Raw genomic sequence first — 112753 nt, forward strand, 5'->3', positions numbered from 1 at the left:
AGCCCGAAGGCCAGGACGAGGTTATTTGGCATTTGACAAGTGCACGCTGTTGAGTTCTCAAGGATCGGACGCACCCACAACCCGGCCAACCAAGACCATCGCGCAGGGCAACTTCACAATCATACCCGACCCGAGCGGCTTGTCTATCCGACACGCCGACCTCTTCGATCGGGAGTTCCCATCCTATCACCACCCCGACGGCTCTGACACCGCGGAATGAAGGCGATGGGGGTGGTTCGCTGCTTGAGGGGGCGGAGGCCTTCCGGCCGCTTCGCTCTTCCCTTTGGGGCGAACAAGTAATACTTTACGCACCGATCGGCCGATCGGGCCAATCGGTGCTGCACCCCGGGCGTGTCGCGCTGGTCACAGGGCAAAACGTCGTTTCAGCGCCGGCGTCGCAGCTGCACGCCTACCGCCAGCAGCACGGTCGCGACACCCCAGATCGCGCAGGCCGGGGGCAGCACGCGATAGGCGAGATGCGCCACCGTGAACGACGGAGTCAACGGCCCGTGGACCGCCAGTCCGATCACCCATGCCATCGCAAGTGTGATCGGCAGCGCGAGCAGCCATGCCCACGGCATCCACTCGGCCGTCACGCGGCAGAGCGTCGCCGGCGGAGTGCGCCGCCACCAGATCGCCGCCCACACGGCGAGTACGGCAAGGCCGACGAGGCTCGAGCCGTGCTGGATCCACTTGTAGCCCGGGAGCGGACCCCAGGCGGCGTCGAGCGCCGGCAGCACCTGAACCCCGAGTCGGCCCTCGTGGCTGAACGCATCCCAGGCGAGATGCGACGCGACGCCGATCGCGAGCGCGGCGACCAGCAGCAGGATGCCGACGACCGACGCCCTCGCCGCGCCTCGGCGCGCACACGTCTCCCACGCGGATGCGGCGGCACCGGCATCCCACTCCCCCGGAAGCCTGCGCGCGATGAAGGCCGGCACGAGCTCGCGGGCGGCAGGTCGGAGCACGCAGCGCCACAGCAGCAGGAGCGCCGCTGCGAGCAGCACGGTCGCCGGTAGCCAGGCCGGATCGTGAGTCCAGCCGTAGTCGACCGCCGTGCCGCGCAGGAACAGCGGCAGGTCAGGCGTCATCGCGCCCACCGCGACGGCCGCCGGCGCCAGCGGCGTGCGCGCGAACGGCAGCGCGACGATCGCATGGCTGGGCGTGAACGGCATGGCTCAGGCCGTGACGAACACCCCGGCCAGCGTCTTCTTGCCGCGGCGCAGGACCGACACGCGTCCCGGCAGCGCGCCGGTGATCAGGGCGCCCTCGTCGTCCACCCGGACGCCGTCGAGCGACACGCCCCCCTGGGCGATCGCACGTCGGCCCTCGCTCAGGCTGGTGACGAGCCCGGTGCCGACGAGCGCCTCGACGACGGTCGTCTCGATCGACGCCTCCGTGTGCGGAAGCTCTTCCAGTGCGCTGCGCAGCACCCTCGGGTCGAGGGACGTCAGATCACCCTTGCCGAACAGCGCCTCGGACGCAGCGGCGACGGCGGTCGCGGCATCCAGCCCGTGCACGATCGTGACGACCTCGGCGGCCAGCCGCTTCTGCGCCTCGCGGCGGAAGGGCTCCGCCTCGACGAGACGCGCGTACTCCTCGATCTCGGCACGGGTGAGGAAGGTGAAGACCTTGAGACGGTCGACGACGTCGGCGTCATCGGTGTTCAGCCAGAACTGGTACATCCGGTACGGGCTGCACATGTCGGCGTCGAGCCAGATCGCATTGCCTTCGCTCTTGCCGAACTTCGTGCCGTCGCTGTTCGTGATCAGCGGCGTGCCGATGGCATGCACGGACGCGCCCTCGACGCGGTGGATGAGATCGACGCCGCTGGTGAGGTTGCCCCACTGGTCGGACCCGCCGGTCTGCAGCACGCAGCCGTACTGCCGGAACAACTCGAGGTAGTCGAGTCCCTGCAGGATCTGGTAGCTGAACTCGGTGTAGCTGATGCCGGCATCGGAGTTGAGCCGGGCGCTCACCGCGTCCTTCTTCAGCATCGTCCCGACGCGGTAGTGCTTGCCGATCTCGCGGAGGAAGTCGATCGCCGACAGCGGCGCCGTCCAGTCGAGGTTGTTGACCAGGCGCGCGGCGTTCCCGCCCTCGAAACTCAGGTAGCGCTCCACCTGGGCGCGGAGCTTTCCCACCCACTCCTGAACCGTCTCGCGAGTGTTCAGTGTGCGCTCAGCGGTGGGCCGCGGGTCTCCGATGAGCCCGGTCGAACCGCCCACGAGCCCGAGCGGCTTGTGCCCCGCCAACTGCAGGCGGCGCAGCAGCAGGAGCTGCACGAGGTTGCCCAGGTGCAGACTCGGCGCCGTCGGGTCGAACCCGCAGTAATAGGTGATCGGATCCCCGCCCAGCACGGCGCGCAACGCCTCTTGGTCCGTGGAGACATGCACCAGGCCGCGCCAGACCAGTTCGTCCCAGACGTTGTCGAACGTCGGGTCGTTGGCCGGCGCGAGGGCGCTCAGAGCGGGTGTTGACACGCCGTTCAGAGTATCAGCGCCGATCGCCACGATTTCGCCGTGGGCGAACAGCGGTGGCGACGCCGAATTCTCCGCCCTGTGGTCTGACCACTGTGGTTGAATAGGTCTGTGGTCAGACCACATGGTCGGCCAGGGACGCTGTCCCTTACAGCAGGCGCGGAACACGGAGGACATCATGCGCACCACACGGAAGGCCCGATCTCTCAGGGGCCTTCTGGCCACGCTGCTCACAGCGGGGCTTCTCACGACCGGAACGGCCGCCGTCGCCGTACCCACGGGAGGCGGCGTGGACGCGCCCGCCAACGACGTGGACAGCGAGTTGATCATGACGGGCACAGCCGCCGGACAGGGCGTCCAGGGCTCGATCGCCCCCGCTGACACCACCTACGATCCGACACAGGGGTACCCGGATGAGATCCCTGCCGGGTTCACCACGATGAACCAGCCCTTCGCCGGCATCATCACCGCCGATGGCACGGCATCGGGCGCTCAGACGCTCCTGATGTACTGCATCGACATCCGCACCTCGACCGCACCCGGATACGGGTACGTGCAGGGCAGTTGGAATGACGCGAGTGTGCCCTACACCGGTTACGTCGCCCGCATCCTGGCGGAGTCCTACCCCAACACAGACCTTCCCGAAGCCGGCGGCGATGTGAACGCGCGCGCGGCCGCCGTGCAAGCGGCCATCTGGTTCTTCACCGACGGCTACGTGCTGTCGCCGAACGAGCCGATCCGCTCGCTGACCGCACAGATCGTCGACAAGGCACTCGTCGACGGCCCCCTCGCCGAGCCCACCGGACCCGATCTCACCATCTCGCCGACGACCGCCACCGGCGTGGTCGGCCAGCTCGTCGGACCCTACACGGTGACCGGCGAGAGCGCCGAGGCGATCACCGTCAGTGCGCAGGGCGTCTCGATGTTCGCCGACGCCGCCGGCGCGAACGCGATCGCCGAGGGCGGCACCGTCCGCAGCGGCCAGCAGATCTGGCTGCGCGCCGAGCAGGGCACCGCCAGTGCCCGGCTGCACGTCACCGGCACGGCCACCGTGCCGGGCGGCAGCGCCTATGTCTACAGCCAGAACGTGTCGGGCGTCGACAAGGGCCAGAAGCTCATTCTCAGCAGGAACAGCACGCTGACCACGGCGGCGGAGGCCACGGCCGAGTTCACCCAGCTCGGGTCGGTGACCGTCGACAAGGCGATCGCCGGGGACGGCGCGGGCCAGCAGAGCGACGTCCTGCTCGCAGTGAAGGGCGTGTTCGACGGGCAGACCGTCCTGAACGAGACCATCACCATCCCCGCCGGGACGACCGACACGACCAGCACCACCTACGAGGGCCTGCCGGTCGGCACCGTCGTCACCGTCACCGAGACGGCGACCGGAGCGAACAGCTCCGTCACCGTGGACACGACGGGCCTGCGGCCGGTCGAGGTGACCGAGGACGGCGCCACGATGGCGATCACCAACACCTACTCTCCGATCGGCTCCGTCGTCATCGACAAGACCATCGCGGGCTCGGCTGCCGGCTACCAGGACGTCGTCTCTCTGCACGTCGTCGGTGTGTACGACGACGAGACCGTCCTCGATGAGACCGTCACCATCCCCGCCGGGACGACCGGCACGAGCAGCACCGCCCTCGACGGACTGCCCGTGGGCACGGTCGTCACCGTCACCGAGACCGCCGACGGCGCCACCGATGCCGTCTCGGTCGAGGTCACCGAGGGCGAGCCCGTGGCCGTCTCGCAGTCCGAGACCGCCGTCATCCACGTCACCAACACCTACGCACACAACGGCGTCGTGGTCGTCGACAAGACGATCGCGGGCGACGGTGCGGGCCTGCAGGGCACCATCGAGCTGCAGGTGACGGGCGTGCACGAGGGCGAGACGGTCCTCGACGAGACGATCTCGATCGCGGCCGGCGCGAAGGATGCCGTGAACACGACGTTCGACGATCTGCCCGTCGGCACGGTCGTCACGGTCACCGAGCCCACCAGGGGCGACAGCGATGCGGTGAGCGTGCAGGTGACCGGAATGGGCACCCAGACGATCACGAGCAGCGAGCCCGTCGCCTTCGACGTGACCAACACCTACACCCGGATCGGATCCGTCGTCGTCAACAAGACGATCGCCGGCCCCGGGGCCGGCCAGCAGGACGACGTGCTGCTGCGGGTCACCTCCGACACGGGTCTGGATCGCACGATCCTCATCCCCGCCGGGACGACCAAGCCGGTCGCGACCGTCATCGACGGCCTGCCCGTGGGCACGGTGGTCACCGTGACCGAGCCGATCATGGGCGCCAACGCGGCCGTGAGCGTGGCGGTCACGGGGCTCGGCACCCAGGTGGTCACCGCCGACGGCACTGCGGCGTTCGACATCACGAACACCTACACGCCGGTGAGCACCGGCACGGATGATCCCGGCACACAGGATGTGGAGCTGCCCGTGACCGGGTTCGACGCCGCCGGGCTCCCCCTTCCGATCGGCATCGCCGTCGGTGCGCTGGTGGCAGGGGGTGTGCTGCTCGCGCTGCGTCGCCGTCTGAGCTGACCCCGAGCGTCATCCCACGGGACGCCGCCGACCGATCCCCCGGTCGGCGGCGTCACCCGTGTCTGCGGCGCCCCGCATGCCAGACTGGCGGGCATGGCGTTCTTCCCGGGTGCGGATGTGCTGCTGACCGCGGCGCTGTCGATCTTCCTGTTCCTCGCGCTGTGTGCGGCGCTCGTGCTGATCGTCGTCTCGCTGCGGCACCCTTCCACGGCGCCGCTGCTGGTGGCCGGCATCCTCGTCGTCCTGGGCCTGGTGATCGTCGCCATCGCGCCGGTGAACGTGCCGGCGATCATGGGGGTCATCCTCAGCGCTCTGGGCATCGCCGTCGCCGTCCTCGGCGGCAACCCGGTCGCACGGCGACTGCTCGAGATCGCCGCCGGTTCGCGTGTGCGCGAGACCGAGGACGGCGGAATCGTGGTCGTCGCAGATGAGCAGGATGCCGCGACCGAGGCTCCCCGCACCCTGATGCGCGGCGGCACGGTGATCGGCTATCTCGAGCGACTCGCGGCCGTCGTCGCGATCGTCGTCGGATACCCCGAGGCCATCGCCGTCGTCGTGGCCGTCAAGGGCATCGGGCGGTTCTCCGAACTGGGCGAGCCCGAGACCCGCGAGCGCTTCATCATCGGCACGCTCGCCAGCCTCGTCTGGGCATGCGCGGTCGGCGCCCTGCTGCGCCTGGCCGTGTGGTGAGCTCAGCCGCGGAGCGCGCGGAAGCCTTCGACGACGGCGTTCGCCCCCGACGATGTGAGCGCCTGTGACACGGCCGATTGCGTGATGCCCTCGGCCTCGGCGAGCGAGCGCTGGGTCGCCCCCATGCAGCGTCCGTATGTGAGCCGCCGCGTACGCTCGCTCATCTGTGTGACCAGATGATCGCGGGCGAGAAGATAGGCGTTGACCATCCGCAGATCATCGCCGCCCTCCGACGCGGCGTCGGATGAGCCCGCGACCGTCGACCAGCGCGCCACCCGTGTGCGCGCCGACGGAACGGTCCGGGCCGCCAGGGCCTCCACGTCCTCGACAGCGGCCCGCGCCGCCCACCAGGCGGTGCCCTCGGAGATCCCCCCGGACGCGGACGGGATCTCACCCGCCTCGCCCAGACCGATGCCGAACCGGCACTCGATGCCGTCGGGCAGTGCGAGCTGGACCAGCAGGGTCGCCAGCAATGCGGCATCCCGGCGTGGATAGACGCCCTGCATCTCATCGCCGACGATGGGGTGCAGCGGCACATCGACCGGCGGCCCGTCTTCGACGAGCCGCTGCAGGACACCGTCGATCGCCCGCTGCGCCGACGCGCGGTCGGCGATGCGTCGGGAGCCGACGATGTCCACGATCACTGCGACAGCCATGCGATGAGCATATCACTTATATTTGCAAATAATAAGTTGCTGACTTATCGAACGTGAATCATAAGTTGCCACACCCGCCGTGCGCGACTCCGCTCACGGCAGCAGGCGGGTCACAGCCCCAGCGTGTGCGCCGCCGACTGCGCCCGCGCCACCAGCTCGGCGCGCTGCTCCGCGACGCGCACCGGTGCGGTGCCGCCCACGCCATCACGGCTCGCGACCGACCCCTCGATCGTGAGCACATCGCGCACCGCAGGCGTCAGATGCGGCGATACCTCGGCAAGCAGCTCGTCCGAGGCATCCTGCAGTCCGATCCCCCGCTGCTCACAGGCGCGCACGAGCGCCCCCGAGACCTCGTGCGCGTCGCGGAACGGCACGCCCTGGCGCACGAGCCAATCAGCGACGTCGGTCGCGAGCGAGAAGCCCTCCGGCGCGAGCTGCGCCATGCGCGCGGTGTCGAACCGCATGGTGGCGACCATCCCGGCGAATGCCGGCAGCAGCAGTTCGAGGGTGTCCACGGAGTCGAACACCGGCTCCTTGTCCTCCTGCAGATCACGGTTGTAGGCGATCGGCAGGCCCTTGAGAGTGGTCAGGAGCCCTGCGAGGTTGCCGACCACGCGCCCCGCCTTGCCGCGCGCGAGCTCGGCGATGTCGGGGTTCTTCTTCTGCGGCATGATGCTCGAGCCGGTCGAGTAACCGTCGTCGAGCGTGACGAAGCCGAACTCGCGCGTGTTCCAGAGGATCACGTCCTCCGCGAACCGCGAGAGGTCGATGCCGATCTGTGCGGAGATGAACGCGAACTCGGCGACGACATCGCGCGCGGCCGTGCCGTCGAGCGAGTTCTCGGACGGACGGTCCAGGCCCAGCTCGCGGGCGACCAGCGCCGGGTCGAGCCCCAGACTGGAGCCGGCGAGCGCTCCCCCGCCATACGGGCTCACCTGTGCGCGCGCGGCCCAGTCGCGCAGCCGCTCGAGGTCGCGCACGAGCGGCCAGCCGTGCGCCTGCAGATGGTGCGCGAGCAGGATGGGCTGCGCGTGCTGCAGATGCGTACGACCCGGCATGATGGCTTCGGGGTTCGCCTCGGCCTGCGACACGATGGCGTCGATGAGGCGCAGGATGCCGTGGGCCACGGTCTTCGCGTGATCGAGCAGATACAGCCGCACGAGGGTGGCGATCTGGTCGTTCCGGCTGCGCCCGGCGCGCAGACGCCCGCCCAGGTCGGCGCCGGCGCGCTCGATGAGTCCCCGTTCCAGGGCCCCGTGCACGTCCTCGTCGCTGTCGGCGGCGACGAACGCGCCCGTCGCGACGTCGGCCTCCAGTCGATCGAGCGCCTCCCGCATACCCGCCAGCTGTGCGTCGTCGAGGTAGCCGGCCGCGTGCAGAGCCACCGCGTGCGCGCGGGAGCCGGCGATGTCGTACGGGGCCAGCGCCCAGTCGAAGTGCGTGGACTTGCTCAGCGCCGCGAGCTCCGGCGAAGGACCGGAGGCGAACCGCGCGCCCCAGAGCGCGCCCTCATTGGTGCCGTGCGCGTGTGCACCCTGCTGCTCGCTCACGCGGCGTCCTCCCGCGAGCTGCCGTTCTGTCGAAGCAGCCAGACCAGCAGCGCCTTCTGCGCGTGCAGCCGGTTCTCGGCCTCGTCCCAGACGACCGACTGCGGGCCGTCGATGACCTCGGCGTCGACCTCGTAGCCGCGGTCTGCCGGCAGGCAGTGGATGAAGATCGCGTCGCTCTTGGCCAGCGTCATCATCTCGGTGGTGACCTTGTAGCCGCCCAGGTCGCGGATGCGTTCGAGCTTCTCCTCCTCCTTGCCCATCGAGACCCACGTGTCGGTGACGATGATGTCGGCGCCGGCCGCGGCCTCATTGGGGTCGGTGTACAGCGTGATCGAACCGCCCGTCTCGGCCGCACGGCGGTCGGCGTCGGCGACGACGTCTTCGCGCGGCGCGTACGCGACCGGCGAGGCCACGCGCACGTGCATTCCGGCGGTGACGCCGGCGAGCACGTAGGAGTGGCCCATGTTCGAGGTGCCGTCGCCGAAGAAGGCGAGGGTCAGGCCCTTCAGCTCACCCTTGTGCTCGCGGATCGTGAGCAGATCGGCCAGCAGCTGGCAGGGGTGGAAGTCGTCGCTGAGGGCGTTCACGACCGGCACGCGGGTGTTGCGTGCCATCTCCTCCAGCCCGGCCTGCGCGTAGGTGCGCCACACGATGGCCGCCACCTGGCGCTCGAGCACACGTGCCGTATCGGACGGGGTCTCCTTGCCGCCGAGCTGGCTGTTGGCGGTGGAGATGATCAGCGGCGAGCCGCCGAGGTCGGCGATCCCGACCGCGAAGGAGACCCGAGTGCGGGTGGACGACTTGTCGAAGATCACCGCGACCGTCTGCGGACCCGACAGAGCCTTGTTGGCCCAGCGGTCCTTCTTCAGCTCGACCGCGAGGTCGAGGATCTCGGCCTGCTCGGCCGGGGTCAGATCGTCGTCACGGAGCAGGTGGCGGGTCATGCGTCGTCCTTCGCATCGGATGCCGCGACTTCGGCGAGCGCGGCGGAGAACAGGGTGGTGAATTCGTCGACCTCGGCATCGCCGATCGTGTAGGCGGGCGCGATGCGGATCACATCGGCCGTCGGCGCGTTGACGATGAGGCCGCGCCGCTGCGCGGCATCCCGCACCTCGGCTGCGACGGGCGCCGACAGCGTGATGCCGATCAGCAGGCCCGCACCGCGGGTGCCGGTGACCAGCGGCAGCGACGCGACGGCCGCGCGCAGCTGGGCGCCGCGCTCGGTGACGTTCTGCAGCAGCCCTGCGTCTTCGATCTCGGCGAGCACGGCGCTGCCCACGGCGGTGGCCAGCGGGTTGCCGCCGAAGGTCGAGTTGTGCGTGCCCGGGTAGAAGAGGTCGTTGTCGCCGAAGGTGACCAGCGCTCCCAGCGGGAAGCCGGCGGCGATGCCCTTGGCCAGGCTCATCGCGTCGGGCACGATGCCCTCGCGCTGGAAGGCGAACCACTCCCCGGTGCGGCCGACGCCGGTCTGCACCTCGTCGACGATCAGCAGCGCGCCGTGCGCGCGGGTCAGCTCGCGCGCGCGCTTCAGGAATCCTTCGGGCAGCGGGACCACACCGGCCTCGCCCTGGATGGGCTCGACGATGAGGGCCGCGACGGTGTCGTCGATCCCGGCTTCGAGCGCCTCGATCGTCGGGTCGATGTGCGCCACGTCGGGCAACAGGGGACGGAACGGGTCCTGATATGCCGGCTTGGGCGTGAGCGACAGCGAGCCCATCGTGCGCCCATGGAAGGCGCCGTTCAGGCTCACGATCGTGCGCGTGCCGGTCTTGTGCGCGTGCAGGCGTGCGAGCTTGATGGCGGTCTCGTTGGCCTCGGACCCGGAGTTCGCGAAGAACACGTGACCACCCTCGCCGGCGCCCGCCAGCCGCTTGAGCCGTGCGGCCAGCGCGAGCTGCTGGGGCGTGGCGAAGTAGTTCGACACGTGCGCGAGCGTCGCCGCCTGCGCGGCGATGGCGTCGACGAACACGGGATGCGCGTGTCCGAGTGCGTTCACGGCGATGCCGCCGAGGAAGTCGAGATAGCGGGTGCCGTCGGCATCCCATACGTGCGATCCCTCGCCGCGGACGAGCAGCGCCAGCCGCCCGCCGAGGTTGAGCAGATCGCGGGATGCCTCATCCTGCCACGTCGTCATTGTGCGACCACCTCCGTGCCGATGCCCTTCTGGGTGAAAAGTTCGACGAGCACCGAGTGCGGCACCCGTCCGTCGATGATGGCCGCGGTGTCGACGCCGGCCTCGACCGCGTCCAGGCACGCGCGCATCTTCGGGATCATGCCCGACTCGAGGCGCGGCAGCATCTCGCGCAGTTCGGGCGCGGTCAGATGCGACACGAGAGAGTCGCGGTTCGGCCAGTCGGCGTACAGGCCCGCAACGTCGGTGAGGACCACGAGCTTCGTGGCCTGCAGCGCGATCGCGAGGGCGGCGGCCGCGGCATCCGCGTTCACGTTCAACGAGTGCCCCGGGTTGTCGAGATCGGGAGCGATCGACGAGACGACGGGGATGCGCCCGGCGGCGAGATGGTCGAGGATCGGCTGCGGGTCGACCTGCACGACGTCGCCCACTCGCCCGAGGTCGTGCTCGACCCCGTCGATGACGACGCCGCGGCGACGGCCGCCGAACAGCCCCGCGTCCTCGCCGGAGAGCCCGGTCGCGATCGGCCCGTGCGCGTTGATCTTGGCGACCAGCTGCGGGTTGATCTGGCCGGTCAGCACCATGCGGACGACGGAGATCGCCTCGGTCGAGGTGACCCGATAGCCGCCCTTGAACTCGCTCGGGATCGCGAGACGGTCGAGCATGGACGAGATCTGCGGACCGCCGCCGTGCACGACGACCGGCTGCACCCCGACGTAGCGCAGATACGCGATGTCGGCGGCGAACGCGTCTTGCAGATCTTCGGAGACCATGGCGTTTCCGCCGTATTTGATGACGATGACCTGATCGCGGAAGCGCCGCAGCCAGGGCAGCGACTCGATGAGGGTCAGCGCCTTGGCCGACGCCTCGGCGGGGTCGGTCTGCTGCAGGTCGATCTCGCTCATGAGGAGTACGCGCTGTTCTCGTGGACGTAGTCGTGGGTGAGGTCGTTCGTGAGGATCGTGGCGGTGGCCTCGCCCGACTTCAGGTCGATGACCAGGTGCGTCGCGCGCGGGGTCAGATCGACCTCTTCGCGGGGCGCGTCGGGGCCGCCCTCGGTACACACCCGCACCCCGTTCATCCACACGTCGGTGTCATAGGGGTCGAAGGCGGCCTGCGTGGTGCCGATCGCCGCCAGCACGCGCCCCCAGTTCGGGTCGTTGCCGAAGATCGCCGCCTTGAACAGGTTGTTGCGCGCGACCGACCGGCCCACCTCGACGGCCTCAGACTCGGATGCCGCATGCCGCACCTCGATCGTGATGTCGTGGCTCGCACCCTCGGCGTCGCCCTGCAGCTTGCGGGCGAGTTCGTTGCACAGGTCGGTCAGCTCGGCGGTGAACGCCGCGAGGTCGGGCGTCACCCCGGACGCCCCCGATGCCAGCAGCGTCACCTGGTCGTTGGTCGACATGCAGCCGTCGGAGTCGAGCCGGTCGAAGCTCACTCCGGTGGCCGCCCGCAGCGCGGCGTCGGCCTGCGCGGCGTCGAGCACCGCGTCGGTCGTGATGACCACGAGCATCGTGGCAAGGCCGGGCGCCAGCATCCCGGCCCCCTTCGCCATGCCGCCCATCGTCCATCCGTCTCGGGTGCGGACGGCGGTCTTGCTGACGGTGTCGGTGGTCATGATGGCGGATGCCGCCTCCTCGCCGCCGTCGACCGAGAGCGCCGCGACGCCCTTCTCGACACCGTCCAGGACCTTGGCGCGGAACACCTCGTCGCCGGATCCGATGAGCCCGGTCGAGCAGACGATGATGTCGCCGGCGCTGACGCCCAAGAGATCGGCTGCCTTCTCGGCGGTCTGGTGCGTGGTCTGGAAGCCGAACGTGCCGGTGAAGCAGTTCGCCCCGCCCGAGTTGAGCACGACGGCCTCGACGACGCCGTCGCCGATCGCCTGCTGCGACCAGAGGATCGGGTTGGCCTTCGCGCGGTTGCTCGTGAACACCGCTGCCCCCACCTTGGCGGGACCGCGATTGACGACGATCGCGACATCGGGCTTGCCGGTGGACTTCAGGCCCGCGACGACGCCGGCCGCCTCGAACCCCTTCGCTGCGGTGACGGTCACGGGGCGACTCCGTTCACGGTGAGTGCGCGGCCCTCTTCGAGGCCCAGCGCGATGTTCATGGACTGCACGGCGGCACCCGCCGTGCCCTTGACGAGGTTGTCGACGGCGGTGACGACGGTGACGCGGTTCACATCGCGGTCGATGTGCAGGCCCATCAGCGCCGTGTTGGCGCCGATGACGTCGGCCGTCCGCGGGTAGTCGCCCTCCGGCAGCAGCTGCACGAACGTCTCGTCGGCGTACGCCCGCTCCCACGCGCCGCGGATCTCGGCATCGGTCGCACCGGGCGTGATCGGCGCAGAGCTGGTGGCCAGGATCCCACGGGCCATGGGCACGATCACCGGGGTGAACGACAGGTGCACCTCGGCGGCGCCGGCCGCCCGCAGCGACTGCGCGATCTCGGGGATGTGCCGGTGCACACCGCCGACCGCATAGGGATTTGCCGACCCGAGGATCTCGGCGCCCAGCAGATGCGGCTTCAGGCTCTTGCCGGCGCCGGACGGGCCGACGGCGAGGACCGCCACGAGATCGGTCGCATCGATGACGCCTGCGGCGACCCCGGGGGCGAGCGACAGCGCGACCGTCGAGGCGTTGCAGCCGGGGGCGGCGATGCGCGTCGCGCCCACGATGTTCGCGCGCTGCTTGCCTGCCGCCACGGGAAGCTCGGGAACGCCGTACGCCCACGGCTCATGGAAGACACCGCCGTAGAAGCCGTCCCAGTCGGCCTGCGAGACGAGGCGGTGGTCGGCTCCCGCATCGATCACCAGGCCCACGTCGGTGAGCGCGTCGGTGTATTGACCGGACTGCCCGTGCGGCAGCGCGAGGAAGACGATGTCGTGGCCGGAGAGGATCTCGGGCGTCGTGTCCTGCAGCACCAGGTGCGCGAGCGACCGCAGGTGCGGCTGGTGCTGGACGAGCGGTTGACCGGCGTTCGAGTGCGCCGTCACCGTGCGGATCTCGATGTCGGGGTGTGCGGAGAGGATGCGGAGGATCTCTCCCCCGGCATAGCCGGATGCGCCGGAGACGGCGACCGAATAGGTCATTCTTCTACCTTAGTTTCCAGGATCGCCGGAACTGAGCCGGCACGGACCGATGACGGCGACTCCCTCGTCCGCCCGCGAGGACGGATGACGGCGTCGCCTAGAGTCGGCGGTCGCCCAGACGTCGACGCGCGCAACCGAGGCTCACACGGAGCTGCTCGAGGTTCGCGGCCGAAGGCATGGCCCGACGATAGCCGCCGGGGCGCGGCATCCGCAAATCGAACGTCACAGATGAAGAGCGAGGAATGCCGTCGCACGCTCCCAGGCGTCGGCGGCCGCATCCTCGTCGTACCGCCGGCCGGTGTCGTTGAAGAACGCGTGCTCAGCCCGGTCGTACACCACCGGGGTGAAGTCCACGCCGGCGGCGGTCATCTCCTGACGGACGGCGGGCAGCGCGTCCATCAGCGCCGCGTCCTTGCCGCCGTAGAGGGCCAGCACTGCCCCCTGGATGCTCTGGATGCGGGACGCGTCGGGGGCCGTGCCGTAGAACGGCACGATCGCTCGGACACGGTCGTCGGCCGCTCCCAGAAGGAACGCGTAGGTGCCCCCGAAGCAGAAGCCCACGGTTCCGATGCGCCCGTCGACACCGGGCTGCTCGTCGAGCCAGTCGACCGCCGCGGTCAGGGCCCCGACGGCCCAGGCCGCGTACTCGGGAGCACGCGCTTCAGCGAGCGCCTCGCGCATGCGCGGCTGTGCCGCGGTGCGCATGGCCTCGTCGGCAGAGTTCATGAGCGCGAACAGCTCCTGTCCCATCGCCGGCGCCACGCCCACGTGACTGAGGATGTCGGGCGCGATCACGACGTAGCCCTCGCCGGCGAACCGGTCGGCGACGGCGCGGATGTGGTCGGTGAGCCCCCAGATCTCGTGGATGACGACGAGGCCTCCGCGAGGCTCGCCCGCGGGACGGGCGACATGGGCATCGAAGGTGGCCCCGTCGGGGGCGGTGAGCGTCAGCGTCTCGGGCATGCTCTCACGCTAGCGCGACGCGGTCGGTCAGTCGCGGATCTTCGCGCCGAACCGCTCGGCCGCCAGCTCCACACCCTGCAGTTTCGCGTCGGTCGCCTCGGCCGCCGTCAGCGTCCGGTCGGCCGCGCGGAACAGCAGCGCGAAGGTCAGGCTCTTCGTGCCCTCGGCCACGCCCTGCCCGCGGTAGTCGTCGACCAGCCGCAGCGATTCAAGCAACGACCCGCAGCCCTCTTCGAGGGCGACGCGCACGGCCGCGGCCGGCACCTCCACCGGGACCACCAGCGACACGTCCTGCGTCGCAGCCGTCTGGGTGGAGAGGGATGCCGCGGCCACCGAGGCCCCGGCCGAGGCCAGCAGCGCATCGAGATCGAGCTCGGCGACGTAAACGCGACCGTGCAGGTCGGCATCGGCGGCCACCTGCGGGAGGAGCTCTCCGGCGTAGCCGACCTCTGCCTCGCCCACGCGCAGGAGCGCCGTCCGCCCCGGGTGCAGCGCCGCGCGCCGCCCCTGCTCGACGTCGACGCGCACGCCAGCGGCGGCGGCGATGACCCGCACCGCGTCGAGCGCGTCGGCGAGATCGGCCGGCTCGGCGACCTGACCGGGCTGCTTGGCGGCGCGGTTGCCGGCCAGCAGCACGGCGACGCGGCGCGGCTGCGGTGGCAGGGCGGCGTCGAGAGCGGCGAGGGTCTCGTCGTCGGGTCGCTGTCCCAGCGGCGGAACGTCGGCGGTGCCGTAGCTCACACCCGGCTCGGGCAGGAACACGGCCCCGAGCTCGTAGAGCGCGAGGTCGGTGAAGCCGCGCGAGAGGTTGCGGTGGGCGACCTGCAGCAGCCCCGGCACGAGCGAACGGCGCAGGTGCGGCGCGTGCCCGTCGAGCGGGTTCGCGAGCCTGACGCTGGGCAGGTGCTCGCCCGAGGCCGACCCGTGCAGGTCGTTCTGCGCCTCGGTCGTGAACGGGAAAGACGGCGTCTCGACGAGGCCGGCCGCGGCGAGCGCGTTCGCGACGCGGCGACGGCCGCGCTGCTCGGCGGTCCAGCCGTTGCCCGCGGGAGGCGTGGGCAGCACCGACGGCACACGGTCGAGGCCCTGGATGCGGGCGACCTCTTCGGTCAGCGTCCACTTGTCGGTCAGGTCCGATCGCCACGACGGCGGTGTCACGAGCCACTGCTCGTCGTCGGCCGCGTAGACCTCGCAGCCGATCATCTCGAGCGAGGACACGATCTCGTCATCGGTGTAGTCGATGCCCACGAGCTTCGAGGCGAACGGCTTCGGCAGCGCGATCGCCTCGCGCTCGTAGGGGGCGAACAGCGCCCCGCCGATCTCGGTGTCGAGCGTGCCGCCGGCCAGCTCCACCATCAGGTCGGCCACACGACGGGCCGCGACGAACGGGATGAGCGGGTCGACGCCGCGCTCGAAGCGCCGCGACGCCTCGGAGGGCAGCTTGTGCCGGCGCGCGGTGCGCGCGATCGACACCTGGTCGAACACGGCCGCCTCGATGAGCACGTTCACCGTCTCACCGCTCATCTCGGTCGTGGCGCCTCCCATGACGCCGGCCAGGCCGATGGGGCCCGAGCCGTCGGTGATGAGCAGATCCTCGGGGTGCAGCGCGCGCACCTGATCGTCGAGGGTGGTGAGCTTCTCCCCCGGCTGCGCACGACGCACGGTGATGCCGTCGGTGAGCTTGTCGAGGTCGTAGCCGTGGATCGGGTTGCCGAGCTCGAGCATCACGTAGTTCGTGATGTCGACGAGCACCGAGATCGAGCGGATGCCGGCCAGCACGAGACGGGCGATCATCCACGGGGGCGTCGGAGCCGCGGCATCCACCCCGCGCACGATGCGCGCGACGAACTCGGTCGCGCCGACGTTGCCGCGGATCGGGGCGTCGTCGACGACCGCGACGGCGAAGCCGCCCTCGGGCTGCTCGAGCTCCGCCCACTCGCGCTCGCCCGGGTCGCGGAAGGCGCCACCGGTGGCGTGCGCGTACTCGCGGGCCACGCCCCGCAGGCTGAGCGCGTAGCCGCGGTCGGGGGTCACGTTGATCTCGACGGCGACGTCGTCCAGGCCGAGCAGGGCGATGGCGTCGGTGCCGACCGGCGCGTCGATGCCGAGATCGGCCAGGCGCAGGATGCCGCTGTGCTCATCGCCGAGCCCGAGCTCGCGCGCGGAGGCGATCATGCCGTCGGAGACATGGCCGTAGGTCTTGCGCGCGGCGATCGGGAACGGGCCGGGGAGGACGGCCCCCGGCAGCGTCACCACGACCTTGTCGCCGACGCCGAAGTTGTGGGCGCCGCACACGATGCCGCGCACCCCGCCGTTCGCCTCGCCCACGTCGACCTGGCACCAGTTGATCGTCTTGCCGTTCTTCTGGGGCTCACCGGTCAGCTCGAGCACCTGGCCGACCACGACGGGACCCGACACCTCGAAGCGGTGCACGTCCTCCTCTTCGAAGCCGACGGACACCAGAGACGCGAGGATGTCGTCGGGCGTCGCCTCCGGCGCCACATCGACGTATTCACGCAGCCACGAAAGCGGGACGCGCATCACACCACCATCCCGAACTGCTCGCTGAAACGGATATCGCCCTCGGCCATGTCGCGCATGTCCTGCACATCGCTGCGGAACATGAGCGCGCGCTCGACGCCGATGCCGAACGCGAAGCCGCTGTACACCTCGGGGTCGATCCCCGCCGCGCGCAGCACATTGGGGTTGACCATGCCGCAGCCGCCCCACTCGATCCAGCGGGCACCACCTTTGAAGGTGGGATGCCACAGGTCGAACTCGGCCGACGGCTCGGTGAACGGGAAGTAGTTGGTGCGCAGGCGCGTCTTCGCCTCGGCGCCGAAAAGCTGCCGCGCCAGGTGGTCGAGCGTGCCCTTCAGGTGCGCCATCGTGATGCCTTTGTCGACGACGAGGCCCTCGACCTGCGTGAACACCGGCAGGTGGGTCGCGTCGTACTCGTCGGTGCGGAACACACGACCGGGCGAGACGATGTAGATGGGCAGCTCGCGTGTGAGCATCGAGCGCATCTGCACGGGGCTCGTCTGCGTGCGCATCACCAGGTGGCGCTCGGGCGGATCGACGTAGAACGTGTCCTGCATCTGGCGCGCCGGGTGATCGGGGTCGAGGTTGAGCGCGTCGAAGTTGTACCACTCGTGCTCGAGCTCGGGACCCTCGGCGACCTCCCAGCCCATGCCGATGAAGATGTCGCCGATCTGCTCCTGCAGGAGGGTGAGGGGATGCCGCGCCCCCACGCGCGCGCGGGACGGCAGCGCCGTGACGTCCACCCGCTCCGCCTCCAGGCGCGCGGCGGTCTCGGCCGCCTCCAGCTCGCCCTCGCGGGTGATGAAGGCCTGGTTCACCCGACCGCGGGCCTGCCCGACGAGCTTGCCGAACTCGGCCTTGCGCTCGGGAGGCACGTCGCGCATGCGCGCGTTGAGCTTCGCCAGCGGCGAGCCCTCGGCGGAGTGCGCGGCGCGCGCGGCCTTCAGCGCGGCCGTGTCGGTCGCGCTCGCGACGGCGGCCAGTGCGGCCTGGACCGCGGCATCCACCGCCTCAGGGGTGATCTCAGAAACCTCGTTCGACACGAGAATCGAGTCTACCGGGGCCCCGAGGCGGCCCCGGACGGGTCACGCCTGACGGCCGTCGAACTTGCCGAGGCCGCGACGCACGGCGATGCGCTCGGTCGCGGTCGTCGGGTCAGCGCCGTCACCGGGGTCCAGGCGCGGCGCCTTCGGCGACCGCCGCGTCCGCCTCTCGACCCGGTACGCCACGTACGACAGCAGCAGACACAGCGCGACGTAGATCGACCCGCCGACGATGGCCGCGGGTACGAGCGGCGAACCGTACTGGATCTGCGTGCCCAGCAGCTTGATGACGTACAGGAGCTCGGGATAGGTGATGATGAAGCCGAGCGCCGTGTCCTTCAGCGCGACGACCAGCTGCGAGATGATGACCGGCATCATGGCCCGCACGGCCTGCGGCAGGAGGATCAGGCGCAGCACGCCGTTCTTGCGCAGGCCGATGGCATAGCCGGCCTCCTTCTGCCCACGCGGCAGCGATTCGACGCCGGCGCGGATCGCCTCGGCCAGCACCGAGCCGTTGTAGGCGATGAGCGCGACCACGACGGCCACGTAGGGGGTGACCTTGATGCCGACGGTCGGCAGACCGTAGTACATGAGCATCATGAAGATCAGGACGGGGATGGCCCGGAGGATCTCGACGATCCAGCCGACCGGCACACGGACCCACGCGTGGTCGGAGAGCCGCCCGACCGCCAGGATGAAGCCGAGGATGAGCGCGCCGACACCCGCGACGATGAACGCGGAGAGCGTGTGCCAGAGCCCCTCGAGGATGCGCACCCAGATGGTCGTGTAGCCGAAGATCGACCACTTCTGCGCGGTGAACTGGCCGGTGGCGTACAGCCGCCAGATGGTGAGGGCGATCAGCGCCACCACGACGAGGATCGTGACCACGCCGAGGATGCGGTTGCGCAGCCGGGCCCGGGGGCCGGGCACGTCGTACAGGACGGAGCTCATCGCTCGACCCTCCACTTCCGTTCGAGGACGCGTTGCAGCCACGCGAGCAGCAGGACGAGGACCACGAAGATCACCGCGATCAGCAGCAGCGTGAGCAGCTGGTTCTCACCGGTGACCATCGCCTGGAAGATGTTGTCCGCGGTCGCGGTGCGGTGCTCGCTCAGATATGCCGTGACCGAGCCGAGGTTGAGCACGGAGAAGCCCGCGGCGACCGTGGTGTTCTTGAGCAGCGCGATGAGCACGCTCATCATCGGCGGCACCACGGAGCGGAACGCCTGCGGCAGGACGACGAGCGTCATGACCTGGCCGAAGCCCAGGCCGAGTGCACGAGCGGCCTCGGCCTGCCCGACGGGCACGGTGTTCACGCCCGAGCGGATCGTCTCGGCGACGTACGTCGCCGTGTAGATGCCGAGCGCGACCGTCGCCAGGGCGATGGCGTTGATGCGCTGCCCCAGCAGGATCGGGATGCAGAACGCGAAGAAGAACATCACCAGCGTGAGCGGGGTGTTCCGGATCCAGTTCACGTACACGGTGCCGACCGCCCGCGCGATGGGCACCGGCGACACGCGCATGGCGCCGACGATGAACCCCAGCACGAGGGCTATCACGCCGCCGATGAAGAACAGGACCAGGGTCCCCTCGATGGCCTGCCACCACAGGTGCCCGACGTCGTCCATGTCGCCTCTCTTCCTGCCCGATCGTGAGTCGTGTGTGTCCCCGGAGGGGGCCGGGCGGCGGTGAGCCGCCGCCCGGCGTCACAGGATCAGCCGACCGGGTCGACCTTCGGCTGCTCGGCGGTCACGCCGGACTTGCCGAGGTTGTTGTCGAAGATCTTCTGCCAGATGTCGTGGCCGTCGGTCAGCGTGTCGTTGAGGAACGTCTGCAGCGCGGTGTCACCCTTCGTGATCCCGATGCCGTAGCGCTCCTCGCTGAACACGTCGCCGACGGTCTTGAGGTGGTCGGGGTCCTGGGCGGCGTAGCCGAGCAGGATCGCCTCGTCGGTGGTCACCGCATCGACCTGGCCCTGCAGGAGGTCCTGCACACAGGTCGAGTAGGTGTCGTATTCCTTGGTCTTGGCCGGGGTCTCGTCCTTGATCCGCTGGATCGAGGTCGAACCGGTCGCCGAGCAGACGACGTCGCTGCTGGTCAGCGAGTCCTTGCCGGTGATCGAGGTGTTGTCCTTGGCCACGAGCAGGCCTTGGCCGGTGACGAAGTAGGGCCCCGCGAAGGAGATGAGCTCCTTGCGCTTGTCGGTGATCGAGTACGTGCCGACGTAGAAATCGATGTCGCCGTTCACGATCGACTGCTCACGGTTGGCGGACGCGATCGGCTTGAAGTCGATCTTGTCCTCGCCGTAGCCGAGGGAGGCTGCCATCCACCGCGCGATGTCGATGTCGAAGCCGCTGCGGGTGTTGGTGGTGGTGTCGAGGTAGCCGAGACCAGGCTGGTCCTCCTTGACGCCGATCGTGACCTTGCCGGCCTTCTGGATGCGGTCGAAGGTCGGGCTGCCGGTGAGGCTCACGTCGGTCGCGACGGTCCAGGGTGTGCTGCTGTCGCCGTTGTCGCCGGCATTGCCGGTGTCGCCGGGCGTGCCGCTGTTGCACGCCGTGAGCGCGATGGCCGCGACGGCGGCGATGCTCAGGCTCGCGAGGATGCGTGTCTTGCGCATGTGTTTCTCCTTTGTGAGGGGTGCAGGTCAGTGGGTGAGGAGCTTCGAGAGGAAGTCCTTGGCGCGCGCCGACGTGGGGTTCGTGAAGAACTCCTCGGGCGTCGCCTCCTCGACGATCTGGCCGTCGGCCATGAACACGACGCGGTCGGCCGCCTTGCGGGCGAAGCCCATCTCGTGGGTGACGACGATCATCGTCATGCCCTCCTGGGCGAGCTCGACCATGACGTCGAGCACCTCGTTGATCATCTCCGGGTCGAGGGCGCTGGTCGGCTCGTCGAAGAGCATCACCTTCGGGTTCATGGCCAGCGCGCGGGCGATGGCCACGCGCTGCTGCTGCCCGCCGGAGAGCTGGCCGGGCAGTTTCTCGGCCTGCGCTCCGACGCCCACGCGCTCGAGCAGCGTACGCGCCTGCGCCTCGGCATCGGCCTTCTTCATCTTGCGGACCTTGATCGGGCCCAGCGTGACGTTGTCGAGGATCGTCAGGTGCGAGAAGAGGTTGAACGACTGGAACACCATGCCGACGTCGCTGCGCAGCTGGGCGAGGCCCTTGCCCTCCTTGGGCAGCTCGGCGCCGTCGATCGTGATCGTGCCGCTGGTGATGGTCTCGAGCCGGTTGATCGTGCGACACAGCGTCGACTTGCCGGAGCCGGACGGGCCGATCACGACGACGACCTCACCGCGGTTCACCGTGAGGTTGATGTCTTTGAGGGCCTGGAAATCGCCGTAGTGCTTCTGCACATCCGTGATGACAACGAGCGGATCACCGCGCCGAACAGAGATGTTCGACGTCTTCGGAGCCGCGTCTTCGGGGATCGTCATGCAGACAACCCTAAGCAACCGCTCAGGAAATCCGCGACTTCAGCGCGGGAGGTTTACCGATCCGTAACCGAGGCGCGCTGCGCGAAGGCCGTCTCGTACAGGCAGACGCTGGCCGCGGTGGCGAGGTTCAACGACTCGGCACGCCCGTAGATCGGCAGGCGCAGCGCCTGATCGGCGAGCTGGAAGGCATCGTCGTCGAGCCCCCGCGCCTCGTTGCCGAACAGCCAGGCGACCGGGCCGGCGAGCACACCCGATTCACGGGCCGCCAGCAGGTCGTCGCCCTTCACGTCGGCCGCCAGCACGCGCAGCCCGGCCGCACGCGCCGCCGTGACGGCATCCACCGCCTCGCCGCCCAGGGCGAGCGGCACGTGGAACAGCGAACCCGTCGTGGCGCGCACGACCTTCGGGTGGAACGGGTCGACGGTGCGTCCGGTCAGGATCACCGCATCGGCGCCGGCGGCGTCGGCGGCACGGATGATCGTGCCGAGGTTGCCGGGATCGCGCACCTGCTCGCAGATGGCGACGAGTCGGGGGGATGCCGCGAACACGTCGCGCATGCGCACGGGGAACTGCTGCGCCACCGCGATCACCCCCTGCGGGGTGACGGTGTCGGCCATGGCCCCGATGACCTGCTCGGTCGAAAAGACGACCTCGATGTCGGCGTCGGCGGCGCGTTCAGCGAGGTCGGTGTGCTTCTGCGCGGCCGTGGGCGTCACGAACAGCTCGACGATGCCGTCGGGCCGGCAGGTGAGCGCCTCGCGCACCGCCTGCGGCCCCTCGAGCAGGAAGAGCCCCGTCTCGTCGCGATGGCGACGCTTCACGAGCTTGGCGACGGTGCGCACACGGGCGGAACGGGGGTTCTCGAGCACCTGCCCAGTCTATGGGCGCAGGACGCACGAGAACGGGCGCCCCTGGAAACCAGGGACGCCCGTTCGAAAAGGATCAGCTCACGCCTTGGGGGCGTTCACGTTCTCCGGCAGCGCCTTCTTCGCGGTCTCGACGAGCGTCTTGAACGCGGCCTGGTCGTTGACGGCGAGGTCGGCCAGCATGCGGCGGTCGACCTGCACCTCGGCAAGGCGCAGACCCTGCATGAGGCGGTTGTAGGTCAGGCCGTTCTGGCGGCTCGCGGCGTTGATGCGCTGGATCCACAGGCGCCGGAAGTCGCCCTTGCGCTTGCGACGGTCGCGGTACGCGTAGACGAGCGAGTGGGTGACCTGCTCCTTCGCCTTGCGGTACAGACGCGAACGCTGACCCCGGTAACCGGAGGCGCGCTCGAGGATGACGCGACGCTTCTTGTGGGCGTTGACGGCCCGCTTGACTCTAGCCATTTCGTTTCGTTCCTAACGTGCAGACGGTGCGCTCAGCGCCCGAGGAGCTTCTTGACGTTCTTCGCGTTGGCCGGCGAGATCGTCTCGTCCTTGTTGAGCCGACGGGTGCGGCGGCTGGACTTGACCTCGAGGTTGTGGCGCATGCCCGACTGCTGCTTCATGATCTTTCCGCTGCCGGTGACCTTGAAGCGCTTCTTGGCGCCGGAGTTCGTCTTCTGCTTCGGCATGTCTCTTCCTTCGTTGTGCATCCCGCTGTCGCGGGAAGGGGTATCCCGCGCGGTGCGGGAGTGTGTGGGGCCTACTCGGCCGATTCCGCAGGAGTCTTCGTGGTCTCCGACGCGGCAGCCTTCGCCTGGCGGGCCGCCTGCTTGTTGGCGGCGCGCTGCGCGTTCTGCTCGGTCTTGACCTCGGACTTGTTCTTGTGCGGCGCGATCACCATGACCATGTTGCGACCGTCGATGCGCGGGTTCGACTCGACGGTGCCCAGCTCGGCGACGTCCTCGGCGAACTTCTTGAGCAGACGGACGCCCAGCTCGGGGCGCTGCTGCTCACGGCCGCGGAACAGGATCATGGCCTTGACCTTGTCGCCCGCCTGCAGGAAGCCCTCGGCGCGCTTGAGCTTGGTCGTGTAGTCGTGGGCCTCGATCTTCAGGCGGAAGCGGACCTCTTTGAGGACCGTGTTGGCCTGGTTGCGACGGGCTTCCTTCGCCTTCTGGGCGGCCTCGTACTTGTACTTGCCGTAATCCATGATCTTGACCACGGGCGGCTTCGAGTTGGGCGCGACCTCGACGAGATCGAGATCTGCCTCCTGAGCCAGACGCTGCGCAACCTGGATGGCGACGACGCCGACCTGCTCACCGTTGGGTCCGACGAGTCGGACCTCGGGGACGCGGATGCGCTCGTTGGTGCGGGGATCGCTGATGCGGAACTCCTCTTCGTGCGGTGGATGTCCGCGACGCAGGGTGCGTCACGGGCGGAGGCGCACTCCACCCGCACGATGCGTGACGCACCGGCTCCGCACCCTGGCTGCCGGTGAACCGGCGGAGTGCAACGACCCGGTAGCCTGGAACGGCAAGCGCGGGTGGGATGTGATCCTCTTTCGAACCGGGCGCAGAGCCCGGAACCCGCCTAGTTTATCAGAGAGAACGACGTGAACACGACAGCTGTGCCTTCGAACGAGGATGCCGCGCGCCAGGCGCGCTGGGAAGAGCAGGAGAAGCGCGCCGCAGCGGCGACCCGCGACATCGCGGATGTGCCCGCCGTGGAGGTCATCACGACCACCGCCGTGCACCTCATGAGCGCCGCGGCCGTCAAGCTGGGACTGGCCGACGACCCCGACGCGCAGCTCGACCTCGACGAGGCGCGCAAGCTCATCAACGCGCTGGCGGGTCTGATCACCGCCGGCGCGCCCGAGATCAGCAGCGCCCACGCCGCTCCCCTGCGCGACGGCCTGCGCTCGCTGCAGCTGGCGTTCCGCGAGGCGTCTCCGGTGCCCGATGCGATCGGCAAGGGACCCGGCGAGAAGTGGACCGGCCCGGTCTCGTGACGGTCAGCGACTGAGCTTCACGCTCAGCGAGTCGACGAGCGTGGCGATGCGGTCGTCGGCGGCCCACCGCCGGGCCAGACGGGCGAGCACGGCGTCGAGCTGCTCCTTGTCGAGGCCGTCCACCAGCTTCAGCCTGACGAGCAGCTCCGGCCCGCGCAGGCGGCCCGTGGGGTCGCCGTCGGCGACGGCGAGGTCGACGACGGCGAGCTCGCGCGCCACGCTCTCCTGGAGTCCTGTGAACACCTCAGCGCTGACGAAGCTCGGCTCCCACGGGATCTGCTGGGCGAGCGCCCACACGGCGGGCCGCCGCAGCACGTGCTCGGTCTCGGAGGCGGGGTCGATGACGATGAGGTCGGTCTCGTCGTCGACGGCGGCCAGAGCCGTGCGCACGCCCTCGACCGGGACGGGCCGGGCCGTGGCATCCCACCGCCCCATCGCCTGCACCGATGAGAACACCGGCAGAACGCGGCGGCCGTCGGGGGCGGCGACGGTGACGATCGAGAGCTCCTGCGTCTTGTCGACGGCAAGACCCGTCGGCCCGACCCCCTCGTCGCCCTTCTCGGCGACCAGAGGGATCAGCAGGCGCGCCTCACGGTAGGCCTCGACGACCGCGACACGGTCGCCCGTGCCGGCGACGAAGGCCGTCAGTGCCGCCAGCAGTGCGGGATCGGCCGACCCGTCGTCACCCGCGTGCGGATTGGTGCGGAACGACCGGCCGGCCCACGGCACCCCGGCCGAGTCGGTCACGTGCGGGTCGTGTCCGCAGGAGTCGTCAGTTGCGTGCGACATCCAGCGCCTCGGCGAGGGTGAACGCCCCCGCGTACAGGGCCTTGCCGATGATCGCGCCCTCGACGCCCAGAGGCACGAGCTCGCGCAGCGCCGTGATGTCATCGAGGCTCGACACGCCGCCGCTGGCGACGATCGGCTTGGGAGTGCGCTCGGTGAGCTGGCGGAGCAGGTCGAGGTTCGGGCCGCGAAGCGTGCCGTCCTTCGTGACGTCGGTGACGACGTACCGGCTGCAGCCGGCGTCTTCCAGACGCGCGAGGACGGTCCACAGGTCACCGCCCTCGCGGGTCCAGCCGCGCGCGGCGAGCGTGGTGCCGCGCACGTCGAGTCCGACCGCGATGGCGTCGCCGTAGCGGCGGATGACGTTGGCAGCCCACTCGGGGTTCTCCAACGCCGCGGTGCCGAGGTTGATGCGGGCGGCTCCCGAGTCGAGCGCGGCCTCGAGCGAGGCGTCATCGCGGATGCCGCCGGACAGCTCCACCTGGACGCCCTTGAGCTGGCGGATGACCTTGCGCAGCACGGCGGCGTTGCTGCCGCGCCCGAACGCCGCATCGAGGTCGACGAGGTGCACCCAGTCCGCGCCCTGACGGGCCCAGTCCACAGCGGCGTCGATCGGGTCGCCGTAGTCGGTCTCGCTCCCTGCCTCGCCCTGGGTGAGGCGGACGGCCTTGCCGTCGGCCACGTCGACGGCGGGCAGGAGGATCAATTCGGGCGTGGCGGCGAAATCACTGGGCACGAGGTCACAGAGTAGCCCGGGGCAGGCTGTCGATCCAATTCGAGAGCAGGCGGATGCCCGCCTCGCCCGACTTCTCGGGGTGGAACTGCGTGGCTGCCAGCGGTCCGTTCTCGACCGCGGCCAGGAACGGCGCGGCCCCGTAGTCGCACCAGGTCAGGATCGGCTCGGGGAACGGCGGCTGCACCTGCAGGTTCCACTGCGTCGCGCCGTAGCTGTGCACGAAGTAGAACCGCTCGTCCTCGATGCCGGCGAACAGGCGGCTGCCGGCATCCGGGCGGACCGTGTTCCAGCCCATGTGCGGCAGCAGCGGTGCGTCGAGCTCGGTGACGACGCCCGGCCACTCCCCCAGCCCCTCGGTGTCGACGCCGCGTTCGACACCGCGCCCGAAGAGCACCTGCATGCCCACGCAGATGCCGAGCACCGGCCGGCCACCGGCCAGACGCCGGTCGATGAGTTCGTCGCCGCGGATGTCGCGCAGCGCCTTCATGACGGCCGCGAACGCACCCACCCCGGGCACGACGAGTCCGTCGGCGTCGTGCACGAGCCGGCGGTCGGCCGTCAGCCGCGCGTCGGCGCCCGCCGCCTCCAGCGCCTTCACCGCCGAGTGGACGTTCCCCGACCCGTAGTCGAGGACGGCCACGAGCGGCTTGGCCGTCACAGGGCGCCCTTCGTGCTCGGGATGCCGTGCACGAGCGGGTCGAGGGCCTTGGCCTGACGGAACGCGCGTGCGAACGCCTTGAACTCGGCCTCGGCGATGTGGTGCGGGTCACGGCCGGACAGGACGCGCACGTGTGTGGTGAGCCCAGCGTGGAACGTGATCGCCTCGAACGAGTGCCGCACGAGCGAGCCCGTGAAGTGGCCGCCGATGAGGTGCAGCTCGAACCCTGCGGGCTCGCCCTCGTGGACGAGGAACGGACGCCCGCTGATGTCGACGACGGCCTGCGCGAGCGCCTCATCGAGCGGGACCAGGGCGTCGCCGAAGCGCGAGATACCGGCCTTGTCGCCGAGCGCCTCGCGGATCGCGTCGCCCAGCACGATCGACACGTCCTCGACGGTGTGGTGCGCGTCGATGTGGGTGTCGCCCGACGCCCGCACGGTCAGGTCGGTCAGCGAGTGCTTCGCGAAGGCCGTGAGCAGGTGGTCGAAGAACGGCACGCTCGTGTCGATGCGTGCGAGGCCCGTGCCGTCGAGGTCGAGCTCGAGCTCGACCGACGACTCGCTCGTCGAGCGGGAGCGGGAGGCGGTGCGGGACGCGGCGGTCGTCATGACGCCGAGTCTATCGACGCGAGCGCATCGAGGAACGCGCTGGTCTCCTCCTCGGTCCCCGCGCTGACGCGCAGGCTGCGCGGCAGCCCGACGTCGCGCACGAGCACGCCGCGGTCGAGCAGCGCCTGCCACGTCGCCGTCGGCTCATCGACTCCGCCGAACAGCACGAAGTTCGTCCACGACTCGTACGGCTTGTACCCCAGCGCCTCGAGCGTGGCCGAGATGCGGTCGCGCTGCGCGACGATGTCGTCGACCGTCGCGAGCATCGTCGGCGCGTGCCGCAGCGCCGCCAGCGCCGCCGCCTGCGTCAGCGCGCTGAGGTGGTAGGGCAGGCGCACGAGACGCAGCGCGTCGATGACGGCGGGGTCGGCGGCGAGATAGCCGACGCGCGCGCCCGCGAAGGCGAACGCCTTGCTCATCGTGCGCGAGACGACGAGACGCTCGCGGCCGGGCAACAGGGTCAGCGCCGAGCGCTCGTCACGCGGTGCGAACTCCCAGTACGCCTCGTCGACCACCACGATCCCGTCGGTCGCGTCGTACACCCGCTCGATGACGTCGATGGGCAGGGGCGTACCAGTGGGATTGTTCGGCGAGCACAGCAGGACGACATCGGGGTGCGCCTCGGCGACCTGCCCCGCCGCCGCCTCCGCGTCGAGCGTGTAGTCGACCCCGCGGACGCCGGCCACCCACGCGCTGCCCGTGCCACGCGCCAGAAGCGGGTACATCGAGTAGGTCGGGGCGAAGCCGAACACCGTGCGCCCCGGGCCGCCGAACGCCTGCAGCACCTGCTGCAGCACCTCGTTCGAGCCGTTCGCGGCCCAGAGCTGGTCGCGCGTCAGTCCGTGGCCGAGGTACTCGGCGAAGGCCTCACGCAGCTGGGTGAACTCGCGGTCGGGATAGCGGTTCACGTCGCGGAGAGCCAGGGCGACCCCGTCGAGGATGTCGTCGGCCACCTCTTTGGGGACCGGATGGGTGTTCTCGTTCACGTTCAGCGCCACGGGCACGCGGGCCTGCGGCGCACCGTAGGGGCTCATGCCGCGCAGATCGTCACGAATGGGCAAGTCGTCTAATCGAGGGCTCACCGCTCCATCGTAGGACCGCACTCGGTGTTCAGCCGGCCGGGGCGTAATCCGCGGGAATCGACAGAACCTCACCGGGCGTGACCGTGACGCCCTCGAGCGCGTTCAGCCGCACGATCGCGTCGACGACATCGCGCGGGTCCGCGTGCGGGGCGAGCCGCTCGGCGATGCCCCACAGGGAGTCGCCGGCCGACACCGTGACGGTGGCGAAGGACCCGGCCGGCGCACCGGCGTCGCGCGAGGCGACCGCGGCGCCTCCACTGATCGCCGCCGCGGCGATGGCCGCGGCGATCGGCAGCGCGACGAGCGCCGCGAGCACGCGCCGCCCGCGATGCGTGAGACGCAGGCGTGTGACGGGCTGTGCCGTCGGGGCGATCGTGACCATGGGGTCCTCCTGGATGCTGTGAAGAGATTCGGTTCGGGAGCCCGGCCGGGGGCATCCCGTACCGAACCTCTCTTCCGAACCTAGTTTCGATGTTGTAGTCTGTCAAGTGGAATCGGAATGCGAATCCGGATCGAAGACGACACGCCCTCGGGGTGCCGCCGATCCGTCCCGGAAGCGGATACCGTTTCGATGAGGACACCTCACCACGGACCTCCGACATTCGAAGAAGCTGCATCCGCGGCGGGAACGGGAGCTGACATGGGCGACGCATCGCAGGACGCCACGACACCGGCGCCGCAGGTGCCGAGAATGCGCCGACAGACACGACGCAGGAAGAGCCTGAGCGACAAGCAGATGGCCATCCTCGAGGTGATCCAGCAGTCGATCACCCGGCACGGCTATCCGCCGAGCATGCGCGAGATCGGCGACGCCGTCGGGCTCAAGTCGCTCTCGAGCGTGACGCATCAGCTCAACCAGCTCGAACTGAGCGGCTACCTGCGGCGCGACGCGGGCAAGACGCGCGCGATGGAGATCCTCATCGACCTGCCCGGCTCGTCGGCGGAGAACCCCGCCGACTCGGCCCCCGCCGTGGGCGATGCCGCGCTCGTTCCGCTGGTCGGCCAGATCGCCGCGGGTGTGCCGATCACCGCCGAGCAGCAGGTGGAGGAGATCTTCCCGCTCCCCCGCCAGCTCGTGGGCAAGGGCGAGCTGTTCATGCTCAAGGTGCAGGGCGAGTCGATGATCGACGCGGCCATCTGCGACGGCGACTGGGTCGTGGTGCGCGCGCAGAACACCGCCGACAACGGCGAGATCGTCGCCGCGATGCTCGACGGCGAGGCGACGGTGAAGATGTTCCGTCAGCGCGACGGCCACACGTGGCTGCTCCCCCGCAACTCCGCGTTCGAGCCGATCCTCGGCGACGAGGCCGTCGTCCTCGGCAAGGTCGTGGCGGTGCTGCGCGCCGTGTGAGTGCGTGTCGAGCATGACGAAGGGCCCCGGGGAGACACCCGGGGCCCTTCGTCATGTCGTCAGACGCTCTGCACGAGACGTCCCTCGCGCACGCGCTCGGTCGCGGCGACCAGGTTGCCCAGTGCCGCCACCGTCTCCGGGTAGGCCCGCGTCTTCAGACCGCAGTCGGGGTTGACCCACACGCGGCGCACCGGGATCGAATCGACCGCCTGCTCGAGCAGATCGACGATCTCGTCGACCTGGGGCACGCGCGGCGAGTGGATGTCGTACACGCCGGGACCGATGCCGCGCGAGAAGCCCGACTCGGCAATGTCGGCGATGACCTCGCCGCGGCTGCGCGCCGCCTCGATCGAGGTGACGTCGGCATCGAGCGCGGCGATCGCGTCGATGACCACGCCGAACTCCGAGTAGCACAGGTGCGTGTGCACCTGGGTCGCGGCATCCGCCCCCGCCGTCGCCAGGCGGAACGAGGCCACCGACCAGTCGAGGTAGGCGGGCTGGTCGGCCTTCTTCAGCGGCAGCAGCTCGCGCAGCGCGGGCTCGTCCACCTGGATGATCCGGATGCCCGCCTCCTCGAGGTCGGCGATCTCGTCGCGCAGCGCCAGCGCCACCTGGTTCGCCGTCGTGGCCAGCGGCTGGTCGTCACGCACGAACGACCACGCCAGGATCGTCACGGGTCCGGTGAGCATGCCCTTGACCGGCTTCTCGGTCAGCGCCTGCGCGAACTGCGCCCAGCGGACCGTGATGGGCTCGGGACGCGACACGTCGCCCCAGAGGATCGACGGGCGCGTGGCGCGCGAGCCGTACGACTGCACCCACCCGTTGCGGGTGACGGCGAAGCCGTCGAGGTGCTCGGCGAAGTACTGCACCATGTCGTTGCGCTCGGGCTCGCCGTGCACGAGCACGTCGAGACCCAGCTCCTCCTGCAGGCCGATCACCGAGGTGATCTCGAGCCGCAGCACGTCCTCGTAGTCGGACGTCGAGAGCTCGCCGCGGTCGTGCGCCGCACGCGCCTTGCGGATGTCGCCGGTCTGCGGGAACGATCCGATGGTGGTCGTGGGCAGCAGCGGGAGGCCGAGGGCCTCCTGCGCGGCATCCCGCTCGTCCTGCGGCCCGCGCGAGAACGCCTCCTCGTCGAGGGCGGCGGCACGCGGTCGCACCGCGCCGTCGTGCACGCCGTCGGCGGCGGCGCGATCGGTCAGCGCTTCGGTCGCGGCCGTCAGGTCGGCCTCCACGGCGGCGCGCCCCTCGACGAGTCCGCGGGCGAGCGCCACGACCTGCCCGACCTTCTGGTCGGCGAAGGCGAGCCAGCTGCGCAGGCGCGCGTCGAGGTCCGACTCGTCGTCGACGTCGTGCGGCACGTGCTGCAGCGACGTGGAGGTGCCGACGGCGACGGATGCCGCGCCCAGCCCCTGCAGCCGCTCGAGCTTCTCCCAGGCGGCGGCGAGGTCGCCGCGCCAGATGTTGCGGCCCTCGATGACACCGCCGACGAGCGTCTTCGACTCCAGGCCCGGCACGGCGGCGGGGACGCCACCGCGGGTGAGGTCGACGGCGACGGCCTCGATCGGGGCGGCGGCCAGCACCCGCCAGCTCTCGTCCGACAGCTGCGCATACCCGGCGGCGACCACGATGCTCGGGCGGCTCTGCGCGGCACCGAGCACCGCGTAGGCGCGCTCCGCGACCGCCGCAAGCTCGGCGGGGGCGACATCCAGCGACTCGCTCACCAGAGCGGGCTCGTCCAGCTGCACCCACTCGGCGCCGGCGGCACGCAGCGCCGCGAGCAGCTCGACGTAGACCGGCAGCAGGTCTTCAAGCCGGTCCAGCGGCACGAAGCCCTCGGGCGCACCGTCGGCGGGCTTCGACAGAGCCAGGAAGGTCACAGGACCCACGACGATCGGACGGGTCGTGACGTTGTCGGCACGGGCCTCGGCGACCTGCTGCGCGAAGCGGTCGCTCGTCAGCGCGAAGGCGGTGTCGGGCGCGATCTCGGGCACGAGGTAGTGGTAGTTCGTGTCGAACCACTTGGTCATCTCGAGCGGCGTGCGCTCGGCGTCACCGCGGGCGGCGGCGAAGTAGGCGCGCAGGCCGATCGATCCGTCGGCCTCGCGCAGGTCGGCGAAGCGTGCCGGCAGCGCGCCGAACGCGGCGGCCGCGTCGAGCACCTGGTCGTAGTACGAGAACGACTCGGGGATCGACGAGTCGTCACGCCCGAGTCCCAGCGACGCGAGGCGTTCGCGGGTGGCACGGCGCAGGTCGGCGGCGGTCTGCTCGAGCGCGGCCTCGTCGAGCGCGCCCGCCCAGTGCGCCTCGACGGCGCGCTTGAGCTCACGGCGGCGGCCGATGCGGGGGTAGCCGAGGATCGTCCCGGCGGGGAATGCGGTCATCGTGCGGTCTCCTTCTGGATGGGGGTGAGTATCCCGGCCTCGTCGAGCACGGCCAGGACGGTCTGATGGTTGTTGAACGCGTACAGGTGCACGCCGGGGGCGCCGCCGGCGACGACGTCGGCGGCCAGCCGGGCGGCGTAGGCGATGCCGATGGCACGCTGCCGCTCGGGGTCGGGCTCGATCTGCAGGGCGATCGACAGCTCGGCCGGGACCTCCTGCCCCGACAGCTCGAGCACGCGGGCCAGTCGCCGGGGCGAGGTGACCGGCATGATGCCCGGCAGGATCGGGATCGTCACGCCGGCCGCGCGGCACCGGTCGACGAAGCACAGGAAATCGTCGGCGTGGAAGAACAGCTGGGTGATGGCGAACGTCGCCCCCGCCGCCTGCTTGGCCAGCAGCGCATCGATGTGCTCACGGGGATGCCGCGACCGCGGGTGCCCGTGGGGGAACGCCGCGACGGCGATCTCGACGTGCTCGCCGGGAACGACCCGTGCGGCTCGCGGCAGACCGCGTATGCCCGCCTCGGCATACGGCGCGCGCTCGGCCTGCACCCGGTCGATGAGCTGCACGAGCTGGGCGGCAGACTCGAGGTCACCGAGGAAGGGATCGCCCTCGACGGAGCCCTCCGGCGGGTCTCCCCGCAGGGCGAGGAAGCTGCGGATACCGGCATCCAGGAACTCCCGGATGAGACGGGCGGCGCCGGCGTAGGTATTGCCGACGCAGGTCAGATGCGCGAGCGGCTCGACGTCGGTGTGGGCGCGCAGGTACTTCAGGACCTCCAGCGACGGACCGCCGGTCGACCCGCCCGCACCGTAGGTCACGGAGATGAACCGGGGCCCGGCGGCGGCGAGCCGCTGGAGCGTGTCGTGCAGGGCGACGGTGGACGCCGGGGTGCGCGGCGGATAGACCTCGAAGGAGAACGGCACGACACCCGAAGGGCGCTGCAGGTCGTCGGCGAGGGTCATGGTGCTTCCTGTTCGATGGGCAAGTGCGAAAGGGCCGGTCGGCCGCCACCGCGCGCGATGGCGCGGTGTGTGCGGGCGGGTGCCGGGCTCGGCTGTCGCTCCTGCCCGGGAAGCCCGGGCGACGATGGATCCACCGTAAGCGGTCGGCCGCCCCGCGTCACGCGGTGTGACGGACTGTTTCGAGGTCCATATCCACAGAGGTATATGCCCGTAGCCACGCGCATCCGCGCCCCACAACGCATGTCTCCGGCTAGCGTGGGGGCATGTCCGCCACCCTCCCCTACGGCAGCTGGCCGTCGCCGGTCACCGCCGAGATCGCCGCCTCATCCGCTCCGCGCATCGACGGGGCGCGCTTCGTCGGCGAGGACGTCTGGTGGGGCGAATCCGTGCCCGCCGAGGGTGGACGGATGACCGTGCGCTCGCGACGCCTCGGAGTGTTCCTGCCCGCTCCCTGGAACGTCGGCTCGCGCGTGCACGAGTACGGCGGCGGCGCGTGGACGGCATCCGACGACGGACGCCTCTTCTTCGTCGAGAAGAGCGACCAGACGGTGTGGGAGCACACGCCGGGCGGCGCTCCGCGGCGGCTGACCCCTCCCGACGCCGGCGAGCGCTTCGGCGGACTGAGCTGGCAGCACGGACGGCTGCTGGCCGTGCGCGAGACGCACCGTGACGCGCACGTCACCCATGACATCGCCGAGATCGTCCCCGGCGGCGCCGTGCGCTCCCTGACCGCGGGCAGCGACTTCGTCGCGCATCCCGCGCTCTCCCCCGACGGCGAGCGGCTCGCCTGGATCGCCTGGGACCACCCCGACATGCCGTGGGACCGCGCGCGGCTGCGCGTCGGCCGGATCGGAGCGCACGGTGTGACCGACCCGGTGACGATCGCGGGCGGGGGCAGCTCACCGGTGCAGCCGGTGTGGGTCGATCCCGACGCGCTGGTGTACGCGGACGACCCCGCCGGACGCTGGAACCTCTGGCGCGTGCAGGTCTCGGCCGACCTCGATCCGCGCCCGGTCGCACCCGCCGATGCCGACACCGGCGGCCCGGTCTGGGTGCTCGGCACGCGCTGGTTCCAGCCCGTCGACGGCGGGAGGATCGTCGCCGTGCGCACGAACGGCGGCGATGAGCTCGTGGTCGTCGACGAGGCCACGGGCGCGGCATCCCCCCTCTCCGTCGACATCACCGCGAACGCGTCGGTCGAAGACGCCCGGGGGCATCGCGTGCTGGTCACCGGCACGGGGCTCGCCGGCACGCCGGCGGCGTGGCAGGTCGACGTCGACGAGCCGTCGCGCACCGAACGGATCGCCGGCGGACAGCCCGCCTGGGGCCCCGAGTGGACGCCGCGTCCTCGCGCGGCGACGTTCCCGGGCCCGCACGGCGACGTGCACGCCTATGACTATCCGCCGACGAGCCCGCAGACGGCCGGACCGGAGGGCGAGCTGCCCCCGTACCTCGTGTTCGTGCACGGCGGTCCCACCTCGCACACGGCGCCCGCGGCATCCGCCAAGATCACCTACTTCACGAGCCGCGGCATCGGGGTGCTCGATGTGAACTACGGCGGGTCGACGGGCTATGGTCGCGCGTACCGCGAGCGGTTGCGCGGGCAGTGGGGAGTGGTCGACGTCGAGGACGTGGCCGCGGCCGCGGCGGGTCTCGCCGCCGAAGGGCGGGTGGATGCCGCACGCCTGGCGATCGAGGGAGGGTCGGCCGGCGGCTGGACGGTTCTCGCCGCGCTCACGAACACCGACGCGTTCGCAGCGGGGATCTCCCGCTACGGCGTGGGCGACGCGCGGGCGCTGGCCGCCGACACGCACGATTTCGAGTCGCGCTACCTGGACGGTCTGATCGGCCCGCTGCCCGAGGCCGAGGACGTCTATCTCGAGCGGTCACCGCTCTCGCACCCCGAGCGCTTCCGCGTTCCGGTGCTGCTGCTGCAGGGCGCCGACGACCCGGTCGTGCCGCCGAGCCAGGCGGAGGCGATCCGCGCGGCGTTGGCCGAGCGCGGCGTCCCGCATGCATACATGCTCTACGAGGGTGAGGCGCACGGCTTCCGCAGGCCCGAGACCACGATCGACGTCCTGCGCCGTGAGCTGGCCTTCCTCGGGGCGGTGTTCGGATTCACCCCGGCGGATGTGGAGCCGCTGGCCCTGAGCTGACGGCGCCGGTCAGCGCGCGACCAGGAACGGTGCGAGCTGCGCGGCGAGGTGCGCGCCCACGCGGGCGTGCAGGAACGTGCCGCCCTCCTCGTGCGCCTGCTCGAGGATGATGCCCGTCTCGTGCACGGCCGAGACGAGGTCGCCCCGGTCATAGGGCACGAGGACGGTCACGTCGGCAGCGGGCAGGGGCAGCGTCTGCTCGACGACCTCACGCAATTCGTCGATGCCCGCGCCCGTGCGGCTCGACACGAACAGCGCCGTGGGCTCCAGGCCGCGCAGCAGCAGCCGCGCGTCGTCGTCGATGAGGTCAGCCTTGTTGAAGACGACGATCTCGGGGATGTCGCGCCCGCCCACGTCGCCGATGACGTCGCGTACCGTCGCCAGCTGGGCGGCGGGGTCGGGATGCGACGCGTCGACGACGTGCAGGATCACATCGGCGTCGGCGACCTCTTCGAGCGTCGAGCGGAAGGCCTCGACGAGCTGGTGCGGCAGGTTGCGCACGAACCCGACCGTGTCGGTGAGCGTGTAGATGCGGCCGTCGACGGTCTCGGACCGGCGCACCGTGGCATCCAGCGTCGCGAACAGCGCGTTCTCGACGAGCACCCCCGCGCTGGTCAGTCGGTTCAGCAGCGATGACTTGCCCGCGTTCGTGTACCCGGCGATCGCGACCGACGGCACGGTGTGGCGCTTGCGCTCCGCGCGCTTGGCCTCGCGGGCCGGGCCGAACTCCTTGATCTGCCGGCGCAGCAGCGCCATGCGCGTGCGGATGCGCCGGCGATCGAGTTCGATCTTGGTCTCGCCGGGGCCGCGCGAGCCCATGCCCGCTCCCCCGGCGCCGACCTGGCCACCGGCCTGCCGGCTCATCGAGTCGCCCCAGCCGCGCAGGCGCGGCAGCAGGTACTCGAGCTGGGCGAGCTCGACCTGCGCCTTGCCCTCGCGGCTCTTGGCGTGCTGGCTGAAGATATCGAGGATCACCGTCGTGCGGTCGATCACCTTGACCTTGACGACGTCTTCGAGCGCACGGCGCTGGCTGGGCGCGAGCTCGGTGTCGGCGATCACGGTGTCGGCGCCCAGCGCCGCCACGACATCGCGAAGCTCCTGCGCCTTGCCCCGGCCGACGTAGGTCGCCGGGTCGGGATGCGGACGCCGCTGCAGCATGCCGTCGAGCACGACCGCGCCCGCGGTCTCGGCGAGGGCTGCGAGCTCGCGCAGCGAGTTCTCGGCGTCTTCGGTCTCGCCCTGCGCGTGCACGCCGACGAGCACGACGTTCTCCAGTCGCAGCTGGCGGTACTCGACCTCGGTGACGTCTTCGAGCTCGGTCGACAGGCCGGGTACGCGGCGGAGGGCCGCGCGTTCCTCGCGATCCCACTGCTCGCCGTCGGTGTCGCCGCCCGCGGCGGTCGCGGCGTCCTGCAGCGCCTGCGCGGCACCGAAGACACGCACACCGGAGTGCGCGTCGGCGCGCGCCAGCACGCGGTCGACGGGGTCCGGCGTGGTCTCATCCATTCGATCAACTCTAGTCTCCGGCACGGGGCCTCCTTCCACTACGCTGAAGCATCATGAGCGGTGACCACTACTTCAGCGCGTCGCCCGCAAGTGCCGAGAATCTCCGCACGATCACGGTCCACCTGGCCGGTCGAGACATCGAGGTCACGACCGCCGGCGGGGTGTTCAGTCCCGACCGCGTCGATCCGGGTACCCAGGTGCTGCTGGCGAACACGCCTCCGCCGCCGCCCGGCGGCGACATCCTCGACCTCGGTTGCGGCTGGGGCCCGATTTCGCTGAGCATCGCGATGCAGTCTCCGCACGCGACGGTCTGGGCGGTCGACGTCAACGAACGCTCTCTCGATCTCGTCCGCCGCAATGCCACCTCTCTCGGCCTCGACAACATCAACGCCGTGCTGCCCGACGATGTTCCCGCCGATGTGGTGTTCCGCGGCATCCGTTCGAATCCCCCCATCCGGGTGGGAAAGAACGTCCTGCACGACATGCTGCTGCATTGGCTGCCGCGGCTGGACGAGAGCAGCGACGCGTGGCTCGTCGTGCAGCGCAACCTCGGCTCGGATTCGCTGCAGCGCTGGCTCGCCGCGACGCTCGACCGCACCTTCAGCGTGCATCGGGCCGCCACGGGACGCGGGTATCGCGTGCTGAAGGTGCGCCGCCACGGCACGCCGATGACGGAGCCGATCGAGCTGCCGTAGCGCGCACGCCCTACACCGACTCGAGCGCTGCGCGAGTGGCACCGAGAGCCGCTCGCGTGTCGTCGACCCGCACGCGCGGTGCACCGAGCCGCGACCGCTCGAGCAGCACTGCGCCCAGATGCCGTGCCTCGTAGACGAGCGAGCGGGCAGCGGCCTCGTGGCCGGTGGGCTCGAGGGCGCCATAGCCCTCGCAGAAGGCGTCACGATCCGGCCGGTCGAGTCGATGCGCCATCCGGATCGTCCAGTCCGCGGCCGGGTCGCCCCACCAGGCGCGATCGAAGTCGACGGCTCCGGTGATGATCGGCGGCGCGGAGGCGTCCGGATCCACGAGCAGGTTCGGCGTCCACAGATCGCCCGCAAGCAGACGGGGAGTCGGCGCGCGGTCGAAGACCTCGGCGTGTGCGTCGACCCAGGCCGTGACAGCGGTGAGGTCGCGGTCATCGAGCCCCAGCGACCGGCAGTCCGCCGCGATGGCGTCGAGCGATTCGACGACCGCCCCGGCGAGACGGGCGTGGGTCGCGCCGAGCACCGCGCCGAACCCGGGCCCCTCGAGCGCGTGCACCTCGCGGGTGATCCGGCCGAGCTGCGTGTAGAAGGCGGCGTGCGCGCGTGTCGACAGCCGGCGCAGCACGGGGATCGCGGGCTCGCCGTCCACCACGGTCTGAAGCGCGTAGGCGCGGTCGAGGACAGCCCGCGTCCCGTCGTACGCGATCGTCTGCGGCACGCCGACCGACAGATCGGCCAGCAACGGGAGCACCGCGACCTCGTTCTCCAGGAGCCGCGATTCGCTGTGCAGCTCATGAGCCGCCGGCGGGCCCGCGCGCAGCACGAGGCGGGAGTGTTCGCAGCCGTCGAGCTCCACGAGGTAGGTGAGGTTGTAGAGACCGCCGTGCAGTTCGCGCCACGACCGCAGGTGCACGTCACCCCCGAGCGCCGCCGTCACCATACGACGCATGACGTCGTCGGAGAGCCGTGCGTAGAAGACGTCCGAGCGCGTCACCGTGCGCCTCCCCCACGCGCAGCCCGTCAGGCCAGCGCGATCTCCCCCGAGAACACGAGCTGCGCGGGACCGGAGAGCAGCACGTGGTCGCCGACGATGCGGACTCCCAGCGTGCCGCCGGGCACCTCGACCCGCCAGCCGTCGGGCGAGGAGGCGCCGGCCCACTCGTGCACGGCGAGGGCCGCGGCGCTGACGCCGGTGCCGCAGCTGAGGGTCTCGCCGACACCGCGCTCGAACACGCGCATGCGCACCCGTCCGGTGCCGTCGACCACGAGCGGGTCGCCGGGCACGACGAACTCGACGTTGGCGCCGGCCGGCGGTGCCGGGTCGAGGATCGGGATGGCCGTGAGGTCGAGCCCGTCGAGCTCGGCGTCGCTGGAGAGCGCGACCACCACGTGCGGGTTGCCGACGTCCACGCCCAGCCCAGGCCGCGCGACATCGAGCCCGCGGGCCCGCACGAGCACGTCACCCGATTCGACGCGGAACACACCAAGGTCGACCTCGTAGCCCAGGTCGCTGCGGGTCATGCGCAGGGGGCCGTTGCGGGTGCCGATGAGGATCTCGCCGTTCTCGGGCAGCTGCGCCAGGCCGGTCTTCAGCAGATAGTGCAGGAAGACGCGGATGCCGTTGCCGCACATCTCCGAGATCGACCCGTCGGCGTTGCGGTAGTCCATGAACCACTCGGCGCCGGCGGCTGCGGCATCCGTCCCCGCCGCGATCGCCGCGGATCGCACGACCCGCAGCATCCCGTCGCCGCCGATCCCGAACCGACGGTCGCACAGCGCCGCCACCTGATCGGCCGAGAGGTCGAGCGCGCCGTCGGCGTCGGGCACGATGACGAAGTCGTTGCCGGTGCCGTGGCCCTTGGTGAAGGAGATCGTGGTGGTCATCGGGACCATCCTACGGGCGGGTCAGGATCGCAGAACCCGGTACCGCCCGCACAGGAACGCCCCGTTGCGCGCCGCCTCGAGCAGTTCGAGGTCGAGCGGGCGCGGCAACAGCGGAGCACCCGCGCCGAGCGTGACCGGCGCGTACTGCACCCAGACCTCGTCGAGGAGCCCGGCATCGGCGAACTGGCCGGCCAGGTCTCCCCCGCCGACCACCCACAGGTCGTCGTCGCCGGCGGCTTCGGTCATCGCGGCGTGCACCGGGCGCACGTCGCCCCGCGCGAAGCGGACGTCGGCGCCCTCGGCCACCGGCAGCTGGCGATGCGTGAAGACCCAGGTCGGCTGCGTGTACGGCCAGGGCCCGTCGTTGTGCGCGAGGATCCACTCGTACGTGGTCGCCCCCATGGCGATCGCGCCGATGCCCGCGATGAATCCGCCGTAGTTCATCGGCCCGTTCTCGTCGATGCTCTGCTTCATGAGCCAGTCGAGTGAGTGGTCGGTCGTCGTGAGGAACCCGTCGAGGCTCGATGCCGTGTAGTAGTGGGTGACCATCACCCCAGCATCGCGTCGGCCACCGACATCGTCACGCGTCGGCGATGAGCCGCTTGCCGGTCGCCCAGGTGTCGAAGCTCGCGTAGCCGAGTGCGTCGTAGAAGCCACGGGCCGCAGCGTTCTCGGGCCGCACCATGAGCTGCACCTTGGGGCATCCCGACGCCAGCAGCAGTCGCTCGGCCTTGGCGACGAGTGCACGGCCGATCCCCTCGCCGCGCCGGGCGGAGGCCAGGTAGTACAGCCACCCGCGGTGCCCGTCGTAGCCCGCCATGACACTGCCGACGACCTGGTCGCCGTCGACGGCCACGAGGAACAGCTCGGGCTGCACGGCGAGCTTGCGCTCGATGTCTTTACGCGGGTCGTTCCAGGGGCGGGTGAGCCCCGCCTCCTCCCAGAGCGCGACGACGGGGTCGGTGTCGCATGTGCGAAACGCGCGGATCGTGAAGCTCACTCCGCGATTCTGCCACGCGCGAAGCGGCCCAACGCGGCAGCGTAAAGACCGTTGTCGCCGCGGGTCGCGTCCGACACCACCAGGCAGCGAGGCGACGCCGTCCACGACCAGTCGCCGCGCAGAGGAAGCACGACGACCGACTCGAGGCCCGCCTCCCACGCCTTCCGCAGAGCGGGCACGACCTGGCGTTCGGGCTCTTCGTCCAGCGGCGGAAGCGACACCGGCGTCCGGTCTGTGATCCACCGCTCCAGGGCCGCTTCGTCGAGCCCATCGGCGCCGAACTGCGCGCGCCACGACGGCGCGCGCACGCCGCGCGGCTCATTCCGCAGCACGTCCCAGTCCCGGTGCCACGCCTCGCGCCACCGTTCGCTCCACGCCTCCGCGCTCGCCTGCGCGGGGAGCCGCGATGAGCCCTGGGCGGGTGCGGGGTCCACCTCCGGCAGATCGGCCGCCAGATCCCACGCGCTGCGCACGAACAGCATTTCCAGCAGGAATCGGTCTCCCACATCGACCGACACGGTCATGCCGGGTGGCCACTGGTTGCGCCAACTCTTCACAGCCGCAATCTAGCGCCGGGTCGCGGCATCCGCTCCCGGCTCGACCCACCGCAGACCCGCATAGCGCTTGAACCACGACACCTGCCGACGCGCGTAGCGGCGCGTGAGCGCCTGCGTCTCGGCGATCGCGTCGGCCTCGGTCTTCTCGCCCTTCAGCTGTGCGAGCGCCTGCGCGTAGCCGATCGCGCGAGGAGCGGTCGTGCCGCGTTCCAGGCCCGCCTCGCGCAACTGCGCGACCTCGTCGAGCAGGCCGTCGCGCCACATCTGGACGACGCGCTCATCGAGCCGCGGCACGAGCGCGGCACGCTCGACGTGCGTGCCGATCAGGCGGGTGTCGGGATGCCAGAGCACAGGCTCGTCCGGCAGTGCGGCGCCATGCGTGGCCTCGCCCTGTGCGAGCACCTCGAGCGCCCGGACGATGCGGCGCCCGTTGCGAGGGTCCATCTTGGCGGCCGCGGCGGGGTCCTGCGCGCGCAGCCGCGCGTACAGCACCGCGGCGCCGTGCTCGGCGAGCTCCTCTTCGAGCTGGGCACGCAGCGCGTCGTCACGCGGCGGGAAGCGGAAGTCGTACAGCACGCTCGACACGTACAGGCCCGACCCGCCCACGAGGATCGCGTCGGCGCCGCGCGCGAAGATGTGCTCGATGGCGGCCCGCGCCTCGCCCTGATAGCGGGCCACGGCCGCGTCTTCGGTCACCCCGAGCACATCGAAGAGATGATGCGGGATGCCGCGGCGCTCGCTCTCTGCCAGCTTGGCCGTGCCGATGTCCATGCCGCGGTACAGCTGCATCGCGTCGGCGTTGACGATCTCGGCGGGTGTGCCCGAGGCGGCGAGCGCCTCGGCGAGATCGAGCGAGAGCGCGGTCTTGCCGGTGCCGGTGGCGCCGACGATCGCCCAGAGTGAGCTCAACGCCCTACGGCCGCAGCCCGATGGTCGGCATGCCCAGCGAGACCGCGCCGCCGGATGCACCGCCATGCGACGGCACCGCGCACGAGTCGGACTGGCCACGCTCGTAGGCGTCGCCGGCACGGGTGCGGCGGATGCGCAGCGGCGCGCCGTCGGGCGCGTCGGCCAGCAGGTGGAAGGGAGCCGCGTGCGTGATGGTCACCGTCACCAAGTCACCCGGACGCGGCAGATCGGATCCTTCGGGCAGCTCGAAGTGGACGAGCCGGTTGTCACGCGCGCGTCCGGTGAGGCGGTGGGTCTCGGCATCCTTCTTCCCCTCGCCCATCGAGACGAGCACCTCGACCTCGCGGCCGAGCTGTTTCTCGTTCTCTTCGAGCGAGATGCGTTCCTGCAGGGCGATCAGGCGCTCGTAGCGCGCCTGCACGACCTCCTTGGGCACCTGGTCTTCCATGGTCGCGGCGGGCGTGCCCTCGCGGATCGAGTACTGGAAGGTGAAGGCGCTGGAGAACCGGGCCTGCTCGACCACGCGCATCGTGTCTTCGAAGTCCTCATCGGTCTCGCCGGGGAAGCCCACGATGATGTCGGTCGTGATGGCGGCATCGGGCATCTTCGCACGCACCCGGTCGAGGATGCCGAGGAACTTCGCGCTCCGGTACGAGCGGCGCATGGCCTTGAGCACGCGGTCGCTGCCCGACTGCAGCGGCATGTGCAGCTGCGGCATCACGTTCGGGGTCTCTGCCATCGCATCGATCACGTCGTCGGTGAACATCGCCGGGTGCGGGCTCGTGAAGCGCACGCGCTCGAGCCCCTCGATGTCGCCGGTCGCCCGCAGCAGCTTCGCGAACGCCTCCCGGTCGCCGAACTCGACGCCGTAGGAGTTCACGTTCTGACCGAGCAGCGTCACCTCGACGGCGCCGTCGTCGACGAGCAGGCGGATCTCGTTCAGGATGTCGCCGGGCCGGCGGTCCTTCTCCTTGCCGCGCAGGCTCGGCACGATGCAGAACGTGCAGGTGTTGTTGCAGCCGACGGAGATCGACACCCAGCCGCTGTACGCGCTGTCGCGCTTGGTCGGCAGCGTGGAGGGGAACACCTCGAGCGCTTCGAGGATCTCGAGCTCGGCCTCGCCGTTGTGCCGGGCGCGCTCGAGCAGGCCGGGCAGCGAACCCATGTTGTGCGTGCCGAACACGACGTCGACCCAGGGCGCCTTGTCGAGGACGGCCTGCTTGTCCATCTGGGCGAGGCATCCTCCGACGGCGATCTGCATGCCGGCGTGGGCGTCCTTCTTGGATTTGAGATGGCCCAGAGTTCCATACAGCTTTCCCGCGGCGTTGTCGCGCACGGCGCAGGTGTTGATGACGACGACGTCGGGATCCTGGTCGTCGGCGGCGGGGATGTACCCGGCGCTCTCGAGGGACCCGGCCAACCGCTCGGAATCGTGCACGTTCATCTGACAGCCGAAGGTGCGCACTTCGTAGGTGCGGGCGCGGCCGTCGACATCGACGGCGGCGGGCGACGGTGCGATGAGCGTCGGCTCCGAAGACACGGCAGTGGAGACAGGAGACATGATCAGGCCATTCTACGAGGCGGCGGAGCACCTCAGGCCCGTGCGAGACCACACGCACATAGGACTTTCATCAGCTGCCGAAACGTCTCCCATCGCCACGCCGCGTACCGTCGTGGCCGACCCGCATCGCGAGCTCACCCGAGGAGAGCCGATCCGCATGACAGCGCGCACATTCTTCCGCAGCGTCCCCCGAGGCGCCTGGCTGACCACCGGCGTGGCCGCCGTGGCCGCCGTCGGCCTCTCGGTCTGGGCGTTCGGATTCGCCATTCCGAGCCAGGCCGGCGCCACCGAGACCGTCACCCGCACCGCCACCGCCGAGTTGCGCACGATGGAGAAGGCGGTCTCCACGACCGGCACCGTGTCGCCCGCCGTCGAAGACAGCGTGAGCTTCGCCGTGTCGGGCACCGTGACGGCAGTGAAGGTCGCAGCCGGCGACACGGTCAAGAAGGGACAGACCCTCGCCACCGTCGACACCCTGCAGCTGAAGGCAGATCTGCTGCAGGCCAAGGCGGACCTCGCGGATGCGAAGGCCACGCTGGCCTCGGCGGAGGACGACGATGACGGCACGAGTGCCGCCACCGCACAGGTGTCGGCGGCAGAGGCGGCCGTGAAGGTCGCGAAGGCGTCGGTCTCGGATGCCGAGGACGCCATGGACGACGCGACCCTCGTCGCGCCCGACGCCGGCCTCGTGACGGCCGTCGATGTCGCCGTGGGCGACAAGATCTCGTCGGGGTCGTCCGGCGGCTCGTCGGGCAGCTCCTCGTCCGGCGGAGCGGGTGGTTCGTCCTCCAGCGGCCAGGGCGCGGCATCCAGCTCTTCGTCCTCCAGCTCGTCGAGCTCGTCGAGCGCCGCGTTCACGATCGTGAGCACCGACTCGTGGAGCGTGGACGTGTCGATCGGCGAGACCGATATCGCGAACGTGACCAAGGGCGACCAGGTCGAGCTCAGCACCGACGACGGCACCGCGTACTACGGCACCGTCAGCGAGGTGGGCCTTCTCCCGTCGACGTCGTCGGGCTCGGCCGAGTACCCGGTCACCATCGACATCACGGGCAAGGGCACGGGCCTGTTCGACGGGGTCTCGGTCGACATCTCGATCGTCTATGAGCGCCGCACCGACGTGCTGGCCGTGCCGTCGATGGCCGTCACCACGACCGACGGCACCAGCACCGTCACGGTCGTCGCCTCGGACGGCACCCAGAAGAAGACCACGGTCAAGACCGGCGACACCGCCGACGACTACACCGAGATCACCTCGGGACTCAGCGAGGGCGACACGGTGCTCGTGGCATCCTTCACCCCGTCCGGTTCCGGAAACAGCACGCAGAACAGCCAGAACGGCCAGAACGGGAACAGCCAGTTCCCGGGCGGCGGAGACTTCCCCAGCGGTGACTTCCCGGGCGGCGGCCAGGGCGGCCAGAGCGGTCAGGGCGGCGGCTTCCCGGGCGGACAGGGCGGCAACCAGTGAGCGCAGTCATCGAGCTGGCGGGGGCACGCAAGACCTACCGCAGCGGCGAGATCGAGTTCGAGGCGCTGCGCGGCATCGACCTCACGGTCGACGAGGGCGAGTACGTCGCCATCGTCGGTCCGTCGGGCTCGGGCAAGTCGACGCTGATGAACATCCTCGGATGCCTCGACGTGCTCACCAGCGGGTCGTACCGTCTCGGCGGCGAAGACGTGGAGAAGCTCAGCGAGGTGTCGCTCGCACGGGTGCGCAACCGCCAGATCGGGTTCGTGTTCCAGCAGTTCCACCTGCTGCCGAGCCTGACCGCGCTGCGCAACGTCGAGCTGCCGATGGTCTACGGCCAGGTCGACAAGGACGAGCGCCGCGAGCGCGCCACCGCGGCCCTGGAGCGCGTCGGGCTCGGCGATCGCCTGAACAACCGGCCCGGCGAGCTCTCCGGCGGTCAGCAGCAGCGCGTCGCCGTGGCGCGGGCGCTGGCGGGCGACCCGACGATGATCCTCGCCGACGAGCCGACCGGAAACCTGGACTCGGTGTCGACGGACGACGTGCTCGGGCTCTTCGACGAGCTGCACGCCGCCGGCCGCACCATCGTGCTGATCACGCACGAGCACGACGTCGCGCGGCGCGCGCGGCGCATGGTCACGGTGCGCGACGGCGTCATCGTCTCCAACGCACCGAGCGAGGAGGCGGCCGCGTGAACTGGTCGGAGACCCTCGCCACCTCGTGGCACGCGATCCGCACACACGCGCTGCGCTCGCTGCTGACGATCCTCGGCATCCTCGTGGGCATCGCGGCCGTCGTCGTGACCGTCGGCCTCGGACTGGGCACGCAGAAGGACGTCAGCGAGCAGATCAGCTCGCTGGGCAGCAACCTGCTCATCGTCTCCCCCGGATCGAGCACCGACTCGAGCGGCGTGCGCGGCGGCTTCGGCTCGGCGGCGACGCTGAAGGCCACGGACGCAGACGCTCTGCACTCCTCGGTCGCCGCCCCTGATGTGGGTGCGGTCGCCCCGGAGAAGACCTCGTCGCTGTCGGTGGAAGCCGGCACGACCAACTGGACCACGAGCGTGACCGGCACGACGGTGTCGTGGCCGACGGTGCGCTCGCGCACCCTCGAGGTCGGCGCGTTCTTCACGCAGGAGCAGTACGACACCGAGGCGCACGTCGTCGTGATCGGCTCGGAGACGGCCGACGAGCTGTTCGGCACGACCTCCGTCGTCGGCCAGACCGTCACGATCGACAGCACCGACTTCGAGGTGATCGGGGTGCTGGCCGCGGCCGGCTCGAGCTCATCGACCAACCTCGATGACATCGCCGTGATCCCGCTGTCCACCGCCGCCGACACCGTCATGGGCGGCACCAACGCCGACAGTGTGTCGACCATCTATGTGAAGGCGGCCTCCGACCAGGTGCTGTCGGCCGCGTATCAGGAGGTCAACGCGATCCTCCTGAACGTGCACGGCATCACCGACGCCGACAGCGCAGACTTCACCGTCTCGAGCCAGGACGCCCTCGTCGACACCGCCACGTCGATCTACCAGACGCTGACCGTGCTGCTCACCGGCATCGCCGCGCTCTCACTGCTCGTCGGCGGCATCGGCGTCATGAACATCATGCTGGTGTCGGTCACCGAGCGCACCCGCGAGATCGGGCTGCGCAAGGCGCTGGGAGCGCCGCCGGGGGCCATCCGCCGCCAGTTCCTCGTCGAGGCCGCGATCCTGGGCCTGGGCGGCGGCATCCTCGGCGTTCTCATCGGGCTGGTGGCGACCTGGGTGCTGCCCCCGCTCATCGGCAGCTCGGTCATCGCCTCCGTTCCCACCATGTTCCTCGCCCTGGGCGTGGCCGTCGCGATCGGCCTCGTCTTCGGCGTGTACCCGGCCACACGGGCCGCACGCCTCACCCCCATCGACGCGCTTCGCAGCGAGTGACGAAAGAAGAGACATCCATGCGAACCATCACCTTCACCCGCCGACGCACGGCCGTGACCGCCTCCCTCGTGGGCGGGGCCGCCCTCCTCATCGCGCTCGCCGGCTGCTCCGGCACGTCGGCGAGCGCCGATCCCGCCGCAAGCGCGTCGGCTCCGGCGCAGGGCCAGCAGAACGGCGGCGGCCAGGGCGGCAACGCCCAGGGCGCCGGGATCTTCGGCCTCATCGCCGCCACCGACGACGGCACCCTGCAGGTGCAGGGCGATGACGAGCAGACCACGGTCCGCTACACCTCCGACACCACGGTGAAGCAGACCAGCACCGTGAAGGCGTCGAGCATCGCGGTCGGCGACTGCGTCATGGCCGTCACCGGTCAGGACGAAGACACCGCCACCACGGTCACCGTCACCCAGCCCGACGACGATGGTTCCTGCTCCACCGGCTTCGGCGGAGGAGGAGGCGGTTTCGGCGGCGGCGCACAGCCGAGCGGCGCGCCCACCGACATGCCGCAGGACGGCAGCGGACAGGGCATGCCCACGGGGATGCCGCAGGACGGCACCGCGCCCTCCGGCGCCCCGTCGGGCGCCCCCGGCGGCGGGCAGAGCGGCACTCAGGGCGGCGGCGGATTCGGCGGATTCACGACGGGTTCGGTGACCAAGGCCAGCGCCACGTCGCTGACCGTGGAGACCACCTCGCAGGACGGATCGACCTCCACGAAGACGGTCACCCTGTCGAGCGACACCGTCGTGACGGCGACGAAGGATGCCACGGCCGACGCGATCGCCGAGGGGCTGTGCGTGCGCGCCACCGGCAAGGCCGACGACAAGGGCGGCTTCGACGCGACGGCGCTGACCCTGTCCGATCCCTCCTCCGACGGCACGTGCTCGTCGGGCACCGGCTTCGGCGGGCGCGGCGGTGACCGGCCGAACCAGGACGATCAGGGGACCACGAATGGCTGACACCGCCTCCGGGCGCCATGGTCTCGGCGGTCTGCTGGCCTCCCGGCGCAACAAGCTCATCGCAACCGGCGCCGTCGCCGTGCTCGTCGTCGGCGCCGGCACCGGCGTCGCGTTCGCCGCGACCCGCGGTGATGACGGCCGGTACCGACTCGCCACCGCAGAGAAGGCCGACGTCACCGAGACCCTGGCTCTGACCGGGCAGGTGTCGTCCTCCGACAGCGTGGCCGCGGCGTTCCAGGTCTCCGGCACGGTGGGGTCGGTCCTCGTCTCCCTCGGCGACGAGGTCACCGCGGGCCAGAAGCTCGCCACACTCGACAAGACCTCCCTGAAGAGCGCGGTGACCACTGCCCAAGACACGCTGGCCTCCGCCAAGCAGCAGCTCGAGGACGACCTCGACGCCCAGAGCAGCGGATCGTCCACCACCACGAGCTCGACGAGCTCCACGGGCTCGTCGTCGTCCGGCAGCGCGTCGACGGGCGGCTCCGCCGGCGCCTCGCCGTCCAGCGGCGGATCCGGCGGGGGCTCCTCGTCGGGCTCGTCCCCGTCCGGATCGACGCAGAGCGGAACCTCACAGAGCGGAACCTCACAGAGCGGAACGTCACAGGGCGGATCGACACAGGGTGGGTCATCGCACAGCGGGTCGACGAGCACCGCTGACAGCGCCGCCGTCACGGCCGCGAAGAAGAAGGTCACCGACGCGCAGGACGCTCTGCTCGCCCAGTACACGATCGCCGCAGACGCGCAGACGGCCTCGGCGCAGGCGACGACCGATGCCCAGACGGTCTGCGCGCCGTTCCTCGATGCGACCATCGACGCCGACGGGACCATCACGCCGTCGACGGACTCGGATGCCGCAACCTCCGACACGAGCAGCGACACGACCTCCGACACGAGCAGCGACACGACCAGCGACACCGACTCGTCGGATGCGGCCACCGGCACCGACACGTCCGATGACACGACGACCGGCACCAGTACGGGTGACGCGTCCTCCGACGACTCCTCCGGCACCACGTCCGCCGATCAGCTCGCCGACACCCAGTCGCTGCTGAAGGACTGCCAGTCGTCGATCTCCGACACGCTCGACAAGCAGCAGGCCACCGCAGACGCCCAGAGCGCTCTGCAGAAGGCCGCCGACGCCCTCGACGACGCCGTGACGGCTCTGACCACGGCGATGAACGGCTCCGCCACGCCGAGCGCATCCGCCACGCCGAGCGCATCCGCCACGCCCTCGCCGTCGGCATCCACGACCGCGAAGACGTCCTCGTCGACGCACACGAGCGCGACATCGGACACCTCCGGCACGTCCACGACGGAGGCCGCGAGTTCATCGGGCCTGCTCTCCTCGCTGTCCACGTCGGCCGCGGCATCCACGTCCACCACCTCCACGGCCTCCGCCTCCACGGGGACGGATGGCAGTCGGTCGGGATCCGGATCCGGCTCGGGCGCCAGCTCGAAGACCATCACCGCGGAGGACATCCTCGCCGACCGCGCTCAGATCCAGGTCGCGACCTCGGACGTGGCGATCGCGAAGCAGAACCTCACGTTCGCGACGCTCACGAGCCCGATCGCCGGGACCGTCGTGTCCGTGGCCCTCGCCGCGGGCGACGATGTCTCGGCCGCGTCGACGAGCGCCGTGATCACCGTGCAGGGCGACGGCGGATACGTCGTCACCTCCACGGTGCCGCTCGCGAAGATCGCGAAGGTCGCGGCCGAGCAGACAGCGTCCGTCACCCTGCCCGCCTTCGGCAAGACCTACACGGGGAGTGTCGCGAGCATCGGTGTGCAGAACGTCTCGGAGACGTCCACGCCGTCATACTCGGTGACCGTCGCCATCGACGCGGGCGACGACGATCTGCGGATCGGCGCCACCGCGCGCGCCACCGTGACCGTCTCGACCTCGCAGGACGTGCTCACGGTCCCCACCTCGGCGGTGACCACGAGCGGGTCGACGTCGACGGTGCAGGTCCTCAAGAACGGTGCGCCGACGACCGTCTCGGTCGAGGTCGGCGCCCAGGGCAGCGAGCGGATCCAGATCACGAAGGGTCTCGAGGCGGGTCAGCAGGTCATCCTGGCCGATCTGGACCAGGCGATCACCTCCGGAAGCGACGACGACAGCGGTTCGAGCGGCCTCTCGGGGCTGAGCGGCTCGAACAGCGGCCGCAGTGGATTCTCGGGGAGCGGGTTCTCCGGCGGTGGGTTCTCCGGCGGCCAGGGCGGGCCCCCGTCGCGCTAGACGCCGGGGAGTGCGGCGCGGCCATGCCTCTCGCTACTCTGGCGACATGTCCGACGCCGCACGCCCCCACGCCCCCATCCTCACCGTCACGGTCAACCCCGCCCTCGACGTCACGACCTCGACCGAGAGGGTCGTCCCCGAGCACAAGATGCGCTGCGGTGGAACGAGACTGGATCCGGGCGGCGGCGGAGTCAACGTCTCGCGCGCGATCCGCAACCTCGGCGGCATCACCACGACGCTGTACACGGCGGGCGGCCCGACGGGGCAGGCGTACCGGCAGCTTCTCGAGGCAGAGGGGCTGCCGGCCCGGGTGATCCCGATCGGCGGCAGCACCCGCGAGAGCTTCACGGTGGACGAGGACTCCACCGGGCACCAGTTCCGCTTCGTGCTGCAGGGTCCCGAGCTCGTCGAGGAGGAGTGGCAGGCGGTACTGGATGCCGTCGACCAGGATCTTCCCGAGGGCGGGTACATCGTCGCCAGCGGCAGCCTGCCGCCCGGCGTTCCCGACGACTTCTATGCCCGCATCGCCCGGCTCGCCGCCCGGCGCGACGCGCGAGCGATCATCGACGCGTCGGGGCCGTCGCTGCGCGCCGCGCTCGACGAGGGCGTGCACGTGGTCGCGCCGAGCAGGAGGGAGCTCGCCGAGCTCGTCGGCACCGACATCACCGATCTCGACAGCCAGATCGCCGCCGCGCAGCAGCTGGTCGCCGACCGGCGCAGCGCCCTGGTCGCTCTCACCCTCGGCGGCGCCGGTGCGGTGCTCGTCTCGGAGGGCGAGGTCCTCACGCTCCCCGCCGCCCCCGTCACGGTGCGCAGCACGGTGGGCGCGGGCGACGCTTTTCTCGCGGGGCTCGTCCTCCGCCTCGCGCAGGGCCGCAGCACGGCCGATGCGTTCCGCACGGCTTCGGCCAGCGGCGCCGCGACGGCCGCCCTGCCGGGCACGGCCCTCGGCGACGCGGAGACGGTCGCGCAACTCGAAGAGGTGCTCGCACGGGCATGACGCCTCAGACCGCCGGGTCTCCCGTGCGGCGTCGGGCGAACGCCGCAGCGACACCCGCGAGGCACAGCGCCACAGCGGAGGCACCGATGGTCCAGTAGAGGTCCCAGACCATCGATGCGCGCGTCATCCCGACGACGAGCGCCAGCACCCATGCCGCTGCGAGGATCGTGTATCCCCGTCCGAGGGCGAACAGCACCGCCGAGCCCACGGTGACGACGAGGCCGACCGAGATCGTGAGGAGCACCGCGGCATCGCCCTCACCCAACGGCCGCAGCGCCGGCAGCAGCGCCACCGCGGCCAGGCCGAACACCACCGCGCCCGTAATCCGCAGACCGAGTGAGCGTGCGGGATCGCCGCCTCGGGAGAGCGATCGGGGGATGCCGACGGCGAACCAGACCAGCAAGACGATCGGCAGGTAGAGGTACACCCGCCAGAGGAGCTCGTTGCCGAACCCCACGTCGAACAGCGCGAGGATGTTCTGCACGAGCGGGACGCCCGCGAAGAACACGGTCATGAGGATCGCGATGATCATCGTCGCCCGGCCGCGCGACCGCGCGGGGATGACGAACGGGACTCCGAGGAGCAGAACCGGGATCACCGCCAGCAACGGGTAGCCCGGGTTCAGCCCCGGCTGATCGGCCGCCGCCTCACCCTGGTCGGGCGGGTAGACGTCGTTCATCATGAGGAACGCCACGACCACCCCGATCACCACGGCTCCCACCACGCCGGCCGACAGCAGGATCGTCCGTGCGCGACCGGCGGCGCTCTCGTTGTCGCCGTCGCCCAGCTCTGCCAGGGACGCACGGGAGACAGCCCGCGCGGTGCCCAGCGCACCGAGCACCTGCGCGGCCGAGCGACCCGACTCGCGCGCATCGGCGATGTGCGCGCGCAGGTCGTCGAGGATGGCCTCGCGTGTGGTCGCCGGCACTCCGGCGAGCTCCCTGTTCACGGTTGCGAGGTAGTCCTTCACCTGCGCGTCCTCGCGGGATTCGGCTTCGTCGATCATCATGCACGCCCCTTCACGAGCTCATCGACCTGTGGACCGATCGACCGCCAGACGGCGGTGAACGTCTCAAGCTGGACACGGCCGCGATCGGTGATCGCGTAGTAGCGGCGCGGCCGACCGCCGCCCGGAGACTCCCACCGGGTGTCGACACTGCCGGACTCCCGCATGCGCGCGAGCAGCGGATACAAGCTGCCCTCACTGGCGGTCAGCTGTCGCTCCCCCAGGAGATTCGCCAGCTCGAGTCCGTACATGTCACGATCGGCGAGCAGCGCGAGAACGCAGTATTCGAGCACCCCTTTGCGGATGTTCGTCGCGATGCGCTCGGCCGTCTCGTCCATGGCCAGAACTTATCTTGCTACACAAGGCTTGTCAAGCAAGACTTGTGTAGCAAGGTCTGCTGCGTCAGCGCTGCTCGTCCAGAGCCTGCCGCGCAGCATCCATCGCCGCCGCCCCGTACCCTCGCCGAGCAAGCTGGCCGACGAGGCGCCGCAGCGCCACGTCGCGCTCCAGTCCGCGCATCGCGCGCGCCTTCTGCCGCGCGAACGCCAGCGCGCGCTCGGCGTCGTCGTCAGGCAGCGCCGCGAGCGCGGCGTCGACGACGTCGCGCGGAATGCCGCGCTTCGCCAGCGATTGCGCGATCGCGGTGCGCCCCTGCCCCTTGCGCTCCACGCCCGCATGCACGAGCTGTTCGGCCAGGGCCCGGTCGTCCAGATACCCGCGCCGCCGGAAGTCGTGGATCACGGCCTCGACCACGTCGCCGTCCAGGTCGCGCTCGGCGACCACGGCCCGGGCCTCGGACACCGACAGCTGCCGCGTGCGCAGCTTGCGGGTGAGATTGCTCTCGGCGATCTCCCGCTCGGCCTGCGTACGCTCGTCGAGCTCGACCTCACCGAGGGTCTCGTCGTCGGAATCGGCGTCCCATGTGGTGTGCCACGTGGGCTCGGCCGGCGCGGCATCGGTCGCCCCGAAGAGGGGGATGACGGGGGCGAGCGACTCCTCGCCCCCGTTCTCCGCCGTCATGATCAGGCCGGGCGGCGCTGGGCCAGCTCGTCTTCGGCAGGCTCTTCGACGGCCTTGGGCACGCCGATGCCGAGCTTCGCCTTGATCTTGTTCTCGATCTCGGCGGCGACGTCCTCGTTCTTGATGAGGAAGTTGCGGGCGTTCTCCTTGCCCTGGCCGAGCTGATCGCCCTCGTACGTGTACCACGAGCCGGACTTCTTGACGATCCCCTGTTCGACACCGAAGTCGATGAGGCTGCCCTCGCGCGAGATGCCGACACCGTACAGAATGTCGAACTCCGCCTGCTTGAACGGCGGCGCCATCTTGTTCTTGACGACCTTCACGCGCGTGCGGTTGCCGACGGCATCGGCACCGTCCTTCAGTGTCTCGATGCGGCGAATGTCCAGACGCACCGACGCGTAGAACTTCAGCGCCTTGCCGCCCGCGGTGGTCTCGGGCGAGCCGAAGAACACGCCGATCTTCTCGCGCAGCTGGTTGATGAAGATCGCGGTGGTCTTGGTCTGGTTCAGCCCACCCGTCAGCTTGCGGAGAGCCTGCGACATGAGCCGGGCCTGCAGGCCGACATGCGAGTCGCCCATCTCGCCCTCGATCTCGGCACGGGGCACGAGAGCGGCCACCGAGTCGATGACGACCAGATCGATGGCCCCCGAGCGGATCAGCATGTCGGCGATCTCGAGCGCCTGCTCACCGGTGTCGGGCTGGGACACGAGCAGCTCGTCGATGTCGACGCCGAGCTTCTTGGCGTAGTCGGGGTCGAGGGCGTGCTCGGCGTCGACGAACGCCGCGATGCCGCCGGCCTTCTGCACGTTGGCGATGGCGTGCAGCGTGAGTGTCGTCTTACCCGACGACTCGGGGCCGTAGATCTCGACGATGCGCCCGCGCGGCAGGCCACCCACGCCGAGGGCGACGTCGAGGGCGATCGACCCGGTCGGGATCACCTCGACGGGCGCGCGCTCGTCGCTGCCCAGCCGCATGACCGAGCCCTTCCCGAACTGCCGGTCGATCTGGGCGAGAGCCGATTCGAGGGCCTTCTCGCGATCCTGAGGTGTGGGCATGACGTGCTCCTTCTGCACTCGTGTTCCGTCGCCTGTAGGCTGTCGCGACCCGTCCCGGGGGGGGCGGATGCTGCGACAAGGCGTGAGGTGTCGTTCGACGCTGTCCACGGTAGGGGCGGGTTCCGACATCCGTCGCCGGATCGCTCGAATCTGTGGACAGAAGCCTTCGCGACTCCACTGTGCAGGAGCCTACGCGCACCTCGAAGCTATCTTCGACGACACGCCGCGCCTCACCGTGTCAGCGGCGCGGTTCGAGACGCCCCACTCCATGCCGGTGCGACTCGGGCACGTCCATCTCCTCGCAGAGGGCGAACCAGACCTCACGCGGCGGGACTCCGGCATCCATCGCCTCCGCCGAGGTGCGCCCACCGAGCGACGGGAGGGACAGATCCGCGACCAATGCGGCAGCGCGCGTGCCGAACTCACCGGCCACCGCGCGCTGGAACTCGCTGCGCCGCACGCGTCAGCGCAGCGACAGCTCGGGGCCGACCTCTGCCACGAGGTCGTCGGGGACGACGTCGGGGAAGGTCTGCAGGCCTTCGAGCACGGAGATGCGATCGCCGACCTCGCGCATGATCGTCGAGATGGGCACATCGAGCGCCTCGGCCACCGACGCGAGGATCTCGCTCGAGGCCTCCTTCTGGCCCCGCTCCACCTCACTGAGGTAGCCGAGCGCCACGCTGGCGCGGCCGGCGACCTGTCGGAGGGTGTGCCCCTTCTGCTGGCGGAAGTCGCGAAGCACTTCGCCGATCTCTTGTCGAACCAGGATCATTTCGGGCCCCCTCCTCACCGTGATTCCCTCGCTGTCCGGGTGCATAACAGTACAACACCTGTGCCGGTCAGACTAATCCCACGCTCTGTGGAATACATGGGAATCGCCGAATGAAACGCAACTGTGACGCCGGGTGTTCCCGACGTGTCAGATCGCTTCGACGACGGCCCGCAGAGCGTGCCGGACGGAGGCGTGCCGGATCTGCTCACGACCGCCGTCGAGCGACAACGGGACGACCCGCGCGCCCTCCGGCGTCGACACGCCGATGTACACCGTGCCGACCGGTTGACCGCCCTGCGGCTCGGGCCCCGCGACCCCGGTCGTCGCGACCCCCACGTCGGTGCGCACACCGTCGCGCCCGGTGACCGTGCGCACGCCCTCGGCCATCTGCCGCGCGACGTCGGGATGCACCGGACCGTGCGCGGCCAGGAGCGCGGCATCCACCCCGAGAATGGCGTGTTTGAGATCGGTCGCGTATGCGACGACGCCGCCGCGCACGTGCGCCGATGCACCGGGCACGTCGACGAGCGCGGAGACCAGCAGCCCGCCGGTGAGCGACTCGGCGACACCGATGGTCCAGCCGCGCTCCCCCAGGCGCCGCAGTGCCTCTTCGGCCTCGGGCAGCGCCGTCATCGCGAGGCCTTCTTCGCCCGCGCGGCACGCACCTCGGTGACGATGTAGTCGATGCCGCTCGCGACCGTCAGTACCACCGCGATCGCCATCAGAGTCCAGTTCACCCACAGCACCCAGTCGCCCACGAGCGTGAAGAACGGCAGCAGCGCGAGGCTCAGCGCCACCGCCTGTGCGACCGTCTTCAGCTTGCCCATCCACGCCGCCGCCAGCACGTGGTCGCTGACGACGATGAAGCGATAGACGGTGATGCCGATCTCGCGCACCAGCACGAGGATCGTGACCCACCACCACAGCTCGCCGAGGATCGAAAGGCCGACGAACGCGCACCCGGTGAGTGCCTTGTCGGCGATCGGGTCGAGGATCTTCCCGAGATCGGTCACGATGTCGTTCTTGCGCGCGATATGGCCGTCGATGCCGTCGGTCGCGATCGCGACGATGAACAGCACCGCCGCCCACCACCGCAACGGCCCGTCGGCGCCGGCGTCGGCCAGCAGCATCCACAGGAAGACCGGCGCGCACAGGATGCGCACGATCGTGATCGTGTTGGGAAGTTGGCGGGGAACGCTCACCGTCTCAGTATCCCAGGAGCGCTCACTCGCGACCGGTCAGACCCCACGCGTCTTCGTCGCCGTCGGCCTCGACCACCGGCAATCCGTCGAACTGCGCCTCCACCGGGTCGCCGCTGTACGGCTCGGGAGGGGTGGTGGATGCCGCGGCCGGCGCCGGCGGCTCGTCGCCGCGCAGACGGGCCAGGACCTCCGGCAGCTGATCGGGCGTCACGAGCACGTCGCGCGCCTTCGATCCTTCCGAGGGCCCGACGATCTCGCGGGACTCGAGCAGATCCATGAGGCGGCCCGCCTTCGCGAACCCGACGCGGAGCTTGCGCTGCAGCATCGATGTCGACCCGAACTGCGTCGAGACGATCTGCTCGGCCGCCGCCAACAGCAGCTCGAGGTCGTCGCCGATGTCGGCGTCCACCTCCTTGCGCTGCACGACCGCCTGCACGTCGGCGCGGTACTCGGGCTTGGCCTGGTTCGTGACGTGCTTGACGACGCGCTCGATCTCGGCCTCGCTGACCCACGCGCCCTGCACGCGGATGGCCTTGGACGCCCCCATCGGCAGGAACAGGCCGTCGCCCTGACCGATGAGCCGGTCGGCACCGGGCTGGTCGAGGATGACGCGCGAGTCGGTGACGCTGGTCACCGCGAACGCGAGGCGGGAGGGCACGTTGGCCTTGATCAGGCCGGTGACGACGTCGACCGACGGGCGCTGGGTGGCCAGCACGAGGTGGATGCCGCTCGCGCGGGCCAGCTGCGTGATGCGCACGATCGAGTCCTCGACGTCACGGGGGGCGACCATCATGAGGTCGGCGAGCTCGTCGACCACGACCAGCAGGTACGGGTAGGGCTTGAGCACGCGCTCGCTGCCCGGCGGCAGCTGGATCTCGTCGGCGATCACGGCCTTGTTGAAGTCGTCGATGTGGCGGAACCCGAACGACGCGAGGTCGTCGTACCGCATGTCCATCTCCTTGACGACCCACTGCAGCGCCTCGGCCGCCTTCTTCGGGTTCGTGATGATGGGCGTGATCAGGTGCGGCACACCCGCATAGCTGGTCAGCTCGACCCGCTTCGGGTCGACGAGCACCAGGCGCACTTCGCTCGGCTTCGCGCGCATGAGAAGGCTGGTGATCATCGAGTTCACGAAGCTCGACTTGCCCGAGCCTGTGGAACCCGCCACGAGCAGGTGCGGCATCTTCGCGAGGTTGGCGACGACGAAGCCGCCGCCCACGTCCTTGCCGACGCCGATGGTCATGGGGTGGTGCGAGTTCTGCGCGGTGGGCGAGCGCAGCACATCGCCGAGCGTGACGATCTCGCGGTCGGTGTTCGGGATCTCGACGCCGATCGCCTTCTTACCGGGGATCGGGGCCAGGATTCGCACCTCGTTGGATGCCACGGCGTAGGCGATGTTGTTGGTCAGGGCGGTGATGCGCTCGACCTTCACCCCGGGGCCGAGCTCGATCTCGTACTGCGTGACCGTCGGCCCGCGGGAGAAGCCGGTGACCTTCGCGTCGACCTTGAACTCGCGCAGCACGGTCGTGATCGCCGCGACGACCTTGTCGTTGGCCTCGGACCGCGTCTTGCCGGGCTCGCCCGCGACGAGGTTCTGGGCGGAGGGCAAGGTGTACGGGGCCGAGGGCGGCGCACCGTTGCCGGTGCCCCCGATGCCCGTGAAGCCGGGCAGCTCGCCGTCGATGGGCCCCGTGTCGCTGTCGTCGGCCAGACCGGTCGCCGACGAACCCGCGACGGCGCGCTGCGCACCCGCGAGCACCTTCGGGTCGATGATCTCCGTCGCCGCCTCCGGCGACACCGCGGGCGCGGGATCAGGCGCGATCGCCTGCTCGAAGCCGCCATGGTCCTCCTGCGGCGTCAGCAGCGACGTCAGATCGTCCGAGCCGAGGGTGCCGTCGGCATCCTTCTCCCGTCCCGTCTTGTTGCGCCGCCACCACGGCAGCTTGTCGTCGCCGGCCGCATCGTCGTCGTTCTCGGCGAAGGCGACGGTCTTCGCCGTCGACGGGTCCGCCTCGCCCTTCTCGACGCGCTCGGCGCCGAACATCCACGCATACAGGTCGCCCAGGCGCTGCCCGATGCGGTTCGGCGGCGTGCGGGTCAGGATGAGCACGCTGAGCGCCGCCAGCAGCACCAGCACCGCCGTGCCGCCGGGCACGGTGAGGTAGCTCAGCGGAGCCCCGATCATCCAGCCGAACAGTCCGCCGGCGACGCTGAGCGCCGGCAGTCCGTCACTGGGCGTCGGCATGCCGCCGTAGAGGTGGCAGAAGCCCGCGATCGACCACACGAAGAGGACGAAGCCGATGCCGATGCGTCCGTTGTCATGCACCGACGCCGGGTGGCGGAACAGCCACCCCGCCAGCAGCACGAGCAGGACGGGCATGATGAAGGCGGTGCGGCCCACGAGACCGCCGACCGAGTACGCGCTGATGTTCGCCGACACCGGCGAGCCGATCAGGAACCACTCGACCACGGCACCCGCGACCGCGAGCAGGACGATCAGGAACGGCAGGCCGTCGCGGCGCTGGTCCTTCTCGAGCGTCTCGGGCCCGAACGCCCGGAACAGCCCGCCCACCACGTGGGCCAGACCCAGCCACGCCCGCACGATGACGGGAGGCTTCTCGGGCTCGCCGACGTAGCGCTTCGGAGCCGGAGCCGGCTTCTTGGCACGCGACGAGGAGCCCTTGGCGGGCGTACGACTGCTCGTGGTGCTCTTGGGCATTGCTCCACGGTACCGCCCACCACCGACTCTCCCGCGGAACGACGCGGGTCTATCGGGTTCCAGGTCCCGATACTGTGCCCGAGATCGAGGCTACGCCTCGATCACCAACGGCACGATCATCGGGCGGCGGCGCAGACGCTGGTTCACCCAGCGGCCGATCGTGCGGCGCACGACCTGCGAGAGCGCGTGGTTGTCGCGCACGCCCGAGTGCACGGCCTCGGCGAGCGCCGCGGCGATCTTGGGCTTGACGTCTTCGAACACCGCGTCGTCCTCCGCGAAGCCGCGCGCGTGCACCTCGGGCCCCGAGACGACCTTGCCGGTGGCCGAGTCGACGACGACGATCACCGAGATGAAGCCCTCCTCGCCGAGGATGCGGCGGTCCTTCAGATCGGCGTCGGTGATCTCGCCCACGGTCGAGCCGTCGACGTAGACGAAGCCGATGTCGAGCTGGCCCACGACCTTCGCCAGGCCGTCGCGCAGGTCGACGACCGTGCCGTTCTCGCCGAGGATCGTGCGCTCGGCGGGCACGCCGGTGTCTTGCGCGAGGGCGGCATTGGCGCTCAGGTGCCGGTGCTCGCCGTGAATCGGCATGACGTTGCGGGGGCCCACGATGTTGTAGCAGTAGAGCAGCTCGCCGGCGGCCGCGTGCCCCGACACGTGCACCTTCGCGTTGCCCTTGTGCACCACGGTGGCGCCGAGCTTGGTCAGGCCGTCGATCACGCGGTAGACGGCGTTCTCATTGCCGGGGATGAGGCTGGATGCCAGGATCACCGTGTCGCCGGGGCCCGGTTCGATCGCGTGGTCGAGGTTGGCCATGCGACTGAGGACCGCCATCGGCTCGCCCTGCGAGCCGGTGGACATGTAGACGATCCTGTCGTCGGGCAGGTCCTTGGCCTTCTTGTAGTCGATGAGCACGCCCTCGGGCACCCGCAGGTACCCGAGCTGCTCGGCGATCGTCATGTTGCGCACCATGCTGCGGCCCAGGAATGCGACGCGGCGCCCGTGGGCGGCGGCCGCGTCGATGACCTGCTGCACGCGGTGCACGTGGCTCGAGAAGCTCGCGACGATGACCCGCCGCGGAGCCTTGCCGATCACCTGGTCGAGCACCGGGCCGATCGAGCGCTCGAGCGCCGTGAAGCCGGGCACGTCGGCGTTGGTCGAGTCGACCATGAACAGGTCGACGCCCTCTTCGCCGAGCCGCGCGAACGCGCGCAGGTCGGTGAGGCGGCCGTCGAGCGGCAGCTGGTCCATCTTGAAGTCGCCGGTGGCGAGCACCGTGCCGGCGACCGTGCGGATCGCGACCGCCAGGGCGTCGGGGATCGAGTGGTTCACCGACACGAACTCGAGGTCGAACGGTCCGACCTGCTCGCGCTGCCCCTCCTTCACGGTGAGGCTGTAGGGCTTGAGCCGGTGCTCCTTGAGCTTCGCCTCCACCAGCGCCAGGGTGAGGCCCGAGCCGATGAGCGGGATGTCGGGACGGTGCTTGAGCAGGTACGGCACGGCGCCGATGTGGTCCTCGTGACCGTGCGTGAGCACGATGCCGTCGACGTCGCCCAGCCGGTCCTTGATCGGCTCGAAGTCGGGCAGGATCAGGTCGACGCCGGGCTGGTTCTCCTCGGGGAACAGCACGCCGCAGTCGACGATGAGCAGGCGGCCGTTCAGCTCGAAGACGGTCATGTTGCGGCCGACCTCGCCGAGGCCGCCGAGCGGCGTGATGCGCAGGGTGTCGGGCTCGAGCGCGGGCGGGGCGACGACCTCCGCGAAGCTCATCGGGTCGTCCCCGAGATCTTCGGCAGGGCGCCTCCGGCGGCGGCGTTGCGGTCGGGACGGAAGTTGGAGAAGTCGACGCCCTCGACCTCGTGGACGAGAGCGAGCTCGTCCTCGATGATCGCGGCCTCCCATTCCTCGGGACCGACCAGCGGCAGTCGCACACGAGGGCTGGAGATGCGCCCCAGTCCGTGCAGGATGTACTTCGCCGACACGGTGCCGGGCACGTGCGTCATGACCGCGCGCACAAGGGGCTCGAGTCTCTTGTGCTCGGCCGTCGCGGCGGCGAGGTCGCCCCGGTTCACGGCATCCACGATCGTCCGATACGGCTGCGCGGCGATGTTCGCGGTCACGCCGACCAGGCCGGTCGCGCCGATCGCCAGGTGCGGCAGCACGTTGGCGTCGTCGCCGGAGAAGTACATCAGGTCGGTCTGATTGAGCACGCGCGAGACCTCGCTGAAGCTGCCCTTCGCGTCCTTGACGGCGAGGATGTTGGGATGCTTCGCGAGGCGCAGCAGCGTCTCGTACGCGATCGGCACCCCGGTGCGGCCGGGGATGTCGTAGAGCATCATCGGCAGGTCGGTCGCATCGGCGATCAGCCGGAAGTGCGTGAGGATGCCGGCCTGCGTCGGCTTGTTGTAGTAGGGCGTGACGACGAGGATGCCGTCCGCACCGGCCTTGGCGCTGTCGCGATAGAGCTGGATCGCGTGCGCGGTCTCGTTCGATCCACCGCCCGTGATGATCTTGGCGCGCCCGGCGGCGACGTCCTTGCCCATCTCGACGAGACGGATCTTCTCGGCGTCGGTCAGCGTGCTGGTCTCGCCGGTGGTCCCGGTGACGACGAGGCCGTCCGCTCCCGCGGAGACCACGTCGTCCATGTGCTTCTCCACGGCAGGCCAGTCGACTTCGCCGTCCGCCGTCATCGGCGTGACGAGGGCTACGAGTACCTGTCCGAAGGGATTGCCCGCGTGAGTCATGGTCTCAGGCTATCGGACCCGCTCAGCGCCCGCGCTGTCCCAACCCCGCGACGAGGCGATCGGGCAGCAGCGGCAGCAGCCGACGGATCAGCCGGTAGCGCAGCGAGGGCACCGACACGGCCCGGCCCCGGGCGAGGTCGCGCAGCGACTCACGCACCACGGTCGCGGCATCCAGCCACATCCAGCCGGGGATGCCCTCCTGGCCGGGCGGAAGTCCGAGACGCTCATGGAAGTTCGTGTGCACGAAACCAGGACACACCGCCGTGACGGTCACGCCGCGCGGACCGTACGTGACGTTGGCCCAACGCGAGAACGAGACCAGGAACTGCTTGACCGCACCGTAGCTCGAGCGCGGCATGAAGGCGGCGATCGATGCCACGTTGAGGATGCGCCCGTGGCCCCGGTTCAGCATGGGCCCCAGCGCTGCATGCATGAGCCGGAGCGGGATCTCATCGTGCAGGCGCAGGTGCCGTACTTCGGCCTCGACGTCGTTGCGCTCGAATGCGAGGGACATCCCGAATCCCGCATTGTTGACGAGGATCTCGACGGGATGCCGCGGGTCCACGAGCCGCGCGGTCACCGTGCCGAGCGCGTCGGCGTCGAGCAGGTCCGCCACGAGCACCTCGGCCGAGCGCCCGCGCTCACGCACCTGGACCGCCACGGCCTCGAGCGCGGCCCCGTCGCGGCCGACCAGCACGGCGTCCGCTCCCCGATCCGCCAACTGCCGCGCGTACTCCGCGCCCAGACCAGAGCTCGCGCCCGTCACCAGTGCCGTCACCATGGGCGACAGGCTAATGCCTGGCGGCGCGCGGCCGCGCGGCTCACGAGCGCCCTCCCGCCGGCGGAGGGTCGGCGCGTCCAGTGCACGCGGACGCGGTCACGCAACTCGGCGGGCACACGCAGCACGTCACTTCGTCGCAGTTCGATGTGCAGTCGCCCGTCATCCTCCACGTCGTCACCATAAAGAGCGAGCGCGCTGAGGCATGTGAGCCGCCCGCCCCACCGACACGCTTCGGCAACGGTCTCGTCGGTGTCGGGCAGGATGTACCAGCCACGGCGCACGCGCCGCAGAGTGCCATAGCTTGCGTAGAGCCGGATGTCGATGTCGCCGAGTCCCAATGCGTGAAGGTCGGCGGCGGATGCCACTCCCCCGCGCTCACGCAACGTTCGTTCCCACCTCAGGACTGTGCGCGTCATACGGCAAAGCCTCGCAGCGTGACACCATCGCCGCGCCGCTGTCTCGGACAGCGGTGGAGAATCTCGCTGCGTCCCGCACGAAAGGCCGTCTGTGGAGGAACCGGCGCGTCTCGCCGTCGTTCCATGCGGCAGCCACACCGCCTGCCGGGACACGCCCTTGACTCCCCTCCTGGGGATAAGGACACCCGCGCGCACATCATCACACCATCACGCCGTCCATCGCGGCCCTGCCGTGCGTCGTCCGGGTGGCACGAATGCGTCCTTATCCCCAGGAGCGTCTGCAACCTCGTCCTCGGTGCCCCGGGGAGGAACGACGCTCCCGCCGACCACCGGGCGCGAAAGCGGCGCTGCACCTCAGCGCTCGTAGCGCACGAAGCGATAGCGGACGCCGCTGCGCGACGTGTGCCAGCCCTCGAGGGGGTCGGATGCCACGACCCGCCATCCCGCGGCGCTCGGGGCCGTCGTGTCGCCGACCGCGTCGAGATCGAGCTCGGTGACCTCGAGCCGGTCCGCACGGGCGAGAGCCTCGCGGTAGACCTGTCCCCCGCCGATCACCCAGGTCCAGTCGGCGTCGCCGTCCGCGGCGAGCGCCAGCGCGGCATCCACCGATGCCGCGCGCTCGGCCCCGGCGGCCTCTTCCGTGCCGGCCCACTCGTCGTTGCGCGTGACGACGATGTTGCGCCGGCCCGGCAGCGGACGGAAGCGCTCGGGGAACGACTCCCAGGTCCGCCGCCCCATCACCACGGGCGCACCCATCGTGACCTCTTTGAAGTGCGCAATGTCCTCCGGGACATGCCAGGGCATGCCGCCGTCGGCGCCGATGACACCGCCCCGGGCCTGCGCCCAGATCATGCCGACCGCCATGTCAGACGGCGACGGAGGCGCGGATCGTCGGGTGGTGCCGGTAGTCCTCCACGACGATGTCGTCGTACTCGTAGTCGAAGATCGACGCGGGCTTCCGCGTGAACCGCAGCGTCGGGTACGGGTACGGGTCGCGGCTCAGCTGCTCGGCCACCTGCTCGCGGTGATTGTCGTAGATGTGGCAATCGCCCCCCGTCCAGACGAACTCGCCCGGCTCGAGGCCCGTCTGCTGCGCCACCATGAGCGTGAGCAGCGCGTACGAGGCGATGTTGAACGGCACGCCCAGGAACAGGTCCGCGCTGCGCTGGTACAGCTGGCAGGACAGCCTGCCGCCCGCGACGTAGAACTGGAAGAGCGCATGGCACGGCGCCAGCGCCATCTGCGGGATCTCGCCCACATTCCACGCCGAGACGAGGAGCCGGCGCGAGTCGGGCGTCTCACGGATCTGCTCGATCACCTGCGCGATCTGGTCGATGTGCTCGCCTCCCGGCGTCGGCCACGACCGCCATTGCACGCCGTAGACCGGGCCGAGCTCGCCCGCGGCATCCGCCCACTCGTCCCAGATCGTGACGCCGTGATCGCGCAGCCAGGCCACGTTCGACTCGCCTCGCAAGAACCAGAGCAGCTCGTACGCGATCGACTTGAAGTGCACGCGTTTGGTCGTGATGAGGGGGAACGAGTCGGCCAGATCGAAACGGATCTGGCGCCCGAACACACTGGTCGTGCCGGTGCCGGTGCGGTCGCTCTTGTGGGTGCCGTGCGCGAGCACGTCGCGCAGCAGGTCCTCGTACGGCGTCGGGATGCTCACATCCGCCAGGATACCGTCGACATACTCCGTCATCCGGGCCCGCGTGCGGCGCGGCGATGGTTACCGTCGATATATGCCCCCCTGGATCGCCGTGCTCGTCGTCGTCATCCTCGTCGTCGTCACCGCGCTGGTCGGGTGGCTGCTGCGCCGGCGCGAAAGCCGCCCGCGCCGCGCCGCGGCGATCGAGTCCGACTGGCTGGAGGCCGACGCCCGCGGCGACCAGGCCACCCTCGTGCAGTTCAGCACCGAGATGTGCACGCGATGCCCGCAGGTGCGGCGGATGCTGCGCACCCTCGTCGACGACGCGGACGGCGTCGCCCTCGCCGAGGTCGATCTGACCCACCGCGCCGACCTCGCCGCGCGTCTGCACATCCTGCAGACGCCGACGGTGTTCGTGCTGGACGCCACGGGCGCCGTCCGCTCGCGGTTCGCCGGCGTCCCCCGCCGCGACGCCGTCGCCGCCGAGCTCGACCGTGTGATCGGAGAACCCGCCCGTGTCTGACACCCCCGCCGGGATCGACCCCCGCGGCCCCCGCTTCGGCGCCGCGATCACCTCCGTGCTGCTGCTCATCGTCATCGTCCTCGGCCTGACCGGCCTGTCGACCCTGCAAGTGGCCGGTAGCGCGTCCTTCGGCTGGTTCGCATATCAGCCGCTGGCCGGCACCGCGTTCGGGCCGTTGTACTCGCTTCCCCTGGCGCCGCTGGGCGCCCGCATCCTCGACCCCGCGTTCCTGCTCCTTCTCGTGGTCGCGCTCCTCTTCCTGTGGAGCGTGCTCTCGCCGCGCACGGCGCCGTGGGGCGTGCTGTACCGGAAACTCGTGCAGCCCCGCCTGAAGCCCCCGACCGAGCTCGAGGACCCGCGCCCGCCGCGCTTCGCCCAGGGCGTCGGGCTGCTGGTGAGCGTCATCGGCCTGGTGCTGCAGCTCGCGGGAGTGCCGTGGGGCCTGCCGATCGCCGCGGCCGCCGCGTTCATCGCCGCCTTCCTGAACGCCGCGTTCGGATTCTGCCTGGGCTGCCAGCTCTACCTGCTGCTGCAGCGGGTGGGCCTCGTCGGGCGCCGCCGCGCCGCGTAGGCTGGGCGTCACGCCGACCGACGGAGGACCTCATGAGCGTGACCAGCGAAGCCACCGCCCAGTGGAAGGGCACACTGTTCGAAGGATCGGGCCAGGTGAGCCTGACCAGTTCTGGACAGGGCCCCTACCCCGTGAACTGGAAGGCCCGCAGCGAGGGCTCCGACTCGGTGACCACCCCGGAAGAGCTCATCGCCGCCGCCCACGCCTCGTGCTACTGCATGGCGCTCTCCAATGCCCTGGCGCAGAACGGCACCCCGCCGCAGAGCCTGGAGGCGTCGGCATCCGTCACCTTCGTCCCCGGCACCGGGATCACCGGCAGCCACTTGAACGTCTCGGCGGTGGTGCCGGGCATCGAGGAGGCCGACTTCGACCGCATCGCCGAGGAGGCGAAGGCTGGCTGCCCGGTCTCGCAGGCCCTCGCGGGCGTCGAGATCACGCTCGAGGCGTCGCTTGGCTGAGGCCTCCCCCGCCGCCCGCCGCGTCGTCGTGGCGGGCGCATCCGGCCTCATCGGTCACGCGCTCGTCGCATCGCTGCGCGCGGATGGCATCGCGGTCACGCGCCTCGTGCGGCGGGCACCGCGCACCCCCGACGAGGTCGAGTGGCTCACCGCCGCCGACCCCCTGAATCCTGACGTGCTCGCGGGCGCCGACGCGGTTGTGGGGCTGAACGGCGCAAGCATCGGCCGGCTCCCGTGGACCTCCCGGTATCGCAGCACGCTGCTGTGGTCACGTCTGACGCCGACGCGCACGCTGGCGGCCGCGGTGCGGACGCTGGGCGCCGACGCCCCTGCGCTCGTGAGCGCCTCGGCCGTCGGGTACTACGGCAGCGCCCCGCACACGCCGCTGCGCGAGGACGCCGCACCCGGCGACACCTTCCTCGCCCGCTTGTGCGTGGAGTGGGAGGATGCCGCGCTGCGCGCCGGCACGCAGACCCGGGTGGCTCTGCTGCGCACCGCACCGATCATCCATCGCGACGGCGTGCTGAAGCCTCTGCTCGCCCTCACCCGGCTGGGCATCAGCGGACCCCTGGCCCGCGGCACCCAGGTCTGGCCGTGGATCACCCTCGATGACGAGGTGCGGGCGATCCGCCACGTCATCGACGCCGAGATCGACGGGCCGGTGAATCTCGCCGCCCCCACCCGCGCGACGGCGAACGACATCGGGTTCGCACTCGCGGTGCGGATGAGCAGGCCCTACCTGTTCCGTGCGCCCGCGTGGACACTGCGCCTCGCACTCGGCCGCGCGGCCGCCGACGGACTCCTTCTGGGCGATGCGCACGTCGTGCCCGGCGTGCTGGACGCCACGGGCTTCTCGTTCCGACACGCGCAGCTCGACGAGGCCGTCGCCGCGGCCGTCCCCGCTCAGGCCGCTCTGTCCGCCGCTTCGAGCTTGAGCGACTGACGGATCGCGCTGCGCGCGCGCTTGCGGTCACCGGCCGCATCGTAGGCGAGGCCCAGCCGGTACCAGGCACGCCAGTCGTCGGGGTTCTTCTGCACCTCGTCGCGGTAGCGCGGGAAGACGCCGTCGGCGTCATCGCGCACGACGCGTCCGCTCGCATACACCGCCACGTCGTCGTCGGGCAGACCGCCCTCGGCCTCGAGTCGGCGCCCGGCACGGTCGGCGCGCACGCCGAACCAGAGTTCGCGCGCGATCGACCATGCGGCGATCACCGGCAGCACCACCAGGCACACGCCCATGATGATCGCAACGGGTCTGCCGGTCGCGAGCATGATCCACGCCGAGCGCGCGATGACGACCAGGTAGATGACCAGTGCCGCGACGACGACACCGATGACGATGCGGGTCTTGAACGCCTTCATCGGCCGCCGATGCCGATGTCGATGAAGCTGTCGAGCCCGACGATCACCCCGCGCGCGCCCACGGCGTGCTGGAGGGCGAGACGGATGCCGGGGGCATAGGCCGCCGCCGAGTCGACGGTGTCGTGCACGATCGTCAGCGACTCGCCCGCGCCCGAGAGGATGGTCTCCTGCCGTGCGATCACGCCCGGCCGGCGCAGAGAGTGCACCGGAACGGAGGCGACCTGCTGTCCGCGCGCACGCTGGTCGACGTGCGGTGCGAGCACCGGGCCCTGCTCGGTGCGCGCGGCGGCGATGAGCTCGGCGGTGCGCACGGCGGTGCCGCTCGGAGAGTCGACCTTGGTGTCGCGGTGGGCCTCGACGATCTCGGCCGACGGGAAGAACGGGGCCGCCGCGGCGGCGAGCGCCGAGCCCAGCACGGAGCCGAGCGAGAAGTTCGGGATGAAGACCGCGCCCGTGCCGGCGGCGTCGACGAGCGGGCGAACGAGCGCGATGCGCTCGGATGACCATCCGGACGTGCCGATGAGGATGTTGATCCCCCGCTCCACCGCGGCGCGCACGACATCGACGGAGACGGCCGGGGTCGAGGCATCCACCACCAGATCGGCGCCGTCGATGAGGGCGATGTCGTCGCGAGACGACAGCGTCGCGTGCACCTCGAAGCCGTCCTCGGACTCCACCACCGAGCGGATGATGCCGCCGAGCTTGCCGGTGCCGCCCACGATAGCCACACGTGTCGTCATGACTCCAGCCTACGTTGCGCGGAACAGCTCAGACGCACGGATACGCTCGTTCCATGGCGTCTGTACAGCCCCTTCCCGTGGACGACCCGATCTCGCGCGCGCTGCTGGCCGAATACGTCGCGATGCGCGCCGAGAGCTTCCCCGGTCAGTACACGCCGGCAACGCCCCCGCGCGCGATGTTCGAGCCGCCGGCGGGCGTCTTCCTGGTCGTGCGCGACGACGCTGGCGAACCCGTCGGATGCGGCGGCATCCGCCGCCTGCCCGACGGCCCGGCGGGCGTCCGCTACGAGATCAAGCACCTGTACCTGCAGCCGTCCACACGCGGCCGGGGATGGGGCCGGATGCTGCTGAACGAGCTCGAGCGCCGCGCCCGCGAGTGGGATGCCGCCGAGCTCGTGCTCGACACCCACCACACCCTCGAGGCGGCCGGCGGGCTCTACGCGTCGAGCGGCTTCATCGCGATCGAGCCGTACAACGACAACCCGAACGCGACGCGCTGGTACGGCAAGACGCTGAGTTCATAGGCCGGTCACACCGGGAGCGACTCGGGCAGACCCGTCTGCAGCTCATACGGCAAATGGGCCAGGTCGTTGTGGGTCAGCAGCGTCCAAGGACGGCCCGGCTTCTGCGAGATGACGGTGAGCCCGCAGTGCGCCTGATTGAGCGTCATCCACCGCCACTCCGGCATCTGCAGCACCTCGCGCACGAACCAGGCGATCACGAAGTTGTGCGTGATGAGCACCTCGTGCACATCGCCCTGCTTACGGACGAGGAACGCGTTGATCGCGTCGTTCATCTGGGCGCGACCCGCGTCGATCTCCTCCTCGGTGACCGAGCCGAAGAACGGCTCGTAGACCGCCGGCGTCTCTTCGGTCATCCCTGTCGGCACGCAGTCGAACAGCAGCGCGGACGGCTGGGGGTCGACGGACGGCAGCCGGTCGGCGACCGCGCGGGCGGTCTCTGCCGCACGCTCGAGCGGCGAGTGCCACACGGCGCTCAACGGCAGCCCGGACAGGCGGTCGGCGAGTGCCTCGGCCTGGCGGCGACCGCGCGGCGACAACGGGCCGTCGGCCACCCCCTGGTCCGCGTCCTGGTGCTCGCCGTGCCGCACAAGGTAGATGTAATGCGTCACGGTTCTCTCTCTCCATCGCGAGGGGTGCGGGCCGAAGCCCCTCCTCCACCCTAAGCGAACCGATCAGGCCGCGGCGCGCGCGATCTCTGCCAGCTGCGTGCGGCTGAGGCGGATCCCGACGCCCTGCACGAGCTCTTCGACCTGGTCGGGAGCGTACGCGTTCACGATGGGCGCCGTGATCGCCCGCTGGGCGAGCAGCCAGCCCACGGCGACGGCCGCGGTCGGCACGCCCAGCTCGACGCCGACGGCGTCCAGCGCACGAAGCGTCCGGGCGCCCCGGCGGTTCATGCTGCCGGCGAGCTGTGCACCGCGCACCGAGCGCCCGATGTCACCGCGCGTGCGGTGCCGGCCCGACAGATATCCGTGCTCGAGGGCGTGCGAGGGCGTGACGGCGATCCCCTGGGCGCCCACCACGAGACGCAGATCGTCGTCGAACTCCCGACGGCGCAGCACGTTGAAAGGAACGTCGATGACCGTGAACCGCGGATAGCCCGCAGACGAGAGGATGCGCGCTTCGACGAGCTGCTCGGCGGTGAAGCCGTACGCCCCGATGCTGCGGGCCTTGCCCGTGTCGACGAGCCACTCGGCCGTGGCGAGCGTGTCTTCCATGACACCGACGCCGGCCGTGGCATCCACATACAGCACATCGATGCGATCGGTGCCCAGCCGTGTCAGCGACGCCTCGACCGCACGCACCAGGTTGACCGGATCGGTCCCCGGGTTGTCGGGATGGCCGCCCACCCGCACCGCGAGGACCATGTCATCACGCGTGCCGCGGGTGCGCAGCCACTCGCCCATGATGTGCTCGCTGCGGCCGCCGGCGAAGCCGTCGGCGGTGTGCAGTGCATTGCCGCCGAGTTCGCAGTACCGGTCGAGGATCTCGTGCCCGGCCTCCAGGTCGACGTTCCAGCCGAACTCGGCACCGCCGAGCATCAGCGGGAAGACCTCGATGCCGGTCTCTCCGAGCCGCGTGCGCACCGCGGCGCCGATCGGCTCGCCTTGCACGGGGATGGGTGCCGAAGGATGGACCGGCAACGGCGACGTCGACCCCCCGGCCGTGCTCGCCTGCTGCGCTTCGATGTCGACGCGACTCATCCCACACCCCCTCACGAATCGTTGCGATCCGCGTGATCACTGTGTGCGCCCCCCGGCGCGTACTACGAGGGTAAGTCACCGAGTGCGACGATCAGCACCACTGAAGGACATCCGGATAAACATTCCGTAACGCTTTACCGACATCCGTGTCATTTGTCCTCCGTTCGGCGGACAAACACGGCGTGATCCGGAGAAAAAAGCGGATGCCCGCCCCCGAGTGGGGACGGGCATCCGGCAGGTGTGTCGATCAGGCCTCGGCCGGGGCCTCGGCGGCCGCGGTCTCGCCCTGCTCAGCCGACTCCTCAAGGACCGGCTCCAGCGACAGCTTGCCGCGGTCGTCGATCTTCGTGATGCGCACCAGCAGCTTCTGGCCGACCGAGAGCACGTCGTCGACGTTCTCGACGCGCTTCCCGTCGTTGATCTTGCGGATCTCGCTGATGTGCAGCAGTCCGTCCTTGCCGGGCAGAAGCGAGATGAACGCGCCGAACGTCGCGATCTTCACGACCGTGCCGAGGAACTGCTCGCCGACCTCCGGGTTGGTGGGGTTGGCGATCGCGTTGACCTGGGCGCGAGCGGCCTCGGCCGACGGGCCGTCCACGGCGCCGATGTAGACGGTGCCGTCCTCCTCGATGGAGATGTCGGCGCCGGTCTCGTCCTGGATGCCGTTGATCGTCTTGCCCTTGGGGCCGATCAGCTCGCCGATCTTGTCGACCGGGATCTGCACGCTGATGACGCGCGGCGCGGTCGGAGCCATCTCGTCCGGGCCGTCGATGGCGGCGTTCAGGACGTTCAGGATCGTGATGCGGGCGTCGTGCGCCTGCTTCAGCGCCGCCGACAGCACCGACGACGGGATGCCGTCGAGCTTGGTGTCGAGCTGGATCGCGGTGACGAACTCGCTCGTGCCGGCGACCTTGAAGTCCATGTCGCCGAGGGCATCCTCGGCGCCCAGGATGTCGGTCAGCGCCGCGTAGCGGGTCTGGCCGTCGACGGTGTCGGACACCAGGCCCATCGCGATGCCGGCGACAGGGGCGCGCAGCGGCACACCCGCGTTCAGCAGCGACAGGGTCGAGGCGCACACCGAGCCCATCGACGTCGAGCCGTTCGAGCCCAGCGCCTCGGAGACCTGGCGGATCGCGTACGGGAACTCCTCGCGCGAGGGCAGCACCGGCACGAGCGCGCGCTCGGCCAGGAACCCGTGGCCGATCTCACGGCGCTTGGGGCTGCCCACACGGCCGGTCTCACCGGTCGAGTAGGGCGGGAAGTTGTAGTGGTGGATGTAGCGCTTGTGCGTGACCGGCGACAGCGAGTCGATCTGCTGCTCCATCTTCAGCATGTTCAGCGTGGTGACGCCCATGATCTGGGTCTCACCGCGCTGGAAGATGGCGGAGCCGTGCACGCGGGGCACGACCTGCACCTCGGCGTCGAGCGGACGGATGTCGGCCAGGCCGCGTCCGTCGATGCGCACGCCCTCGGAGAGGATGCGACCGCGCACGATCTTCTTGGTGACGGCCTTGTACGCGCCCGCGAACTCGCCGGCGGCGCTCTCGGGCAGCTCGCCCGCCTCGACCGCGGCGGCGAACTCGGCCTTGACGCGGTCCTTGATCGCGTCGTCGGCGTTCTGGCGCTCGATCTTGTCGGCGATCTGGTAGACGCCCGCGAGCTCGTCGTACGCGCTCTTGGCGACGAAGTCGAAGCTCTCCTGCGAGTAGGGCAGGAACACCGGGTACACGCCCGGCTCCTTCGACGAGTGGGCGGCCATCTCGGCCTGCGCCTGCACGAGCTGCTTGATGAAGGGCTTGGCGGCCTCGAGGCCCCCCGCCACGACCTCTTCGCTCGGCTTGGTGGCGCCGCCCTTGATGAGGTTCCAGCTGTGCTCGGTGGCCTCGGCCTCGACCATCATGATCGCGACGTCGCCGTCGTCGAGCACGCGGCCGGCGACCACGAGGTCGAACACGGCGTCCTCGAGCAGCTGCGCGTTCGGGAACGCGACCCACTGGTCCTCGTGCTCGCCGTGACCCGGGATCAGCGCCAGGCGCACACCGGCGATCGGGCCGGAGAACGGCAGACCGGAGATCTGCGTCGAGGCGGATGCCGCGTTGATCGCGAGCGCGTCGTAGAACTCGCCCGGCGCGATCGAGAGCACCGTGACGACGATCTGGACCTCGTTGCGCAGGCCGTCGACGAACGACGGGCGCAGCGGACGGTCGATCAGCCGGCAGACGAGGATCGCGTCGGTGGACGGACGACCCTCGCGGCGGAAGAACGAGCCGGGGATCTTGCCGGCGGCGTACGAGCGCTCCTCGACGTCGACGGTCAGCGGGAAGAAGTCGAACCCTTCACGGGGGTGCTTGCCGGCGCTGGTGGCCGACAGCAGCATGGTGTCGTTGTCCAGGTAGGCAGCGACGGCGCCCTGCGCCTGCTGGGCAAGGCGTCCGGTCTCGAACCGGACGGTACGGGTGCCGAAGCGGCCGTTGTCGAGAACGGCCTCGGCGGCGGTGATTTCAGGACCTTCCAAGAGGTCTCTCCTTCTTTGTTTAGACTCGTCCGCGCGTCTCGCGGGCGAGTGATCACGAAGGAGCAGAAGCAGGCAGATATGAGCGCACGCCGACCCCGTGCATGCACGACGACGCCGCGTAGGCCGCTTGCGCTGGTCACCAGTAGAAGATCACCCTCGATTCGAGAGGAACCCACCACAGGGGACCAGCTTCCTGCCCGCCTGCTCCATGAGCTCAGTATTCAATTGAGCGGATGCCGATGGCAGCCTTTACGAGCTTACCAGGGCATTGCCCGATACCGCGGATCGCGCGTAGCGTGTGCCCATGGCCATCGCAGGATGGCGCCGTCTCCGGATCCCCCGCGGGATCGTCGGGGCGACCCTCGCCGCGGCGGTGCTGCTGGCGCCGTCGGCACTCGGCGTGTCACGCGCCGCGGCCGAGACGCCGCCGCCGACGGCGCCCGGCTACCCGACCTGGGCCGAGGTGCAGGCCGCGCGCGCGAGCACGGAGGCGACCGCGGCGGAGGTCGACCGGGTCGACGACGCGCTGACCGGCGCGCTCGACGCCGCCGCCGTCGCCTCGCAGAAGGCCGTCACCGCACAGGCGGCCGCCCAGAAGGCCCGCGCCGCGAGCGAGGCCGCAGGACAGCGCGCCGATACGCTGTCGGCGCAGGCCGCCGCCGCGGCGACCCGGTCCGGTCGCAGCACTGCCGCCACCGCCGAGCTCGCGCGCACGCTCACGGCCGCCGAAGGCCAGCAAGGGTTCACCGCGCAACTGCTCGCCTCCGACGACCCGGACGAGCTGCTCGCACGGCTGAATGCACTGTCGAACCTGACCGACTGGTGGCATGATGCCGCCGATGCCGCGCAGGCCGACAAGGAGCTGGCCGCGTCGCTTCGCGATCGCGCCCGCGCCGCGGAGGCCGAGCGGAACCGTCTCGCGGACGAAGCGGAACGGTCCGCCGACGCCGCCGAGACCGCCGCCGACGAGGCGAACGCCGTCGCCGCGAAGCTGCAGAAGAGCATCGACACCCTGTACGCCCAGCTCGCGGTACTGCAGGACTCGACGGCGGAGACCGAGCGCCAGTACGACATCGGCGTGCGCGTGGCCGCGCAGGCATCTGATCAGCAACGCCGCCGCGAGAAGGCGGCGTCGGACGAGCCGGCCACCGCGGCCGCGGCGTCGGTCGGAACGGCCGAGCCGCTCGGCGGTGCGCTCTCCCCCGCCCAGGCGCGGGCGTATGCGCGGCGGGCCATGCTCAGCTACGGCTGGGGCGACACGCAGTACTCGTGCCTGGTGAAGCTGTGGAACATGGAGTCGGGCTGGCGCTGGAACGCGCTGAACCCGTACAGCGGCGCGTATGGGATCCCGCAGGCCCTGCCGGCGAAGAAGCTGGCGGCCGCCGGCGCGGACTGGCGCACCAATGCTGCCACGCAGATCCGATGGGGCCTCGCGTACATCTCCGACCGCTACGACACGCCCTGTGGGGCGTGGCGGCACGAGATGAGCCACGACCCGCACTGGTACTGACCCGGCATGTGCGCGGCAAGCGCGGATGGGTACGCTGAGGGCATGAGCAACGACGAGACTCCGAGCGCCACGTCCGACGAGATGAAGCGCAAGTTCCGCGAGGCGCTCGACAAGAAGAATGCGCATCACCGTGACGGCCAGTCGCACCTCGACGGGCAGGGTGCAGTGAACGAGCCGCACGGCCGCGCCGGCCACAAGCGCGAGTTCCGCCGCAAGAGCGGCTGAGCAGCGCTACTCTCCGGCGAAGCCGCCGAGGAGATGGTCGAACGAGTTGCCGCCGTGCAGGTAGTTGGCCGGGTCGAACGGATCCGAGTTCGTCGCCGGATCGCGACGCGCCACCGCGTCGGCGAGCTCGGCAGCGCCCTTCTCGATGCGATCGCCCAGCGTCGCGACCTGGTCGCCGGTGCTGCCCCAGTCCTCGCTCGCGGCGAACACGCCGGTCGAGACGGCGTCGGCATGCAGGTAGGCGAACAGCGGCCGTATCGCGTAGTCGATCGCCAGTGAGTGCCGCGGCGTACCGGCCGTCGCGCCGATGAGCACCGGCTTGCCGATCAAGGACTCCTTGTCGAGCACGTCGATGAACGACTTGAACAGACCCGAGTAGCTCGTCGAGAAGATCGGCGTGACGACGACCAGCGCGTCGGCCGACACGACCGTGTTGATCATCGACTCGAGCTCGGCGCCGGCGAATCCGGTGAGCATGTTGTTCGTGATGTCGTGGGCGAGGTCACGCAGTTCGAATGTGTCGACGCTCGCAGTGATCCCGCGCTCGTCGAGGTGCTTCACGACGGCGGCCGACAGGCGGTCCGCCAGCATCCGCGTCGACGACGGGGTCGACAGCCCCGCCGCGACGACGGCCACGCGCCGGGCCGCGCTCATCGCGCACCGCCCAGCCCGAAGGCCGCGCCCTGGGGCGTCGGGGTGTCCTGATACGGCGAGCCGCCGGTCACGTTGTCGCCGCGGTTGGCGTTCGGCCGCGGCTCGCGCACCGGACCGTCGCCGTACGCGGCCTTCACCAGGCCGGCATGGGTCGGCGCGTCGGGAACGGTCGCAGGTCGGTTCTTCGCGAGCTCCTTGCGCAGCACCGGGACGACCTCGCCGCCGAGGATGTCGATCTGTTCGAGCACGGTCTTCAGCGGCAGACCGGAGTGATCCATCAGGAACAGCTGGCGCTGGTAGTCGCCGAACAGATCGCGCATGCCGGCGTACCGGTCGATCACCTGCTGCGGTGAGCCCACCGTCAGCGGGGTCATCTTCGTGAAGTCCTCCATGGACGGTCCGTGACCGTACACGGGTGCGTTGTCGAAGTACGGGCGGAACTCGTTGACGGCATCCTGCGAGTTCTTGCGCATGAACGCCTGACCGCCCAGTCCCACGATCGCGGTCTCGGGATCGCCGTGGCCGTAGTGCGCCCAGCGCTGACGGTACAGCTCGATGAGGCGCTGGTAGTGTTCGGCCGGCCAGAAGATGTTGTTCGCGAAGAAGCCATCGCCGTAGTACGCCGCCTGCTCGGCGATCTCGGGCGTGCGGATCGAGCCGTGCCAGACGAACGGCGGCACGCCGTCGAGGGGACGCGGCGTGGAGGTGAAGCCCTGCAGCGGAGTGCGGAACTTGCCCTCCCAGTCGACGATGTCCTCCCGCCACAGCTTGTGCAGCAGCGCATAGTTCTCGATAGCGAGCGGCAGCCCCTGGCGGATGTCCTTGCCGAACCACGGGTAGACGGGGCCGGTGTTGCCGCGGCCGAGCATGACGTCCGCCCGGCCTCCGGAGACATGCTGCAGCACGGCGAAGTCTTCGGCGATCTTCACCGGGTCGTTTGTCGTGATGAGGGTGGTCGCGGTCGAGACGATGAGGCGCTCGGTCTGCGCGGCGATGTAAGCGAGGGTCGTCGTCGGCGACGATGACCAGAACGGCGGGTTGTGGTGCTCGCCGATCGCGAAGACGTCGAGGCCGACCTCCTCAGCATGCGTGGCGATCGTCAGGGTCGCCTGGATGCGCTCCGCCTCGCTCGGCGTCACGCCGGTCGTGGGATCCTGCGTGATGTCGCTCACGGAGAAGAGGCCGAATTGCATCTGGCCGGCCGCGTCTGTCTCGCTCACGTCGTCTGCTCGCTTCCCGGATGCTGGTGGCATCCGTATCTATTCAAGTGAATGCAGTTAGTGGAACGCATGCGATCCCAGGTTATTCCCGGACGATGGATGCCGCAGGAGTAACGCCGTGTCACGGAGGGTCACCGGGCGTCATGCCGCGGTAACCGGCGGCAACACACGTGCGCGGGCCGGCGGCATCCGCCTACCGTCTTCCCATGAGCCAGACGAACCTGCCGATCCTCGATCTCTCGCAGTTGAATGCCGGAGCCGACGCCGCCGCGCAGTTCCGCGACGCACTGCGCGCCGCCACGCACGACGTGGGCTTCTTCTACCTCACGGGAACGGGCATCTCGCCCGAGTCGGAAGCACGGCTGCTGAGCACGGCACGGGCATTCTTCGACCTGCCCGAGGCCGACAAGCTTGCGATCGAGAACGTGAACAGTCCGCACTTCCGCGGTTACACGCGCATCGGCGGCGAACGCACCCAGGGCAGGGTCGACTGGCGCGAGCAGATCGACATCGGCCCGGAGCGCGACGCCGTCGAGTGGGAAGGCGCGCCCTCGTTCGCGCGACTCATCGGCCCGAATCTGTGGCCGGAGGCGCTTCCCGAGCTGCGCGAAGTCATCACCGACTGGGAGAGCCGGCTGCGGGAGGTGTCGCGCAGGTTGCTGCGCGCGTGGGCGCAGTCGCTGGGCGCGGAGGAGTCGTACTTCGACGCGCACTTCGGTGAGCCGTCCACGCTGACGAAGATCGTGCGCTACCCCGGCAAGGAGGACCCGAGCCAGGGCGTGGGCGCGCACAAGGACTCGGGCGTTCTCACCCTGCTCTGGGTGGAGCCAGGCAAGGGCGGACTCCAGGTCGAGCGCGACGGCGAGTGGGTCGATGCCCCTCCCGTTCCGGGCGCGTTCGTCGTGAACATCGGCGAGCAGCTGGAGTACGCCACGCAGGGGTATCTGAAGGCGACGAACCACCGCGTGATCTCGCCGCGGTTCCCCGACGACCGCATCTCGGTCCCGTTCTTCTTCAACCCGCAGCTGGATCGCACCCTGCCGCTCATCGACCTGCCGGCGGAGCTGGCCGCGCAGGCGCGTGGGGTCACGCAGGATCCGAGCAACCCCATTCACGCGCTGTACGGCGAGAACGCCTTGAAGTCGCGGCTGCGTGCGCACCCGGACGTCGCGGAGCGCTGGCATTCGGATCTGCTGACACCGGCCCGGTGAGAAAGGCCTCGACGGCAAAGATTGAGGGCCGCCCCACACCAGGGGCGGCCCTCACAAGAATGTTTGGAGCGATTGAACGCTGGTCGCGCTAGCGGCGCAGTCCGAGACGCTCGATCAACGACCGATAACGGTTGATGTCGACGTCCTGGAGGTAGCCGAGCAGACGGCGGCGCTGACCGACGAGCAGGAAGAGGCCACGACGCGAGTGGTGGTCGTGCTTGTGCTCCTTCAGGTGCTCGGTGAGGTCCTTGATGCGCTGCGTCAGCATCGCGACCTGCACCTCGGGGGAACCGGTGTCACCGGGGTGCGTCGCGTACTCTTCGATGATCGCCTTCTTGACTTCTGCATCCAGTGCCATAAAGCGGTCCCCTTTCCATCCGTTGCGCGGTGCCCGACGCCCAGTGCGCGAGCTCTCTTTATCCGCGGCCGATTCTCACGGCAACCGAATCAGTCTACAGCATCCGGCACCACGCCTTGCCTTCGCTCAGAAGGGTGCGGGGTTGTTCGCGTAGTGCGTGGCGATGGTGTGGCGGTGGTGGGGGTCGGGGTCGATCAGGGCGACGGGTTCGAATCTGACCGTGCCGGGTGGTCTTGTCACGTATGTGCGTTTCGTGGGTGCGGTGAAGATCAGGACCCCGCCGGAGAGCTGTTCGACGTCCCACGCGGTCTCGTGTTTGAGAGTGTGGTGGCGTTCACAGAAGTGCTCGAGGTTGCACAGGCACGTGGGACCGCCCGCCGCGTGCGGGATCGTGTGGTCGATATCGCACTTGACCGCGCGCCTGCGGCATCCGGGGAACCGGCACTGCTGGTCCCTGGCCTGCAGGAATCGCTTCTGCTTCTTGGAGGGCCGGTACCGGTCCACGCAGATCGGGACCCCGACTGCCGGGTCGGTGAACACCCGGGTCCACATCGAGCACCCACCCGCGAGCCGCCTGGCCGTGTCGTCGTCGATCGGCCCGAACCCGTCGACGACCGCCCCACCCACCCGGGCGCCCGTGATCACCTCGGCGGGGATGGTGACCTGCACCTCCGGCCGGATCGCCGAGAGCACGTCCCGCGCCTGTTCGTCGGCACCGTGCCCGGTGAACGAGGCGGCCAGCAGCAGGTCGCAGAACATGTCCGCCATGATCTGCGCCACCGACCGGTCATCGAACACCGGGGCTTCCGCCCGGCCAGAACCAGAGTCAGAGCCAAAACCAGAGCCGTCGCCGGCGGCGTCAGCGTCGACGCCCTTGGCCGCATTGCCGAAGTCAGCGTCAGCGGGTCTGTCGTTGGCGGGTATGGTGCCGATGTGTCCGGCCGAGCCGGCATCAGCGGCCCCAGCCGAAGCGCCACCAGCGGCCACCACGGCGGCAGCCCTGGCAGCGGCGTCGGGCTCAGCCTCGGTAGCGGCCGCTGCGGCCGCGGTTTCGTGTTCGGTCTTCTCGGCTTGGTTCTGTGCGAACAGGACGGTGGCTGCTTCCCGCAGCCGGGCCACCGCACCCACGCCCTCGGTGGTCGGGACGTCCGCGGTGATCCGGGCAAGACCGGGCTCCAACGCACGTACCGACACCCGCCGCCGTGCCACCGCGTCCCGCACCCGCGCCTGGGTGCCTTCCGGGTCCAGCCGGACCACCAGTCCCGCCAGGGCGGCCTTCAACTGTGCCGGAGTCATCTCCCGGGCCATATCCCGCGCGACCGCCTCGAACTCAGCGCGCACGCCCTCATCGGCGATCTGCACCCCGGCCTCCGCGATCAGGATCGCGTGCTCCCCGGAGAACTCTCCCCCACTGGCATCACACAACGTCTCATAGAACGACCCCACCAGCGTGGACGCCTGCGACACCTTCCGCGCCACCTGCCACTCACTCAACCGCAGCCCCGCCGCGATCTCCGCATACAGCTCCCGCATCGCCAACTGCGACGCATCCACCACCGCACCCTCACACCCACCCCGGACGGCACGCTCGGCCTCACGCCGCTGCACCAGGTCCGCGACCCGGGCGAAGAAGAACATCTCCGCCGCGAACGCCCGCCCCGCCGCCTGACGCGAGGACACCAGGGAATCCAACAGCTCATCCACCTCCGACACCACCGGAGACACACCCATCGACATCGACACCGTGAGCCCCCTTCCCTGGATGAACTGGCATCTCCATAGTATCGAACACGTCTACGTATGACAAGGGGCCGGTCTAGATTTTTGTGCCTGTTTTTCTGCCGGTTCTTGGTGAACCACGGTGCACCTCGCCACCGCCGCGAGGGACAAGTATTATTCGTACCTGTGTACGCACTCAAGGGTCCCCTCACCCCCGGCCGGCATCCACCGCCACCCTCACGATCCCACCGACCACCGACATCCTCCCCGGCCCCACAGCCCCGCCCCCACAGAGCCGAACCAGACTCTCCGCCCGACGGATCCGCAGAACCACACCCACCCCGCAGACTCCCGGACCCGCAGCATCCACCCCCTCGCTACCCTCGAAGGGTGCTGATCACCGTCCGGGTCAAGCCCGGCAGCCGCAAGGGTCCGCTGGTGGACGAGACCGCCGACGGCCTCGTCGTCTTCGTGCGCGAACGCGCCGTCGACGGCGCCGCGAACGCGGGTGTCGAGCGCGTGTTGGCCGCGCACTTCGGCGTCGCCCCACGCGCCGTGCACATCGTGCGCGGACACACCGCGCGCATCAAGCGGGTCGAGATCGACGAGTAATCTCGACTCGTGCGACCCGTGATCTGGACACCCTGGTGATGGCGAGGCTCTCGCGCGAGCACTTCATCGATCTGCGTCCGCTGACGACCTCCCCCGCGTTCGCCCGCCTCTGGATCGGGTCGACGCTGTCGGGCCTCGGCGGTCAGCTGACGATCGTCGCCGTGATGCTGCAGATGTATGCGCTCACGCACGACACCTTCGCCGTGTCGATGATCGCGGTCGCCGGCCTCGTACCCATGATCATCGCGGGCCTCTACGGCGGGATGCTCGCCGACGCGTTCGACCGTCGCACGGTCGCGCTGCTCGCGGCATCCGTCACGTTCGCCTCCACCCTGCTGCTGGCCGTGCTCACCTGGGGCGGGTGGGAGAACCAGTGGTGGCTCTACGCGCTCTCCATCGTCAACTCCGCCGCGAACTCCATCGTGCAGGCCGCCCGCTCGGCGATCGTGCCGCGGCTGATCCCCATCGAGCTGCTGCCCGCGGCCTCGGCGCTGCAGGGCATCTCCAGCGGCCTGATGATCATGGCCGGTCCCGCCCTGGCGGGCGTGCTCGTGGCGGTCTCGGGTTACGGCTGGACGTACACGATCGACGTCATCATGATGACCTCGCTGTTCCTCGGCCTGTGGACGCTTCCCTCGATCCGCCCCGAGGGCACGATCGTGCGACCCGGACTCGAATCGCTCAAGGACGGCTGGCGGTTCCTCAAGCGCGCTTCGAACATCCGCGTGCAGTACCTCATCGACATCACCGCCATGACGTTCGGCCAGCCGCTCACCCTGTTCCCCGCGATCGGCGCGGTGCTGCTGGGCGGCGGTGCCGTGACCACGGGCGTGCTCACCGCGGCGGTCGCCGTCGGCGCCTTCTGCTCGAGTCTGTTCTCCGGGCCGATCGGCCGCGTGCGACGGCACGGTCTCGGCATCGAGCGTGCGGTCATCGTGTACGGCGCGGCGATCCTGGCGTTCGGGCTCGTGCTGGGCGCGGCCGCGCTCGGCTGGTTCGCCCCCGCCGATCTCGGCGAGCACTCGGCCAACATCGTACTGATCGCCCTCGCGTCGCTGCTGCTGGCGATCTCGGGTGCCGCCGACAACGTCAGCGCCATCTACCGCTCGACGATGATGCAGTCCGCCGTGCCCGACACCATCCGCGGGCGCCTGCAGGGGATCTTCATCGTCGTCGTCGCCGGCGGGCCGCGCGTGGGCGCCCTCTACGCCGGGGCGCTCGCGACCGTCACCGCCCTGTGGTTCCCGCCGCTGCTCGGGGGCCTCATCATCATGGGCCTCGTCTCTCTGCTCGCGCGCCTGCACCCGCGGTTCCGGCAGTACGACGCGCTGCATCCGGAACCCTGAACCCGAGCGGCCCCGGACACGACGGAGGGGCGGATGCCGCAGCATCCGCCCCTTCGAAGATCCGGGCTCAGTCCTGCTGGAGCGAACCCTGCAGGTCGAGCTCGATCGTCACGTCCTTGCCGACGAGCACGCCGCCGGTCTCGAGCGCGGCGTTCCAGGTGAGGCCGAAGTCCTCACGGTTGATGACGGCCGTGGCCGTCGCGCCGGCCTTGTAGTTGCCGAACGGGTCCTGGCCGAAGCCGCCGAAGTCGACGTCGAAGGTGACCGGCTTGGTGACACCGTGCAGGCTCAGGTCACCGTCAACGAGGAACTTCTTGCCCTCGAGGCGCACGCCCGTGGAGTGGAACTCCATGGTCGGGTAGGTCTCGGCGTCGAAGAAGTCGCCCGAGCGCAGGTGCGCGTCGCGGCCCTCGTCACGCGTGTTGACCGACGCCACGTCGACGGTCGCCTCGATCTTCGCGTCGAGCGGGTTCTCCGGCGCGATGATGGTGGCGCTCTTGACGCCGAAGGTGCCGCGCACCTTCGAGATCATCATGTGACGGACGGTGAACTGCACGTCGCTGTGGGCTGCGTCGAGCGTCCAGGTGCCCGCCTTGTAGCCGGCGATCTCGGGAACGATGGTCGTGGTGTCTGTCATTTGTCGATCCTTCTGGTGGGGGTGTGCGGGGCGCCGTATCCGGCGCGTACGAGGGGTGAAACGGACCGCGCGTGGGATCTATTCCCACGAATGGAAATTGAGGGGATGCCGCGGCCCGGGGCATCCACCCCTCGTGATGCCGTGTGCGACTAAGCGACGTCGATGAGGTCGATGACGAAGATGAGCGTCTTGCCGCCCAGGAAGTGACCGCCCGCGGGACCGTAGGCCAGGTGCGGCGGGATGACGAGCTCGCGGCGACCGCCGACCTTCATGCCCGGGATGCCGTCCTGCCAGCCCTGGATGAGACCGCGCAGCGGGAACTGGATGGACTCGCCGCGGTTCCACGACGAGTCGAACTCCTCGCCGGTCTCGTACTCCACGCCCAGGTAGTGCACCGTGACGGTGTCGCCGGGCTGCGCTTCGGCGCCCTCTCCGACGATGATGTCGCGGATGACGAGGTCGGCCGGCGCCGGCCCCTCGGGAGCGTCGATCTCGGGCTTCGTGCGGTTGTCAGTCATGTCTTCCATCCAACCCGACGCGGCCGGAGCGGTCAACGCGGAACGGGAGTGGAGAAAGACTCAGCGCCCGGTGCCGCGGCGATGCCTGCGTGTCTACCGAGCGCTGAGTTGATCTGCCACCAGGATGACACTCCCCCACGGAACCGTCAAGCATCAGGGCGCGAACAGCGCCCGCCGTGCCGCCACCGTGCGGGCCAGCAGCGTGCTCTCATCGGCCGCCGCGTTCCTGTCGCGCCCAGTCACGATGCGCTGACGGACGGCGGCCAGGGTCGTGGCGTCCCGGATGAACCCCTTCATGATGCCGGTGCGGTCTCCCCGCAGGGTGCGCGACCAGTCGAGGGCCGAACGACGTCCGCGACGAGTGGCGAGCATCCTCACCTCCTGCGGGGTGAACCAGCCCGCCGACGCATACTCCCCCAGCCGCTCGGCGGTCAGGCGCCGCTCCTCCCGCAGCAGCATGACGATGCCCACGATGAACAGCACGAACAGAGGCACCTGCAGCGTGGCGTACAGGGCGAAGAAGTCGAAGAACTGCGCCGACCCGTTCCACAGGCCGTGCAGAATCGCGGCTCCCGCCATGCCGACGAACCACGGCCCGATGGCCGCGCCGGTACTGAGCCCCCGGCGTGCGGCCAGGCCCAGCGCGAACCCGGTCACGCTCGTGAACATGACGTGGGCGAACGGCGAGAGGATGCCGCGGAGGAAGAACGTCATCGTCAGCTGCGTCGCGCCGCCCTCGATCATGCTCACCGCGAAGTACTGGATGTTCTCGGTGAAGGCGAAGCCCGCCGCCACCAGCGCGCCGTACACGACGCCGTCGACCGGTCCGTCGAACGCCCGTCGCGCGGTGGCGAACACGAGGAACACGCCGAGGCCCTTCGCGAACTCCTCGACGATCGGCGCCTGCACGACCGCCTGCACGGCCTCGCGCGCGGGGGTGTCGGCACTGCCGAAGAGCAGCGTCATCAGAAGGTCGACGCCCAGTGCGATCGCGACCGCCGCGACGGCGCCCCACGCGACGGCGAAGATCACGAGGCTGCGCGGTTCGGGCTCCCACCGGTCGATCAGGCGCACGGCCAGGAGCACTGCCGTCAACGGGATCAGCGCGATGATCAGGCCGATGACGGATGCCGCGGGCCCGAGCGCCTCGAGGAAGTAGGCGACCACTCCCAGCAGCACGATCACCAGCACCCCGAACAGCCAGGGCAGTGCGCGTCGTCCCTTCGACGGGAGCGCCGGCAGGGTCGGCAGGGCCGCCGGAGCCGGCGCGGGGGTCGGCGCGCTCGAGGTCGGCGCGCCGTCGTAGCCGCGCGCCAGCGGGGAGGGATACGACATGACGATCAGCTTACGGCGGCGGCGATGCGTGGCATCGGCCCCGGCCCGCCGTGCTCTCAGCAGCGCGCGGTAGCCTCGAGGGATGCGTTTCGCCCATGTCATCGCCCCTGATCGCCCCGCACCGACACTGGCGGCGGTCACCGGAGGCGGGGCGCATCTGGTGCCCGATCTGCTCGATGGCGGCCCCACCACGCTCGAGCAGCTCATCGCCGGCGGAGACGAGCTGCTGAACCGGGTGCGGGATGCCGCAGACGGCGCCGGGGCGGGGCATCCCGTCGACGACCTCTCCTTCGCCTCCGCCGTCCTCGCTCCCCCGGTCGTGCTGGCGATCGGCCTGAACTATGCCGCACACGCGAGCGAGCTCGCCCTCAAGGCCGACACTGCGCCGACGGTGTTCACGCTGTGGCCGAACTCGCTGTCAGCGCATGAGGCGACGACGTCGTGGCCGCGCGCGCTCAGCGAGTCGATCGACTACGAGGCCGAGCTGGGCGTGATCATCGGCAAGCCCGCGCGCGATGTCGCGGCCGCCGACGCCCTCGACCACGTCTGGGGATACACCGTCGTCAACGACATCACGGCCCGCGACATCCAGTTCTCCGAGGCGCAGTGGTGCCGCTGCAAGTCATTCGACGGGTTCACCCCGACCGGCCCGTTCGTCGTCACCGCCGACGAGGTGCCCGATCCGCAGGACCTGCACATCTGGACCATCGTCGACGGCCACAAGGTGCAGGACGCCTCCACCGGGCAGATGATCCGGCCGGTCAGCACTCTGGTCGCCCACCTCTCGCAGTCGGTCACGCTGCTGCCCGGCACGCTCATCTCGACCGGATCGCCGGGTGGCGCGGGATACTCGCGCGAGCCGCAGATCTTCCTGCGCGACCGGTCGACGGTCACGGTCGGCATCGACGGCATCGGCGAGCTGACGACGCATTGCCGCATCCTCGACTGACGGCGACCGGGAACGCGGAAGGGCGGCGGAGAGATCCGCCGCCCTTCGCGTGTTTCAGGATGTCAGTGCGTCACGGGCAGGTGTAGGTGATGCCGCCGACCACGTGCTGACCGCTGCCGAGCTCCTGGCACACCTCGCTGAGGTGGCCGATGGCCGCCGCCGCGACGGCGATGGCGATGATGATGATCACGATGGCGAGGACCACCAGGATCGCGCCGATGATGATGCCCGCCAGCGCGAAGCCGTTCTTCTGGCCGGCGCGCTTGCTCTGCACCATCGCCACGATGCCGAGGACCAGGCCGACGAGCGCACCGATGCCGGTGACCAGACCCGCCAGCGAACAGATGAACGCCACGAGGCCGAGGGTCTTGCCGGGGTAGGTGGTCGACGGCGCGGGCTGTCCGTAGGCCGGGGCCTGCGGATAGCCGGCGCCGTACGCGGGCGCCTGACCGTAGGCCGGCTGGTCCGCCGCGGGTGCGGACGGCGCCTGCGCATAGGCCGGCGGCTGTGGTGCCGGAGGCACCGCCGACGGCTGCTCGGGCTGCTGCGGCTGCTCGGGGTTCTGTGGGACGTCGGACATGGAGTACCTCCAGTGCGGGACAGATTCGTCCCCCACGCTATCGGGCGCGCTCGCCCACCGACAGCCCCGTGACGCCGTGTCGCCGATCAGGCCTTCGCGTCGGCCACCACGTTCTCGGCGGCCTGCACCACCGGGATCGCCGCCGTCATCGTCTCCAGACCCGACAGACGCGCGGGCGACAGCTGCTTGGTCACCTCTTCGCGGCTCATGAGGCCCGCTTCCACGACGAGATCGGCGATGTTGCGGTGGGTGAGCAGCGCCGTCTTGGCAAGGGCCGCGGAGGCCGCGTAGCCGATGAAGGGCGTGAGCGCCGTCACGACGCCCACCGACGAGCCGACCATCGCGCCCAGACGCTCGCGGTTCGCGGTGATGCCGTCGACGCAGTTGACGCGCAGCGTCCACATGGCCTGCCGCATCCACGTGATCGATTGGAAGATCGAGTGGGCGATCACCGGCTCGAACGCGTTGAGCTGCAGCTGCCCGGCCTCAGCTGCCATCGTCACGGTCATGTCGGCGCCGACGACGGAGAACGCGACCTGGTTGACGACCTCGGGGATGATCGGGTTGACCTTGCCCGGCATGATCGATGAGCCGGCCGCACGGGCGGGGAGGTTGATCTCGCCGAGACCGGCCTGCGGACCGCTCGAGAGCAGACGCAGGTCGTTGCAGATCTTCGAGAGCTTGATCGCGTTGCGCTTCAGCGAGGAGGAGAACGACATGAACGAGCCGGTGTCGCTGGTCGCCTCGACGAGGTCGGTCGCCGTCGACAGGTCGACGCCCGAGATCTCGCGAAGGTGCCGCAGCACCGAGGGCGCATAGCCGGGGTGCGTGGTGATGCCGGTGCCGATCGCGGTGGCGCCCATGTTGATCTCGGTGAGCAGGCTCGCGTTCTCGGTGAGGCGCTGCAGGTCTTCGCCGAGGGTGGTGGCGAAGCCGTGGAACTCCTGCCCGAGGGTCATCGGGACGGCGTCCTGCAGCTGGGTGCGGCCGACCTTGAGCACGTCGTGGAACTCGACGGCCTTGTTCAGGAAGCTCTTGCGCAACAGGTCGAGCTCGTCGAGCAGCGTGCGCAGCACGAGCGACAGCCCGATCTTGATGGCCGTCGGGTAGACGTCGTTGGTCGACTGGCTGCGGTTGGTGTCGTCGATCGGGGCGAGGAACGCATAGTCGCCCTTTTCGCGGCCGGCGAGCTCGAGCGCGACGTTGGTGATGACCTCGTTCGCGTTCATGTTCGTCGAGGTGCCGGCACCGCCCTGGATGACGCCCACGACGAACTGATCGTGGTATTTGCCGTCGATGACGAGCTGGGACGCCCGATCGATGAGGTCGGCCTTGTCGTGCGAGAGCACGCCGATCTCGGCATTGGCGCGCGCCGAGGCCTGCTTGACCATCGCCAGTGCGCGAACGAAGTCGCTGTACACCGAGATCGGTCGTTTCGCGATCGGGAAGTTCTCCAGGGCCCGCTCGGTGTGGATGCCCCAGTAGGCATCGGCGGGGATCTCGAGGGAGCCGAGCGAGTCGGTCTCGGTGCGGGTGCGCGACATTGCGTCCTGTGCCATTGTGCGTCCTTGTGGGTCACGGCGGATGGTTGTGTTCCCGAGCCTACCCGCCCACTCTCCGGCGAAATCTGTACACGATGGCGCGTGGCACCGCATCGATGGACGCCGAGTAGTGTCACCGCGCAGGTTTGCGCGAAAAAGCCTCCAGCCGCTCTTCCGGGCTGAGCGCCGCCATCCGGGCCACCCACTCCTCGTCGAAGAAGTCCCCCGTCGGCGCGTCGACGACCGGCACCACCGCGTGGGTGATCGTGTCGTCGTACACGTGCACGAGATGGAACGACTGGCCGGCGTCCATCCCGTTGACCCGCGCCGCCGGGCGCGCGAGATTCATCGTGTAGCACGTCGCCGCCGCCACGCTCACCTCGACGCCGGCGAACATGCCGTGCGTGGAATAGTGCAGATGACCGGCGAGGATGCCGCGGACATCGGTGCCGCGGATCACCTCGGCCAGCGCATCCTGATGGCGCAGCTCGAGGATGTCGAACAGGGGCAGATGGCTGGGCAGCGGCGGATGATGCAGGGCGAGGATCGTGCCCAGGGGCGCGGGTTCGGCCAGCACCTCGCGCAGCCACGCGAGCTGGGCGTCGTCGAGATCGCCGTGGTGCCAGCCCGGCACCGACGAATCGAGCGCGACCAGGCGCAGGCCGCGCAGGTCGTGGACGGCCGTGACCGGCTCTTGCGTGGGCGGCTGCCCGAGCAGATCGCGATGCAGCTCGGGTCTCTCGTCGTGGTTGCCGGCGACCCACACCAGCTGTGCGCCCAGCCGCTCGGCGACCGGCTCGACCGCCGCTTTCAGCGCGGCGTAGGCCCCGGGCTCGCCGAGATCGGTGAGGTCGCCGGTGAAGACGACGGCGTCGGGCCGCACGGCGAGATTCTCGATCGCCGCGAGCGTGCGGCCGAGGTTGCCGGCGGTGTCATACGCCCCGCCGAGCGGCCGATTGCCCGCGAGGAGATGCGTGTCGCTGACATGGACGATCACCCGCTGCGCGGGCTCGTGCGATCCGAATCGGACGGGAGCGGCATCCATCCCCCCACCCTAACGACGGGCTCCCCCACCGCCTCGCGGTCAGTGCAGGACGATCAGCAGGATGCCGCCGAGCACGGCGAGTGCGCACAGGCCGAAGGACGCGTAGGCGGCGATCAGCGCGAGCAGCCTCTGGCCGTCGGTGAGTGGGCTCTTCTTCGCGGCCTTGGCCGCGGCCTTCTCCGCCTTGGCCGCCTGCTTGGGGCTGATCACGGTGATCGCGTCGGTGAACTCGGCGGGGGCCACGACCGGCACCCGCCCCGCACGCACGAGCATGCGCAGCCCCGCGGCGTAGAAGCCCACCACGAGCACGGCGCCGATCAGTGCCACCACGAAGACGCGGATGAACGCCAGCCAGTCGATGTCGATGCTCATTTTCCGCCCTTCCCCGCCGTGGACTTCTTCTTGTCGCTCTTCTTCGCCACGTCGGCCTTCTTCCTCGCCTCGGTGTCGGCCTTCTTCTTCGCGTCGGCGTTCTTCTTGGCGTCGGCCTTCTTCTTGGCGTCCGACTTCTTCTTCTCGTCGGAGCTCTTCTTCGCGTCGGCCTTCGCCTTGGCCTTCTTCTCGGCTCTGCGCCGCGCCTCCTCATCGGCCCGGCGGCGCTCGCGCTCGCGCTCCTCCGCCTTGCGGCGTGCCTTCTCCTCGGCCTTGAGACGCTCCTGCTCGCGGATGATCGCACGCTGACGGCGCGTCGGCGGCGGGTTCTTCTTCACCTTGACCGCCATGCCCGACTCGGCGACGTCGCTCATCGCATTGGCCGCCGTGACGGCGTCGCGCCGTGACCGCAGGAACAGCGCGATGATGATCACGAGGGCGATCACGGCATCCACCAGCAGCCCCCAGGTGGGCAGCCAGCGCACGATGAGTGCGGCCAGTGCCCCCACGAGACCTGCCGCGGGCAGTGTCAGCAGCCAGCCGACGGCGATCTTGCCCGCGGTGCCCCAGCGCACCTTCGAGCCGCGTCGGCCCAGCCCCGATCCGATCACCGATCCGGAGGCGACCTGCGTGGTCGACAGGGCGAAGCCGAGGGCGCTCGAGGCGAGGATCGTCGCCGCCGTCGAGGTCTCTGCGGAGAAGCCCTGCGCGGGCTTGACGTCGGTGAGGCCCTTGCCGAGTGTGCGGATGATGCGCCAGCCGCCGAGGTACGTGCCCGCCGCGATCGTGAACGCACAGGCGAAGATGACCCAGATGTGCGGATCGGCATGGCTCTTGTCCTGCCACCCCGCCATGATGAGCGCCAGGGTGATGATGCCCATCGTCTTCTGCGCGTCGTTCGTGCCGTGCGCGAGCGCCACCATCGACGAGGTGAAGATCTGGCCCCAGCGGAAGCCGCTTCGGCCGTCGGGCTTGCCGTCATAGCGACGGGTCATCGCGTAGGCCATACGCGTCACGATGAACGCGATGACTCCGGCGGTGAGCGGCGACAGCAGCGCCGGGAGGATGATCTTGCTCAGCAGCACCCCGAAGTCGACGCCCGACACACCGAAGCCGACGAGGGTCGCGCCGACCAGGCCGCCGAACAGCGCGTGCGAGGAGCTCGACGGCAGCCCGAGAAGCCACGTGAGCATGTTCCAGACGACGGCGCCCACAAGGCCCGCGAAGATGAGCGGCAGGAAGTCCACATGACTCGCGCTGATCTGGTCCTCGCGGATGATGCCGTGGGAGACGGTCTTCGACACCTCCGTGGACAGGAACGCACCCACCAGATTCAGGCCGGCGGCCAGTCCCACCGCGACCTTGGGCTTGAGCGCGCCCGTCGCGATGGGCGTCGCCATCGCATTCGCGGTGTCATGGAATCCGTTGGTGAAGTCGAAGAACAGAGCCAGCGCGATGACCAGCACGACGATCAGGGCTGCGGTTTCCACCGTTCGCTTTCCGGGAGTCAGGGATCGAGGGATGCCGGCGACGCCGACGATGCGAACGAAATGTTCACGACGATGGGGTGCTCCGGCTGCCCGGCCCGGGTCAAATCCTCTCATGCCCGCCTGGCCCCTGTGAACCTGCGGCTCCCAGATCGGGCGGCTAACGTGGTCGCGTGACCGATGTTCGCAGCGCTGCAGACCTTTCCGCTCCCGTCACCCCGCGTCGCCCGGTGGCGCGGACGCATCACGGCGACACCTTCCTGGACCCGTACGAGTGGTTGCGGGAGAAGGACGATCCCCAGGTCATCGAGCATTTGCACGCCGAGAACGCGTACACCGAGGCGCGCACCGCGCACCTCGCCGGGCTCCGTGACACCGTCTTCAGCGAGATCAAGGGACGTACTAAGGAAACCGATCTTTCGGTTCCGGTGCGCGAGGGCGGCTGGTGGTATTACGGCCGCACTCTCGAGGGCAGGCAGTACGGCGTCCACTGCCGGGCACCGCTGGCCTCCCCCCACGACTGGACTCCACCGGAGCTGACGACCGACGCCGACGTCGCCGGCGAGCAGATCATCCTCGACGGCAATGCCGAGGCCGAGGGCCAGGAGTTCTTCTCGCTGGGCAGCTTCGAGGTGTCGAAGGACGGCACGATGCTGCTGTACGGCGTCGATGTCGAAGGCGATGAGCGCTACACCCTGAAGGTGCGCGATCTGCATACCGGGGCGAACCTGCCCGACGAGATCCCGAACACGTCGGCCGGGGCGTCCTTCTCCCCCGACGGCCGGTACATCGTCTATCTGACCGTCGACGACGCCTGGCGCCCCGACACCGTCTGGCTGCACGAGCTGGGCACCCCCGTGGCCGACGACGCGCAGCTGTTCCACGAGCCCGACGAGCGCTATTGGGTCGGCGCGGGCTTCACGCGCAGCGACCGCTACCTCATGATCGCGGTCGGCTCGTCGATCACCAGTGAGGAATGGCTGGTGGATGCCGCGGACCTGCGCTCCGCGCCGCGGGTCGTGTGGCCGCGCGAAGAGGGCGTCGAATACGACAGCGACCACGCCGTCGTCGACGGCGAGGATGTGCTCTACATCCTGCACAATCGGAACGCCCTGGACTTCGAGCTCGTCCGGGTCGCGGCATCCACCCCCTCGGCGGAGCCGACCGTCGTCGTCGCGCACGAGCCGGGGCGCCGGCTGCTCGGCCTGTCGACGTTCCGCGACTTCGCGGTCATCGCGTACCGACGCGAGGGCCTGGCCCGGCTGGGGATGTTCGACTACGAGAACAGCCGCATCGACGAACTCGCGTTCGACGAACCGCTGTACGCCGCGGGCCTGGCCGGCAACCCGGAGTGGGCGCCGCCGATGCTGCGGCTCGGATACACCTCGTTCGTGACGCCGAGCACCGTCTACGACTACGTCGTCGCGACCGGCGAGAAGCTGCTGCGCAAGCGGCAGCCGGTGCTCGGCGGCTACGACCCGGCGGACTACGACCAGGCGCGGGTGTGGGCCACGGCGCACGACGGCGTGCAGGTGCCGATCTCGCTCGTGTGGAAACGCGCGTTCGGCACCCCCGGTGACGCACCCCGCCCGCTGCATCTGTACGGGTACGGGTCCTACGAGCACTCGATCGAGCCCGGCTTCTCGGTCGCGCGGCTGAGCGAGCTCGACCGGGGCGTCGTGTTCGCCGTGGCTCATGTGCGCGGAGGCGGCGAGATGGGCCGGCAGTGGTACGAAGACGGCAAGACGATGCGCAAGCGCAACACGTTCACCGACTTCCTCGACTGCGCGGATCACCTCATCGCCGGCGGCTACGCGGTGCCGGACCGCCTCGTCGCCGAGGGCGGTTCGGCCGGCGGGCTGCTGATGGGCGCCATCGCCAACATGCGGCCCGAGCTGTTCGCGGGCGTGCTCGCCGACGTGCCGTTCGTCGATGCGCTGACCTCGATCCTCGACCCGTCGCTGCCGCTGACCGTCATCGAGTGGGACGAGTGGGGCGACCCGCTGCACTCGCCCGCCGTGTACGCGTACATGCAGTCGTACTCGCCGTACGAGAACGTGCGGGCGGATGCGGCATACCCGCGCATCCTCGCGGTCACCTCACTGAACGACACCCGTGTGCTGTACGTCGAGCCCGCCAAGTGGGTCGCAGCCCTGCGCGAGGCCGGGGCCGACGCCCTGCTGAAGTGCGAGATGGTCGCCGGCCACGGCGGCGTGAGCGGCCGCTACAACGCCTGGCGCGAGCGCGCCTACGAGCTCGCCTGGTTGTTCGACGTGCTCGGCGTCGCGGGGGCCTGACACGCCGCGCTGAGCGGTTGCGGCGGCCGCGGCCTGAGCCGGGGTCGGGCTCCGGCGTCACTCCCGCGCCGAGACCGGGGGTTTGACGTCGCTCCGGCGCCGAGACCGGAGGTTCATGCCGAAACCGATGACGTCGCCCTCGGTCTCGCCGCAGATCCCCGATTTCGGTGACCCCGTATACCGTCCCGGAACAGCTTCGACCGCTCATCGGCGGTCAGTGAACGAGGGTTGTCGGCGAGGGTCGCGAGCATCGCCCTCTGTATCGGACGCACACGTTCGAGCCCGCCGACGGCGAGCTTGCGGTCTAGCGGCTGCCAGCGCATGGTGTCGGGCCAGTCCCAGCGCAAAAAGCCGTCCTCGTATCGCCGGAGGCGATCTTCGCGCTTCTTCTCCCGTACGAAGTGCGCCTTCATCGCCGCCGGGTCGCTCGCGTCGTACTTGCCGTATCCGTCGGACTCGCCGACTCTGCGCTGCCGTCGCCAGTAGAAGTCGGTCCGGTCCTCGACACCCTCGTAGCGGAAAACCACCTGCAACTCGGGGTCTTCGTAGCCGAGCCATCGGATGACGACGCGACTGGCTGACTCCTCGGCCGACTCGGCGAGCGGATCGGCGTGAGCCTCGACCCAGTCGAGCTGTCGCACCCCTCGACGCGACGACTGGGCCCGTCCGAACTCGCTGAAGTCAAGGGTCTCACCCTTCTGGTCGAGGACACGAAGAGTCCGATCCGCGACAGCCATGGCGAAGGCAGGTGGAAGCACCCGCACAAGGTCCACAGCAGTCTCGCGAAGCGCGGTGCCCGACATGCCCCCACTCGTGACGATCTCGCGCTCATCGCGCGTGCCGTGCACGATGACGTCGCCTTCGCGCCACGACCTTCCGTCGACGGAGAGTAGGTGGATGAAGCGTGGCTCACCGAACAACGGAAGCCCGAGGAGCGCCGCCGCCGACTCGAGACAGAACACTGGCGACGACCATGTCCGCGCGACGGCTTCGACCCGAAGGCGATAGCACTCCCACGGTTTCAGGGCGGCCCATTCCTCACGCCGCACGTACACGCCCGGACGTACGCGATACAGTGCGCTGTCTCGATCGAGCCGACCAACCTTTGTTGGCTGCTCGCGGGCGAAAAGCAGTGTGGCCAGGCTTGCGGCATCCCGTTCTCCCATCTCCCCAGGATCACGGCAGAACTGAGGCGTGGAAGGCGCGCACACGAGATCTGTGGAGAACTCACCCGCATGCCTCCCTTGGGGAGGAACCGATGCGCAGTTGCGTGGGCGGGTCTCACTCGCCGAGACCGGGGAATCTCGCCGAAACTCATGGCGATGGCCTCGGTCTCGGCGGGATTCCCCGGTCCCAGCGAGGAGAAGGGGCGCACCGCGCCGACGACGCGATCGGCCCGTCCCCCTCACCTCGAGAGACGTCACCGCGTTCCGCGCCGGGACCCCGCGCAGGGCGGTCATCGATACCGAGGACTTCAGCCGAAACCCATGGCAGCGACCTCGGTCTCGGCAGAATTCCCCGGTCTCGATGCGAAGGGCCGGTGGTAAGTGCCGCGTGAGCCGAAAACGGGCGTGACCGCGCGCGCTTCAGCCGAAGAGCGCGGCGGCCTCGTCGTAGCGGTACTGCGGCACGGTGTTGAGCTCGCCGAGCGCCTCGTCGAACGAGACGCGCACGATGTCGGTGCCGCGCATCGCGACCATCTGCCCCCAGGCGCCCTCGACGATCGCGTCGGCGGCGTGCAGGCCCAGGCGGGTGGCGAGCACCCGGTCGAACGCCGACGGCGACCCGCCGCGCTGGATGTGGCCGAGCACGGTCGCACGGGTCTCGATGCCCGTGATCCGCTCGATCTCGGGCGCGATGACATCGCCGATGCCGCCCAGACGCGGGCGGTTGAAGGCGTCGAGCCCCTTGTCGCTGTATGCCTCGGTCATGCCGGTCAGGGTGAAGCCCTCGGACACGACGACGAGCGGCGCACGACCGCGGTCGTGGGCCTTGGTCACCAGGTCGCAGATCTCGTCGATCGACATCGGCACCTCGGGGATGCAGATGGCGTGCGCCCCGGCGGCCATGCCCGCGTGCAGGGCGATCCAGCCGACGTGCCGGCCCATGACCTCGGCGACCATGCAGCGCTGGTGCGAGTCGCCGGTGGTGCGCAGGCGGTCCATGGCCTCGGTCGCGATGTTCACCGCGGTGTCGAACCCGAACGAGTAGTCGGTCGCGCGCAGATCGTTGTCGATCGTCTTGGGCACGCCCAGCACGTTGATGCCGTCGTTGGCCAGGCGGTTGGCCGCCGCCAGCGTGCCCTCACCGCCGATCGCGATGATGCCGTCGATGCGGTGCCCGTAGAGCGTCTTCGCGATGTTCTCGGCGCCGCCGCGCGGCCCCTCGTAGGGGTTGGTGCGGCTGGTGCCGAGGATCGTCCCCCCGACCTTCGACAGGCCCTTCACGTCATGCCGGGTCAGCGGGAAGAAGTCGGCGTCGACGACGCCGCGCCATCCGTCGCGGATCCCCACGAACTCCATGTCGTACGCAGTCGTGCCCTTGAGCACCACACCGCGGATGACCGCGTTCAGTCCGGGGCAGTCGCCGCCGCTGGTCAGGATGCCGATCTTCATGCGCAGGTCCTTGCTTCGAGAGGGAGGGATGCCGGCGACGTCGCCACCCACGACACTACTGCCGCGCGCCCGGCCCTGCCACACGGCCCGGTCGGGCGTGTCACTGGCCGCCGAGGGCCTGCCGGGTCAGGTGCATGAGCGCCGACAGCTGCACCGAGTCGCTCGAGCCCGGCTCGACGACCTGGCCATCGAGCGCACGGGCCGCCAGGCCCTGCTTGGAGTCGATGAGCTCGGCGATCTTGGTGTCGATCGTGTGCGCGGCGATGATCCGCCACGCGGTGACCGGCTCGTCCTGGCCGATGCGGTGCACACGGTCGATCGCCTGCGTCTGCTCGGCGGCGGTCCAGCTGAGCTCGGCGAGCACGACGTTGGACGCGGCCTGCATGTTCAGGCCCACGCCGGCGGCGGTCAGCGAGCAGACCGCGAATCCGACGTCGGGGTCGTTGTTGAACGCGTCGATGGCCTCCTGGCGCGCGGGCGTGGACTGCTCGCCGCGGACCGAGACGTATCGGACGCCGGATGCCGCGAAGTGGGCCTCTGCGGCATCCATCACGTCGATGTGCTTCGCGAAGAAGACGACCTTGCCCACCGAGCGGTGCAGCTGCACGGCGTAATCGGCCGCGAGCTGCGCCTTGGCCTGACCGATGCGGCGCACCATCGTGAAGACGTTCTCGGAGCCGGTGCCGGCGGCCTTCGACTCGTCGAGCTCGTTCTGAGCGACCAGCCGCACGATGTCGTCGTCGATCTCGCCGGGGGCGAGTCCCCGGTCGCCGCGCGCCTCGATGATCCGGCGGTAGCGAGCGGCCAGGCGTGCGCCGAGCTCCTGCTCGGCCTGGCGGATCGAGCGTCCGTACTCGTCGTCCAGCTCGACGGGCAGGTCGGCGATGAGCTTGTCGGGCAGGTCTGCGGCGACATCCTTCTTCTTGCGCCGCACGATGCCCATCGAGATCACCGCGTCGCGGGCCTCGGGGTAGAAGGCCTTGTCGGCCGGCGTGAGCCCGGTGGCGTCGAGCTTCTCCATGAGCTCGGTGCCGGGCTTGGTGCCGTTCGTCCACCCGAGGAAGCGCCAGATCGCGTCGAAGTCCTCGACGTCGTTGATCAGCGGCGTACCGGTCAGCGCCAGCAGCAGCGGGTCGCGGACCTGCTCGCGGATGCTCGCGGCGAGCGCCAGCACGTTCTGCGAGCGCTGCGACGTGAGGTTCTTGATGAAGTGCGCCTCGTCGACGACGAGCCCCTTCAGCCCCAGGGTGCTCAGCCACGACAGGTGCCGGTCGAGGATCTCGTAGTTGATGATGAACACGTCGGCGAACGCGTCCACGTCCTCGCCGTCGCCCGAGATGACGGTCGCGCGCCGGTGCGGTGTCCACCGCTCGACCTCGCGTGCCCAGTTCATCTTGACGACGTTGGGGACCACCGCCAGCAGCGGGAAGGCATCGGCGACGGATGCCGCGAGCACCGACTCCGCCGTCTTGCCCAGGCCCGGCTCATCGGCGAGGAGGAAGGTGCGGTGACCGTCGCGGACGGCCTCGAGGAAGCGCGACTGGTGCGGCATGATCTCGCGCCCGCGAGGCGAGAGACGGTCGAACTCGGGGACCTCGGGCAGCTCCATGGTCGCCGCTCCCCCGCCGGCGCCGGACTCGAACGCCTTGTAGAGGGGGCCCATGAGCTCCCAGCTGTCGAGGCGCCGGCGCGGCGTCGTGGTCGGAGCGTGCAGGAGCAGGTCGGGCGCCAGGAACGGGTTCGACTCGCGCCGCGCCTCGATCTGCGGCGGCACCACCTGGCGCTCGGCGAGCGCGGCGGGCACCACGGGGGCTGCGGTGACGACCGGGGCGACGTCGGTGATGATGAGCTCGTCGGGGGCGAGCTCCGCCCCCGACTCGAGCAGCCAGTCGCGGCGCATGCGCTTGGCGACCGGCGAGGTCGCCTGATCGACCTCGAGCAGCTGGATCAGCGAGGTGTCGCGGGCGGCGGTCTTCGCGAGGATCGTCGCCACGCCGTCGAGGCGCTTGAGCAGCTCGGCGCGCGAGGAGTCGGCGATCTCGGTGTCGCCCTTGACCCGGGCGCGCTCTTCGCGCACCAGGAAGGCGATGACCTGGAACTTCACCCGGTTCGTGGGGCCGAGCTTGCCGCGCTGGGCCTTGGCTTCGACCTCGCGGACCTTGCGGGCGAGGATGGGGATGATGGGTGCCTCGTCGTCGCGACGTGCGGACGACGAGCGGCGGCGCGTCTGCGCGGGTGCCGTGGTCGGCATGCTCCTCCTGAGCGTGAGTGACCGGCTGCTGCGTTAACGCCGGAAACCGGTGGTTCGTGCAGGCCCCGCGACGGGAAGGCGAAGCCTGCGGAGCTGGGGCGGCGGCGAACATCACGCTTCTGCGCGTGCCGCTCCCCCGCTGGGTATTCTACGGCATCCGCGCAGAGATTTCGCGCACCGATGTCACGGCGCGCGGCGCAGCCGCAGGCTGTTGAGCACCACGAACACACTGGAGAACGCCATGGCCGCCCCCGAGATCATCGGGTTCAGCAGGCCGAGTGCCGCCAAGGGGATCGCTGCGACGTTGTACGCGAACGCCCAGAACAGGTTGCCGCGGATGATCGCCATCGTGCGACGGCTGAGCCGCACCGCATCGACGGCCGCATCCAGGTCGCTGCGCACGAGCGTGATGTCGCTGGCATGCATCGCCGCGTCGGTGCCCCCGCCCATGGCGATGCCGAGGTCGGCGGTCGCCAGCGCGGCGGCGTCGTTCACGCCGTCGCCGACCATCGCGACGCGGTGCCCCGCGCCCCGCAGGCGGACGATCTCGGCCACCTTCTGCTCGGGCAGGACACCCGCGATCACGTCGTCGATGCCCACCTCGGCGGCCACGGCCGCGGCGACCGTGGCGTTGTCGCCGGTCAGCAGGACGGTGCGCAGTGCCAGCGCGCGCAGGCGCGCGACCGCGTCCGCGCTCGTGGGCCGCACGGTGTCGGCGACGGTCAGCACGGCGCGCACCCGCGGCTGCTCACCGGGCTCGGCCCACCCGGCGACCACGGCGGTGCCGCGCTGCTCGGCGTGCTCCACCGCGGCGGCGAGGTCGGGCGGCACCGGGGCGCCCTGGGCGGTCGCGAACGACGGCCGTCCGGCGAACACCCGCCGCCCGTCGACGTCGCCCGTCACGCCGTGCCCGGCGTGGTTGCGGAACGCGTGCACGGCGGGCACGGCATCCACCGCCTCCGCTCCGTCCACGACGGCACGGGCCACGGGGTGCTCGGATCCGCCCTCGACGGCGGCGATGATCCTCAGCGCCTCGTCGCGGGAGGTGCCGGATGCCACGGCCACATCCACGAGCGTCATCCGGCCGCTCGTGACCGTGCCGGTCTTGTCGAGCACCACTGTGTCGATCTTCTCGGTCTGCTCAAGCGATTCGGGCCCGGTGATGAGGATGCCGAGCTGGGCGCCCCGCCCCGTGCCGACAAGGATCGCGATGGGGGTCGCAAGCCCCAGCGCGCACGGGCACGCGATGATGAGCACCGCGACCGCGGCGGTGAACCCCGCGGCGATCGGCTGCCCCGCCACGAGCCAGCCGATCAGGGTCAGCACGGCGAGCGCGATGACCACCGGGACGAACACGGCCGAGATGCGATCGGCCAGCCGCTGCACGCGGCTCTTGCCCGTCTGCGCGTCTTCGACCAGCCGCGCCATCTTCGCCAGGCGCGTGTCGTCGCCGACCGAGGTCGCCTCGATCAGCAGGCGCCCGTCGGCCACGATGGTGCCGCCGGTGGCGGCACCCCCCTCCGTCACGTCCACCGGGACGGACTCGCCGGTGAGCATGCTCTGATCGATCGATGCCGCGCCCTGGCGCACGATGCCGTCGGTGGCGACCTTCTCGCCCGGGCGGGTGACGAACACATCGCCCACGCGCAGGCGGTCGACGGGCACGCGGGTGCCGTCGGCGAGCTCGACGTCCTTGGCGCCGAGGGCCAGCAGCGCGTGCAGGGCGCTCCCTGCCCGCCGCTTCGAACGCTGCTCGATGAAGCGCCCCAGCAGCAGGAAGACGGTGACCGCCGAGGCGACCTCGAAATACACCATCGAGCCGGCCGGCGATCCGTCGGGCAGCAGCGAGAAGCCGTGCCGCATGCCGATCATGCCGGCAGTGCCGAACACGAGCGCCCAGACACTCCAGAGGTACGCGGCACCCGTGCCCAGCGTGATGAGCGTGTCCATCGTCATGGCGCCGTGACGCAGGTTCGCGAACGTCGCCCGGTGGAACGGCCAGCCGCCCCAGAGCACGACCGGCGTGGCCAGGACGAGCGAAGCCCACTGCCAGCCGGGGAACTGCCAGGCCGGCACCATGCCGAGCACGACCATCGGCAGCGCCAGGACCGCACTGACGATCAGGCGCGTGCGCAGGGTCGTGGCCCCGGGTGCGTCTTCGACGTCGTGCTGGTGGCCCTGGTGCTCGGGCATGCGCAGATGCGCGTCGTAGCCCGCCTGCCGCACCGCCTCGACGAGCCGCTGCTCATCGAGGCCGTCGGGGTAGCTCACCTTCGCCGACTCGGTGGCGAGGTTCACGGCGGCGTTCACGCCCTCGACGCTCTGCAGCCGCTTCTCGACGCGCGCGACGCAGCTCGCGCACGTCATCCCTTCGATGTCGAGGGTCGCCTCGCGGGTCATGACGCCTGACCGGCGAGCGCGTAGCCCGCCTCCTCCACGGCGGCGGCGACGGCCGACTCGGCCGCGACGCCGGTGACGGCGACCGTTCCCGCGGCGAGGTCGACGACCGCTTCATCCACACCGGGCACCGCCGAGACCTCGCGGGTCACGGCCTGCACGCAGTGGTTGCAGGTCATGCCGTCGACGCGATAGGTGGTGGTGCTCATGATTCCTCCGGTTCGTGGGTTCCGATCGTCTCAACGATATACCCCCTAGGGGTATTCCCGGGCCTAATCTGTGGACCGTGGACGACGAGGTGATGGATGCCACAGACCGCCGGCAGCGCCTGGTGCTGCTCATCGCGATCCTGGCCTCGTTCGTGTCGTTCCTCGACGGCACGGTGGTGACCGTCGCGCTGCCCGCGATCCAGCGCGACCTCGGCGGGGGCCTCGTCACCCAGCAGTGGGTGGTCGACGCCTACCTGATCACGCTCGGATCCCTCATCCTCGTCGCAGGCTCGCTGAGCGACGTCTTCGGCCGGGTCGTGGTGCTGCGTGCCGGGCTCATCGGCTTCGGCGCGGCATCCCTCGCCATCGCCGCCGCACCCGATCCCCTGTTCCTCGTGATCGCGCGGGGCGTGCAGGGTATCGCCGGCGCCCTGCTCGTGCCCAGCTCGCTGGCGCTGATCACCTCGACCTTCCGCGGCCCCGCGCAGTCGAAGGCGATCGGCACCTGGACCGGCGCGACCACCGCGGCGATGCTCGTGGGGCCCGTGCTCGGCGGCGTGTTCGTGGACCTGGTCTCGTGGCGTCTGGTGTTCCTCATCAACGTGCTGCCGATCGCGGTGACCCTCTGGCTGCTCGCGGTGCTACGGCAGCGCGACGTACGCGAGCCCGGTGCGACCGTGGATTGGGCCGGTGCCGTGCTGTGCACGGCGGGGCTGGCCGGCACGGTGTTCGCGCTCATCGAGCAGGAGCGCCTGGGCTGGGCCTCGCCGGCGATCTGGGCGCCGCTGGCCGGCGGCATCCTGTCCCTCTGCGGCTTCATCGTGCGGCAGCACCTCGCCCGCGCCCCGATGATGCCGCTGGGGCTGTTCCGGGTGCGCAACTTCTGGGCCGGCAACCTCGCGACCTGGTTCGTGTACGGCGCGCTCGGGCTGAACGGCCTCGCGCTCGGCGTCTATCTCCAGCAGGGCGCGGGACTGCCGGCGACGCTCGCGGGGCTGGCGAGCCTGCCGTCGACGGTCATCATGATCGTCTTCAGCTCGAAGATCGGCACCTGGGCGGGAACGGCCGGGCCCCGCCTGTTCATGACGATCGGCCCCCTGGTGATGGCGATCGGCACGGCGCTGCTGCTCACCGTGCGCGAGGACTTCGACTACTGGACCCAGGTGCTGCCCTCGGTCGTGCTGTTCGGGGTCGGGCTGACCGTGACCGTGGCACCGCTGACGGCGGCCGTGCTGGGCGCGATCGACCCGGCGCGCTCGGGCATCGCCTCGGCCGTCAACAACGCCGTCGCCCGGGTCGCGGGACTGATCATGGTCGCGCTCCTCGGGGTGATCGCAGGGGGCGCGCTCGACCTGTCCGGCTTCCACCGCACGGCGCTGGTGACCGCGGCGCTGCTGGCCGTCGGCGGGGTCATCTCGTTCGCGGGAATCCGCAACTCCGCGCCCCGTGCCGTGTGACGCTCACAGACTTCGGAGCATCACACCGACTCCGGATGCTTCCGGCGAAATCGTCCGAGGTTCGCTGCCTCCTCCGAACTCTGTGAGCGCCGCGCGCGGGATGCCGCGACTACAGCATGCTCTTCGGATGCCAGACCGTCTTCACCTCGGTGAAGGCCGCGATGCGCTCGGGCGAGGCCACCGGCTCCCCCGGCACGAGCACGCGCTTCAGCGTCTCGGCCGCGCGCATCTGCAGGTCGACCCAGTCGAGGTCTCCCGCGCCGGCGAGGTCGAGGGCGTTGACGTCGGCGTGGTCGGCCAGATGCGGCGCGATCTCGGCGGGCGAGCCGGTCAGCACGTTGACGACTCCGCCCGGCACGTCGCTCGTGGCGAGCACCTCGGCGAGGCTGATGGCCGACAGCGGATACCGCTCGCTGGCCACGACCACGACGCTGTTGCCGGCGACCAGTGCGGGCGCGACCGTGGCCGTGAGGCCGAGCAGCGCGCTGTCCTGCGGCGCGATGATCGCGACGACGCCGGTCGGCTCGGGTGCGGAGATGTTGAAGTACGCGCCCGCGACGGGGTTCAGCCCGCCGGCCACCTGCGCGTATTTGTCGCACCAGCCCGCGTACCAGACCCAGAGGTCGGTGGCGGCATCCACCTGCGCTCCCGCCACCGCGGCGGACACGCCCTCCTGCGCGACGATCTCATCGACGAACTGGGCCCGGCGGCCCTCGAGCAGCTCGGCGACCCGATACAGCACCTGCCCGCGGTTGTACGCGGTGGCGCCCGCCCAGCCCGCCACGGCGGACCGGCCCGCGCGCACGGCGTCACGGGCGTCCTTGCGCGAGGCCAGTGCCGCATTCGCCAGGAAGTCACCCTTCGCCGAGCGCACCTCGTAGGTGCGACCGGACTCGCTGCGCGGGAACGTGCCGCCGATCGCGAGCTTGTAGGTCTTGGGAACGGTGAGTCGGGCGCTCATCGGGCGACCTCCTTGCGGGTCTGCGCCGCGGCGACGGCCCTCGGTGCGGCACCGGCGGGCTTCAGGTACGCGGCCAGGCCGTGCCGGCCACCCTCGCGTCCGTAGCCCGACTCCTTGTAGCCGCCGAACGGCGACGCCGGATCGAATCGGTTGAAGGTGTTGGCCCACACGACGCCGGCGCGCAGCTTGTCGGCCACGGCGAGGATGCGCGAGCCCTTGTCGCTCCAGATGCCCGCCGACAGCCCGTACGGCGTGTTGTTGGCCTTCGCGATCGCCTCGGCGGGAGTGCGGAACGTCAGCACCGACAGCACCGGCCCGAACACCTCCTCGCGGGCGATGCGGTGGGATGCCTCGACCCCGGTGAACACGGTCGGGGCGAACCAGAATCCCTTGTCTGGGAGGGCGCAGTCGGCCGTCCAGCGCTGGGCTCCCTCTGCCTCGCCGGCATCGCTGAGCGTGCGGATGCGCTCGAGCTGCGCCGCGGAGTTGATGGCGCCGATGTCGGTGTTCTTGTCGAGCGGATCGCCCAGTCGCAGCGTCGCCAGCCGCGTCTTGAGCCGGTCGATGACCTCGTCGTGGATCGACTCCTGCACGAGCAGGCGGCTGCCCGCGCAGCACACGTGGCCCTGGTTGAAGAAGATGCCGTTGACGATCCCCTCGATCGCCTGGTCGATCGGCGCGTCGTCGAAGACGATGTTCGCCGCCTTGCCGCCCAGTTCGAGCGTCAGCGACTTCCCGGTGCCCGCGACGGCGCGCGCGATGTCGCGCCCGACCGCGGTGGATCCGGTGAACGCGACCTTGTCGACGTCGGGATGCCGCACCAGCGCCGCACCGCTCGCACCGGCGCCGGTCACGATGTTGACGACCCCGGGCGGCAGATCCGCCTGCTGCAGGATCTCAGCGAAGATCAGCGCCGACAGCGGCGTGGTCTCGGCGGGCTTGAGCACCACCGTGTTGCCGCTGGCCAGGGCCGGTGCGATCTTCCACGCGAGCATGAGCAGCGGGAAGTTCCAGGGGATCACCTGGCCCGCCACCCCCAGCCCGTGCGGGTCCGCGCCCAGGCCCGCGTAATCGAGCTTGTCGGCCCAGCCGGCGTAGTAGAAGAACCACGCGGCCACCAGCGGCACGTCGACGTCGCGGCTCTCCTTGATGGGCTTGCCGTTGTCGAGGCTCTCGGCCACGGCCAGCTCGCGGGCGCGCTCCTGCACGAGCCGCGCGATGCGGAAGAGGTACTTGCCGCGGTCGCGGCCGCTCATCTTCGCCCACACCTTCGTGTGCGCACGGCGGGCGGCGGCCACCGCCGCGTCGACATCGGCCTCGGATGCGCTCGCGATCTCGGCGATGCGCGATTCGTCGGCCGGTGAGATCGTCGTGAACGAGCCGCCGGTGCCGTCGACGAACTCGCCGTCGATGAAGAGCCCGTAGGCGTCCTTCAGGTGCAGGATGCCGCGCGATTCGGGCGCGGGCGCGTAGTCGAGGAATCCCATTCTTCGCCTCAATCCCCGTCTTTCAGTCGAGAGTCACGTAGTCGGGGCCGGAGTACCGGCCGGTCGTCATCTTCTGCCGCTGCAGCAGCACGTCATTGAGCAGGCTCGACGCGCCGAACCGGAACAGGTGCGGCTGCAGCCACTCCTCGCCGACGGTCTCGGCGACGGTGACGAGGTATTTCACCGCGTCCTTCGACGTGCGGATGCCGCCGGCGGGCTTCACCCCGATGCGCTCGCCGGTGAGCCGGTGCCAGTCGCGCACGACCTCGAGCATGAGCAGCGTCACCGGCAGCGTCGCCGCGGGCTGCACCTTGCCGGTGGACGTCTTGATGAAATCGCCGCCGGCGAGGATCGCGAGCCACGAGGCCCGCTTGACGTTGTCGTAGGTGTTCAGCTCGCCGGTCTCGAGGATGACCTTGAGCGCCGCCGAACTGCCGTCGTCGCGCCGGCAGGCCTGCTTGACCTGGACGATCTGGTCGAAGACCGTCGAGTAGTCGCCGGCGAGGAATGCGCCCCGGTCGATCACCATGTCGATCTCGTCGGCGCCGGCCTCCACCGCGTCGCGCGTGTCGGCGAGCTTCACCGCCAGCGACGCGCGTCCGCTGGGGAACGCCGTCGCCACGGCCGCGACGCCGATGCCGCCCTCGTCGGGGTCGCCGTGACGATCTCCGAGCGCGGCGATCGCGTGCGGCACCATGTCGCCGTACACGCAGACAGCGGCGACCGTCGGGCAGTCGGGGTCCATCGCGTCGGGGTGCTGCGCCTTCGCGACGAGCGAACGCACCTTGCCAGGCGTGTCCGCCCCCTCCAGCGTCGTCAGGTCGATGAGGCCGACGATGCGGTCCAGCGCCCACTTCTTCGAGGTCGTCTTGATCGAGCGGGTGCCCATCGCCGCCGCACGCTGCTCGAGGCCGACGGCGTCGACGCCGGGCAGCCCGTGCAGAAAGCGCCGCAGGGTGTCGTCGTCCGGGGCACCGCCGAGGATGTCGACGGCGGTCCGGCGGCTGAGTTCGCGTGTGGTCATCGGTCCTCCTGTGATGACGGGGCGGGGGATGCCGCCAACAGCGCGTCGACGAGCGCGTCCGGGGTGATCCCCCGGCGTCGCGCCTCGTCCTCCAGTCGCGATGCGGCGGTGTGGGACAGTGTGCCGGGGCGGTCGTCGGGCATCAGCAGCGACATCACCGGCACGACGATCGCGCCGAGCGCGACGAGGATCGATACGATGCCGAGCGAGCGCGTGTAGCCGTCCCAGCTCCAGGCGTCGCCGTTCCAGAAGGCGAAGACGTACATCGCGGTCGCAAGGGCGAGGACCGCGAGAGTGATGACGAGCCCGATGCGCACCGCCGCACGACGGCGGTCCGCCAACAGCAGCAGCAGGCTCGCCAGGGCGAAGGCGATCGCGAGCGCGACCCCGGTGCCGATGATCCTGTTCACGGTGTCCCAGGCATCGCCGGGGATCGTGTCCTGGAACCACACCGTCCAGACGACGATGAGGCCGGCGAGCGCCGACACGGCGACGCCGATCACGCCGAAGAGCTGCTGCGCGCGTCCGAGCAGGGTGGCGCAGCACAGCACCGCGAGGCTGAAGGCCCCGACCACGGAGGTCGTGGCGAGGATCCGGGATCCGATGTCGCCGAGATTCCCGCCGAGCAGCACGACGATGCCGCCGATCGCGGCCAGCGAGAACGCGACGACGATGACCACCACGACGACGCGTCGCAGACGCGTCACCGGCGCGGGTGTGATGACGGTCATGGGTCCTCCCCGGTGAACGCGAGCCGTGTGCTCAGCGGTCACGATCACCGTACACAGATCGCGGGCGCTTGTGCGCGGTTTCAGCGGAGCAGTTCCCGCACGCGCCGCACGTCGTCGGACATCTGGGCCTTCAGCGCGTCGATGCCGTCGAAGGCCACCATGCCCCGCACCCGGTGGGTGAACTCGATCTCCACGTGATGGCCGTACAGGTCGAGATCGGTCTCGTCGAGCACGTACGCCTCGACGACGCGCCGCGGCACATCGTCGAAGGTCGGATTGGTGCCGACGCTGATGGCCGCGGGATAGCGGATGCCGCGGCGCAGTCCGTCACGCGGAGCCTCGTCGACGAGCCAGCCGGCGTAGACGCCGTCGGCGGGGACGAATCCCTCCATGTCGGGCGACAGGTTCGCCGTGGGAAAGCCCAGTTCACGTCCGCGCTTCAGACCGTGCACGACCTCGCCCCACACCGCATGCGACCGGCCGAGCAGGCGGGTCGCGGCCTCGACGTCGCCCGCGCGGAGCGCCTCTCGGACCCAGGTGGACGACACGCGCCGCTCCGAGGTGATCGCGCGCACGTCGTCGATGACATCGACCCGGTAGCCGTGCCGGGGAGCCAGGCGCTCCAGCAGCTCCGGACTCCCGGCGCCGCCGCGCCCGAAGCGGAAGTCGCGCCCCACCATCACGGTCTGCACGCCCAGTGCCGTCACGAGGACGTTCTCGATGAACTCCTCGGCCGGCTGCGCGGCCATCGCCGCGTCGAACGTCAGCACCAGGGTGGCGTCGATGCCCGTCTCGTCGAGCAGCTGCAGCTTCTGATGCAGGCCGGTCACGTCTTCGGGGCAGATCTCCGGCCGGAGGGTCGCCAGCGGGTTGCGGTCGAAGGTGACGGCGACGACCTGGACGCCGCCGGCCGCGGCATCCACCTTCGCCCTCTCCAGGATCGCGCGGTGCCCGGCATGCACGCCGTCGAACTTGCCGATGGCCACCACGGACGGGCCGAAGCCCGCCGGCACGTCGGCCGGATCGCGGAAGACGCGCATCAGGCGGCCACCGCGGGTTCGCTCGTGGATGCCGCGACCGGGCGGTGCGAGAACAGCCACCACAGACCCAGGAACGGCAGCACGAGCGGGATGAAGACATAGCCCATCCCGTAGAACGACCACACCGTCGCCTCGGGGAAGAGGTCGGGGCGCACCAGGCTCAGCGTGCCGATCGAGAGCACGCCCACGAGCTCGAAGCCGATCGCCACCCACGCGATGCGATACCAGACCCGTGACGCCGAGAAGATGAGCGCGAGCGTGGCGAGGATGTACACCACGGCCGACACCCCCGACAGCGTGAACGCCAGGGGCGCGTGGTGGAAGCGCTCGATGATCTGCACGACCGAGCGGCCGGTGGCGCCCAGGGCGAGGATGGCGTAGACGACGACGAGGACGCGACCGATACCGGTCATGCGGCGGGGGCGGGAAGGCGAAGACATGACCATCCGATCCTACGTCCATCGGGTGACGGCACCGGCTCCGGGCGATGATCGATCACATCGGTCACATACACCTCGTGAGCATCAGAGGTAGACAGACACACCGTGCGATGACAATATTCCAATGCGACACATCGTCGCTCCGTATCCGTTTCGTCGAAGTGCCGCCCATGCTCCCCTCCCGCTTCATCCTCGCCGCCGTCGGCACCGCCGTCGCCCTCGTCCTCGGGGTCACGGCCCCCGCCGCCGGCGCGACCGCCGCTCCACGCGTCGCCGCTGCGACCGAGGCGACGCCGCCGCAGGCGACCACGTTCACGACACCGCTGAAGAAGGCCTACTCGATCTCGTCGTACTACGGCGCCCGGTGCATGCCGGTCGCGGGCGCATCGACGTTCCATCTCGGCGTGGACCTGGCCGCGCCCACCGGCACGCCGATCTACGCGGTCGCCGCGGGCGTTGTCGTCGCCACGGTCGACGGCACCTCGTCTCAGGCCGGGTACATCAAGATCCGGCACCGGGTCGGCGCCGTCACGTATACGTCGTTCTACTACCACATCTGGGATTCGACGACCCACGTCACCGTCGGCGAGGTCGTCAAGGCCGGGCAGCGGATCAGCGAGGTGGGCTCGAGCGGCAGGGTCAGCGGGCCGCATCTGCATCTGGAGATCTGGAAGGGCGAGCCGGGGTCGGCGACATCGTTGGATCCTGCCCCCTTCATGAAGAAGCACGGCGTCGACCTCTACGGCGCGGCCACAGCGATCTTCGCCACGCGCGCCCCGGCGACCTGCACCTACTACACGACCACCCTGGTGAACTTCCGCACCGGGCCGTCGACGTCCTCCCCGGTCATCCGCGCGCTGCCCGCGGCCACCAAGGTCGTGCACGTGCCGGGGGCGGCGACGGGCGGCTACCTGCCGGTCACCGTGGGCTCGACCAAGGGGTGGATCTCGTCGTCGTATCTCTCGCCCGACAAGCCCGTCGTCGCGACACCCGCACCGGCACAGGCGACGACCGGCACGACGACGCCCGCGAAGACGGCGAAGCCGGCGACGAGCTACAAGACCACCGCCGCCCTGAACCTGCGCGCGACGGCGTCGCTGAACGGAAAGGTGCTCCTCGTGCTCCCGCGCGGCGCCGCCGTCGGCACGGTCAAGGGCACCTCGGGCACGTGGCGCAAGATCACCTACAAGAAGAAGACCGGCTGGGTCTCGTCCGCCTATCTGACCGCCGCGTCGAGCGCGACGACATCGTCTTCGGTGACGAAGACGACCCCGAAGAAGGCGACGACCTACCAGACCACGGCCGCGCTGAACCTGCGGAAGTCCGCGTCGCTGACCGGCGCTCGCATCCTGGTCATCCCCCGCGGCGCGAACGTCGGCACCGTGAAGGCCAGCAACGGCGTGTGGCGAAAGATCACCTACAAGAAGCACACGGGCTGGGTGTCGTCCGCATATTTGAAGAAGGGCTAGCTCACGCGCCCTGAATCGTCCAGATGACGTGCATGCGCCACACCATGACCGCCACCGCGAGTGCGGCGATGCCCATGATCACGGTGCTCCACCGGCTGCGCTCCAGCAGCGCCCACACCACACCCGCCGGCGGCAGCAGCGCGGCGGACACCAGGTAGACCCAGAACTCGAGCAGGCTGCCCGACGGCGGATTGCCCGCCAGGGGCGCGACGATCGCGATGACGATCTGCGCGATCAGCAGCAGTTCGAGCAGCGCCAGTGCCCCGACGGTGACGTCACCGGGCCGCCGGCCGGCCAGGCCCAGCACGACCCCGATCAGCCCCGCGGCGACAGCCACGACGACGGTGACGATGGTGAACCACAGGATCATGGATGCTGCTCCTCGGGCATGTTCATGATGCTCTTGACCTCTGCACCACGACGCTCGATGATGCCGATCAGCTCGCCGTCGGGGTCGATGGCGGCGGCACGGGGCCCCGTGAAGGCACGCCCGAGGCTCGCCACCCGCTTGCCCTGGCGCAGAGCACGCGCCTGTTCGGGGTCGGCGAGCGCTTCGGGAAGCACGTGCAGCGCCGCCCGCGCCGGCGCCATCAGCCCGTCGGCCGCGATGTCGTCGACGGCGACGGCATCCTTCACGGCGAACTCGCCGATCCGCGTGCGCCGCAACGATGTCAGATGCGCACCGACCCCGAGGGCGGCGCCGAGATCGCGTGCGAGCGCACGGACATAGGTGCCGCTCGAGCAGGAGACGGCGACGTCGAGGTCGAGGCATCCCTCGTCCGCCGGACGTGCGGCGCGCAGCAGGAAGGCCGAGACGGTGACCTCGCGGGCCGCGAGCTCGACGTCGACCCCCTCGCGGGCGAGGTCGTATGCCCGACGGCCGTTCACCTTGATCGCGGAGACGCGGCTGGGCACCTGCGAGATGCGCCCGGTCAGCCGCGCCATCTCCGCGTCGAGCTGCTCGCGGGAGACCGCCGCGACGGCGGACGCCGGCGCCCGGCCGGTCACCTCGCCGTCGGCGTCGTCGGAGTCGGTCGACACTCCGAGCCGGATCGTGGCGAGGTAGTCCTTGTCGAGGCCGACGATGTAGGTGAGCAGGCGCGTGGCCGGCCCCACGCCGAGGATCAGCAGGCCGGTGGCCATCGGATCGAGCGTGCCGGCGTGACCGATCTTGCGCGTGTTCAGCGCCCGCCGGGCGCGGGCGACCACGTCGTGGCTGGTGATCCCGCCCGGCTTGTCGACGAGCAGGATGCCGTTCGGAGCTGCCATCAGCAGGAGTCCCGATAGACCTGGACGGGATGCTGCGGGTCCGTGACGTCCACCAGCGCCGAGGCGTGCTGCACCGGCTCATCGCGCAGGTACGACAGCTCGACGCGCGTGTGCGGAGCCTCCAGGGAGCGGCCGGGCCGCAGGGCCAGCACCCGGTCGGAGATCTCGAGCCAGACCGAGAAGTGCCAGATCCCCCGCATGGCCGGCGTGGTCAGAAACGGTCCGTCGACGACGAGGACGGCGTCGTCGCCCGCGGTGACCCAGCGCGCCTCGGCCGGCTGGTCGCGCTGCTCGTCCCAGGCCTGCAGCTGGAAGCCGGTCGTCGCAGAGGTGTGCGCGGCGTTGCGGAACGGGTCGACGAGCACGCGGCGGAACGTCTCCTCGTCGAACCAGGCGGGCTCGCGCTCGGTGGTGCGCCGCCGCTCGCGCGGAATGAGGAAGCCGTCGGCCGAGGCACGGAAGACGTCGGACCCGTCTTCGGCGCAGATCGCGGCGAACGCGTCGGCGAAGGCCGCCGTCGGCGTGGAGGGCAGGGCGTCCACCGCCACCAGCAGGCGCCCGCCCGCGTGGTGCTGCCGCAGCTGGCCGCGCAGCTCGCGCAGCAACATGTTCGCGGGGGTGATCGGCAGGCGCATGCCCTCAGCCTATGCGCTCGCCCGGGTATCCTCGCGGAGTGCCCCTCCACTCCCCCGACCTCGCGACGCCGCTCGTGGCCTGGTACCGCGCCCACGCGCGCGACCTGCCCTGGCGGCAGGCCGGGTTCCACGCCCGCTACGGTGGCTGGGGCGTGCTGGTCAGCGAGTTCATGCTGCAGCAGACGCCCACGACCCGCGTCATCCCGCACCTCGATGCCTGGCTGACACGCTGGCCGACGCCGTCGGCGCTGGCCGCCGAGCCGCCCGCCGAGGCCGTCCGCCAATGGGCGAACCTCGGCTACCCTCGACGCGCCCTGTGGCTGCACCGCGCCGCCGTCCAGCTGCGCGACCGGCACGGCGGCGTCGTGCCGGCGGACGTCGACGCCCTGCTCGCACTGTCGGGCATCGGCGACTACACGGCGCGCGCGGTCGCGGTGTTCGCCTACGGCCGGCGGCATCCCGTCGTCGACACGAACACGCGCCGCGTGCTCGCGCGGGCGCTGGACGCACGGTCGCAGCCGGGTCCGCCCTCACGACGCGACCTCGATCGGATGGCGGCCGCGCTCCCCGACGACGACGCCGACGCGGCGGTCATGAACGCCGCGACGATGGAGCTGGGTGCGGTCGTGTGCACGGCGCGCGCCCCGCGCTGCGATGTATGCCCGATCGCGCATCTGTGCGCGTGGCGTGCCGCGGGCTACCCCGACACCGGTGATCCCCGCCGCAAGCAGGCCCGTTACGAAGGCAGCGACCGCCAGGCACGCGGCGCCGTCTTGAAGACACTGCGGGATGCCGCGGGCAGCCCGGTCGCGATCGACGACGTCCTCTCGGGCTGGCCCGACCCGCTTCAGCGCGACCGCGCGATCGATTCGCTCATCGCCGACGGGCTCGTCGAGGCATCCGAAGCAATGCTCCGTCTGCCACAGTGAAGGGGCGGCCCGGCGTACGCGCCGGACCGCCCCTTCGTGTGGGTGTTCTCGCCGATCAGCCCTTGAGCTTGATCACCTGGGTACGGTGCCCCGAGGCCCCGTGCAGGTGCGTCACGAGAGCCTGGACCTCGGTCTTGCCGCCGTGGCCCTTCCCCTTGTCGCCGTGACCCTTCTTCGAAGAGGTCGTGGCGCCCTTCGCGTTCGACCCCTTTGAGTCGGCAGCCAGGGTGTACGGGATCGAGGCGCCGCCCTCATCGAGGTACAGCGGCGAGTCCACAGCGATGGTCGGGTTCACGACGTCGTACGAGATCGGCCCCACGTCGTCGATGTCGCCGTTCGCGTTGCCGGTGTAGTAGCTGTACGTGCCCACCGAGTACGTGATCGGGAACGTCTTCGCGTCGTCGGTCACGCCGATCGCACTCGGCCAGACCGGGATCGACAGGACGTTCGTGTCGAACACGTTGGTGTTCACGTCGCCGAACTGGAAGTTCACCGGCTCGAGGTCGATGAGAGTCCCCGTCTTCAGATCCACCAGGTTGGCCAACAGGACATCCGTGGCGTCGTAGTTCTGGACGTACACCTCGTAGTCCGGAACGCCGTCACCCGTGGTGTCGATGTCGACATACGGGATCGTCGAGTTGCCGACGGTGGCCCAGTCGGCGTACGTGGAGAGCGTGAACCACAGCCAGCCGTCGGCGTAGCCGTCGCCCGACTTCGACGAACCGGCGCCCACGTACTGCAGGTCGCCGGCGCGCGCGGTCTGGTTGACCGTGCAGTTCTGGGTCTGCGCGCCGCGGCACACGGGCAGGCGACTGCTCGTGGCGCCGAGTGTGGCCACCGACACCAGCGAGTCGTAGGCGGTGGAGTCATCGCCCTGGCTGACGCCCGTGCCGCGGATCTGCAGTGCGCTCGTGCCCTTGCGCGTGCTGTCGACCACGGTGGTCTGCGAGACGGGCTTGGCGGCGCCGTACACCGGCAGGCGCAGCGCGTCGGCCTTCGACCCGCGCACGTCGACCATGAGGCGGCCCGACGCGTCGGCGACGAACTGCCGGGCGACGCCCAGCTGGTCGACCGCCATCGTCGGGTCGATGGTGTTGCGCAGCTGCGCGGTACGGATCGTCATCGTGACGCGCACCTTCGCCGTGTGCCCGGCACGCACCGTCACCGACCGCGGCGAGACCGTGTAGGCGACCCCCGGCTGCGACACGGCGGCCGCGTAGGAGAGATCGGCGCTCACATTGCGACGCCCGGTGTTCTGGAGCGTGACCGTGATCGTCTTGCGCACGGTCGAGCGGGTGGCCGGCGCCTCGACGACGCCGAACGACGCCGAGACGCCGCCCTTGGTCTCCTTCGAGTACACGAGGAGCGTGTTGTCGACCGCCGCCTGGGCGTCCACGCGACCGGAGCCGACGCGCGCCGGCCCGTACACGTCACCGGTCTTGCCGGCTCCGGTGTACACATCGTGCCCGGCGGTGTTCATGATGTCGGCCTTGAGCTGCTCGACCGTCCATGACGGGTGCGCCTTCTTCACGAGAGCCGCGATGCCCGCCGTGTGCGGCGTGGCCATCGACGTGCCCGACATGTTGATCGCGCCGTCACCGGTGCCGATGCCCGCGGACAGGATCGTGTCACCGGGGGCCGCAACGTCGGGCTTGACGACGCCGAGGCTGCCGTGCGTGCCGCGCGAGGAGAACGAGCTCACCAGATCGTCGATCGACGGGTCGATGTCGGCCTGCGACAGCGCCAGGCTGCCGTCGAAGGTGACGCGGAGCGTGCCCGCTTCCAGCGCGGGGGTCAGCTTCTCGGTGGCGCTCTTGGTGAGCTGGAACACCGGGATGACGGCGTCACCCGTGATGCCGGCCGTGAACGGGTTCACGTCGCCGGTGAACAGGGCTCCGACGGCGCCGGCGGCGCGGGCGTTCGCGGCGCGAGCAGCTGAGCCGCACCGGCGGGTCGCGTCGTTCGAGTCCCACGTCAGCCAGGCGACATTGCCCGCGACGGCCGCGGCATCGGCGGCGG

General features: G+C 70.2%; 110 protein-coding genes (1 of these 110 cut by a window edge). 27 read left to right on the plus strand and 83 right to left on the minus strand.

The genetic code is table 11. The features are described from left to right. Positions 1-383: 383 nt before the first annotated feature. Positions 384-1175 carry a DUF4184 family protein gene (locus tag ABMQ42_RS03760; protein WP_349721519.1) on the minus strand — a complete coding sequence of 264 codons (792 nt, stop codon included), beginning with the start codon at positions 1173-1175 and terminating at the stop codon, positions 384-386. A 3-nt stretch (positions 1176-1178) separates the two neighbouring features. Next, the gene (gene tyrS, locus ABMQ42_RS03765; RefSeq protein WP_349721521.1) at positions 1179-2483 is read right to left on the minus strand and encodes a tyrosine--tRNA ligase; all 1305 of its coding nucleotides are present in this window, start codon (positions 2481-2483) and stop codon (positions 1179-1181) included. A gap of 175 nt (positions 2484-2658) precedes the next feature. Between tyrS and ABMQ42_RS03770 the strand changes: the two genes are divergently transcribed. Next, a complete protein-coding gene (locus ABMQ42_RS03770) occupies positions 2659-5031 on the plus strand; it encodes a thioester domain-containing protein (protein WP_349721523.1) in 2373 nt (790 codons plus the stop codon). A gap of 93 nt (positions 5032-5124) precedes the next feature. Beyond that, complete coding sequence (locus ABMQ42_RS03775) at positions 5125-5721, plus strand: hypothetical protein (protein WP_349721525.1); 597 nt, start codon at positions 5125-5127, stop codon at positions 5719-5721. Positions 5722-5723: 2 nt separating this feature from the next. On the opposite strand, the gene ABMQ42_RS03780 is transcribed toward ABMQ42_RS03775, so the two are convergent. From ABMQ42_RS03780 to infC, 18 genes are all read right to left on the minus strand, one after another. Further along, positions 5724-6377, minus strand: a complete 654-nt coding sequence (locus ABMQ42_RS03780) for a SatD family protein (RefSeq protein WP_349721526.1) — start codon at positions 6375-6377, stop codon at positions 5724-5726. A 110-nt stretch (positions 6378-6487) separates the two neighbouring features. Continuing rightward, positions 6488-7927, minus strand: coding sequence for an argininosuccinate lyase (argH, locus tag ABMQ42_RS03785; RefSeq protein ID WP_349721527.1), 1440 nt, complete (start codon positions 7925-7927; stop codon positions 6488-6490). Next, entirely contained in the window at positions 7924-8871 is a 948-nt protein-coding gene (gene argF / locus ABMQ42_RS03790; RefSeq protein WP_349721528.1) for an ornithine carbamoyltransferase, read from the minus strand. The genes argH and argF overlap by 4 nt, the downstream gene beginning before the upstream one ends. Next, a complete protein-coding gene (locus ABMQ42_RS03795; protein WP_349721529.1) occupies positions 8868-10061 on the minus strand; it encodes an acetylornithine transaminase in 1194 nt (397 codons plus the stop codon). The genes argF and ABMQ42_RS03795 overlap by 4 nt, the downstream gene beginning before the upstream one ends. After that, on the minus strand, positions 10058-10963 hold the full coding sequence (gene argB / locus ABMQ42_RS03800; protein WP_349721530.1) for an acetylglutamate kinase: 906 nt from the start codon (positions 10961-10963) through the stop codon (positions 10058-10060). Before argB ends, ABMQ42_RS03795 begins: the two co-directional genes overlap by 4 nt. Then, positions 10960-12117 carry a bifunctional glutamate N-acetyltransferase/amino-acid acetyltransferase ArgJ gene (gene argJ / locus ABMQ42_RS03805; protein WP_349721531.1) on the minus strand — a complete coding sequence of 386 codons (1158 nt, stop codon included), beginning with the start codon at positions 12115-12117 and terminating at the stop codon, positions 10960-10962. Before argJ ends, argB begins: the two co-directional genes overlap by 4 nt. Continuing rightward, on the minus strand, positions 12114-13157 hold the full coding sequence (gene argC, locus ABMQ42_RS03810; protein WP_349721532.1) for an N-acetyl-gamma-glutamyl-phosphate reductase: 1044 nt from the start codon (positions 13155-13157) through the stop codon (positions 12114-12116). Before argC ends, argJ begins: the two co-directional genes overlap by 4 nt. A gap of 222 nt (positions 13158-13379) precedes the next feature. Further along, positions 13380-14120: a dienelactone hydrolase family protein gene (locus ABMQ42_RS03815; protein ID WP_349721533.1), complete on the minus strand. Its 741-nt coding sequence runs from the start codon at positions 14118-14120 to the stop codon at positions 13380-13382. A 27-nt stretch (positions 14121-14147) separates the two neighbouring features. Then, complete coding sequence (pheT, locus tag ABMQ42_RS03820; protein ID WP_349721534.1) at positions 14148-16661, minus strand: phenylalanine--tRNA ligase subunit beta; 2514 nt, start codon at positions 16659-16661, stop codon at positions 14148-14150. Then, a complete protein-coding gene (gene pheS / locus ABMQ42_RS03825) occupies positions 16661-17704 on the minus strand; it encodes a phenylalanine--tRNA ligase subunit alpha (protein WP_349721535.1) in 1044 nt (347 codons plus the stop codon). The genes pheT and pheS overlap by 1 nt, the downstream gene beginning before the upstream one ends. Before the next feature lie 42 nt (positions 17705-17746). After that, complete coding sequence (locus tag ABMQ42_RS03830) at positions 17747-18655, minus strand: amino acid ABC transporter permease (RefSeq protein ID WP_349721536.1); 909 nt, start codon at positions 18653-18655, stop codon at positions 17747-17749. Further along, a complete protein-coding gene (locus tag ABMQ42_RS03835; protein ID WP_349721537.1) occupies positions 18652-19332 on the minus strand; it encodes an amino acid ABC transporter permease in 681 nt (226 codons plus the stop codon). Before ABMQ42_RS03835 ends, ABMQ42_RS03830 begins: the two co-directional genes overlap by 4 nt. An 86-nt stretch (positions 19333-19418) precedes the next feature. Continuing rightward, a complete protein-coding gene (locus ABMQ42_RS03840; protein WP_349721538.1) occupies positions 19419-20324 on the minus strand; it encodes a glutamate ABC transporter substrate-binding protein in 906 nt (301 codons plus the stop codon). 27 nt (positions 20325-20351) lie between these two features. Continuing rightward, positions 20352-21143 (minus strand): amino acid ABC transporter ATP-binding protein, encoded by a 792-nt coding sequence (locus ABMQ42_RS03845; RefSeq protein ID WP_349721539.1) that lies wholly within the window; start codon positions 21141-21143, stop codon positions 20352-20354. Positions 21144-21196: 53 nt separating this feature from the next. Beyond that, positions 21197-22012, minus strand: coding sequence for a TrmH family RNA methyltransferase (locus ABMQ42_RS03850; protein ID WP_349721540.1), 816 nt, complete (start codon positions 22010-22012; stop codon positions 21197-21199). Positions 22013-22090: 78 nt separating this feature from the next. Next, a complete protein-coding gene (gene rplT / locus ABMQ42_RS03855) occupies positions 22091-22471 on the minus strand; it encodes a 50S ribosomal protein L20 (protein WP_349721541.1) in 381 nt (126 codons plus the stop codon). 32 nt (positions 22472-22503) lie between these two features. Then, entirely contained in the window at positions 22504-22698 is a 195-nt protein-coding gene (gene rpmI / locus ABMQ42_RS03860; RefSeq protein WP_349721542.1) for a 50S ribosomal protein L35, read from the minus strand. 71 nt (positions 22699-22769) lie between these two features. After that, on the minus strand, positions 22770-23432 hold the full coding sequence (infC, locus tag ABMQ42_RS03865; protein ID WP_349722070.1) for a translation initiation factor IF-3: 663 nt from the start codon (positions 23430-23432) through the stop codon (positions 22770-22772). Between the two features lie 204 nt (positions 23433-23636). Here infC and ABMQ42_RS03870 point away from each other — a divergent pair, with 204 nt between their 5' ends. Continuing rightward, complete coding sequence (locus tag ABMQ42_RS03870; protein WP_502884631.1) at positions 23637-24017, plus strand: DUF1844 domain-containing protein; 381 nt, start codon at positions 23637-23639, stop codon at positions 24015-24017. A gap of 3 nt (positions 24018-24020) precedes the next feature. On the opposite strand, the gene ABMQ42_RS03875 is transcribed toward ABMQ42_RS03870, so the two are convergent. The 6 genes from ABMQ42_RS03875 to ABMQ42_RS03900 form a co-directional block, all read right to left on the minus strand. Next, complete coding sequence (locus ABMQ42_RS03875) at positions 24021-24806, minus strand: SseB family protein (RefSeq protein WP_349721544.1); 786 nt, start codon at positions 24804-24806, stop codon at positions 24021-24023. Then, positions 24790-25539 (minus strand): bifunctional 1-(5-phosphoribosyl)-5-((5-phosphoribosylamino)methylideneamino)imidazole-4-carboxamide isomerase/phosphoribosylanthranilate isomerase PriA, encoded by a 750-nt coding sequence (gene priA, locus ABMQ42_RS03880; protein ID WP_349721545.1) that lies wholly within the window; start codon positions 25537-25539, stop codon positions 24790-24792. Before priA ends, ABMQ42_RS03875 begins: the two co-directional genes overlap by 17 nt. A 4-nt stretch (positions 25540-25543) precedes the next feature. Continuing rightward, positions 25544-26197 carry an imidazole glycerol phosphate synthase subunit HisH gene (gene hisH / locus ABMQ42_RS03885; RefSeq protein ID WP_349721546.1) on the minus strand — a complete coding sequence of 218 codons (654 nt, stop codon included), beginning with the start codon at positions 26195-26197 and terminating at the stop codon, positions 25544-25546. Beyond that, positions 26194-26805: an imidazoleglycerol-phosphate dehydratase HisB gene (gene hisB / locus ABMQ42_RS03890; protein WP_349721547.1), complete on the minus strand. Its 612-nt coding sequence runs from the start codon at positions 26803-26805 to the stop codon at positions 26194-26196. Before hisB ends, hisH begins: the two co-directional genes overlap by 4 nt. Then, positions 26802-27839, minus strand: a complete 1038-nt coding sequence (locus ABMQ42_RS03895; RefSeq protein WP_502884632.1) for a histidinol-phosphate transaminase — start codon at positions 27837-27839, stop codon at positions 26802-26804. The genes hisB and ABMQ42_RS03895 overlap by 4 nt, the downstream gene beginning before the upstream one ends. A gap of 76 nt (positions 27840-27915) precedes the next feature. After that, positions 27916-28269 carry a LysM peptidoglycan-binding domain-containing protein gene (locus ABMQ42_RS03900; protein ID WP_349721549.1) on the minus strand — a complete coding sequence of 118 codons (354 nt, stop codon included), beginning with the start codon at positions 28267-28269 and terminating at the stop codon, positions 27916-27918. A gap of 309 nt (positions 28270-28578) precedes the next feature. Between ABMQ42_RS03900 and lexA the strand changes: the two genes are divergently transcribed. Then, positions 28579-29238 carry a transcriptional repressor LexA gene (gene lexA, locus ABMQ42_RS03905; RefSeq protein WP_349722071.1) on the plus strand — a complete coding sequence of 220 codons (660 nt, stop codon included), beginning with the start codon at positions 28579-28581 and terminating at the stop codon, positions 29236-29238. A 59-nt stretch (positions 29239-29297) separates the two neighbouring features. Here the strand turns inward: lexA and metE are convergent, their stop codons facing one another. Both metE and ABMQ42_RS03915 read right to left on the minus strand, forming a co-directional pair. Beyond that, positions 29298-31622: a 5-methyltetrahydropteroyltriglutamate--homocysteine S-methyltransferase gene (gene metE / locus ABMQ42_RS03910; protein WP_349721550.1), complete on the minus strand. Its 2325-nt coding sequence runs from the start codon at positions 31620-31622 to the stop codon at positions 29298-29300. Continuing rightward, positions 31619-32587 carry a methylenetetrahydrofolate reductase gene (locus ABMQ42_RS03915; protein ID WP_349721551.1) on the minus strand — a complete coding sequence of 323 codons (969 nt, stop codon included), beginning with the start codon at positions 32585-32587 and terminating at the stop codon, positions 31619-31621. Before ABMQ42_RS03915 ends, metE begins: the two co-directional genes overlap by 4 nt. A 263-nt stretch (positions 32588-32850) precedes the next feature. Between ABMQ42_RS03915 and ABMQ42_RS03920 the strand changes: the two genes are divergently transcribed. After that, positions 32851-34743 carry a prolyl oligopeptidase family serine peptidase gene (locus ABMQ42_RS03920; protein ID WP_349721552.1) on the plus strand — a complete coding sequence of 631 codons (1893 nt, stop codon included), beginning with the start codon at positions 32851-32853 and terminating at the stop codon, positions 34741-34743. Positions 34744-34752: 9 nt separating this feature from the next. Here the strand turns inward: ABMQ42_RS03920 and hflX are convergent, their stop codons facing one another. Further along, positions 34753-36249: a GTPase HflX gene (hflX, locus tag ABMQ42_RS03925; RefSeq protein ID WP_349721553.1), complete on the minus strand. Its 1497-nt coding sequence runs from the start codon at positions 36247-36249 to the stop codon at positions 34753-34755. Positions 36250-36302: 53 nt separating this feature from the next. On the opposite strand from hflX, the gene ABMQ42_RS03930 reads away from it, so the two are divergent. Further along, on the plus strand, positions 36303-36944 hold the full coding sequence (locus tag ABMQ42_RS03930; RefSeq protein WP_349721554.1) for a class I SAM-dependent methyltransferase: 642 nt from the start codon (positions 36303-36305) through the stop codon (positions 36942-36944). Positions 36945-36954: 10 nt separating this feature from the next. Here the strand turns inward: ABMQ42_RS03930 and ABMQ42_RS03935 are convergent, their stop codons facing one another. From ABMQ42_RS03935 to miaB, 7 genes are read right to left on the minus strand one after another with little or no spacing between them, the layout of a single operon-like run. Next, on the minus strand, positions 36955-37944 hold the full coding sequence (locus ABMQ42_RS03935) for a phosphotransferase family protein (RefSeq protein WP_349721555.1): 990 nt from the start codon (positions 37942-37944) through the stop codon (positions 36955-36957). Positions 37945-37970: 26 nt separating this feature from the next. Next, positions 37971-38834 (minus strand): diaminopimelate epimerase, encoded by an 864-nt coding sequence (gene dapF, locus ABMQ42_RS03940; RefSeq protein ID WP_349721556.1) that lies wholly within the window; start codon positions 38832-38834, stop codon positions 37971-37973. Positions 38835-38855: 21 nt separating this feature from the next. Continuing rightward, the gene (locus tag ABMQ42_RS03945) at positions 38856-39383 is read right to left on the minus strand and encodes a dihydrofolate reductase family protein (protein ID WP_349721557.1); all 528 of its coding nucleotides are present in this window, start codon (positions 39381-39383) and stop codon (positions 38856-38858) included. 31 nt (positions 39384-39414) lie between these two features. After that, positions 39415-39834: a GNAT family acetyltransferase gene (locus ABMQ42_RS03950; RefSeq protein ID WP_349721558.1), complete on the minus strand. Its 420-nt coding sequence runs from the start codon at positions 39832-39834 to the stop codon at positions 39415-39417. Continuing rightward, positions 39831-40358 carry a hypothetical protein gene (locus ABMQ42_RS03955; RefSeq protein WP_349721559.1) on the minus strand — a complete coding sequence of 176 codons (528 nt, stop codon included), beginning with the start codon at positions 40356-40358 and terminating at the stop codon, positions 39831-39833. Before ABMQ42_RS03955 ends, ABMQ42_RS03950 begins: the two co-directional genes overlap by 4 nt. Before the next feature lie 42 nt (positions 40359-40400). Then, positions 40401-41366, minus strand: coding sequence for a tRNA (adenosine(37)-N6)-dimethylallyltransferase MiaA (gene miaA, locus ABMQ42_RS03960; RefSeq protein WP_502884604.1), 966 nt, complete (start codon positions 41364-41366; stop codon positions 40401-40403). Next, on the minus strand, positions 41305-42861 hold the full coding sequence (miaB, locus tag ABMQ42_RS03965; protein ID WP_349721561.1) for a tRNA (N6-isopentenyl adenosine(37)-C2)-methylthiotransferase MiaB: 1557 nt from the start codon (positions 42859-42861) through the stop codon (positions 41305-41307). The genes miaA and miaB overlap by 62 nt, the downstream gene beginning before the upstream one ends. A 157-nt stretch (positions 42862-43018) precedes the next feature. Between miaB and ABMQ42_RS03970 the strand changes: the two genes are divergently transcribed. From ABMQ42_RS03970 to ABMQ42_RS03995, 6 genes are read left to right on the plus strand one after another with little or no spacing between them, the layout of a single operon-like run. After that, a complete protein-coding gene (locus tag ABMQ42_RS03970; RefSeq protein WP_349721562.1) occupies positions 43019-44329 on the plus strand; it encodes an efflux RND transporter periplasmic adaptor subunit in 1311 nt (436 codons plus the stop codon). Beyond that, positions 44326-45024, plus strand: coding sequence for an ABC transporter ATP-binding protein (locus ABMQ42_RS03975; protein ID WP_349721563.1), 699 nt, complete (start codon positions 44326-44328; stop codon positions 45022-45024). Before ABMQ42_RS03970 ends, ABMQ42_RS03975 begins: the two co-directional genes overlap by 4 nt. After that, positions 45021-46253 (plus strand): ABC transporter permease, encoded by a 1233-nt coding sequence (locus ABMQ42_RS03980; RefSeq protein WP_349721564.1) that lies wholly within the window; start codon positions 45021-45023, stop codon positions 46251-46253. Before ABMQ42_RS03975 ends, ABMQ42_RS03980 begins: the two co-directional genes overlap by 4 nt. A 17-nt stretch (positions 46254-46270) precedes the next feature. After that, positions 46271-47209: a hypothetical protein gene (locus ABMQ42_RS03985; RefSeq protein ID WP_349721565.1), complete on the plus strand. Its 939-nt coding sequence runs from the start codon at positions 46271-46273 to the stop codon at positions 47207-47209. Next, positions 47202-49445, plus strand: coding sequence for an efflux RND transporter periplasmic adaptor subunit (locus ABMQ42_RS03990; protein ID WP_349721566.1), 2244 nt, complete (start codon positions 47202-47204; stop codon positions 49443-49445). Before ABMQ42_RS03985 ends, ABMQ42_RS03990 begins: the two co-directional genes overlap by 8 nt. A gap of 46 nt (positions 49446-49491) precedes the next feature. Further along, on the plus strand, positions 49492-50445 hold the full coding sequence (locus ABMQ42_RS03995; RefSeq protein ID WP_349721567.1) for a 1-phosphofructokinase family hexose kinase: 954 nt from the start codon (positions 49492-49494) through the stop codon (positions 50443-50445). A gap of 4 nt (positions 50446-50449) precedes the next feature. On the opposite strand, the gene ABMQ42_RS04000 is transcribed toward ABMQ42_RS03995, so the two are convergent. The 15 genes from ABMQ42_RS04000 to ABMQ42_RS04070 all read right to left on the minus strand — a co-directional run bounded on the left by ABMQ42_RS04000 (position 50450) and on the right by ABMQ42_RS04070 (position 63862). Beyond that, on the minus strand, positions 50450-51454 hold the full coding sequence (locus ABMQ42_RS04000) for an HAAS signaling domain-containing protein (RefSeq protein WP_349721568.1): 1005 nt from the start codon (positions 51452-51454) through the stop codon (positions 50450-50452). Beyond that, complete coding sequence (locus ABMQ42_RS04005) at positions 51451-51789, minus strand: PadR family transcriptional regulator (protein WP_349721569.1); 339 nt, start codon at positions 51787-51789, stop codon at positions 51451-51453. The genes ABMQ42_RS04000 and ABMQ42_RS04005 overlap by 4 nt, the downstream gene beginning before the upstream one ends. A gap of 64 nt (positions 51790-51853) precedes the next feature. After that, positions 51854-52471 carry a regulatory protein RecX gene (locus ABMQ42_RS04010; protein WP_349721570.1) on the minus strand — a complete coding sequence of 206 codons (618 nt, stop codon included), beginning with the start codon at positions 52469-52471 and terminating at the stop codon, positions 51854-51856. A 2-nt stretch (positions 52472-52473) separates the two neighbouring features. After that, the gene (gene recA, locus ABMQ42_RS04015) at positions 52474-53526 is read right to left on the minus strand and encodes a recombinase RecA (protein WP_349721571.1); all 1053 of its coding nucleotides are present in this window, start codon (positions 53524-53526) and stop codon (positions 52474-52476) included. A gap of 238 nt (positions 53527-53764) precedes the next feature. Then, complete coding sequence (locus ABMQ42_RS04020; RefSeq protein ID WP_349721572.1) at positions 53765-53986, minus strand: DUF3046 domain-containing protein; 222 nt, start codon at positions 53984-53986, stop codon at positions 53765-53767. 3 nt (positions 53987-53989) lie between these two features. After that, positions 53990-54298 (minus strand): helix-turn-helix domain-containing protein, encoded by a 309-nt coding sequence (locus ABMQ42_RS04025; protein WP_349721573.1) that lies wholly within the window; start codon positions 54296-54298, stop codon positions 53990-53992. A gap of 147 nt (positions 54299-54445) precedes the next feature. After that, a complete protein-coding gene (locus tag ABMQ42_RS04030) occupies positions 54446-54931 on the minus strand; it encodes a CinA family protein (protein ID WP_349721574.1) in 486 nt (161 codons plus the stop codon). Further along, entirely contained in the window at positions 54928-55500 is a 573-nt protein-coding gene (gene pgsA / locus ABMQ42_RS04035; RefSeq protein ID WP_349721575.1) for a CDP-diacylglycerol--glycerol-3-phosphate 3-phosphatidyltransferase, read from the minus strand. Before pgsA ends, ABMQ42_RS04030 begins: the two co-directional genes overlap by 4 nt. Before the next feature lie 22 nt (positions 55501-55522). Continuing rightward, positions 55523-58219, minus strand: coding sequence for an FtsK/SpoIIIE family DNA translocase (locus ABMQ42_RS04040; RefSeq protein ID WP_349721576.1), 2697 nt, complete (start codon positions 58217-58219; stop codon positions 55523-55525). Between the two features lie 90 nt (positions 58220-58309). Then, complete coding sequence (locus ABMQ42_RS04045; protein ID WP_349721577.1) at positions 58310-59989, minus strand: ribonuclease J; 1680 nt, start codon at positions 59987-59989, stop codon at positions 58310-58312. After that, positions 59986-60963: a 4-hydroxy-tetrahydrodipicolinate synthase gene (gene dapA, locus ABMQ42_RS04050; protein ID WP_349721578.1), complete on the minus strand. Its 978-nt coding sequence runs from the start codon at positions 60961-60963 to the stop codon at positions 59986-59988. Before dapA ends, ABMQ42_RS04045 begins: the two co-directional genes overlap by 4 nt. A 22-nt stretch (positions 60964-60985) precedes the next feature. Next, entirely contained in the window at positions 60986-61744 is a 759-nt protein-coding gene (locus ABMQ42_RS04055; protein ID WP_349721579.1) for an SDR family NAD(P)-dependent oxidoreductase, read from the minus strand. After that, positions 61738-62109, minus strand: coding sequence for a hypothetical protein (locus ABMQ42_RS04060; protein WP_349721580.1), 372 nt, complete (start codon positions 62107-62109; stop codon positions 61738-61740). Before ABMQ42_RS04060 ends, ABMQ42_RS04055 begins: the two co-directional genes overlap by 7 nt. A gap of 405 nt (positions 62110-62514) precedes the next feature. Continuing rightward, positions 62515-63024, minus strand: coding sequence for a dihydrofolate reductase (locus ABMQ42_RS04065; RefSeq protein ID WP_349721581.1), 510 nt, complete (start codon positions 63022-63024; stop codon positions 62515-62517). 1 nt (position 63025) lies between these two features. Then, positions 63026-63862: a thymidylate synthase gene (locus ABMQ42_RS04070; RefSeq protein WP_349721582.1), complete on the minus strand. Its 837-nt coding sequence runs from the start codon at positions 63860-63862 to the stop codon at positions 63026-63028. Positions 63863-63902: 40 nt separating this feature from the next. Between ABMQ42_RS04070 and ABMQ42_RS04075 the strand changes: the two genes are divergently transcribed. Genes ABMQ42_RS04075 through ABMQ42_RS04090 form a run of 4 tightly spaced genes read left to right on the plus strand, consistent with a single transcriptional unit; the run spans position 63903 to position 66303 of the window. Beyond that, on the plus strand, positions 63903-64331 hold the full coding sequence (locus ABMQ42_RS04075; protein WP_349721583.1) for a thioredoxin family protein: 429 nt from the start codon (positions 63903-63905) through the stop codon (positions 64329-64331). Then, positions 64324-64902: a DUF4395 domain-containing protein gene (locus ABMQ42_RS04080; RefSeq protein ID WP_349721584.1), complete on the plus strand. Its 579-nt coding sequence runs from the start codon at positions 64324-64326 to the stop codon at positions 64900-64902. Before ABMQ42_RS04075 ends, ABMQ42_RS04080 begins: the two co-directional genes overlap by 8 nt. Positions 64903-64934: 32 nt before the next feature. Then, entirely contained in the window at positions 64935-65360 is a 426-nt protein-coding gene (locus tag ABMQ42_RS04085) for an OsmC family protein (protein ID WP_349721585.1), read from the plus strand. Beyond that, positions 65353-66303 carry a TIGR01777 family oxidoreductase gene (locus ABMQ42_RS04090; RefSeq protein ID WP_349721586.1) on the plus strand — a complete coding sequence of 317 codons (951 nt, stop codon included), beginning with the start codon at positions 65353-65355 and terminating at the stop codon, positions 66301-66303. Before ABMQ42_RS04085 ends, ABMQ42_RS04090 begins: the two co-directional genes overlap by 8 nt. On the opposite strand, the gene ABMQ42_RS04095 is transcribed toward ABMQ42_RS04090, so the two are convergent. Both ABMQ42_RS04095 and dapB read right to left on the minus strand, forming a co-directional pair. After that, positions 66264-66722: a hypothetical protein gene (locus ABMQ42_RS04095; protein WP_349721587.1), complete on the minus strand. Its 459-nt coding sequence runs from the start codon at positions 66720-66722 to the stop codon at positions 66264-66266. The genes ABMQ42_RS04090 and ABMQ42_RS04095 overlap by 40 nt on opposite strands. Then, positions 66719-67462, minus strand: coding sequence for a 4-hydroxy-tetrahydrodipicolinate reductase (gene dapB / locus ABMQ42_RS04100; protein ID WP_349721588.1), 744 nt, complete (start codon positions 67460-67462; stop codon positions 66719-66721). The genes ABMQ42_RS04095 and dapB overlap by 4 nt, the downstream gene beginning before the upstream one ends. Positions 67463-67515: 53 nt before the next feature. On the opposite strand from dapB, the gene ABMQ42_RS04105 reads away from it, so the two are divergent. After that, entirely contained in the window at positions 67516-67986 is a 471-nt protein-coding gene (locus ABMQ42_RS04105) for a GNAT family N-acetyltransferase (protein ID WP_349721589.1), read from the plus strand. Between the two features lie 5 nt (positions 67987-67991). Here the strand turns inward: ABMQ42_RS04105 and ABMQ42_RS04110 are convergent, their stop codons facing one another. The 3 genes from ABMQ42_RS04110 to ABMQ42_RS04120 all read right to left on the minus strand — a co-directional run bounded on the left by ABMQ42_RS04110 (position 67992) and on the right by ABMQ42_RS04120 (position 72204). Further along, entirely contained in the window at positions 67992-68594 is a 603-nt protein-coding gene (locus tag ABMQ42_RS04110) for a histidine phosphatase family protein (protein ID WP_349721590.1), read from the minus strand. A gap of 63 nt (positions 68595-68657) precedes the next feature. Beyond that, positions 68658-69689 carry an aldo/keto reductase gene (locus ABMQ42_RS04115; RefSeq protein ID WP_349721591.1) on the minus strand — a complete coding sequence of 344 codons (1032 nt, stop codon included), beginning with the start codon at positions 69687-69689 and terminating at the stop codon, positions 68658-68660. A 247-nt stretch (positions 69690-69936) separates the two neighbouring features. Continuing rightward, on the minus strand, positions 69937-72204 hold the full coding sequence (locus ABMQ42_RS04120) for a polyribonucleotide nucleotidyltransferase (RefSeq protein WP_349721592.1): 2268 nt from the start codon (positions 72202-72204) through the stop codon (positions 69937-69939). A gap of 304 nt (positions 72205-72508) precedes the next feature. On the opposite strand from ABMQ42_RS04120, the gene ABMQ42_RS04125 reads away from it, so the two are divergent. Then, positions 72509-73714 (plus strand): aggregation-promoting factor C-terminal-like domain-containing protein, encoded by a 1206-nt coding sequence (locus tag ABMQ42_RS04125; protein WP_349721593.1) that lies wholly within the window; start codon positions 72509-72511, stop codon positions 73712-73714. Positions 73715-73756: 42 nt separating this feature from the next. Further along, a complete protein-coding gene (locus ABMQ42_RS04130) occupies positions 73757-73939 on the plus strand; it encodes a DUF5302 domain-containing protein (RefSeq protein ID WP_349721594.1) in 183 nt (60 codons plus the stop codon). Between the two features lie 6 nt (positions 73940-73945). Here the strand turns inward: ABMQ42_RS04130 and ABMQ42_RS04135 are convergent, their stop codons facing one another. Next, positions 73946-74593: an FMN reductase gene (locus ABMQ42_RS04135; RefSeq protein WP_349721595.1), complete on the minus strand. Its 648-nt coding sequence runs from the start codon at positions 74591-74593 to the stop codon at positions 73946-73948. Further along, on the minus strand, positions 74590-75786 hold the full coding sequence (locus ABMQ42_RS04140) for an LLM class flavin-dependent oxidoreductase (protein ID WP_349722072.1): 1197 nt from the start codon (positions 75784-75786) through the stop codon (positions 74590-74592). Before ABMQ42_RS04140 ends, ABMQ42_RS04135 begins: the two co-directional genes overlap by 4 nt. A gap of 233 nt (positions 75787-76019) precedes the next feature. On the opposite strand from ABMQ42_RS04140, the gene ABMQ42_RS04145 reads away from it, so the two are divergent. Then, positions 76020-77024 (plus strand): isopenicillin N synthase family dioxygenase, encoded by a 1005-nt coding sequence (locus ABMQ42_RS04145; RefSeq protein WP_349721596.1) that lies wholly within the window; start codon positions 76020-76022, stop codon positions 77022-77024. 88 nt (positions 77025-77112) lie between these two features. On the opposite strand, the gene rpsO is transcribed toward ABMQ42_RS04145, so the two are convergent. Both rpsO and ABMQ42_RS04155 read right to left on the minus strand, forming a co-directional pair. Then, a complete protein-coding gene (gene rpsO, locus ABMQ42_RS04150; RefSeq protein ID WP_179437729.1) occupies positions 77113-77382 on the minus strand; it encodes a 30S ribosomal protein S15 in 270 nt (89 codons plus the stop codon). A 126-nt stretch (positions 77383-77508) separates the two neighbouring features. Further along, the gene (locus tag ABMQ42_RS04155; RefSeq protein WP_349721597.1) at positions 77509-79086 is read right to left on the minus strand and encodes an HNH endonuclease signature motif containing protein; all 1578 of its coding nucleotides are present in this window, start codon (positions 79084-79086) and stop codon (positions 77509-77511) included. A 405-nt stretch (positions 79087-79491) separates the two neighbouring features. On the opposite strand from ABMQ42_RS04155, the gene ABMQ42_RS04160 reads away from it, so the two are divergent. Both ABMQ42_RS04160 and ABMQ42_RS04165 read left to right on the plus strand, forming a co-directional pair. Next, positions 79492-79713, plus strand: coding sequence for a DUF167 domain-containing protein (locus tag ABMQ42_RS04160; RefSeq protein ID WP_349721598.1), 222 nt, complete (start codon positions 79492-79494; stop codon positions 79711-79713). 38 nt (positions 79714-79751) lie between these two features. Next, complete coding sequence (locus ABMQ42_RS04165; protein WP_349721599.1) at positions 79752-81059, plus strand: MFS transporter; 1308 nt, start codon at positions 79752-79754, stop codon at positions 81057-81059. Between the two features lie 67 nt (positions 81060-81126). On the opposite strand, the gene ABMQ42_RS04170 is transcribed toward ABMQ42_RS04165, so the two are convergent. The 3 genes from ABMQ42_RS04170 to ABMQ42_RS04180 all read right to left on the minus strand — a co-directional run bounded on the left by ABMQ42_RS04170 (position 81127) and on the right by ABMQ42_RS04180 (position 83549). Further along, complete coding sequence (locus ABMQ42_RS04170; protein ID WP_349721600.1) at positions 81127-81696, minus strand: YceI family protein; 570 nt, start codon at positions 81694-81696, stop codon at positions 81127-81129. A 149-nt stretch (positions 81697-81845) separates the two neighbouring features. Next, positions 81846-82214 (minus strand): FKBP-type peptidyl-prolyl cis-trans isomerase, encoded by a 369-nt coding sequence (locus tag ABMQ42_RS04175; protein ID WP_349721601.1) that lies wholly within the window; start codon positions 82212-82214, stop codon positions 81846-81848. A gap of 153 nt (positions 82215-82367) precedes the next feature. Beyond that, positions 82368-83549, minus strand: coding sequence for a PrsW family intramembrane metalloprotease (locus ABMQ42_RS04180; protein ID WP_349721602.1), 1182 nt, complete (start codon positions 83547-83549; stop codon positions 82368-82370). An 82-nt stretch (positions 83550-83631) separates the two neighbouring features. Between ABMQ42_RS04180 and ABMQ42_RS04185 the strand changes: the two genes are divergently transcribed. Continuing rightward, positions 83632-84498, plus strand: a complete 867-nt coding sequence (locus ABMQ42_RS04185) for a fumarylacetoacetate hydrolase family protein (protein WP_349721603.1) — start codon at positions 83632-83634, stop codon at positions 84496-84498. Positions 84499-84568: 70 nt separating this feature from the next. Here the strand turns inward: ABMQ42_RS04185 and ABMQ42_RS04190 are convergent, their stop codons facing one another. The 5 genes from ABMQ42_RS04190 to ABMQ42_RS04210 form a co-directional block, all read right to left on the minus strand. After that, on the minus strand, positions 84569-85078 hold the full coding sequence (locus tag ABMQ42_RS04190; RefSeq protein WP_349721604.1) for a DUF4190 domain-containing protein: 510 nt from the start codon (positions 85076-85078) through the stop codon (positions 84569-84571). Positions 85079-85164: 86 nt separating this feature from the next. Continuing rightward, the gene (locus ABMQ42_RS04195) at positions 85165-86637 is read right to left on the minus strand and encodes an aspartate ammonia-lyase (protein ID WP_349721605.1); all 1473 of its coding nucleotides are present in this window, start codon (positions 86635-86637) and stop codon (positions 85165-85167) included. Between the two features lie 115 nt (positions 86638-86752). Then, a complete protein-coding gene (locus ABMQ42_RS04200) occupies positions 86753-87664 on the minus strand; it encodes a phosphodiesterase (RefSeq protein ID WP_349721606.1) in 912 nt (303 codons plus the stop codon). A gap of 39 nt (positions 87665-87703) precedes the next feature. After that, positions 87704-88036 (minus strand): peptidase, encoded by a 333-nt coding sequence (locus ABMQ42_RS04205; protein WP_349721607.1) that lies wholly within the window; start codon positions 88034-88036, stop codon positions 87704-87706. After that, on the minus strand, positions 88033-89526 hold the full coding sequence (locus ABMQ42_RS04210; protein ID WP_349721608.1) for an inorganic phosphate transporter: 1494 nt from the start codon (positions 89524-89526) through the stop codon (positions 88033-88035). The genes ABMQ42_RS04205 and ABMQ42_RS04210 overlap by 4 nt, the downstream gene beginning before the upstream one ends. 170 nt (positions 89527-89696) lie before the next feature. On the opposite strand from ABMQ42_RS04210, the gene ABMQ42_RS04215 reads away from it, so the two are divergent. Beyond that, on the plus strand, positions 89697-91820 hold the full coding sequence (locus ABMQ42_RS04215) for a S9 family peptidase (protein WP_349721609.1): 2124 nt from the start codon (positions 89697-89699) through the stop codon (positions 91818-91820). Between the two features lie 113 nt (positions 91821-91933). Here the strand turns inward: ABMQ42_RS04215 and ABMQ42_RS04220 are convergent, their stop codons facing one another. The 5 genes from ABMQ42_RS04220 to ABMQ42_RS04240 form a co-directional block, all read right to left on the minus strand. Continuing rightward, positions 91934-92986, minus strand: coding sequence for a hypothetical protein (locus ABMQ42_RS04220; RefSeq protein ID WP_349721610.1), 1053 nt, complete (start codon positions 92984-92986; stop codon positions 91934-91936). Between the two features lie 420 nt (positions 92987-93406). Continuing rightward, a complete protein-coding gene (locus ABMQ42_RS04225) occupies positions 93407-94435 on the minus strand; it encodes an ATP-dependent 6-phosphofructokinase (RefSeq protein WP_349721611.1) in 1029 nt (342 codons plus the stop codon). Between the two features lie 100 nt (positions 94436-94535). Next, positions 94536-96686 carry a DEAD/DEAH box helicase gene (locus ABMQ42_RS04230; RefSeq protein WP_349721612.1) on the minus strand — a complete coding sequence of 717 codons (2151 nt, stop codon included), beginning with the start codon at positions 96684-96686 and terminating at the stop codon, positions 94536-94538. 183 nt (positions 96687-96869) lie between these two features. Next, complete coding sequence (locus ABMQ42_RS04235) at positions 96870-99086, minus strand: heavy metal translocating P-type ATPase (protein WP_349721613.1); 2217 nt, start codon at positions 99084-99086, stop codon at positions 96870-96872. Further along, positions 99083-99292, minus strand: coding sequence for a heavy-metal-associated domain-containing protein (locus ABMQ42_RS04240; protein ID WP_349721614.1), 210 nt, complete (start codon positions 99290-99292; stop codon positions 99083-99085). Before ABMQ42_RS04240 ends, ABMQ42_RS04235 begins: the two co-directional genes overlap by 4 nt. 92 nt (positions 99293-99384) lie before the next feature. On the opposite strand from ABMQ42_RS04240, the gene ABMQ42_RS04245 reads away from it, so the two are divergent. After that, positions 99385-100749 carry an MFS transporter gene (locus ABMQ42_RS04245; protein WP_349722073.1) on the plus strand — a complete coding sequence of 455 codons (1365 nt, stop codon included), beginning with the start codon at positions 99385-99387 and terminating at the stop codon, positions 100747-100749. Positions 100750-100858: 109 nt separating this feature from the next. Here ABMQ42_RS04245 and ABMQ42_RS04250 read toward each other — a convergent pair whose 3' ends face one another. The 6 genes from ABMQ42_RS04250 to ABMQ42_RS04275 form a co-directional block, all read right to left on the minus strand. After that, a complete protein-coding gene (locus tag ABMQ42_RS04250) occupies positions 100859-101710 on the minus strand; it encodes an aldehyde dehydrogenase family protein (RefSeq protein ID WP_349721615.1) in 852 nt (283 codons plus the stop codon). After that, entirely contained in the window at positions 101707-103197 is a 1491-nt protein-coding gene (locus ABMQ42_RS04255; RefSeq protein ID WP_349721616.1) for an aldehyde dehydrogenase family protein, read from the minus strand. The genes ABMQ42_RS04250 and ABMQ42_RS04255 overlap by 4 nt, the downstream gene beginning before the upstream one ends. 22 nt (positions 103198-103219) lie before the next feature. After that, positions 103220-104221, minus strand: coding sequence for a deoxyribose-phosphate aldolase (deoC, locus tag ABMQ42_RS04260; protein WP_349721617.1), 1002 nt, complete (start codon positions 104219-104221; stop codon positions 103220-103222). Beyond that, positions 104218-104952: a hypothetical protein gene (locus ABMQ42_RS04265; protein WP_349721618.1), complete on the minus strand. Its 735-nt coding sequence runs from the start codon at positions 104950-104952 to the stop codon at positions 104218-104220. The genes deoC and ABMQ42_RS04265 overlap by 4 nt, the downstream gene beginning before the upstream one ends. Positions 104953-105032: 80 nt before the next feature. Continuing rightward, entirely contained in the window at positions 105033-105992 is a 960-nt protein-coding gene (locus ABMQ42_RS04270) for a bifunctional riboflavin kinase/FAD synthetase (RefSeq protein WP_349721619.1), read from the minus strand. Then, positions 105992-106432 (minus strand): hypothetical protein, encoded by a 441-nt coding sequence (locus ABMQ42_RS04275; protein ID WP_349721620.1) that lies wholly within the window; start codon positions 106430-106432, stop codon positions 105992-105994. Before ABMQ42_RS04275 ends, ABMQ42_RS04270 begins: the two co-directional genes overlap by 1 nt. Before the next feature lie 170 nt (positions 106433-106602). Between ABMQ42_RS04275 and ABMQ42_RS04280 the strand changes: the two genes are divergently transcribed. Beyond that, positions 106603-107901, plus strand: coding sequence for an SH3 domain-containing protein (locus tag ABMQ42_RS04280; RefSeq protein ID WP_349721621.1), 1299 nt, complete (start codon positions 106603-106605; stop codon positions 107899-107901). A 1-nt stretch (position 107902) separates the two neighbouring features. Here the strand turns inward: ABMQ42_RS04280 and ABMQ42_RS04285 are convergent, their stop codons facing one another. Genes ABMQ42_RS04285 through ABMQ42_RS04295 form a run of 3 tightly spaced genes read right to left on the minus strand, consistent with a single transcriptional unit; the run spans position 107903 to position 109805 of the window. Further along, positions 107903-108271, minus strand: coding sequence for a hypothetical protein (locus ABMQ42_RS04285; protein WP_349721622.1), 369 nt, complete (start codon positions 108269-108271; stop codon positions 107903-107905). Continuing rightward, the gene (truB, locus tag ABMQ42_RS04290; RefSeq protein ID WP_349721623.1) at positions 108268-109170 is read right to left on the minus strand and encodes a tRNA pseudouridine(55) synthase TruB; all 903 of its coding nucleotides are present in this window, start codon (positions 109168-109170) and stop codon (positions 108268-108270) included. The genes ABMQ42_RS04285 and truB overlap by 4 nt, the downstream gene beginning before the upstream one ends. Further along, positions 109170-109805 carry a nucleoside/nucleotide kinase family protein gene (locus ABMQ42_RS04295; protein WP_349721624.1) on the minus strand — a complete coding sequence of 212 codons (636 nt, stop codon included), beginning with the start codon at positions 109803-109805 and terminating at the stop codon, positions 109170-109172. Before ABMQ42_RS04295 ends, truB begins: the two co-directional genes overlap by 1 nt. Before the next feature lie 11 nt (positions 109806-109816). On the opposite strand from ABMQ42_RS04295, the gene ABMQ42_RS04300 reads away from it, so the two are divergent. After that, positions 109817-110734, plus strand: coding sequence for an iron-sulfur binding domain-containing protein (locus ABMQ42_RS04300; protein ID WP_502884607.1), 918 nt, complete (start codon positions 109817-109819; stop codon positions 110732-110734). Between the two features lie 55 nt (positions 110735-110789). Here ABMQ42_RS04300 and ABMQ42_RS04305 read toward each other — a convergent pair whose 3' ends face one another. After that, positions 110790-112753 carry the 3' portion of a S8 family peptidase gene (locus ABMQ42_RS04305; protein ID WP_349721626.1) on the minus strand. It continues 1423 nt past the right edge of the window, so the window shows 1964 of its 3387 coding nt (coding positions 1424-3387); its start codon lies beyond the right edge, outside the window; its stop codon occupies positions 110790-110792.

This window comes from Microbacterium sp. KR10-403, from assembly GCF_040196215.1.
Classification (GTDB): domain Bacteria; phylum Actinomycetota; class Actinomycetes; order Actinomycetales; family Microbacteriaceae; genus Microbacterium.

Bases quoted from the DNA above. Each gene is read 5' to 3' on its own strand.
- ABMQ42_RS03830 (WP_349721536.1), bottom strand. From the start codon at position 18,655: ATGAGCTCCGTCCTGTACGACGTGCCCGGCCCCCGGGCCCGGCTGCGC.
- ABMQ42_RS04255 (WP_349721616.1), bottom strand. From the start codon at position 103,197: ATGGGATTCCTCGACTACGCGCCCGCGCCCGAATCGCGCGGCATCCTG.
- ABMQ42_RS04065 (WP_349721581.1), bottom strand. From the start codon at position 63,024: ATGGCGGTCGGCATGATCTGGGCGCAGGCCCGGGGCGGTGTCATCGGC.
- ABMQ42_RS03795 (WP_349721529.1), bottom strand. From the start codon at position 10,061: ATGACGACGTGGCAGGATGAGGCATCCCGCGATCTGCTCAACCTCGGC.
- ABMQ42_RS03895 (WP_502884632.1), bottom strand. From the start codon at position 27,839: ATGAGCCCCTACGGTGCGCCGCAGGCCCGCGTGCCCGTGGCGCTGAAC.
- ABMQ42_RS03995 (WP_349721567.1), top strand. From the start codon at position 49,492: ATGTCCGACGCCGCACGCCCCCACGCCCCCATCCTCACCGTCACGGTC.
- ABMQ42_RS04095 (WP_349721587.1), bottom strand. From the start codon at position 66,722: ATGAAGGCGTTCAAGACCCGCATCGTCATCGGTGTCGTCGTCGCGGCA.
- ABMQ42_RS03780 (WP_349721526.1), bottom strand. From the start codon at position 6,377: ATGGCTGTCGCAGTGATCGTGGACATCGTCGGCTCCCGACGCATCGCC.
- ABMQ42_RS04240 (WP_349721614.1), bottom strand. From the start codon at position 99,292: ATGAGCACCACCACCTATCGCGTCGACGGCATGACCTGCAACCACTGC.
- ABMQ42_RS03970 (WP_349721562.1), top strand. From the start codon at position 43,019: ATGACAGCGCGCACATTCTTCCGCAGCGTCCCCCGAGGCGCCTGGCTG.
- ABMQ42_RS04105 (WP_349721589.1), top strand. From the start codon at position 67,516: ATGGCGTCTGTACAGCCCCTTCCCGTGGACGACCCGATCTCGCGCGCG.
- ABMQ42_RS04055 (WP_349721579.1), bottom strand. From the start codon at position 61,744: ATGGTGACGGCACTGGTGACGGGCGCGAGCTCTGGTCTGGGCGCGGAG.
- argF (WP_349721528.1), bottom strand. From the start codon at position 8,871: ATGACCCGCCACCTGCTCCGTGACGACGATCTGACCCCGGCCGAGCAG.
- ABMQ42_RS03985 (WP_349721565.1), top strand. From the start codon at position 46,271: ATGCGAACCATCACCTTCACCCGCCGACGCACGGCCGTGACCGCCTCC.
- ABMQ42_RS04165 (WP_349721599.1), top strand. From the start codon at position 79,752: ATGGCGAGGCTCTCGCGCGAGCACTTCATCGATCTGCGTCCGCTGACG.
- ABMQ42_RS04250 (WP_349721615.1), bottom strand. From the start codon at position 101,710: ATGAGCGCCCGACTCACCGTTCCCAAGACCTACAAGCTCGCGATCGGC.
- miaB (WP_349721561.1), bottom strand. From the start codon at position 42,861: ATGTCTCCTGTCTCCACTGCCGTGTCTTCGGAGCCGACGCTCATCGCA.
- ABMQ42_RS03930 (WP_349721554.1), top strand. From the start codon at position 36,303: ATGAGCGGTGACCACTACTTCAGCGCGTCGCCCGCAAGTGCCGAGAAT.
- ABMQ42_RS04040 (WP_349721576.1), bottom strand. From the start codon at position 58,219: ATGCCCAAGAGCACCACGAGCAGTCGTACGCCCGCCAAGGGCTCCTCG.
- ABMQ42_RS03770 (WP_349721523.1), top strand. From the start codon at position 2,659: ATGCGCACCACACGGAAGGCCCGATCTCTCAGGGGCCTTCTGGCCACG.
- dapA (WP_349721578.1), bottom strand. From the start codon at position 60,963: ATGACTCACGCGGGCAATCCCTTCGGACAGGTACTCGTAGCCCTCGTC.
- hflX (WP_349721553.1), bottom strand. From the start codon at position 36,249: ATGGATGAGACCACGCCGGACCCCGTCGACCGCGTGCTGGCGCGCGCC.
- lexA (WP_349722071.1), top strand. From the start codon at position 28,579: ATGCGCCGACAGACACGACGCAGGAAGAGCCTGAGCGACAAGCAGATG.
- ABMQ42_RS04225 (WP_349721611.1), bottom strand. From the start codon at position 94,435: ATGAAGATCGGCATCCTGACCAGCGGCGGCGACTGCCCCGGACTGAAC.
- rpmI (WP_349721542.1), bottom strand. From the start codon at position 22,698: ATGCCGAAGCAGAAGACGAACTCCGGCGCCAAGAAGCGCTTCAAGGTC.
- ABMQ42_RS04000 (WP_349721568.1), bottom strand. From the start codon at position 51,454: ATGATGATCGACGAAGCCGAATCCCGCGAGGACGCGCAGGTGAAGGAC.
- ABMQ42_RS03760 (WP_349721519.1), bottom strand. From the start codon at position 1,175: ATGCCGTTCACGCCCAGCCATGCGATCGTCGCGCTGCCGTTCGCGCGC.
- ABMQ42_RS04245 (WP_349722073.1), top strand. From the start codon at position 99,385: ATGGATGCCACAGACCGCCGGCAGCGCCTGGTGCTGCTCATCGCGATC.
- ABMQ42_RS04220 (WP_349721610.1), bottom strand. From the start codon at position 92,986: ATGGGAGAACGGGATGCCGCAAGCCTGGCCACACTGCTTTTCGCCCGC.
- ABMQ42_RS04235 (WP_349721613.1), bottom strand. From the start codon at position 99,086: ATGACCCGCGAGGCGACCCTCGACATCGAAGGGATGACGTGCGCGAGC.
- ABMQ42_RS04010 (WP_349721570.1), bottom strand. From the start codon at position 52,471: ATGACGGCGGAGAACGGGGGCGAGGAGTCGCTCGCCCCCGTCATCCCC.
- ABMQ42_RS04285 (WP_349721622.1), bottom strand. From the start codon at position 108,271: ATGATCCTGTGGTTCACCATCGTCACCGTCGTCGTGGCTGTCGCCGCG.
- ABMQ42_RS04230 (WP_349721612.1), bottom strand. From the start codon at position 96,686: ATGCCGACCACGGCACCCGCGCAGACGCGCCGCCGCTCGTCGTCCGCA.
- ABMQ42_RS04145 (WP_349721596.1), top strand. From the start codon at position 76,020: ATGAGCCAGACGAACCTGCCGATCCTCGATCTCTCGCAGTTGAATGCC.
- ABMQ42_RS04195 (WP_349721605.1), bottom strand. From the start codon at position 86,637: ATGGCACAGGACGCAATGTCGCGCACCCGCACCGAGACCGACTCGCTC.
- ABMQ42_RS04135 (WP_349721595.1), bottom strand. From the start codon at position 74,593: ATGAGCGCGGCCCGGCGCGTGGCCGTCGTCGCGGCGGGGCTGTCGACC.
- ABMQ42_RS04265 (WP_349721618.1), bottom strand. From the start codon at position 104,952: ATGACCGTCATCACACCCGCGCCGGTGACGCGTCTGCGACGCGTCGTC.
- ABMQ42_RS04125 (WP_349721593.1), top strand. From the start codon at position 72,509: ATGGCCATCGCAGGATGGCGCCGTCTCCGGATCCCCCGCGGGATCGTC.
- ABMQ42_RS04140 (WP_349722072.1), bottom strand. From the start codon at position 75,786: ATGCAATTCGGCCTCTTCTCCGTGAGCGACATCACGCAGGATCCCACG.
- ABMQ42_RS04030 (WP_349721574.1), bottom strand. From the start codon at position 54,931: ATGACGGCGCTGCCCGAGGCCGAAGAGGCACTGCGGCGCCTGGGGGAG.
- dapB (WP_349721588.1), bottom strand. From the start codon at position 67,462: ATGACGACACGTGTGGCTATCGTGGGCGGCACCGGCAAGCTCGGCGGC.
- ABMQ42_RS04190 (WP_349721604.1), bottom strand. From the start codon at position 85,078: ATGTCCGACGTCCCACAGAACCCCGAGCAGCCGCAGCAGCCCGAGCAG.
- ABMQ42_RS03920 (WP_349721552.1), top strand. From the start codon at position 32,851: ATGTCCGCCACCCTCCCCTACGGCAGCTGGCCGTCGCCGGTCACCGCC.
- ABMQ42_RS03915 (WP_349721551.1), bottom strand. From the start codon at position 32,587: ATGACCCTCGCCGACGACCTGCAGCGCCCTTCGGGTGTCGTGCCGTTC.
- ABMQ42_RS04275 (WP_349721620.1), bottom strand. From the start codon at position 106,432: ATGTCTTCGCCTTCCCGCCCCCGCCGCATGACCGGTATCGGTCGCGTC.
- ABMQ42_RS04175 (WP_349721601.1), bottom strand. From the start codon at position 82,214: ATGACTGACAACCGCACGAAGCCCGAGATCGACGCTCCCGAGGGGCCG.
- ABMQ42_RS03840 (WP_349721538.1), bottom strand. From the start codon at position 20,324: ATGCGCAAGACACGCATCCTCGCGAGCCTGAGCATCGCCGCCGTCGCG.
- ABMQ42_RS03990 (WP_349721566.1), top strand. From the start codon at position 47,202: ATGGCTGACACCGCCTCCGGGCGCCATGGTCTCGGCGGTCTGCTGGCC.
- ABMQ42_RS04070 (WP_349721582.1), bottom strand. From the start codon at position 63,862: ATGACGGAGTATGTCGACGGTATCCTGGCGGATGTGAGCATCCCGACG.
- ABMQ42_RS03835 (WP_349721537.1), bottom strand. From the start codon at position 19,332: ATGGACGACGTCGGGCACCTGTGGTGGCAGGCCATCGAGGGGACCCTG.
- ABMQ42_RS04085 (WP_349721585.1), top strand. From the start codon at position 64,935: ATGAGCGTGACCAGCGAAGCCACCGCCCAGTGGAAGGGCACACTGTTC.
- ABMQ42_RS04205 (WP_349721607.1), bottom strand. From the start codon at position 88,036: ATGAGCATCGACATCGACTGGCTGGCGTTCATCCGCGTCTTCGTGGTG.
- ABMQ42_RS03775 (WP_349721525.1), top strand. From the start codon at position 5,125: ATGGCGTTCTTCCCGGGTGCGGATGTGCTGCTGACCGCGGCGCTGTCG.
- ABMQ42_RS04180 (WP_349721602.1), bottom strand. From the start codon at position 83,549: ATGTCGTATCCCTCCCCGCTGGCGCGCGGCTACGACGGCGCGCCGACC.
- ABMQ42_RS04045 (WP_349721577.1), bottom strand. From the start codon at position 59,989: ATGAGCTTCGCGGAGGTCGTCGCCCCGCCCGCGCTCGAGCCCGACACC.
- dapF (WP_349721556.1), bottom strand. From the start codon at position 38,834: ATGACCACCACGATCTCCTTCACCAAGGGCCACGGCACCGGCAACGAC.
- rpsO (WP_179437729.1), bottom strand. From the start codon at position 77,382: ATGGCACTGGATGCAGAAGTCAAGAAGGCGATCATCGAAGAGTACGCG.
- deoC (WP_349721617.1), bottom strand. From the start codon at position 104,221: ATGACCACACGCGAACTCAGCCGCCGGACCGCCGTCGACATCCTCGGC.
- argC (WP_349721532.1), bottom strand. From the start codon at position 13,157: ATGACCTATTCGGTCGCCGTCTCCGGCGCATCCGGCTATGCCGGGGGA.
- ABMQ42_RS04185 (WP_349721603.1), top strand. From the start codon at position 83,632: ATGCGTTTCGCCCATGTCATCGCCCCTGATCGCCCCGCACCGACACTG.
- recA (WP_349721571.1), bottom strand. From the start codon at position 53,526: ATGCCCACACCTCAGGATCGCGAGAAGGCCCTCGAATCGGCTCTCGCC.
- miaA (WP_502884604.1), bottom strand. From the start codon at position 41,366: ATGGCGGTGCATCCGGCGGCGCGGTCTCGCTGGGCATGCCGACCATCG.
- argB (WP_349721530.1), bottom strand. From the start codon at position 10,963: ATGAGCGAGATCGACCTGCAGCAGACCGACCCCGCCGAGGCGTCGGCC.
- ABMQ42_RS04270 (WP_349721619.1), bottom strand. From the start codon at position 105,992: ATGCGCGTCTTCCGCGATCCGGCCGACGTGCCGGCGGGCTTCGGCCCG.
- ABMQ42_RS04170 (WP_349721600.1), bottom strand. From the start codon at position 81,696: ATGACAGACACCACGACCATCGTTCCCGAGATCGCCGGCTACAAGGCG.
- ABMQ42_RS04025 (WP_349721573.1), bottom strand. From the start codon at position 54,298: ATGATCCTGGTTCGACAAGAGATCGGCGAAGTGCTTCGCGACTTCCGC.
- ABMQ42_RS03900 (WP_349721549.1), bottom strand. From the start codon at position 28,269: ATGGTCACGATCGCCCCGACGGCACAGCCCGTCACACGCCTGCGTCTC.
- metE (WP_349721550.1), bottom strand. From the start codon at position 31,622: ATGACCGCATTCCCCGCCGGGACGATCCTCGGCTACCCCCGCATCGGC.
- ABMQ42_RS04200 (WP_349721606.1), bottom strand. From the start codon at position 87,664: ATGGATGCCGCTCCCGTCCGATTCGGATCGCACGAGCCCGCGCAGCGG.
- ABMQ42_RS03955 (WP_349721559.1), bottom strand. From the start codon at position 40,358: ATGACCGTGTCGGTCGATGTGGGAGACCGATTCCTGCTGGAAATGCTG.
- ABMQ42_RS04115 (WP_349721591.1), bottom strand. From the start codon at position 69,689: ATGAGTCGCGTCGACATCGAAGCGCAGCAGGCGAGCACGGCCGGGGGG.
- ABMQ42_RS04295 (WP_349721624.1), bottom strand. From the start codon at position 109,805: ATGCGCCTGCCGATCACCCCCGCGAACATGTTGCTGCGCGAGCTGCGC.
- ABMQ42_RS03875 (WP_349721544.1), bottom strand. From the start codon at position 24,806: ATGTCGCACGCAACTGACGACTCCTGCGGACACGACCCGCACGTGACC.
- ABMQ42_RS03945 (WP_349721557.1), bottom strand. From the start codon at position 39,383: ATGGTCACCCACTACTACACGGCATCGAGCCTCGACGGGTTCCTCACG.
- pheT (WP_349721534.1), bottom strand. From the start codon at position 16,661: ATGCGCGTCCCGCTTTCGTGGCTGCGTGAATACGTCGATGTGGCGCCG.
- ABMQ42_RS03815 (WP_349721533.1), bottom strand. From the start codon at position 14,120: ATGCCCGAGACGCTGACGCTCACCGCCCCCGACGGGGCCACCTTCGAT.
- ABMQ42_RS04130 (WP_349721594.1), top strand. From the start codon at position 73,757: ATGAGCAACGACGAGACTCCGAGCGCCACGTCCGACGAGATGAAGCGC.
- truB (WP_349721623.1), bottom strand. From the start codon at position 109,170: ATGGCAGCTCCGAACGGCATCCTGCTCGTCGACAAGCCGGGCGGGATC.
- ABMQ42_RS03845 (WP_349721539.1), bottom strand. From the start codon at position 21,143: ATGACGATCCCCGAAGACGCGGCTCCGAAGACGTCGAACATCTCTGTT.
- ABMQ42_RS04005 (WP_349721569.1), bottom strand. From the start codon at position 51,789: ATGGACGAGACGGCCGAGCGCATCGCGACGAACATCCGCAAAGGGGTG.
- rplT (WP_349721541.1), bottom strand. From the start codon at position 22,471: ATGGCTAGAGTCAAGCGGGCCGTCAACGCCCACAAGAAGCGTCGCGTC.
- hisB (WP_349721547.1), bottom strand. From the start codon at position 26,805: ATGACGACCGCCGCGTCCCGCACCGCCTCCCGCTCCCGCTCGACGAGC.
- ABMQ42_RS04280 (WP_349721621.1), top strand. From the start codon at position 106,603: ATGCTCCCCTCCCGCTTCATCCTCGCCGCCGTCGGCACCGCCGTCGCC.
- ABMQ42_RS04300 (WP_502884607.1), top strand. From the start codon at position 109,817: ATGCGCTCGCCCGGGTATCCTCGCGGAGTGCCCCTCCACTCCCCCGAC.
- ABMQ42_RS04075 (WP_349721583.1), top strand. From the start codon at position 63,903: ATGCCCCCCTGGATCGCCGTGCTCGTCGTCGTCATCCTCGTCGTCGTC.